This is a genomic window from Cupriavidus sp. 2KB_3 (assembly GCF_052115685.1).
Lineage (GTDB): Bacteria > Pseudomonadota > Gammaproteobacteria > Burkholderiales > Burkholderiaceae > Cupriavidus > Cupriavidus campinensis.
Map to the genome: position 1 here is coordinate 1 of NZ_JBFRHD010000003.1, position 113,538 is coordinate 113,538.

The 113,538-nt window shown below is 68.0% G+C and carries 98 protein-coding genes, 2 pseudogenes and 1 riboswitch (1 of these 101 only partly in view); of the genes and pseudogenes, 49 read left to right on the forward strand and 51 right to left on the reverse strand.

Annotated features, from left to right (window positions below; genetic code table 11):
• A pseudogene (locus AB4120_RS03340) lies at positions 1 to 176 on the forward strand (UDP-glucose 6-dehydrogenase); the annotation flags it as partial.
• Positions 177 to 203: 27 nt separating this feature from the next.
• On the opposite strand, the gene AB4120_RS03345 reads toward AB4120_RS03340, so the two are convergent.
• The 6 genes from AB4120_RS03345 to AB4120_RS03370 all read right to left on the reverse strand — a co-directional run bounded on the left by AB4120_RS03345 (position 204) and on the right by AB4120_RS03370 (position 13,428).
• Complete coding sequence (locus AB4120_RS03345; protein ID WP_262389793.1) at positions 204 to 2,303, reverse strand: TonB-dependent receptor; 2,100 nt, start codon at positions 2,301 to 2,303, stop codon at positions 204 to 206.
• A 144-nt stretch (positions 2,304 to 2,447) separates the two neighbouring features.
• A riboswitch (cobalamin riboswitch) is annotated at positions 2,448 to 2,690 on the reverse strand.
• A 41-nt stretch (positions 2,691 to 2,731) separates the two neighbouring features.
• Entirely contained in the window at positions 2,732 to 11,344 is an 8,613-nt protein-coding gene (locus AB4120_RS03350; RefSeq protein ID WP_149139156.1) for a GH36-type glycosyl hydrolase domain-containing protein, read from the reverse strand.
• A gap of 204 nt (positions 11,345 to 11,548) precedes the next feature.
• A complete protein-coding gene (locus AB4120_RS03355) occupies positions 11,549 to 12,058 on the reverse strand; it encodes a hypothetical protein (protein WP_149139155.1) in 510 nt (169 codons plus the stop codon).
• 133 nt (positions 12,059 to 12,191) lie between these two features.
• Entirely contained in the window at positions 12,192 to 12,329 is a 138-nt protein-coding gene (locus AB4120_RS03360; RefSeq protein ID WP_187645241.1) for a hypothetical protein, read from the reverse strand.
• A 268-nt stretch (positions 12,330 to 12,597) separates the two neighbouring features.
• Positions 12,598 to 12,801, reverse strand: coding sequence for a cold-shock protein (locus tag AB4120_RS03365; protein ID WP_149139424.1), 204 nt, complete (start codon positions 12,799 to 12,801; stop codon positions 12,598 to 12,600).
• A 270-nt stretch (positions 12,802 to 13,071) separates the two neighbouring features.
• Positions 13,072 to 13,428, reverse strand: a complete 357-nt coding sequence (locus tag AB4120_RS03370; RefSeq protein WP_149139154.1) for a hypothetical protein — start codon at positions 13,426 to 13,428, stop codon at positions 13,072 to 13,074.
• A gap of 239 nt (positions 13,429 to 13,667) precedes the next feature.
• Between AB4120_RS03370 and AB4120_RS03375 the strand changes: the two genes are divergently transcribed.
• The gene (locus AB4120_RS03375) at positions 13,668 to 14,165 is read left to right on the forward strand and encodes a hypothetical protein (protein WP_149139153.1); all 498 of its coding nucleotides are present in this window, start codon (positions 13,668 to 13,670) and stop codon (positions 14,163 to 14,165) included.
• Positions 14,166 to 14,216: 51 nt separating this feature from the next.
• On the opposite strand, the gene pcaD is transcribed toward AB4120_RS03375, so the two are convergent.
• From pcaD to AB4120_RS03400, 5 genes are read right to left on the reverse strand one after another with little or no spacing between them, the layout of a single operon-like run.
• The gene (gene pcaD, locus AB4120_RS03380; RefSeq protein ID WP_149139152.1) at positions 14,217 to 14,996 is read right to left on the reverse strand and encodes a 3-oxoadipate enol-lactonase; all 780 of its coding nucleotides are present in this window, start codon (positions 14,994 to 14,996) and stop codon (positions 14,217 to 14,219) included.
• A gap of 15 nt (positions 14,997 to 15,011) precedes the next feature.
• On the reverse strand, positions 15,012 to 15,296 hold the full coding sequence (gene catC, locus AB4120_RS03385; protein ID WP_149139151.1) for a muconolactone Delta-isomerase: 285 nt from the start codon (positions 15,294 to 15,296) through the stop codon (positions 15,012 to 15,014).
• Positions 15,297 to 15,323: 27 nt separating this feature from the next.
• Positions 15,324 to 16,382, reverse strand: a complete 1,059-nt coding sequence (locus AB4120_RS03390) for a cyclase family protein (protein WP_149139150.1) — start codon at positions 16,380 to 16,382, stop codon at positions 15,324 to 15,326.
• 14 nt (positions 16,383 to 16,396) lie between these two features.
• The gene (locus tag AB4120_RS03395; protein ID WP_149139149.1) at positions 16,397 to 16,693 is read right to left on the reverse strand and encodes a YciI family protein; all 297 of its coding nucleotides are present in this window, start codon (positions 16,691 to 16,693) and stop codon (positions 16,397 to 16,399) included.
• A 45-nt stretch (positions 16,694 to 16,738) separates the two neighbouring features.
• Positions 16,739 to 18,079 (reverse strand): short-chain fatty acid transporter, encoded by a 1,341-nt coding sequence (locus tag AB4120_RS03400; RefSeq protein WP_144197044.1) that lies wholly within the window; start codon positions 18,077 to 18,079, stop codon positions 16,739 to 16,741.
• 376 nt (positions 18,080 to 18,455) lie between these two features.
• On the opposite strand from AB4120_RS03400, the gene AB4120_RS03405 reads away from it, so the two are divergent.
• From AB4120_RS03405 to AB4120_RS03430, 6 genes are all read left to right on the forward strand, one after another.
• Positions 18,456 to 19,268 carry a thioesterase family protein gene (locus AB4120_RS03405; protein ID WP_441641844.1) on the forward strand — a complete coding sequence of 271 codons (813 nt, stop codon included), beginning with the start codon at positions 18,456 to 18,458 and terminating at the stop codon, positions 19,266 to 19,268.
• A gap of 164 nt (positions 19,269 to 19,432) precedes the next feature.
• Positions 19,433 to 20,896 (forward strand): MFS transporter, encoded by a 1,464-nt coding sequence (locus AB4120_RS03410; RefSeq protein ID WP_149139147.1) that lies wholly within the window; start codon positions 19,433 to 19,435, stop codon positions 20,894 to 20,896.
• A complete protein-coding gene (locus tag AB4120_RS03415; RefSeq protein WP_149139146.1) occupies positions 20,893 to 22,416 on the forward strand; it encodes an FGGY family carbohydrate kinase in 1,524 nt (507 codons plus the stop codon). Before AB4120_RS03410 ends, AB4120_RS03415 begins: the two co-directional genes overlap by 4 nt.
• 18 nt (positions 22,417 to 22,434) lie before the next feature.
• On the forward strand, positions 22,435 to 24,114 hold the full coding sequence (locus tag AB4120_RS03420) for a glycerol-3-phosphate dehydrogenase/oxidase (protein WP_144197040.1): 1,680 nt from the start codon (positions 22,435 to 22,437) through the stop codon (positions 24,112 to 24,114).
• Entirely contained in the window at positions 24,111 to 25,661 is a 1,551-nt protein-coding gene (locus AB4120_RS03425; protein ID WP_149139145.1) for an FAD-binding oxidoreductase, read from the forward strand. Before AB4120_RS03420 ends, AB4120_RS03425 begins: the two co-directional genes overlap by 4 nt.
• 4 nt (positions 25,662 to 25,665) lie before the next feature.
• Positions 25,666 to 26,250, forward strand: coding sequence for a glycerol-3-phosphate responsive antiterminator (locus AB4120_RS03430; protein WP_144197038.1), 585 nt, complete (start codon positions 25,666 to 25,668; stop codon positions 26,248 to 26,250).
• Between the two features lie 4 nt (positions 26,251 to 26,254).
• Here AB4120_RS03430 and AB4120_RS03435 read toward each other — a convergent pair whose 3' ends face one another.
• Both AB4120_RS03435 and AB4120_RS03440 read right to left on the reverse strand, forming a co-directional pair.
• Positions 26,255 to 27,547, reverse strand: coding sequence for a phospholipase D-like domain-containing protein (locus AB4120_RS03435; protein WP_441641845.1), 1,293 nt, complete (start codon positions 27,545 to 27,547; stop codon positions 26,255 to 26,257).
• A 125-nt stretch (positions 27,548 to 27,672) separates the two neighbouring features.
• Positions 27,673 to 28,821, reverse strand: a complete 1,149-nt coding sequence (locus tag AB4120_RS03440) for an MFS transporter (RefSeq protein ID WP_149139144.1) — start codon at positions 28,819 to 28,821, stop codon at positions 27,673 to 27,675.
• Positions 28,822 to 28,922: 101 nt separating this feature from the next.
• Between AB4120_RS03440 and AB4120_RS03445 the strand changes: the two genes are divergently transcribed.
• Entirely contained in the window at positions 28,923 to 29,387 is a 465-nt protein-coding gene (locus AB4120_RS03445) for a winged helix-turn-helix transcriptional regulator (protein WP_149139143.1), read from the forward strand.
• Here AB4120_RS03445 and AB4120_RS03450 read toward each other — a convergent pair.
• Positions 29,384 to 30,130 carry a FadR/GntR family transcriptional regulator gene (locus AB4120_RS03450; protein WP_186296805.1) on the reverse strand — a complete coding sequence of 249 codons (747 nt, stop codon included), beginning with the start codon at positions 30,128 to 30,130 and terminating at the stop codon, positions 29,384 to 29,386. The two genes, AB4120_RS03445 and AB4120_RS03450, sit on opposite strands and share 4 nt — an antisense overlap.
• A 71-nt stretch (positions 30,131 to 30,201) precedes the next feature.
• On the opposite strand from AB4120_RS03450, the gene AB4120_RS03455 reads away from it, so the two are divergent.
• Genes AB4120_RS03455 through AB4120_RS03465 form a run of 3 tightly spaced genes read left to right on the forward strand, consistent with a single transcriptional unit; the run spans position 30,202 to position 34,010 of the window.
• Complete coding sequence (locus tag AB4120_RS03455; protein WP_187645239.1) at positions 30,202 to 31,212, forward strand: Bug family tripartite tricarboxylate transporter substrate binding protein; 1,011 nt, start codon at positions 30,202 to 30,204, stop codon at positions 31,210 to 31,212.
• An 11-nt stretch (positions 31,213 to 31,223) separates the two neighbouring features.
• Positions 31,224 to 32,792, forward strand: a complete 1,569-nt coding sequence (locus AB4120_RS03460; RefSeq protein WP_149139140.1) for an AMP-binding protein — start codon at positions 31,224 to 31,226, stop codon at positions 32,790 to 32,792.
• Between the two features lie 39 nt (positions 32,793 to 32,831).
• A complete protein-coding gene (locus AB4120_RS03465; RefSeq protein WP_149139139.1) occupies positions 32,832 to 34,010 on the forward strand; it encodes a thiolase family protein in 1,179 nt (392 codons plus the stop codon).
• Here AB4120_RS03465 and AB4120_RS03470 read toward each other — a convergent pair.
• The 6 genes from AB4120_RS03470 to AB4120_RS03495 form a co-directional block, all read right to left on the reverse strand.
• On the reverse strand, positions 33,994 to 35,274 hold the full coding sequence (locus tag AB4120_RS03470) for a chloride channel protein (RefSeq protein WP_149139138.1): 1,281 nt from the start codon (positions 35,272 to 35,274) through the stop codon (positions 33,994 to 33,996). The two genes, AB4120_RS03465 and AB4120_RS03470, sit on opposite strands and share 17 nt — an antisense overlap.
• 7 nt (positions 35,275 to 35,281) lie before the next feature.
• Positions 35,282 to 35,809: a cytochrome b gene (locus tag AB4120_RS03475; RefSeq protein WP_441641846.1), complete on the reverse strand. Its 528-nt coding sequence runs from the start codon at positions 35,807 to 35,809 to the stop codon at positions 35,282 to 35,284.
• Positions 35,806 to 36,897 carry a catalase family peroxidase gene (locus tag AB4120_RS03480; protein WP_441641847.1) on the reverse strand — a complete coding sequence of 364 codons (1,092 nt, stop codon included), beginning with the start codon at positions 36,895 to 36,897 and terminating at the stop codon, positions 35,806 to 35,808. The genes AB4120_RS03475 and AB4120_RS03480 overlap by 4 nt, the downstream gene beginning before the upstream one ends.
• 175 nt (positions 36,898 to 37,072) lie before the next feature.
• Positions 37,073 to 38,098: a Bug family tripartite tricarboxylate transporter substrate binding protein gene (locus AB4120_RS03485; protein ID WP_441641848.1), complete on the reverse strand. Its 1,026-nt coding sequence runs from the start codon at positions 38,096 to 38,098 to the stop codon at positions 37,073 to 37,075.
• Between the two features lie 9 nt (positions 38,099 to 38,107).
• Positions 38,108 to 39,370, reverse strand: a complete 1,263-nt coding sequence (locus AB4120_RS03490) for an alkyl sulfatase dimerization domain-containing protein (RefSeq protein WP_149139134.1) — start codon at positions 39,368 to 39,370, stop codon at positions 38,108 to 38,110.
• A 200-nt stretch (positions 39,371 to 39,570) separates the two neighbouring features.
• A complete protein-coding gene (locus AB4120_RS03495) occupies positions 39,571 to 40,572 on the reverse strand; it encodes a LysR family transcriptional regulator (protein ID WP_244844520.1) in 1,002 nt (333 codons plus the stop codon).
• Between the two features lie 193 nt (positions 40,573 to 40,765).
• On the opposite strand from AB4120_RS03495, the gene AB4120_RS03500 reads away from it, so the two are divergent.
• The 10 genes from AB4120_RS03500 to AB4120_RS03545 all read left to right on the forward strand — a co-directional run bounded on the left by AB4120_RS03500 (position 40,766) and on the right by AB4120_RS03545 (position 53,250).
• Complete coding sequence (locus AB4120_RS03500; protein WP_149139133.1) at positions 40,766 to 41,980, forward strand: CaiB/BaiF CoA transferase family protein; 1,215 nt, start codon at positions 40,766 to 40,768, stop codon at positions 41,978 to 41,980.
• On the forward strand, positions 41,977 to 42,687 hold the full coding sequence (locus AB4120_RS03505) for an enoyl-CoA hydratase/isomerase family protein (RefSeq protein WP_211942807.1): 711 nt from the start codon (positions 41,977 to 41,979) through the stop codon (positions 42,685 to 42,687). The genes AB4120_RS03500 and AB4120_RS03505 overlap by 4 nt, the downstream gene beginning before the upstream one ends.
• A complete protein-coding gene (locus AB4120_RS03510; protein WP_441641849.1) occupies positions 42,680 to 43,876 on the forward strand; it encodes an acyl-CoA dehydrogenase family protein in 1,197 nt (398 codons plus the stop codon). The genes AB4120_RS03505 and AB4120_RS03510 overlap by 8 nt, the downstream gene beginning before the upstream one ends.
• 65 nt (positions 43,877 to 43,941) lie before the next feature.
• Positions 43,942 to 45,099, forward strand: coding sequence for an acyl-CoA dehydrogenase family protein (locus AB4120_RS03515; protein ID WP_250025898.1), 1,158 nt, complete (start codon positions 43,942 to 43,944; stop codon positions 45,097 to 45,099).
• Positions 45,100 to 45,205: 106 nt separating this feature from the next.
• Positions 45,206 to 46,213: a Bug family tripartite tricarboxylate transporter substrate binding protein gene (locus AB4120_RS03520; RefSeq protein ID WP_441641894.1), complete on the forward strand. Its 1,008-nt coding sequence runs from the start codon at positions 45,206 to 45,208 to the stop codon at positions 46,211 to 46,213.
• A gap of 46 nt (positions 46,214 to 46,259) precedes the next feature.
• Complete coding sequence (locus tag AB4120_RS03525; RefSeq protein ID WP_392388532.1) at positions 46,260 to 47,333, forward strand: porin; 1,074 nt, start codon at positions 46,260 to 46,262, stop codon at positions 47,331 to 47,333.
• 99 nt (positions 47,334 to 47,432) lie between these two features.
• Positions 47,433 to 49,586, forward strand: a complete 2,154-nt coding sequence (locus AB4120_RS03530; RefSeq protein ID WP_149139131.1) for an acetate--CoA ligase family protein — start codon at positions 47,433 to 47,435, stop codon at positions 49,584 to 49,586.
• 23 nt (positions 49,587 to 49,609) lie between these two features.
• Positions 49,610 to 50,929, forward strand: a complete 1,320-nt coding sequence (locus AB4120_RS03535; RefSeq protein ID WP_149139130.1) for a DUF1254 domain-containing protein — start codon at positions 49,610 to 49,612, stop codon at positions 50,927 to 50,929.
• Between the two features lie 30 nt (positions 50,930 to 50,959).
• Positions 50,960 to 52,276, forward strand: coding sequence for a DUF1254 domain-containing protein (locus AB4120_RS03540; RefSeq protein ID WP_149139129.1), 1,317 nt, complete (start codon positions 50,960 to 50,962; stop codon positions 52,274 to 52,276).
• Positions 52,273 to 53,250: a Bug family tripartite tricarboxylate transporter substrate binding protein gene (locus AB4120_RS03545; RefSeq protein WP_149139128.1), complete on the forward strand. Its 978-nt coding sequence runs from the start codon at positions 52,273 to 52,275 to the stop codon at positions 53,248 to 53,250. The genes AB4120_RS03540 and AB4120_RS03545 overlap by 4 nt, the downstream gene beginning before the upstream one ends.
• Before the next feature lie 3 nt (positions 53,251 to 53,253).
• On the opposite strand, the gene yddG is transcribed toward AB4120_RS03545, so the two are convergent.
• Positions 53,254 to 54,174, reverse strand: coding sequence for an aromatic amino acid DMT transporter YddG (gene yddG, locus AB4120_RS03550; RefSeq protein WP_149139127.1), 921 nt, complete (start codon positions 54,172 to 54,174; stop codon positions 53,254 to 53,256).
• A gap of 172 nt (positions 54,175 to 54,346) precedes the next feature.
• Between yddG and AB4120_RS03555 the strand changes: the two genes are divergently transcribed.
• The 3 genes from AB4120_RS03555 to AB4120_RS03565 all read left to right on the forward strand — a co-directional run bounded on the left by AB4120_RS03555 (position 54,347) and on the right by AB4120_RS03565 (position 57,550).
• Complete coding sequence (locus AB4120_RS03555) at positions 54,347 to 55,306, forward strand: Bug family tripartite tricarboxylate transporter substrate binding protein (protein ID WP_149139126.1); 960 nt, start codon at positions 54,347 to 54,349, stop codon at positions 55,304 to 55,306.
• A gap of 269 nt (positions 55,307 to 55,575) precedes the next feature.
• Positions 55,576 to 56,037 carry a tripartite tricarboxylate transporter TctB family protein gene (locus AB4120_RS03560; RefSeq protein WP_149139125.1) on the forward strand — a complete coding sequence of 154 codons (462 nt, stop codon included), beginning with the start codon at positions 55,576 to 55,578 and terminating at the stop codon, positions 56,035 to 56,037.
• 10 nt (positions 56,038 to 56,047) lie between these two features.
• A complete protein-coding gene (locus tag AB4120_RS03565; protein WP_149139124.1) occupies positions 56,048 to 57,550 on the forward strand; it encodes a tripartite tricarboxylate transporter permease in 1,503 nt (500 codons plus the stop codon).
• 40 nt (positions 57,551 to 57,590) lie between these two features.
• Here AB4120_RS03565 and AB4120_RS03570 read toward each other — a convergent pair whose 3' ends face one another.
• On the reverse strand, positions 57,591 to 58,493 hold the full coding sequence (locus AB4120_RS03570) for a ketopantoate reductase family protein (RefSeq protein WP_149139123.1): 903 nt from the start codon (positions 58,491 to 58,493) through the stop codon (positions 57,591 to 57,593).
• Positions 58,494 to 58,551: 58 nt separating this feature from the next.
• Entirely contained in the window at positions 58,552 to 59,322 is a 771-nt protein-coding gene (locus AB4120_RS03575) for an alpha/beta fold hydrolase (RefSeq protein WP_441641850.1), read from the reverse strand.
• A 325-nt stretch (positions 59,323 to 59,647) separates the two neighbouring features.
• Between AB4120_RS03575 and AB4120_RS03580 the strand changes: the two genes are divergently transcribed.
• Entirely contained in the window at positions 59,648 to 60,550 is a 903-nt protein-coding gene (locus AB4120_RS03580) for a LysR family transcriptional regulator (RefSeq protein WP_149139122.1), read from the forward strand.
• A gap of 28 nt (positions 60,551 to 60,578) precedes the next feature.
• Here the strand turns inward: AB4120_RS03580 and AB4120_RS03585 are convergent, their stop codons facing one another.
• Together AB4120_RS03585 and AB4120_RS03590 are read right to left on the reverse strand one after the other, a co-directional pair.
• Positions 60,579 to 62,111 (reverse strand): class I adenylate-forming enzyme family protein, encoded by a 1,533-nt coding sequence (locus AB4120_RS03585; protein WP_441641851.1) that lies wholly within the window; start codon positions 62,109 to 62,111, stop codon positions 60,579 to 60,581.
• A gap of 105 nt (positions 62,112 to 62,216) precedes the next feature.
• Positions 62,217 to 63,383, reverse strand: a complete 1,167-nt coding sequence (locus tag AB4120_RS03590; protein WP_144197017.1) for an acyl-CoA dehydrogenase family protein — start codon at positions 63,381 to 63,383, stop codon at positions 62,217 to 62,219.
• A 236-nt stretch (positions 63,384 to 63,619) separates the two neighbouring features.
• On the opposite strand from AB4120_RS03590, the gene AB4120_RS03595 reads away from it, so the two are divergent.
• The 5 genes from AB4120_RS03595 to AB4120_RS03615 all read left to right on the forward strand — a co-directional run bounded on the left by AB4120_RS03595 (position 63,620) and on the right by AB4120_RS03615 (position 69,723).
• Complete coding sequence (locus AB4120_RS03595; RefSeq protein WP_441641852.1) at positions 63,620 to 64,951, forward strand: acetyl-CoA hydrolase/transferase family protein; 1,332 nt, start codon at positions 63,620 to 63,622, stop codon at positions 64,949 to 64,951.
• Positions 64,952 to 65,015: 64 nt separating this feature from the next.
• On the forward strand, positions 65,016 to 66,224 hold the full coding sequence (locus AB4120_RS03600; RefSeq protein ID WP_149139121.1) for an acetyl-CoA C-acetyltransferase: 1,209 nt from the start codon (positions 65,016 to 65,018) through the stop codon (positions 66,222 to 66,224).
• 26 nt (positions 66,225 to 66,250) lie between these two features.
• On the forward strand, positions 66,251 to 67,237 hold the full coding sequence (locus AB4120_RS03605; RefSeq protein WP_149139120.1) for a Bug family tripartite tricarboxylate transporter substrate binding protein: 987 nt from the start codon (positions 66,251 to 66,253) through the stop codon (positions 67,235 to 67,237).
• Between the two features lie 27 nt (positions 67,238 to 67,264).
• Entirely contained in the window at positions 67,265 to 68,422 is a 1,158-nt protein-coding gene (locus AB4120_RS03610; RefSeq protein WP_441641853.1) for an acyl-CoA dehydrogenase family protein, read from the forward strand.
• 5 nt (positions 68,423 to 68,427) lie between these two features.
• On the forward strand, positions 68,428 to 69,723 hold the full coding sequence (locus AB4120_RS03615) for a CaiB/BaiF CoA transferase family protein (RefSeq protein WP_441641854.1): 1,296 nt from the start codon (positions 68,428 to 68,430) through the stop codon (positions 69,721 to 69,723).
• 24 nt (positions 69,724 to 69,747) lie between these two features.
• Here the strand turns inward: AB4120_RS03615 and AB4120_RS03620 are convergent, their stop codons facing one another.
• Positions 69,748 to 70,212: a RidA family protein gene (locus AB4120_RS03620; RefSeq protein WP_149139119.1), complete on the reverse strand. Its 465-nt coding sequence runs from the start codon at positions 70,210 to 70,212 to the stop codon at positions 69,748 to 69,750.
• A 281-nt stretch (positions 70,213 to 70,493) separates the two neighbouring features.
• On the opposite strand from AB4120_RS03620, the gene AB4120_RS03625 reads away from it, so the two are divergent.
• The 3 genes from AB4120_RS03625 (at position 70,494) to AB4120_RS03635 (ending at position 74,627) form a co-directional block, all read left to right on the forward strand.
• Positions 70,494 to 71,168 (forward strand): matrixin family metalloprotease, encoded by a 675-nt coding sequence (locus AB4120_RS03625; protein ID WP_149139118.1) that lies wholly within the window; start codon positions 70,494 to 70,496, stop codon positions 71,166 to 71,168.
• A 17-nt stretch (positions 71,169 to 71,185) separates the two neighbouring features.
• The gene (locus AB4120_RS03630; RefSeq protein ID WP_149139117.1) at positions 71,186 to 73,507 is read left to right on the forward strand and encodes a caspase family protein; all 2,322 of its coding nucleotides are present in this window, start codon (positions 71,186 to 71,188) and stop codon (positions 73,505 to 73,507) included.
• Between the two features lie 139 nt (positions 73,508 to 73,646).
• Positions 73,647 to 74,627 carry a Bug family tripartite tricarboxylate transporter substrate binding protein gene (locus AB4120_RS03635; RefSeq protein ID WP_149139116.1) on the forward strand — a complete coding sequence of 327 codons (981 nt, stop codon included), beginning with the start codon at positions 73,647 to 73,649 and terminating at the stop codon, positions 74,625 to 74,627.
• Here AB4120_RS03635 and AB4120_RS03640 read toward each other — a convergent pair.
• The gene (locus AB4120_RS03640) at positions 74,599 to 75,954 is read right to left on the reverse strand and encodes a D-serine ammonia-lyase (protein ID WP_149139115.1); all 1,356 of its coding nucleotides are present in this window, start codon (positions 75,952 to 75,954) and stop codon (positions 74,599 to 74,601) included. The two genes, AB4120_RS03635 and AB4120_RS03640, sit on opposite strands and share 29 nt — an antisense overlap.
• Positions 75,955 to 76,055: 101 nt before the next feature.
• On the opposite strand from AB4120_RS03640, the gene AB4120_RS03645 reads away from it, so the two are divergent.
• The 6 genes and pseudogenes from AB4120_RS03645 (at position 76,056) to lpdA (ending at position 81,603) form a co-directional block, all read left to right on the forward strand.
• Positions 76,056 to 77,033: a LysR substrate-binding domain-containing protein gene (locus AB4120_RS03645; protein WP_149139114.1), complete on the forward strand. Its 978-nt coding sequence runs from the start codon at positions 76,056 to 76,058 to the stop codon at positions 77,031 to 77,033.
• Positions 77,034 to 77,084: 51 nt separating this feature from the next.
• Complete coding sequence (locus AB4120_RS03650; protein WP_149139113.1) at positions 77,085 to 77,741, forward strand: CGNR zinc finger domain-containing protein; 657 nt, start codon at positions 77,085 to 77,087, stop codon at positions 77,739 to 77,741.
• Between the two features lie 138 nt (positions 77,742 to 77,879).
• Complete coding sequence (locus AB4120_RS03655) at positions 77,880 to 78,746, forward strand: alpha/beta fold hydrolase (protein WP_149139112.1); 867 nt, start codon at positions 77,880 to 77,882, stop codon at positions 78,744 to 78,746.
• Between the two features lie 18 nt (positions 78,747 to 78,764).
• Positions 78,765 to 79,676, forward strand: a complete 912-nt coding sequence (locus AB4120_RS03660) for a LysR family transcriptional regulator (RefSeq protein WP_149139111.1) — start codon at positions 78,765 to 78,767, stop codon at positions 79,674 to 79,676.
• A gap of 103 nt (positions 79,677 to 79,779) precedes the next feature.
• Positions 79,780 to 79,998, forward strand: a pseudogene (locus AB4120_RS03665) (biotin/lipoyl-containing protein); the annotation flags it as partial.
• Positions 79,999 to 80,121: 123 nt separating this feature from the next.
• Positions 80,122 to 81,603, forward strand: coding sequence for a dihydrolipoyl dehydrogenase (lpdA, locus tag AB4120_RS03670; RefSeq protein WP_262389926.1), 1,482 nt, complete (start codon positions 80,122 to 80,124; stop codon positions 81,601 to 81,603).
• Between the two features lie 9 nt (positions 81,604 to 81,612).
• On the opposite strand, the gene AB4120_RS03675 is transcribed toward lpdA, so the two are convergent.
• Complete coding sequence (locus tag AB4120_RS03675) at positions 81,613 to 82,599, reverse strand: GlxA family transcriptional regulator (RefSeq protein WP_149139109.1); 987 nt, start codon at positions 82,597 to 82,599, stop codon at positions 81,613 to 81,615.
• Between the two features lie 134 nt (positions 82,600 to 82,733).
• Here AB4120_RS03675 and AB4120_RS03680 point away from each other — a divergent pair, with 134 nt between their 5' ends.
• Positions 82,734 to 83,375, forward strand: a complete 642-nt coding sequence (locus AB4120_RS03680) for an HD domain-containing protein (protein WP_144197000.1) — start codon at positions 82,734 to 82,736, stop codon at positions 83,373 to 83,375.
• A 26-nt stretch (positions 83,376 to 83,401) separates the two neighbouring features.
• Here AB4120_RS03680 and AB4120_RS03685 read toward each other — a convergent pair whose 3' ends face one another.
• The 8 genes from AB4120_RS03685 to tcuA all read right to left on the reverse strand — a co-directional run bounded on the left by AB4120_RS03685 (position 83,402) and on the right by tcuA (position 91,565).
• Positions 83,402 to 83,815 (reverse strand): response regulator, encoded by a 414-nt coding sequence (locus tag AB4120_RS03685; protein ID WP_441641855.1) that lies wholly within the window; start codon positions 83,813 to 83,815, stop codon positions 83,402 to 83,404.
• Between the two features lie 126 nt (positions 83,816 to 83,941).
• A complete protein-coding gene (locus AB4120_RS03690; RefSeq protein ID WP_441641856.1) occupies positions 83,942 to 84,994 on the reverse strand; it encodes a D-2-hydroxyacid dehydrogenase in 1,053 nt (350 codons plus the stop codon).
• A 4-nt stretch (positions 84,995 to 84,998) separates the two neighbouring features.
• Positions 84,999 to 86,012: a Bug family tripartite tricarboxylate transporter substrate binding protein gene (locus tag AB4120_RS03695; RefSeq protein WP_441641857.1), complete on the reverse strand. Its 1,014-nt coding sequence runs from the start codon at positions 86,010 to 86,012 to the stop codon at positions 84,999 to 85,001.
• 83 nt (positions 86,013 to 86,095) lie between these two features.
• Positions 86,096 to 86,986: an amidohydrolase family protein gene (locus AB4120_RS03700; RefSeq protein WP_149139105.1), complete on the reverse strand. Its 891-nt coding sequence runs from the start codon at positions 86,984 to 86,986 to the stop codon at positions 86,096 to 86,098.
• Between the two features lie 45 nt (positions 86,987 to 87,031).
• A complete protein-coding gene (locus AB4120_RS03705) occupies positions 87,032 to 88,012 on the reverse strand; it encodes a Bug family tripartite tricarboxylate transporter substrate binding protein (RefSeq protein ID WP_262389789.1) in 981 nt (326 codons plus the stop codon).
• Positions 88,013 to 88,123: 111 nt separating this feature from the next.
• Complete coding sequence (locus AB4120_RS03710) at positions 88,124 to 88,912, reverse strand: class II aldolase/adducin family protein (RefSeq protein ID WP_149139104.1); 789 nt, start codon at positions 88,910 to 88,912, stop codon at positions 88,124 to 88,126.
• Between the two features lie 42 nt (positions 88,913 to 88,954).
• On the reverse strand, positions 88,955 to 90,127 hold the full coding sequence (gene tcuB / locus AB4120_RS03715) for a tricarballylate utilization 4Fe-4S protein TcuB (protein ID WP_149139103.1): 1,173 nt from the start codon (positions 90,125 to 90,127) through the stop codon (positions 88,955 to 88,957).
• Positions 90,114 to 91,565 carry an FAD-dependent tricarballylate dehydrogenase TcuA gene (gene tcuA / locus AB4120_RS03720; protein WP_149139102.1) on the reverse strand — a complete coding sequence of 484 codons (1,452 nt, stop codon included), beginning with the start codon at positions 91,563 to 91,565 and terminating at the stop codon, positions 90,114 to 90,116. Before tcuA ends, tcuB begins: the two co-directional genes overlap by 14 nt.
• A gap of 276 nt (positions 91,566 to 91,841) precedes the next feature.
• On the opposite strand from tcuA, the gene AB4120_RS03725 reads away from it, so the two are divergent.
• On the forward strand, positions 91,842 to 92,075 hold the full coding sequence (locus AB4120_RS03725; protein WP_149139101.1) for a hypothetical protein: 234 nt from the start codon (positions 91,842 to 91,844) through the stop codon (positions 92,073 to 92,075).
• The gene (locus AB4120_RS03730; RefSeq protein ID WP_441641858.1) at positions 92,072 to 92,473 is read left to right on the forward strand and encodes a PIN domain-containing protein; all 402 of its coding nucleotides are present in this window, start codon (positions 92,072 to 92,074) and stop codon (positions 92,471 to 92,473) included. The genes AB4120_RS03725 and AB4120_RS03730 overlap by 4 nt, the downstream gene beginning before the upstream one ends.
• Positions 92,474 to 92,496: 23 nt before the next feature.
• Here the strand turns inward: AB4120_RS03730 and AB4120_RS03735 are convergent, their stop codons facing one another.
• From AB4120_RS03735 to AB4120_RS03750, 4 genes are all read right to left on the reverse strand, one after another.
• A complete protein-coding gene (locus AB4120_RS03735; RefSeq protein ID WP_441641859.1) occupies positions 92,497 to 93,438 on the reverse strand; it encodes a LysR family transcriptional regulator in 942 nt (313 codons plus the stop codon).
• 114 nt (positions 93,439 to 93,552) lie between these two features.
• Positions 93,553 to 94,266, reverse strand: coding sequence for a 4-carboxy-4-hydroxy-2-oxoadipate aldolase/oxaloacetate decarboxylase (locus tag AB4120_RS03740; RefSeq protein ID WP_149139098.1), 714 nt, complete (start codon positions 94,264 to 94,266; stop codon positions 93,553 to 93,555).
• Complete coding sequence (locus AB4120_RS03745; RefSeq protein ID WP_262389788.1) at positions 94,263 to 95,060, reverse strand: PIG-L family deacetylase; 798 nt, start codon at positions 95,058 to 95,060, stop codon at positions 94,263 to 94,265. The genes AB4120_RS03740 and AB4120_RS03745 overlap by 4 nt, the downstream gene beginning before the upstream one ends.
• A 24-nt stretch (positions 95,061 to 95,084) precedes the next feature.
• Positions 95,085 to 96,128: a Bug family tripartite tricarboxylate transporter substrate binding protein gene (locus AB4120_RS03750; RefSeq protein WP_149139097.1), complete on the reverse strand. Its 1,044-nt coding sequence runs from the start codon at positions 96,126 to 96,128 to the stop codon at positions 95,085 to 95,087.
• Between the two features lie 100 nt (positions 96,129 to 96,228).
• Between AB4120_RS03750 and AB4120_RS03755 the strand changes: the two genes are divergently transcribed.
• Positions 96,229 to 97,131, forward strand: coding sequence for a LysR family transcriptional regulator (locus tag AB4120_RS03755; protein WP_149139096.1), 903 nt, complete (start codon positions 96,229 to 96,231; stop codon positions 97,129 to 97,131).
• 22 nt (positions 97,132 to 97,153) lie between these two features.
• Here the strand turns inward: AB4120_RS03755 and AB4120_RS03760 are convergent, their stop codons facing one another.
• The 3 genes from AB4120_RS03760 to AB4120_RS03770 are packed head-to-tail and all read right to left on the reverse strand — an operon-like array spanning position 97,154 to position 101,870.
• Positions 97,154 to 98,314, reverse strand: coding sequence for an acyl-CoA dehydrogenase family protein (locus AB4120_RS03760; RefSeq protein WP_149139095.1), 1,161 nt, complete (start codon positions 98,312 to 98,314; stop codon positions 97,154 to 97,156).
• A 34-nt stretch (positions 98,315 to 98,348) separates the two neighbouring features.
• On the reverse strand, positions 98,349 to 100,487 hold the full coding sequence (locus tag AB4120_RS03765) for an acetate--CoA ligase family protein (RefSeq protein WP_441641860.1): 2,139 nt from the start codon (positions 100,485 to 100,487) through the stop codon (positions 98,349 to 98,351).
• A gap of 27 nt (positions 100,488 to 100,514) precedes the next feature.
• Positions 100,515 to 101,870 carry an MmgE/PrpD family protein gene (locus AB4120_RS03770; RefSeq protein ID WP_149139093.1) on the reverse strand — a complete coding sequence of 452 codons (1,356 nt, stop codon included), beginning with the start codon at positions 101,868 to 101,870 and terminating at the stop codon, positions 100,515 to 100,517.
• 255 nt (positions 101,871 to 102,125) lie between these two features.
• Here AB4120_RS03770 and AB4120_RS03775 point away from each other — a divergent pair, with 255 nt between their 5' ends.
• Positions 102,126 to 103,037 carry a LysR family transcriptional regulator gene (locus tag AB4120_RS03775; RefSeq protein WP_144197165.1) on the forward strand — a complete coding sequence of 304 codons (912 nt, stop codon included), beginning with the start codon at positions 102,126 to 102,128 and terminating at the stop codon, positions 103,035 to 103,037.
• A 133-nt stretch (positions 103,038 to 103,170) separates the two neighbouring features.
• Complete coding sequence (locus AB4120_RS03780; protein WP_149139092.1) at positions 103,171 to 104,139, forward strand: Bug family tripartite tricarboxylate transporter substrate binding protein; 969 nt, start codon at positions 103,171 to 103,173, stop codon at positions 104,137 to 104,139.
• Positions 104,140 to 104,154: 15 nt separating this feature from the next.
• Here AB4120_RS03780 and alaC read toward each other — a convergent pair whose 3' ends face one another.
• The 4 genes from alaC to AB4120_RS03800 form a co-directional block, all read right to left on the reverse strand.
• Positions 104,155 to 105,369, reverse strand: coding sequence for an alanine transaminase (gene alaC / locus AB4120_RS03785; RefSeq protein WP_149139091.1), 1,215 nt, complete (start codon positions 105,367 to 105,369; stop codon positions 104,155 to 104,157).
• A gap of 117 nt (positions 105,370 to 105,486) precedes the next feature.
• The gene (locus AB4120_RS03790; RefSeq protein ID WP_149139090.1) at positions 105,487 to 105,876 is read right to left on the reverse strand and encodes a hypothetical protein; all 390 of its coding nucleotides are present in this window, start codon (positions 105,874 to 105,876) and stop codon (positions 105,487 to 105,489) included.
• 69 nt (positions 105,877 to 105,945) lie between these two features.
• Positions 105,946 to 106,773 (reverse strand): siderophore-interacting protein, encoded by an 828-nt coding sequence (locus AB4120_RS03795; protein ID WP_149139089.1) that lies wholly within the window; start codon positions 106,771 to 106,773, stop codon positions 105,946 to 105,948.
• Positions 106,774 to 106,794: 21 nt separating this feature from the next.
• Positions 106,795 to 107,484, reverse strand: a complete 690-nt coding sequence (locus tag AB4120_RS03800; RefSeq protein WP_149139088.1) for a PadR family transcriptional regulator — start codon at positions 107,482 to 107,484, stop codon at positions 106,795 to 106,797.
• Positions 107,485 to 107,618: 134 nt separating this feature from the next.
• Between AB4120_RS03800 and AB4120_RS03805 the strand changes: the two genes are divergently transcribed.
• Complete coding sequence (locus AB4120_RS03805; protein WP_149139087.1) at positions 107,619 to 108,347, forward strand: SDR family oxidoreductase; 729 nt, start codon at positions 107,619 to 107,621, stop codon at positions 108,345 to 108,347.
• 58 nt (positions 108,348 to 108,405) lie between these two features.
• A complete protein-coding gene (locus AB4120_RS03810; protein WP_149139086.1) occupies positions 108,406 to 108,999 on the forward strand; it encodes a 2-hydroxychromene-2-carboxylate isomerase in 594 nt (197 codons plus the stop codon).
• Between the two features lie 22 nt (positions 109,000 to 109,021).
• On the opposite strand, the gene AB4120_RS03815 is transcribed toward AB4120_RS03810, so the two are convergent.
• From AB4120_RS03815 to AB4120_RS03830, 4 genes are all read right to left on the reverse strand, one after another.
• Positions 109,022 to 110,569, reverse strand: coding sequence for a methyl-accepting chemotaxis protein (locus tag AB4120_RS03815; protein WP_149139085.1), 1,548 nt, complete (start codon positions 110,567 to 110,569; stop codon positions 109,022 to 109,024).
• Positions 110,570 to 110,697: 128 nt separating this feature from the next.
• Positions 110,698 to 111,204 carry a hypothetical protein gene (locus AB4120_RS03820; RefSeq protein WP_149139419.1) on the reverse strand — a complete coding sequence of 169 codons (507 nt, stop codon included), beginning with the start codon at positions 111,202 to 111,204 and terminating at the stop codon, positions 110,698 to 110,700.
• A gap of 6 nt (positions 111,205 to 111,210) precedes the next feature.
• Entirely contained in the window at positions 111,211 to 111,582 is a 372-nt protein-coding gene (locus AB4120_RS03825; protein ID WP_149139084.1) for a DUF6152 family protein, read from the reverse strand.
• A 43-nt stretch (positions 111,583 to 111,625) separates the two neighbouring features.
• Positions 111,626 to 112,978, reverse strand: coding sequence for a tetratricopeptide repeat protein (locus AB4120_RS03830; RefSeq protein ID WP_149139083.1), 1,353 nt, complete (start codon positions 112,976 to 112,978; stop codon positions 111,626 to 111,628).
• A gap of 105 nt (positions 112,979 to 113,083) precedes the next feature.
• On the opposite strand from AB4120_RS03830, the gene AB4120_RS03835 reads away from it, so the two are divergent.
• Positions 113,084 to 113,538: the start of a DSD1 family PLP-dependent enzyme gene (locus tag AB4120_RS03835; RefSeq protein WP_149139418.1), read on the forward strand. The gene runs 694 nt beyond the window's last position; the window shows 455 of its 1,149 coding nt (coding positions 1-455); it begins with the start codon at positions 113,084 to 113,086; its stop codon lies off the right edge, out of view.

The window sequence follows — 113,538 nt, forward strand, 5'->3', positions numbered from 1 at the left end:
TGATCGTGACCGAGTGGAAGGTATTCCGCAGCCCGGATTTCAGCGAGATCCGCGCCAAGCTGAAGACCCCGGTCATCATCGACGGCCGCAATCTCTATGAACCCGATGCGATGGCGACAGCCGGCATCGAATACCACGCGATCGGGCGCAGCGGTGCTGAGGGGATGCCGCGGTAAATGGCGCCTTGGCACATCGCCACGGCTTCAGAAGTAGAAGTTGGCCGACAACTCCGCCGAGCGTGGTCGGCCCAGCAGCCATTGCTGCCCCCCATTCGAGACCGATTCGGCATAGTCCTTGTTGAACAGGTTGTAGACGCGCAGCGTCAGCGCCGCCTGCTTCGAGACGCGCCACGACAGGGCCGTATCGACCGTCGTATAGCTCGGCACGCGCACGCGGTTGGCCGTGTCTGCGTAACGCCCGCCGACATAGCGCAGGCCCGCGCCGAACGTCCACTGCGGGATAATGTTCCACGTCAGCCAGGCGTTGGCGGCCTGCTGCGGCACGCTGGTCGGCACGTTGCCGGCACGGGAGACCAGCACGCCGCCCACCGATTCGTTGAAGTCGTCATAGCGCGCGCGCAGCACGGTGCCGTTGATGTCGAGCCGCAACCCGCGCAGCACTTCCACGCTTGCCGATGCCTCCAGCCCGCGCGACGACTGCTCGCCCACCTGCTGGGTGATCGTCGGGTTAGCCGGATCGCGCGAGAGCAGGTCGTTCTTGCGAATCTCGTAGGCCGCGAAGGTCCATTCGCCGCGATTACCCCAGAACGCCTGCTTCACGCCCACTTCCGCCTGCTTGCCGGTGGCGAGGTTGAAATTGCGCTGGGCGTCGGAGGTGGTGACCAGCGCGCCTAACGGGTCGGTGGCCGTGGCGTACTGGGCATAAACGGCCAGGCTCGGGGTGAACTGGTAGACAGTGCCCACGCGCCATGTGGTATTGGCGAAGGTCTTGTCCCAGGCCGAGCCGGCCAGGAGATCGGTGCGCGTCAGGTCGGCATGGTCGAAACGCACGCCGCCGATGACCGACCACTGCGGCGTGAAGGCGATGCGGTGCTCGCCGAACAGCGCGTACTGCGTGGTGTTGCTGCGGAAGCGCGGCGACGTGACGATGCCCGGCGGGCTGAAGAACAGGCCCGGATCGAAATCGCGCGCCGGTACCGTGGATGCACCGCCGTAGGGCGAGTTGTTCGAGTGGGTGAAGTTGATCTTGTTGACGTCGACGCCGACCGTGGTGGTGTTATCGAGCCCGAACAGCTTGCTGCGCACCGTCATGTCGGCGCGGTTGCCCACCTGCTCCTGGTCGTGCAGGATTTCCAGATAGTCCGTGCGGCGCACCTGCCCGGTGGCCGGCAGGTAGCTGTAGGTCTCGCTGTCTCGCCAATGACGGTGGCTGGTCAGGTAATAGAACTGGTTGCGCACGGTGACGCGGTCATTCGGCGTCCATTCGGCATTCAGCCGCGTCCAGCGGTCGCGATAGCTGATCTCGGCGTCGCCCACGTTGTAGTTCTTCTTGCGCAGCGAGCGGTCCAGGCTGCCGTTGACCAGTGGCGTGCCGAGGTATTGCTGCGGATGCTGGCTGCCGTCGTCATAGGACAGCGTCAGGTTGAAGTCCGGATTCACGTCCAGCCGGACGGACGCCGACACCATCAGGTTGTTGGCATCGCCCCGATCCACCCAGCCAGCCGTCCGGTTGTAGGCCGTGGCAAAACGGTACGACAGGTTGTCGTTGACCTTGCCGCCACTGTCGAAGGCCACGCGCGCGGTCTTCTCCGTGCCGCCCGTGATCTGGAGTTCGTTCTCGATGGGGCCGCGGATCGGCTTCTTCTGCACCACGTTGACGACGCCACCGATCGCCCCCTCGCCATACATGACCGATGCGGGACCGCGCAGCACCTCGATGCGATCTACCGACCACGTATCGAACGGGAAGGTCACCGTGCCGGAGGCCACATACATGCGCGTGCCGTCCAGCAGTTGCATGACCGAGCCCTGGCCGGCGAAGCCGCGCGCGCTGAGCGCGGTGCCGCCGTTGCCCGGGGATGGATTGCCGGTGATGCCGGTCGCCCGGGTGACGGCCTCGCGCACGCTCTGGTCGCCCCGCGCGCGAATGGTCTCGCCGCTGAGCACTTCTACGCTGGCTGGTGTCTCCAGCGGCGTCAGACCCATGCGGCTGCCCGTGTACTCGGGTTTCGAGAGCGCCATGCCGGGATAGGCGGCGTCGCTGACGACCACCGGCGGCAGAGACCTGTCATGCGATTCGGAGGTGTCCTGTGCGAACGCACAGGGAAGATTCAGGCCGGCCATGGCACCGAGCGACGCAGCCAGGACACGCGGCCGACGCCCCCGTGCGGAACGTGACGAAGTCTGGGCCGAGCGCGGGCGGCCAGCGGAATGCGCGAGCAAGTTGTATTTCATCGTAAAGCCGGACGACCCCGCCCGTGCAAAGGATTTCGATGATGACAACAGGCCGGTATCCGGGCTGACAGGCGGGGAGCACGTGCTCCCGGGAATCCGTCGCCTTCCCACGCCATGAGACGGGCGCAGTGGCCGCCGATCCGATGGACCGGCATGACAGATTCTCGAACCTGCTTACCGTTGCGGGGGCAGCACAGGCTTGGTCGCGGCTGGGCGACGCACCTGTTTCCCGTTTAACCCACGAAAATCGCGGGCACCTGCAATCACGGTCGGCACTGAGAAAGTGCCGCGGTGCGCATTCTACTCGTAACCGGGGGTTAGGCAGCGAGGCGAAGAACCAGACGATGCTCCCCGTCCTCCACACGCACGCGCACCGCGCCGTTGACACAGGGGATGGGCAGGTCATCAAGCATCGCGGTACACACCGTATCGCCGGCGCCCCGCCGCTCGACGCGAATATCGTAATGGGCGACACCGAGGGCGACACCGAGGGCGATGGTAGCCTGGAACCCCGGCCAGCTTCCGGGAATCCGGGGGGCGACAAGCAGCCAGGCGCCTTCCCGCCGGATGCCGAGGATACCTTCGATGCCTGCCCGCTGCATCCATCCCGCCGCGCCGGTGTACCACGTCCAGCCGCCACGGCCAACGTGAGGCGCCACCGAATAGACATCCGCGGCGACCACATAGGGCTCCACCTTGTAGCGATCGACCGCCGCCGGCGTCAGCGCGTGGTGGATGGGGTTGAGCATCGAGAACAGTTCGACGGCAGTGTCCGCGTCACCCAGTTCCGCGAAGGCCAGCACGCTCCACATCGCGGCGTGACTGTACTGGCCGCCGTTCTCCCGGACACCAGGCGGGTAAGCCCTGAGATAACCGGGGTCATCCACGCCCCCGTCGAACGGCGGCGAGAACAGCAGCACAAGCCCTTCCTTGCGGCGGACCAAGAGGTTGTCGAGCGACGCCATCGCCATCGCGCTCCGGGCAGGGTCGCCCACGCCAGACAGCACGGACCAGGACTGGGCGATGGCATCGATCTGGCAGGCCTCGCTGTACGCCGAGCCCAGCAGCGTGCCGTCATCGTAGGTGGCCCGGCGGTACCATGCCCCATCCCAGCCATGCTGCTCCAGCGCCTCGCGCAGCGCCAGGCCATGGGCGCGCCAGCGGGCGGCACGGACGGCATCGCGCGAATCCGCCAGCGGGGCGAATAGCGCGAGGGTGCGGGCGAGGAACCATCCCAGCCAGACGCTCTCGCCCTTTCCGCCGGCGCCGACCAGATTCATCCCGTCGTTCCAGTCGCCCCCACCGATCAGCGGCAGGCCGTGTTCGCCCGTCAGCCCGATGCAGCGGTCGATGCCGCGTGCACAGTGCTCGAACAGCGATGCGCTGGTTTCAGCCACCATGGGTTGGAAAAAGAGGTCGTGGTCGCCGGCAGCCAGTGTCGGCCCGTCGAGGAAGGGAATGCACTCGTCCAGCACTGCGGCGTCATCCGCCCCCATCACATAGGTGGCCGTGGCGAACGCCAGCCAGACACAATCGTCCGAGATCCGCGTGCGCACGCCCTGCCCTGAGTGCGGCAGCCACCAGTGCTGGACATCGCCTGGCTCGAACTGCCGCGCGGCGGCGCGCAGCAGATGGCGCCGCGTCTCGGCGGGGCTGGCGAAGGTGAGCGCCATGGTGTCCTGCAACTGGTCGCGAAACCCGTAGGCGCCACTGGCCTGATAGAACGCCGAGCGGGCCCGGATGCGACAGGCGAGCGTCTGGTAGCGCAACCAGCCATTGAGCATGATGTCCATCGCGCGAACCGGCGTCCTGACCTGCACTGCGCCCAGCAGATCCGTCCACCGCGCCGTCACGGCCGCGAGCACGCCGTCGAGGTCCGCGCCGCGATAGCGGGCGATCATGGTACGGGCCTCATCGGCGCTGGCGCATTGCCCGAGCAGCACGGTCACCTCGGTGGATTCGCCGGGTGCGAGCGAGACGAGGCATTGGAGGGCCGCACAGGGATCCATCCCCGCCCCGGCCGTGCCGGAAAGCGACGGCGAGCCAGCGGGGGCGACGAGCGCCGCAGGTTGGCCGAGCGAGCCGCGATAGCCAATGAATTCGCTTCGATCGGCCGTCCAGCTCGTTGTGGTCCCGACCAGGCAGGCAAACGCGACCCGGCCGTGAAACGCGAGATTCCAGGGGTTGCGCGCCAGCATTGCGCCGCTTTCGGCATCGAACTCGGTCAGGATGTAAGGGCCCGAGGCGCCGCGCGACAGGCCCAGGACCCAATCGACGTAGGCCGTCACGGACAGTTGTCGATGCGCCCCGGAGAGATTGCGCAGCGTCATCCGCGAGATCTTCACCGGATCATCGACCGGCACATACTGCAACAACTCGAGCCCAATACCGTGCGCCACGTGTGAAAAGCGACTGTATCCAAAGCCATGACGGGCGATGTACTTGCCGCCATCGCGTATCGGTTGCGCGGTAGCCGTCCAGACTTCGCCCGACGCGAGATCGCGCACGTAGATGGCCTCCCCCGCCGGGTCCGAGACCGGATCATTGGACCATGGCGTCAACTGGTTCTCCCGGCTGTTGACGGACCACGTATAGCCGCTGCCCTCGGCCGACACCTGGAAGCCAAAGCCTTCATTGGCGATGACATTGATCCACGGCGCCGGCGTGGTGGTGCCGCCCTCCAGCACCACCACGTATTCCCGGCCGTCCCGGGCGAAGCCTCCCAGGCCGTTGAAGAACTCGAGCGCTGCCTGATCCTGGGACGAACTCGTGACGGCGCGCGGCCGCCCCGAGGGCGGCGGCGGCGCCGGCAATGCAACCGGCGCGCGCCGCGCGGGCGGTGCCCACGCCGGATCGGGTATTCGTGCAAGCTGGTCGGCAATCGCACCCCGGCGTGCGATCAATGCCACGCGTGCGACGGATTGCAGCAACGCGCGCGCCTCGCCGGTCATCAGGTCGGCGCGCAGCGCGTAGACCGCCCCCTGGGCGAACTCCTCGCCCAGACGCGGCTGCGACTGGCCGCTGCGCACCGCCGTGTCGATGGCGACCTGCAGGTCCTGCAAATACGACGAGGCGTGCTCGTTCACGATGACAAGGTCGACGCCCAGCCGCTTCATGCGCCAGTACTCATGCGCACGCAGCAACTGGCGGACCTGGGCGATATCGTCGATATCGTCGATGCGCATGAGGACGATCGGCAGATCGCCGGAGATGGCGTGCGGCCACAGCCCGGACTGGAGGCCGGCGCCGCGCGCGATCGCCCCGGACGGCGCCCTGAGGCGGCGGTCCGCGTACAGGATGGCCGCCGCCAGCCGCTGGAAATCAGCCGCCTCGTTCGCCTGAATATCCAGATGCCGCAACTGGACCTGGGCCTGGGTCCATGCCAGGGTCCGGGCCCGGTCGAAGGCGCTGCGGTCATGGTGTTTATCGATCAGGTCGAGCAACTCGGCGCGCGACGCCGCCACGACCGTCCAGAACGCCACGCGCGCCACGCCGCCGGGCGCGATGCGCACGTGCTGCCGCAGCGAAAAGATGGGGTCCAGTACCGTGCCCGCCGTATTCGAAAGCGGCCCGCTGTCGTGCACGGCGCGCGCGGTCATGACGGTCCGGCCCCGCCCCAGGAAGCGCGCGCGGTCGGATTCATACTCCGGGTCGGCGCAGACGTCGCCCTCCACCACCGCGAAATGTGCGGCCCATATCTGCGGATCGGCTTGCGAACGGGGTCGGCGGGTCGCAATCAACGCGCCAAACTCGGCCAGGTACTCGGTCTGGATGAACAGTCGGGAGAATGCCGGATGCGCGACATCGGCCGCCTGCGCCGACAGGGCCAGCCCGGCGTAGGAGGTCAACGTGATCTCGCGCGCCCGGCGGCCGCTGTTGGACAGCGACACGCGCCGCACCTCGCCGTCGTCCTCGCCCGATACCAGGACATCGAGCGTGGTGGTCAGCGTGCCATCACGCCGATGGTACGCGGCGCGGTCCTCGACGAACAGTACCTCGTTGTCCTCGCCGACATCATCGCTGCCGGGAATCCACGCACCGGCGCACCACACCCGGCCGTCCTCGTTGTCACGCAGGAAGATGAAAGACCCCGCGTCGTCACAGGTGGCATCCTCCCGCCACCGGGTGACCGAGAGATCGCGCCAATGGCTGTAGCCTGCCCCCGCCGCCGTCAGCATGACGGTGTATCGCCCGTTCGAGAGCAGATGGGTGACGGGCGGCCCGGCGACCGCGCCAGGCACCCGCCTGGCCGTCGAATCCTGGACAATGGGAGTGATCGCCGAGGCCTTGACGTCCTCGGCACGCGGATGCGCGATAGCGACATTGCGCGGAATGCGCTCCTGCAGCAGCAGTTCGGTTGCCTGGACCATCGGCTCCTGATGGAAGCGCTCTCGCATGATGCCGTGCAGCAGCGTGTTGGCGATGGCGACAATGCTCATGCCTTGGTGGTGGGCCATGAATGCCCGCACGATGGCGTGGTCCTGATGCTCCGGCAAGCGCGAACGCGTGAAGTCGATAGCTTCGTAAAAGCCGTAACGGGCCAGCGCGCCGAGGTGCACGAGTTCCCTGAAGTTCTGCAGCGCTTCGGGCGGGTCAACCATGGCGGCGAGTGCGGCGGCGTAAGGCGCAATCACCACGTTTTCGGCGAGGCCTCGCTTCAGGCCGAGACCGGGCACGCCGAAATTCGAATACTGATACGTAAATTCGAGATCGCGCGCGTTGAACGCGGACTCGGAAATGCCCCAGGGAATGCCCAGCGATCGACCATAGGCGCGCTGGCGCTCGACCACCAGCCGATTGGTCTGCTCGAGCAGGCTGCCGTTCGGTGCACGCATCACCAACGACGGCATCAGGTATTCGAACATGGAGCCGGACCAGGAGATCAGCGCCGAACCGTTGCCGAGCGGCGTGGCGGCACGGCCCAGACGGAACCAGTGCCGCGTGGGCACATCACCCTTGGCGATGGCAAACAGGCTGGCAAGTCTTGCCTCCGAGGCAAGCAGGTCGTAGCAACTCGTGTCGAGCCGGTTGTCGTCCATCGCAAAGCCAATCGAAAGCAGCTTGCGTTCCCCGTTGAACAGAAAGGAAAAGTCCATGGACATTGCCATCTCGCGCGCTTCGCTGGCGAGCGCTTGAAGCCGGTCACCCAGACCTGACGATGCGGCGGCATGGGCGCCGCCATCGCGTTCGTGCTCCACAGCCCGCCTGGACAGTGCGCCAAGCCAGAACGAGAGGTCGCCCAGCGCGTCATTGCCGGCGGCCGGGCGCATGTCTGCGCATAACCGTGTGGCGTGCTCGGCCAGTCGCCGCAACGTGGGCATCAACGTGGCCATCCGTTGCGCGCCGTGCAGATGGTCCTCGATCTCGTTCAGCAGCGACCCGACTTCGCGTCCTTGCTCGCTGCCTGCCTGGAGCAGGCTTCGTAGCGCCTCATGGGCCAGCACGACGCTGTCCTGCATGCCCTCGCGTGTCTCCGGTGCCTCCGTTGCGGCGGCCGGCGGGCGGGCCCAACCCTCGCAGGCGTTGGCAAGCACGATGAGGTGACCGGCCATGTTGCCGCTGTCAACGGACGACACATAGTCGGGCGGGAGCGCCCGGAGGTCCTGGGTGCCATACCAGTTGAAGAAGTGCCCACGGTAGCGCGACAATCGACGCAGCGAATCAAAGGCGGCCTCGAGCCGCTCCACCGTTTCGGTCATACCCGCCCAGCCAAAGTCGTGCGCGGCCACGGCGGACAGCAGATACAAGCCGATATTGGTCGGGGAGGTGCGGTTTGCCACGACCTGCCGGGGGCTCTCCTGCACGTTGTCCGGGGGCAGCATGTTGTCCGCCGGCGTGACGAAGACTTCGAAGTAGCGCCACGTGCGGCGCGCGATCCGCCGCAGTTCTCCGGCTTCCGCCTCCGACAGCGTGAGCCGGGGCGCTGCCCGCGACGCACGGCTGGCCCACAGTGCAAGGGCCGGTGCGGCGAGCCACAGCAAGGCAAACGGTACAACCAGCGGCCACCCGGCTGGCGCCACGCCGAGCGCGATGGCGGTCACCGCCACGGCGAGCAGGACCCCGCCCAGCATTCGACGATAGAACCCCGCGAGATCCAGCCGGGGATTGCGCTTCGACTGCGCGGCAGTGGTCCATTCGAGCAAGTGGCGGCGCGTACGGAGCAGGCGCGTCAGCGTCCGGACGATGGCGTCGCTGGTGCTCCATGCCTGATCCGGCAGGAACGCCACGGTGAACAGAATCCGCATGGCCGCAGTGCGCAAATCAGCCAGCCACATCGCCGCGTGACTGAGCCATCGAACCGCCGTGTGATGGGGTCGCAGCGAGAGCAGGCCCGGCAGCAGGATCGGGATGCTGATGGCGGCCAGCACCAGCAGCGTGGCATGCAGGTTGAGTGGCGCTGGCGCGAGCCAGCTCGTCGCGAGCGCCGCGAGCTGGCATAGCGGCAAGACCGAGCGGCGCAGGTTGTCGAACATCTTCATGCGGCCCACCGCGGGCACCGCATCGCGCCCGGCATGATGTCCGAAGATCCAGCCGAGGAGTTGCCAGTCGCCGCGCGTCCAGCGGTGCTGCCGCTTTGCGGCCACGTCATGGCGCGCAGGAAACTCCTCGACGACCTCGATATCCGACGCCAGGCCCGTCCGCGCGAACATGCCTTCGAGCAGGTCGTGGCTGAGCACGGTGTTATCGGCGATCCGGCCGGACAGGGCCGCCTCGAAGGCATCGACGTCGTAGATACCCTTGCCAACGTACGAACCTTCGTTGAACAAATCCTGATAGATATCGGAAGCTGCGGTGGCATAGGAATCGATGCCGCCGGGCGCGGAGAAGATGCGCTGGAACAACGACCCTTCCCGCCCCACCGGCAGCGACGGCGTCACCCGAGGCTGGAGGACCGCATAGCCACCGGTGACCCGCTGCAGCGCGGTGTCGAACCGGGGCCGGTTCAGCGGATGCGCGATCTTGCCGATCAGCCGCAATGCCGCGTCCCGTGGCAGGCGCGTGTCCGCATCCAGCGTAATGACATAGCGCACGTCCGCCGGCACCCGCGGCGGTACGCCCTCCACCGGTACATAGCTGGTGTCGGTGGCGCCCCGCAACAGGCGATTAAGCTCGTGCAGCTTGCCGCGCTTGCGCTCCCAGCCCATCCAGACGCCTTCGCCCGCATTGAAGATGCGGCGCCGATGGAGCAGGAGAAAGCGATCTCCCGCCGGCCCTGGGCCATGACGTTGGTTGAGTAGCGCAATGGCGTCGGCGGCGACTTCGAGCAGATGCGCATCGCCCGGCATGACCTCCCGATCGGCGTCCACGCCATCGGTGAGCAAGGCAAAACTCAGGTCTCCCCCGGCGCCGGAAAGATGGTGCACCTCCAGGCCCTCGATCTGGGCGCGCAGTTCGGGCTCACCGGACAACAGCGTCGGCACGGCGACCAGGGTCCGCAGGGATCGGGGCACGCCGGCAGAGAGTTCCAGGCCGGGCAGGATGACCGCCCCGAAGTGCCAGGCGATGGCTCGGTTGATCAGCGCAAACGCGACTTCACTGGCGGGGATCAGCCAGATCAGCGCGACGATTGCGAGGAGCATGGGCCATCCCCCCGTTGCCGCCACCACCGGTGCGCCCCCTCCCACCCCCAACCACCACAACGAGAGGGCGAGCAGCAAGACCGTGACCAGTAACGTCGCACCGAGATAGCCACCGATGCCGAGCCGGAGATGAAAGCGGCTGAGCTGCTGCGCGACCGTGGGGCGATATCCGATCGATGCCTCGAAAGCACCGAGCCCTTCGCCGATCAGGTGATAGCCGGCGTCTGTCGCGCATTCCACACGGTCGGCACCGAACCCGGTTTCAGCGGCGGCACGGGCGGCGCCCACCGCGTGGTCGGCGATCTCCAGCTCGGATAGCGCGGCGCCCCGCGCCAGGCGCTCGATGGCGCTGCGATAGAGGTTGCGCGTCGGAAAATCCATGAGTGCGAACGTGCTGTTCGCACTCAGCACCCGGTTGACGAGGCTGACATCCTCGAACAACTCGGTCCAGTCGAGATCTGAAATCAACCGCAAACTGGTGATGACATTGCGGACCGTGACATTGGACGCACCCTGGCGCTGTTGGGCATGCAACACCACGTCATCGACGGAAACGCCCTGCCGGCCCAGCCGCGCCTCCAGCCAGCCAAGGATCGGCGTGGTCACGGGGTCCTGGTCGCGCAGCCGCTTGGCCAGTTGCGCGGCAAACAGTTCCGACAACGGCAGGACAGAGCGCGCTGCGATATCGGCGTCCAGCGCCGAGCGCCCGCACCCAGCCACCAGCACACGACGCGCCAGGCCATCGGCGTCGGCGCGGGCGGCTCGCCCCGCAGTCATCTGATCTGCAAGCCGACGCAGGTTCTCGATCAGGACGATGCGCAGCGTGATGGCCACGGCCCACAGCTCCCCGATGGTCAGCGGTGTCACACGCTGATAGGCAGCGATGAAGCGCCGCAGCGCGATGGCATCGACGTGACTGTCGGTGTGGGCGACAAACGCCCAGGCAATGCCAAAGACACGCGGGTAACCGGCGAACGGCCCATTGCTAAGTTTTGGCAACTGGCGATAGTAGCCCGGCGGCAAGGCGTCACGAATCTCTCGGACCTGTGCTTCAACGAGGTGGTAGTTGTCCAGGAGCCACTCTGCGGCGGGCACCACGCTGCGCCCCTTCTCCAGTTCGGACGCGCTGGCCCGGTAGGCGCGCAGCAAGACCGCCGCATTGTCCTTGAGGCGGTTCTGCAGCGTCGGGACCCTGGGCGGCCTGACGGTCACGGTTTGCGCGGCCGCCAGACTCTGTGCGTGCTGCTCCAGCCGTTCGAGGCCAAACAGTTCGCCCCGAACCGGCGCCGGGTCATGCCATGGTGACGGTGTGGGCGGGAGCAAGATTGCGCGGCGGATGGCCTCTAGCATCAGTTTCCTTCGTTCAGGGATCGAACCCCAAGAACCTGTGACTCGGATCACCGATACGTACGGACCTTGCGCGCGGCGTTCTACAGTGGATGCATGCCCATTCGGCTGGAACGGCCTGGTTGTCCCTGTCGGGCGAGGAGGCGCGATGTTCCCGTATGAAGCGTTACGCGGTCGATGCTTCCAGGCATCGTTCCCCCTAAACCGTCAACGATGCCAGCCGCGGTACGCCGTCCCGGCGAGGCAAACGCCGCCCAGCTCCTTGACGATGCCGCGCATCGGCGCACAGGAACCGCCGTCGCAACTAGCTACCATCACGAGTTGCCCGGGCAACATGGGGAGTCTGCGTTCTGTTAATCCGACGCGCAGGAATTTGCCGCCGAGCCTTGCCCCGAGCAGCCAGCCCAGCATGCCGCCGAGCGTGGCAACCCCTAATGTGGCGATAGCGCTTTCGGCTGGACCGAATGACGTACCGTAGGCAACGGTCACGACCACGCCGGCAATCGCGCCGGCGATAAATCCGGCCAATGCCGTTTCCTCGCGATAGGTAACCTGGCCCGCGTGAGGGCCGGGCAGGCTCTCCACAGGCTGCCGGTCTCGCCGGAGGAACCACGGGCCTTCCGGCTCCTGAGGGCCGGCCACGAGAGCGTGCAGTTGAATCTGGGCCAGCTTCGCGGTGGCCACATCATTGAGGATGAAGTAAAGGAGCGTGCGCATGGCTCGCCTCCGACTGTTGTTCCGCATGTCTTCTGGGCCATCGGCGGCTGGAGAGCGGAACCCTGCCAAGGCGCCAGCAGTCAGCGCTGGCCGCCTTCATGATGCGCCTCCTCATCGGTAGGCTACCGCCGATTTATGCCTTCCGCTTGCCGACGCCGTCGTTGCCGATCCGAGAATGCACCGTTCCGATCGGGCTTGCCGGCACGGCCGGCTTCTTGGGTTGCTTGGGTTTTTTTGCTTCGCGGTTACCGCGCAGTTGGCTCTTGGCCATGAGATGCTCCGATGCTTTATTGCCGCTTTGATTGCCGATTGGCGATACCAGCATACGCTCTTACTGTGTGGCGCAGGGATATATCGGAGGAAGTCGACCATGTGCTCGACTTCGGCGTGTTGCCATGGGAGGGTGATCGTGCCGCGTTGTTGTAGCGCTGATCGCGCAAGACCTGGCCAATGGCCATTTCTCCGCAGCGAAAAGGACCGCCGCAACAAAAAAAGCTCCGCATTTGCGGAGCTTTTCTATAACTGCCAGTCGAATCCGTTCAGGAAGGCTGAATCTTCGTCGCTGTCGGGCCCTTCGGGCCACTGCCTTCAACGTAATTCACCTTCTGTCCTTCTTGCAGCGACTTGAAGCCATTACCCTGGATCTCGGAGAAATGCGCGAAAAGATCATTTCCACCCGCATCCGGCGTGATAAAACCAAAGCCTTTGGCATCGTTGAACCACTTTACAGTACCTGTTTCCATCTCAAATCCTAAAAAATTCTCGCACGACGGAAATACCGGCGAGGCACGATAGTCAAGGAAGAAACAAGGAAGGTGGCGATTCGCCAAAGAACTCTGCGGTCTGCTTGATGATCCTGCATGACTCTTATACAGGTCATGCAGGTGAAGGTCAACCGTTCTTACCAATGCGTCGATGCAGAAGCGACCGATGGCGTCCATGCAGAAGCGTGCCAGGGGAAAAGCCAGCCATCGGCCACCCCTGGCTCGATTCGATACCTCAAGTTGCGGCGCCTAGGGACACTGGCTCAGGACGCTGGACGCCGCGGCGTCGTTGCCGCGGAAGTACAGCGTTGAACCCGTCCCTGTCGGCGCTGGCCGCACCATGGCGGCAGTGCCGGCGGGTGGGGTCTGGCCCGGGACAAAGACATCGAATGCCGTGTCGTTGGCAAACACATACTGGATCATGGCCGGCTGTCCGGAAGATTGCGTCCATTTCGATCCGATGCACTGTGCGGCCGCCTTGGGCGGCATCTGGCTTTGGCCCACCTTGCTGGCATTCTCGGGCGGCGGCGGCGGAAGGGGTGCCGGCGGCGGCGGAGTGGCGCATCCGGCGGCTGCGAGCAACACAACGAGCAGGGAGTATTTCATGTTGTTGGCTCCATAGGACGTTCGCTTACTCCACCAAGATATTCAACTCAGGAAATCGCGGGTATTGGACCATGGGCTACCCTCCCGCCCCGCATAGGCAGCGAGGGCCATTTCGGCGAGGAAAACCGGATTCGGTCAACGTGATGCCGATCCCATTACAATGCGGCGTTTAGCCGCCACCAAGGCTGCGGCCTGCTGCGCGCCGACGGCGAAGTCCGCATGCATTGAACACGAGATCCATGAATCACAGCGACACAGTCTCTTCAGCCGTTGAAGCCACCCCTATCCATGAGCCCAGACTTTGGCGAGACAAGGGGTGGACCGCGCGGGTCATCAAGAACGAGGACGGCGATGGGTGGGCCGTCGAGATGATCCGGGAGGGCAGCGCAGAGCCTGCACTGGTCGGTCCGTGGACAATGGGCCGAAACAAGGTCGATCCGAAGCCGCTGGATGCGACCGCGCATCAGACCCTGGTGAAGACCGCTTCGGAAGTCATCCGCCGACACGAGCAGCAGTTGCACGCGCAATTGAACAAGCAGGTAACCGTTGAAGTCGGATCGGACGCAGTCACTATCCAGCTTGTTATCACGCCGGATGAGTACGAGCCGTTCGGCACGCTCTCGGCGGTCGGTCAGTTCGGGGACGTGCTCGCTACTGTCAAAGTGCGGCCGGACTTCCGCCTGACGCGGGAAAGCGGCTTGCAGTGGGCCATTGGGGGATTCGGCAAGATCCGGTGATGCCTTGCCAGCGCTGCCCGCCGGGCTCCCGGCGGGAGCCCGCGTCACGCATCAGCGATCCAGAAACTCCAGCACGGCCTGATTGAATCCCTCCACCTGCTGCAGGTTCGAGAGATGCGCGGCGTACAGTTCCACGTACCTTGCGCCGGGAATGGTCTCCGCCAGGTATCGAGCATCCGCAGGCGGGGTCGGGATGTCGCCGGTGCCGGCAATCACCAGCGTGGGCGTGGCAATGCGCTGCACGTCGTTGCGCAGATCCGAATCGCGCACGGCCCGGCAGTTCGCCGCGTAACCACGCGCGTCCGTCGCGCCCAGCATCGTCCGCAACGTCTGCACCAGATCCGCCTGCTGCGCCGCGAAATCCGGCGTGAGCCATTTGTCGACCACGGCAGCGGCAATCGAGGCCACACCGTCGCGCTCTACAGCGGCAGCACGGTTGGTCCAGTTCTCGGGCGGCCCGATATAAGCCGCCGTGTTGCACAGGATCAGCTTGTCGAGGCGGTCACCATGGTGGACGCCCAGCCACATGCCAGTGATGCCGCCCATCGACAACCCGCAGAAGTGCACGCGTTGCAGGCCGAGATGGTCTAGCAGTGCGATGACGTCGCCACCCAGTTGCGCGATGCTGTACGGCCCCTCGGTGACGGACGACTGCCCGTGGCCGCGCGTGTCGTAGCGCAGCACGCGGAAACGCTGCGTCAGCGCCGGGATCTGTGGCTGCCACATGTCGAGGCTGGTGCCCAGGGAGTTCGACAGCACCAGCACGGGCAGGCTCTCATCCCCATCGAACCGGTAATGGAGCTTCACGTCCGCAAGTTCAGCAAAAGGCATGGCGGTCTCCGGAGCTCAGTTCTGGGCGATGGCCGAACCGTGCTGGGCCAGCGCGGTCACCTTCAGATCCAGGTACGGATACAGCGGCAGGGCGGTCAGCAGCGTGTGCAGTTCGTCGGCATCCTTGACGTCAAAGATACTCACGTTCGCGTAGAGGCCGGCCACGCGCCACAGGTGGCGCCACTTGCCGTCGCGTTGCAACTGCTGGGAGTACGCCTTCTCTTCCGCCTTGATCTTGTCGGCAACGACCGGGTCGAGCGTTTGGGGAATGCGAACAGTCATTTCAACCATGAACAGCATGGTGGGCTCCTATTGAAGAGAGAGGAATCAGGTCGTGGCAACGGGCGTCACGGGCGACCCCATGGCGCCGGGCAGCCGCAACGGCGGCGCCGACAGGAAAAACCGATGGCGGCCCTCGGCGCGCAGCCAGGCGGCCAGGTCGCGCAGGTACCAGAGTTCGCCGAGCGGCAAGCCGAGCTTGAACAGGCAGTGATGGTGGAGCGGCAGCATCGGCACGGGGCCCTGCTCCGCCGGTACGGGCCGGGCCGGATAACGTTCGACGGCGTAGTTGTCGGCGGCGATGGCGGCGATGCCGGAATCGGTGATCCACTGCAACAGCCTGTCGTCGCGCCCATCCAGCGCGCAGCAGCTGTGATGCAGGCGTTCGGCATCGGGCTCGCCGGCCATCTCGACCAGCATCTCGGCAAAGCCGGTGCGGAGCACGAGGATGTCGCCACTGCCAACTTCGATGCCGTCAGCGTCTACCACGCGCATCAGGTCGTCGTAACCCACCGTGCGGCATTCGCGGCCATAGTGCTCCGCCAGATCGACCAGCACGCCACGCGCCTGAATGCCGTGGGCAGCAAAGGTCTCGATGCCGAGCGCGTCGGCATGGCTGTGGTCGTGCCCGCAGGAATGGGCCGCGAAGTGGTCGGCCTCGGCATAGTCGACCGGACCGACGATATCGGCATTCGGTCGGAAACCGTTGTAGTAGACGCGTTCGGCGACTCCGTCGTCATCGGCGTCGAATAGCGCGCCAACGTGGGCCAGTGAATCCCACTGCGTGGAGTACTGCATGGATAGCAGCACCTGGTCGTCGCTGAGCACGTCCAGCGCGCGCGGATCGACCTTGGCCAGCGGGAAGTTCACATACGCCACATCGTCACGGAAGGTGGGACGCAGGACGGGCGGATGCCTGCGCGGGTTCAGCACGTTCCCGCCGGGCAGGTCCAGCGGCAGGGACAGGCAGAAGGTCCGGCCGCTTCGAATCTCCTGCGCGGCGGCACGCACGCGCGCCGGCGTGATCAGGTTCAGGCGGCCGAGCTGGTCGTCCTCACCGAAGTCGCCCCAGTTGGCGCCTTCGGGCCGTTGCTTCCATCGCTTCATGCCTACGCCTTCGCTCAGATATGACGGACGCCGTCCAGATAGGCCTTGCGCCACCGCACGATCTTCACCTCGGCGAACAGCGCCGCCTTGTGGAACGGATCGGCTTCGATAAATGCCTGCGCCGCCTCGCGCGAGTCCACGTCGACGATATACAGGCCGCCACCGCCATCGCTGCCGTCATCGTTGAGCTTGGCGCCGCAGGCCAGCAGCAGCGCCTTGTTGGCTTCCAGATACTCCAGGTGCTCGGGCCGGTTGGCCTGCCGCACGTGCTGGTGATTCGGCTTGTCGAACGTCTCGATCAGGAACGGCATGCGATTGTCTCCGCGTTGGTTGTCAGTACATCGGTCAGTACAGCATCAGTGCGTCAGCATGCCCCAGGCCAGCAACGCCACGATATAGATGGCGCCAACCCAGAACATCATGATCACCGTATAACCCATCACGTCCTTGAGCTTGAGCTTCGACAGCGCCAGCGCCGGCAGGATCCAGAACGGCTGCACGAGGTCATTCCAAGCGTTGCCAAGCATCACCGACATCGAGGTCTGCGCCACCGAGCTGCCGATGGCTTTCGCCGCGTCGATCATGAATGGCCCCTGAATCACCCAGTGGCCACCACCCGACGGCGCGAAGAAATTGATCACGAACGAGCTCACCAGGCCCCAGAACGGCAGCGTCTGCGGCGTGGCGATATCCACGAACACGCGCGAAATGGTATCCACCAGCCCCGAGCCCGCCATGATCGCCATGATGCCGGCATAGAACGGATATTGCAGGATGATGCCTGAAATCGTCTTGATGCCCTCGTTGAGCTTGGCCACGTACTGAGCCGGCGTGCCCAGGAGCAGCACCCCGATAAACAGGATCAGGAAGTTGATCAGGTTCAGATCCAGCGTGCCGCCCTGCGTGAAGTACAGCACGGCGTAGGCCAAGCCGCACAGGCCGATGAGCAGGCTCAGCAGGCGGCTGTTGTTCATGCGCGCGGCCAGCGTGTTCTCGATGCCCATGCTATGCCCACCGGCGGCGGCGGCGCGGCCCTCCTCCGCTTCTTCCTTGATCTCGACCACATCCTTGGCATCGCGCGGATGCAGCATGGCGTTGAGCAGCGGCAGCGTGACGATCACGGCCAGACTGGTGAGCAGCATCGGCAGGGAGAAGATCGTGTCCTTGAGCGCCACCACGCCCATGAGCTTTTCCATCGGGTGGCCCGGCGTGGAGATCAGCACGGGAATGCTGGCAGACAGGCCCAGCCCGTACATCGTGAAGCCGCTATAGGCAGACGCGATGATCAGCGGGTAGTGCACGCCCTTCACCTTCATCGCCAGCTTGCGGGCGATGATGCCACCGATCACGAGGCCGAAGCCCCAGTTCAGATAGCTGCCGATACCACCGACCAGCGTCGCCACGATGATGGCGCCGCGCGGCGAATGCACACGCGCGACGATGCTGTTCAGGAAGCGATCGACCAGTGGCGCGGTGGCCAGCACATAGCCCATCGCCAGGATCACGGCCATTTGCGTGGTGAACGCGAGCAGGTTCCAGAACCCCTTGCCCCAGTTCAGGATGATCGTGTTGGCGGCCTGCCCCTCGACCAGCATCGCCATCACCATGGAGAGCAGCGTCAGGCCAATGGCAAACACGAAGGGGTCCGGCAAATACCGGCGCATCAGTTCCGTAAAGAACCCGGCAACCTTGTTCAAGGCAAGTCTCCTGAAATCCGAAATGACCACATATCGAACTTGCGTTCTATATGCGAACGTCTAGTTAGCGTGGATCGGAGGGTAAGACCTTGCCTTCGGCAATGTCAACGCAATGAAGGTGTCGATTACCGCTGTATCCAGCAACAATTCGATATTGCAACGCAGCAGATCCGCATTGCCGATTGGCAGGCCGTTGCGGCCTGCGCGAAGCCGCTTCGCATATTGCAATGCACCAACCGACTTTCACGACTGAAAGGTTCTTGTCCGGTATCCGCACAGAACGGTGCGGCCAGCGAACCAGCCATGTCGTGGTGTATCGTTGGCGGCCATAGCGCCCCGGCGTCCGGGGCGCGCACCGCGCCTCACGGAGACCGTCTTGGCTACCGCTTCTGTGCCCATTCCCCACAGCATTTTCGAAGTCTCGGGCGATGCCGTCATCCCCACCGAGCTGTCACGCGGCCCCTGGCATCCCGGCGCCCAGCACGGCGGCGCGCCCGGCGGCTTGCTGGCCTCGATGGCGGACCGCGCCATGGCACATGAGCCGGGTTGGTCGATGGTTCGCCTCACCCTGGAATTCGTCCGGCCGGTGCCCGTGGCACCGTTGCGCGCGGTGGTCGAACCGCAGCCGGGGGGATCGGTACGGCGCGTGCGCCTGGAGCTGTCCCATGAAGGCGTGCCAGTCGTCTACGGGACGGCGGTCTATATCCGCGAGCGCGCGCTCGATCTCCAGTCCTCCCCCCAGTCCCCGTCCCTCCCCCCGCCCGATGCGTGCCACACGCCCATCCTTATCCCGGGCATGCAGCCGCAGACTTCATTCCACTACACCGCGATGGAGAGCCGCGTGGCAACCGGCACGGTCACGGCGCCCGGCCCCGCCGCCGTATGGTTCCGCCTGGCGGTGCCGCTGGTGGCCGACTGGCCGGTCACGGCGGCGGCACGCGCAGTGGCCGCAGCGGACTTCGGCAATGGCATCAGCTGGGCCGTGCCGCTGGATCGCTTCGCGTTTGCGAATGCCGACCTGACGATGTATCTGCACCGGCTGCCACGTGGGGAATGGGTCGCGGCTGAATCGACGACCACGGTGCAGGAAAGCGGCATCGGCCTGGCCCGTACCACGCTGCATGACGAGCACGGCGTCATCGGCGTCGCGCAGCAAGGGTTGATCTTCAAGCCGCGCGACGCGCGCTAGTCGCGCCCGGCTTCGCCCCGCCTATCGGGTTTTCCCCGTTGACATGCCCTGCCCGGCGACATACATTGGCCGGGCAGATCTAGATAAGAGACCATCTGTAAGATGGTCTCTTAGCGCGTGCAGTTTGCTGCGGCCTCTTACAGAACCAAAAAAAGGAGACCGCAGTGCAAACCTCTGCCATCAAGCTTCGTGGCATCGACGATGTCATCGCCTTCATAGATTCCTGTCCTGGTATACGTGGCCGCGCCGGCGTGGTGTGGTGGCTCGCCCTCGGCGGACTCTTCCTTGACGCATTCTCCAATTCGGCACTGAGCGCCGGCCTTGGGCCGATGACGCGCAATTTGCAGCTGGCCCCCGCGCAGGTGGCGCTGCTGACCTCCTTCGCCTCGTGGGTCGCCATCGTCTTCAACCCGCTGGGCGGCTGGATGGCCGACCGCTGGGGCCGCGTGCGCCCGCTGATCCTGGCCAAGGTGCTGGCGGTGGTGGGCGCGCTGCTGGTGGTGTTCGCCCCCGGCTTCGACGTGATTCTGGTCGGCCGCTTTTTCGTCGGCGCGGCATACGGCATCGATTTCGCCATCGCCATGGCCGTGCTGGCCGAATTCACGCCGGTCAAGCTCAAGAGCCGCCTCAATACCTGGCAGGGCATGTGGTACACGGCAGTCTGTTCCAACCTGCTGCTGGCGCTGCTGTTCCACTCGTGGCATGTGGGCGATACGATCTGGCGCTACTCGGTGGCCGCCACGGCCATCTTCGGTGTCGCCATCCTCGTGCTGCAACTGCTGTTCCTGGTCGAAAGCCCGATCTGGCTGGCCCGCAAGGAGCGGCTGGACGCCGCCGCGCGCGCCATGACGCGCATCTACGGCCGCGCCTTCATGGCCGCCCCGCCGTCCGAGCGCGTTCCCGTGACCAACCAGGCCCGTCGCGGCCTGGCCAACGTGCTGCTGATCTTCCGTGGCGTCTACCTGCCCCGCACCATCCTCGCCTCCACGGTGCAGATCGGCCAGTCGATCCAGTACTTCGCGATTGGCTGGTACCTGCCGCTGATCAGCGCCGCACTGTTCGGCAAGGACTTTGTCTACGCCACCATCGGCGCACTGGTGTTCAATGTGTGCGGCATCTTCGGCGGCTTTCTGTCCCCGCTGATCGGCCGCAAGCTTGGGCTGCGCCGTGCCTCGGCGTTCGGCTTCGCCGCCGTCTTCGTGATGCTGCTGGTGCTCGGCCTGTTCAACGGCAAGATGCCGATGTGGGTCGCCGTGGTCGTGCCGTCGCTGTTCATCCTGTTCCACTCGGGCGGCCCCGGCGCGAACGGCAAGAGCCTGTCCTCGCTGTCGTTCCGCAGCGAACTGCGCGCGGGCGCTAACGGCATCATCGGCGCGCTCGGCTCCATCGGCGCGGCGCTGGGCCTGCTGGTGTTTCCGCTGTTCCGCGCGCAGTACGGGCTGGAAACCACCTTCCTGATCCTCTCCGTGGTGCCGCTCATCGCCAGCATCATCTGCTTCACGGTCCGCTGGGACCCCACGCGCACCATCATCAACCCTGACAACGAAGCCGACGCCCCGCAGTTCGCGCGCGATGCGCGCGAGGCGGCCGGCTTCCTCCAACCCGTGATCGAGAAATCGCAGTCATGACCCAGAACAGGAACGTCATCCTCGCCATTGACGAGGGCACGTCCGGCACCCGCGCCGCCGTGGTGGCCGCCGATGGCCACGTCTCATGCCTGGAATACACCACGCTGCAAGTGGATTCACCGCGCCCCGGCGTGGTCGAGCAGGACGCCAACGTCCTGCTGGAGAAGACGCTGGCAGTGTGCCGGGCCACGTTGGCGCAGGCCGCGCGCGATAACCTCAACGTGGTGGCGCTCGCCATCGCCACGCAGCGCGCCACGGCCGTGCTGTGGGACACGCAGACCGGCCGCGCGCTGGTGCCGGCCATGGTCTGGCAGGACACGCGCTACGCGCCGGACCTGCACGCGTTGGCGGGCACATGGGATGCGCGCCTGCGCCCCGCCGTCGGCCGGCCTGCCGGCGTGCGTTCGCCCTACCTGTGGGCGGCGCGGCATCTGCGCGAGACGCCCGCCGTGGCCGAGGCATGGGCCGCGCGCCGCCTGGCGTTTGGCACCGTGGACAGCTGGCTGCTCTGGCACCTCTCCACCGAGCGCGCCTGCGTGACCACGCCGACGAATGCCACGTCATGCAGCGCCTACATGCTCGGCGAGCACCGCTACCTCACCGACTGGATCGATGCACTCGGCTTTCCGCGTGAGCTGCTGCCCGAGTTGCGGCAGGACGCCGATGACTTCGGCCGCACGCGCACCGACCTGCTCGGCATCGACGTGCCCATCCTCGCCTGCGCTGGCGACCAGCTTGCCGGCGCCATCGGACTGGGCTGTCTCGATGCCGGGCAGTCGATGTGCCTGCACGGCACCGGCAGCTTCGTGGACCTGATGGTCGGCCCTGCCCTGCCCGCGCGCAGCGGCGAATCGGACAGCACGCTGACGATGACCGCGCGGCGCCATCAGGGCGTCTCCCACTACTCGGTGGAGACCTTCGTGGCCACCACCGGCTCCGCGCTCAACTGGGTCTGCAACAAGCTGCACTGGTTCGAGGACGCCCGGCAGATCAGCGCGCTGGCCGCCACGGTGCCCTCGTCGGGCGGCGTCACGTTCATCCCGGCGCTCACCGGCCTGCGCGTGCCGCAGATGCAGCCCGAGGCGCGCGCCGCGCTGAACGGCGTGTCGATGGCCACCACGCAGGCCGAGATCGCCCACGCCATCCTCGCCGGCATCGCCCATTCCGTGGCGTCCTGCATCGAGGCCAACCGCGACATCGCCGGCGTGGCTGTCTCCGGCCTCGTAGTGGGCGGCGGCCTCTCCGGCAGCGACGCGCTACTCCAGATGCAGGCCGACCTCACCGGCCTGCCGATCCATCGCATGCAGGAGACGGACCGCGCCAGCCTGCGCGGCATCGCCTATCTGGCCGGCGCTTCGGGCCTGCTGTGGGACTCCTTGCAGCAAGCCCGCACCACCACTGCGCCGGACGCCGTGTTTACCCCGGCCATCGGCGAGGACGAGCGCGCCGCGCGGCGCACGCTCTGGCACGCCCGCGTGGCGTCGGAACTCAATCACGTGGACGCTTTTGCGTCGCACTAATCAGGAGAAGCGATCAACATGATGGGTCTGCCATCCCGAAGCGCGAGCCGCGAACGCGCCGCCATGACCAGCACCGAGCCGCTGCGGCTCGACCGCCGGTCGCAACTGGACCGCCTGGGCAGCGAGGCCTTCGACATTCTCATCGTCGGCGGCGGGGTCACCGGCGCCTATGCCGCGCTGGACGCCAGCCTGCGCGGCTACCGTGTGGCGCTGGTCGAGAAGAACGACTTTGCCTCGGGCACCTCGTCCAAGTCGTCAAAGATGGTGCACGGCGGCCTGCGCTACATCGAGCAGGGCAACCTGAGCCTGGTGCGCCATTCCCTGCTCGAGCGCCAGCGCCTGCGCCGCAACGCGCGCCATCTGGTGCAACGCCTGCCCTTCCTGTTTCCCGTGATGGAGCGCGACGGGGTGTTCGACAAGCGGCTCGCCAAGGCATTCGAGAGCCTGCTGTGGACGTACGACCTGGCCGGCGGCTGGCGCGAAGGCATCCTGCACCAGAAGCTGACCAAGGCGGAGGTCCTCTCGCACTGCCCCACCTTCAATCCGGAGCACCTGACCGGGGGCTTCCTGTATTTCGATGCGCGGGTCGATGACGCGCGGCTGACGCTGAACATCGCGCGCACCGCCGCCTTCCATGGCGCGGCCGTGGCCAACCATGCGCAGGTCATGGAGATCACGCGCGACGGCCACGGCAAGGTCGACGGCGCCATCGTCCACGCCGGCGAGCAAGAGATCCGCGTGCGTGCGGGCGTGGTCATCATGGCCACCGGCGTGTGGCTGCGCGACTGGACCGGCCGCAAGCGCGGCGAGCAGAAGACCCTGCACATCCGCCCCGCCAAGGGCGTGCACGTGGCCATTCCCTGGCTCAAGATCCGCAACGACTGCACGGTGACGATTCCCGTGCCGGGCCGCAGCCGCCGCGCCACCATCACGCGCTGGGGCAATGTGTCCTACCTCGGCACCACCGACGAGGACTACGAAGGCGACCTCGACAACGTGATGTGCACCCGCCAGGAACTCGATTTCCTGCTCGAAGGGGCGCGTTCGGCGCTGAAGACGGACCTCCAGCCCGAGGACGTGGTGGGCAGCATCGCCGGATGCCGGCCGCTGGTGGCGCCGCCGGGCGGCAAGACGCTCGAGATCAAGCGCAACCATGAGATCCATGTCGCCGATGACGGCCTGGTGACCATCGTCGGCGGCAAGCTGACCACCTCGCGCCATATGGCCGAGCAGACCATCGACGCCGCACAGCGCGTGATCGGCAAGCGCGGCAAGTGCCGCACCAAGAGCGCCTACCTGCTCGGCGCCGCCGGCTATGACGCGCAGGCCATCGTGGCGTCAGGCGGCATGTCGGCGCACCTGGGCGAACGCTACGGCACGGAGGCGCGCTTTGTCAGCGACATCCTCCAGGCCGATGCCGCGCTCGGCCGCCCCATTGTCGAAGGCCTGCCCCACACCGAAGCGGAAGTCGTCTACGCGGTACGCCACGAGTTGGCCGGCACCGTGGACGACGTGCTGTCGCGCCGCATGCGTGCCCGCCTGATGGCGCGCGATGCCTCCGCCCACGCCGCACCGCGCGTGGGCCAGATCCTCCAGGCCGAACTCGGATTGTCCGAGTCGGCCGTCGCCCGGCAGGTCAGTGACTACCTGGCCGCCGTGGCGCTCGAAAAATCCGTCCTCATGGGAGAAGCAGCATGATCAGCAAGGAAGCCATCAAGCGCGGTTACAACCGCGGCAACTACGTCGTGGGCGCGCACACGCCGCCTGGCTACGCAGCCACCATCACCGAGACGCCAGACGCCCCCGGCCTGCAGCGCGACGCCGTGCCGCTCAGCGACGCCACGCTGGCCGCGCTGCGCCAGGTGGCGGATGCGGTCCTGACCAGCACCGGCGATGTGGTGACGTGGACGCGCGACTGGTGGGCGGGCTCGATGATGACCGAGACCGGCGGCAAGCCGGCCACGCCGCGCGGCGTGATCGTGCGCGTGTCCACCGTGGACCAGGTGCAGGCCGTGATGCGGATCGCCCACGCCAGTGCGGTGCCGGTCACGGTTTCCGCCGGCCGCAGCAACGTGACCGGCGCGGCGCTGCCGGTACGCGGCGGCATCGTGCTCGACGTCTGCGAGTTGAACAAGCTGCTGGGCTTCGACAAGGACAGCCAGATCGTGGAAGTCGAGGCCGGCATGTTCGGCGACATCTTCGAGCAGACCATCCAGCAGGAATACGGCATGACGATGGGCCACTGGCCGTCGTCGTACGCCATCAGCACGGTGGGCGGCTGGGTGGCCTGCCGGGGCGCCGGGCAGCTCTCCACGCGCTACGGCAAGATCGAGGACATGGTCTTCGGCATGGACGTGGTGCTGGCCGACGGCCGCCTCATCACCGTGGGCGGCTATTCGCGCGCGGCACTGGGCCCGGACCTGCAGCAGCTGTTCATCGGCTCGGAAGGCACGCTGGGGGTGATCGTGCGCGTGCGGCTGAAGCTGCACCGCCTGCCCGACTACGGCCGCGCCATCGCCTATGGCTTCAAGACCTTCGCCATCGGCCTGGAGGCGTGCCGGGAAATCATGCAGCGCGGCGCAAACCCGGCGGCCCTGCGGCTCTATGACGCCCTGGAGAGCGGCGTGCAGTTCGGCCTGCCGGACACCAACGTGCTGCTGGTGGCTGACGAAGGCGCCCGGGATATGGTCGATGCGGTGATGGCGATCAGCGAGCGGGTCTGCGCGGAACTGGGCGACAAGCTCGACGACAAGGCCATCTTCGAACGCTGGCTCGACACGCGCTACCTGACCGGCAAGAGCGCCGAAGGCTTCAAGCGCAGCCCCGGCTTCGTCGCCGATACGCTGGAGATGTCCGGGCCGTGGGCGGACCTGCCCGCGATCTACGACGACGTGGTGGCCGCCATCAACGCGGTGCCCGGCACGCTGGCCGGCTCCGCGCACCAGTCGCACGCCTACGTGGACGGCGCCTGCCTGTACTTCTCGCTGCGGGGTGAGGTCGCGGTGGAAGACCGCCAGAGGTGGTATCGCGCCGCCTGGGACGCCGCCAACGCCGTGCTGATCCAATACAATGCGGCCCTGAGCCACCATCATGGCATCGGGCTGCTGCGCGCGCCGTACATGGCACCGTCGCTGGACACTGCGTTCCCGGTGCTGGTGGCGGTCAAGCAGGCCCTCGATCCGCAGAACATCCTCAACCCCGGGAAGCTCGGCCTGAGCGACGTGCTTTCCCACGAAGCGAAGTAACACCATGGACAGGTCCCTCGGCGCCCGCCTGACGCGCCACCCGGTCATCGCCACGCTCTACGGCGCGGAGCAGGTCGATGCGTTTGTCGACAGCGAGGCCGAAGTCTCGATCGTGGCGAACGTGGAGCTGCGCAAGCTGCAGCCCGTGATTGCCACGCTGACCCGCGCCGGCAAGTATGTCATCGTCAACATCGACAGCTGCGAAGGGCTGTCGCAAGACAAGGGTGGCGTGGATTACCTGGCGGACATCGGGGTGACCAGTCTGGTGTCCACGCGCGTGGCCACCATTCAGCGCGCCAACCGCGCCGGCATGGTGACGATGCAGAAGGTCTTCGTGACCGACCGCTCGACATGGCCACGCAGCGTGAAAGCGCTGGAGCAGAGCGACCCCAACCTGGTGCAGTTGATGCCGGCGCCGATGCTGTCTCACCTGCCCGAGGCGGACCGCAAGGCGCTGCCGCCCATCGTCACGTCCGGCTTTGTCTGCAACGAGACCGACATCCGCAGCGCGCTCGCACATGGCGCGGTGGCGGTCTCGACCAGCGACCGCAAGCTCTGGAACCTCGAAGGCAAGACGCTGAAGTCCTGAAGCCCTATAGCTGCGAGGCCAGCAGCGAACTCAGCCGATCGGCAAGCTTTTCGCGCCACGGCCGGTTGGACCATGCTGCCAGCGAGATCGGCCGGGACAAGGCCAGGTCGTCCTCGAATATCCGCGTCTGTTCGGCCGCGAAGTCCCGATCGAGAATATTAAGCGTGGCCTCGTCGTTCAGGCGGAAGGAGCGATTGTCGAAGTTGGTCGAGCCGACCGACACCAGGAACCCGTCCACGATCATCACCTTGCAGTGGTACATCGTGGGCGCGTACTCGGCGATCAGCGCGCCGGCCGCCAGCGGCTCGCCCCATTGGGCCCGCGACGCCGAACGGGAGGTTTCCGAGTCGATATGCTCGCCCGGCACGATGATCCGGACCCTGACGCCGCGCTTGAGCGCGGCGACCAGCGCCTTCCTCGTCAGGTCGTCCGGCACGAAGTACGCCGCCGACAAGTCAATGGTGCGCGTCGCGGCGGTGATGGCGAGCAGGTACATCAGCGCCATGTTCTCGCTGCCGCCGGTGGGGGAACTGCTGAACATCTGCGCCATCCCCTTGCCCACCTCCGGCAGTGCCGGGAAATACCCCGGGCCGTGGGGGACTTCGCCGCTCACCTTGATCCAGTTGTCGAGGAAGACCGACTGCATCTGGGCCACCACGGGGCCTTCGACCTGGAAATGCGTGTCGCGCCAATGCTGGGGGTCCTGCGCGTGGCCGGTCCATTCCGGCGCAATGCCCACGCCGCCGGTGAAGCCAATCCGGCCGTCGATGATCAGGAGCTTCCGGTGGGTACGGTTGTTGAGCTTGCCAAGCGTGTACCAGTGCACCGGGTGATAGCGCTGCAAGGCGACGCCGGCGTCTGACATGATGCGCAGCACGGCCTCGTCCACCTTCTGGCTTCCCACCCAGTCCAGCAGGACATGCACCTTCACCCCGGCCTTCGCGCGTTCGGCCAGCGCCTGCGCAAACTCCCGGCCAATCTCGCCAGACCAGTAGATGTATGACTCGAAGGTAATGGTCTGCTGCGCAGCGCGAATGGCGCCGAGCATCGCGGGGAAGATCTCGTCGCCATTCTTCAGCACGCGATAGGCGTTGCCGCCAACCACTGGCGGCCCCAGCAGGACGCCCAGTTCCCGGGAAAACTGCGGGTCTTCGGTCGCGTAGAGCCGCTCCAGCCGGTGCTCGATGCGCTTCTCCCCGCCGAACAGGTTATAGGCCAGCAGGCCAAAGACCGCCGTGAGGATGACGGCAAGCAGCACATACCACGTGGTCCGTGCTCTTCCATGAGCGTGGCGCATCGGCAGGCTTCCTTTTATAGGGGAGACAGCGCTCCTCGAACATGCAGTGTGGACGAATTTTGGCGGATTGCAGCCTCCGGGGGTGTGGGACCGACCCAACGTTCGTCACTTGCAAATGCGAATCACTATCGCGCCCTCGCCCAGAACACCAGCGCCACCAGGCTGACCAGCGCGCCGAGCGTGCAAACCCCGCCCCACCCCGCCACCGCGTAGGCCGCCGAGGTACCGAAAGCGCCCAGCGCGCTGCCCACGGCGTAGAACAGCATGTAGACGCCCACGAGCCGGCCCTGGGCGTCCGGCTGGGTATTGAGGATCAGGCTCTGATTGGTCACGTGCAGCGCCTGGCCGCCGAGGTCGAGCAGCAGGATTCCCGGCACGAGCGCCCACAGCGATACCGTCATGCCGGCCAGTGGCAGCCATGCCGCGATCAGGCACAGCAGCGCCAGCAGCGTGGTGCGCTCGCCAAACCCCCGATCCACCTGCCGCCCCGCGCCGGCGCCGGCCAGCGCGCCGAGCGCCCCCACCAGCCCGAACGCGCCGATGGCCGTGTGCGAGAACGCATAGGGCGGCGCGCTCAGCGGCAGCACCAGCGCGCTCCAGAAGATGTTGAACGCCGCGAACATCAGCAGCGCGAGCATGCCGCGTACCTGCAAGACCCGGTTATGGCACAGCAGCCCGAACATCGACACGAGCAGCGCCGGGTAGCCGATGCGCTGGGCGGCGGCCGGCAAGCTGGGCAGTCGCGCCCAGAGCCCCGCCGCCAGCAACAGCATGGCGCTGGCCGAGCCGAAGTACACCGCGCGCCATCCGGCCAGGTCGCTGACCACGCCCGCCACCACGCGGGCGAGCAGCAAGCCGAGGAAGACGCCACTCTGGGCCGCGCCGACCACGCGGCCACGTTCCTGCGCCGGCGCGGCGGCTGCGGCGTAGGCAATCAGCCCCTGCGTCATGGCCGTACCGAGCATGCCGGTGAGGCACATCGCGCCGAACAGGCCAACCGCGGAGGACGACAAACCCACCGCCACCAGCGCAATCACCAGTCCCAGCGCCTGCGCCAACATCAGGTGCCGCCGCGCGAAAACATCGCCCAATGGCACCAGCAGCACCAGGGCCAGCGCGCAGCCAACTTGCGTGGCGGTGACCACGCCGCCAATGGCGAAGGCCGGAATGGCGAAGTCGCGCGCCAGGGCATCCAGCAGCGGCTGCGCATAGTAGACATTGGCCACGCTCAGGCCACTGGCGCAGGCAAACAGCAGCATCAGGCTCCGACGCATACGCAATCTACCCCCATAACTAGTTGCAAATTAAAACTAGTTGAAGGCTAACGGAGGTAGTTTTAAAATGCAACCACTTGCGGCGATCGAGGGACAATGAGATGCGTAATGACAAAGCGGCTGAAGCCCACGCCGAAGCCGAAGCCTGTCCGGTGGCGAGAAGCGTCAATGTGATTGGCGACCGCTGGTCACTGCTGATCGTGCGCGATGCCTTCGACGGCATGCGCCGCTTCGGCGATTTTCAGCGCAATCTGGGCATGGCGCGCAACGTGCTGGCAGACCGGCTGCGCCGGCTGGTGGAAGCCGGCATCCTCGACCTGCAACCCGCCTCAGACGGCAGCGCCTATCAGGAATACGTGCTCACGCCCCGGGGCGAGGAACTCTTCCCCGTGGTGGTGGCGCTGCGGCAATGGGCCGAGAGTCATCTGTTCACACAGGGAGAGCCGCACTCGGATCTGGTGGAGCGGACCTCGGGCAAGCCGATTCCGCGCATGGTGCCGCGCGCGCACGATGGCAGCACGCTGATGCCCCACGATGCCGAAGTGCGGAAGCTGCCCGGCCGCTAGTCGTGGGGGAAATACCCCTCCAGGAACCGCTCCAGCGATCGCAGCATCTCCTGCTCGGCAGCCTCGGCGTCGCCACGCGCGAAATGCGCCATGAATCGGCGCCGCGAAGCGAAAATTTCCTCGTTCTCGTAGGTGCCGATCCGCAGGATGAACTCCACCAGTAGCGAAATCAGCCCGTCCATGAAGACAACCAGGATCGGGTTGCCGGCGATGCGCGCCAGCATCTTGTGGAACTCATGGTTCAAGGTGAACCGCTTCTCGAATTCGCCAGCCGCCGTGGCGGCCTCGGCGGCATCGATATTGCGATAGAGCCGGGCCACGTCGTCTTCAGTCGCCAGCCGGCAGGCCTCGCGCACGATGGCGGGCTCGATCGAGATATGGGCCTGGATGAGCTGGCGCGGCGTAATGCCGCCGAGCCGGTAGAGATCCATCAGCCCCTCGATCACCACTGAGCCATCGGCGCGGGTGATGAAGATCCCGCCATGCGCGCCTTTCTTGGTCTCCACCAGCCCGGACTGCTCAAGCGAGCGCACCGCCTCGCGAAGGGTATTGCGCGACACCCCGAGCTCCGCGGCCAGTTGCCGCTCCGCCGGCAGGCGCGTGCCCGGCTTCAGGCGTCCCCCGGCGATCTCCTTGCGGATCTGGTTCGCGATCTCGTCCGCCGCACGCCGGACCGCAATCGGCCGAAATGGCGTCTGCGCCACATCGTCAGGATTTACCCGAGGGTCTAGTTTTGTAGTCATCGTTTGCCGATAGAATGGTTCAACCATTAAGCCATTATGGCACGCCAATGATAAGGCCAAAGGAGACGACGATGACGACAATGCACCTGCCCACGAGAACCCCCTCCCCGCGCCGTGCGTGGCTGGCGGCAACAGCCACCTTGCTGGCATCGACACTGATCGGCGGCACCGCTCACGCCCAGCGGGACGCCGCGTATCCGACGCAGCCGGTCAAGCTGGTGGTGGTCTATCAGGCGGGCGGTGCAAACGACATCGTGGCCCGCGTCCTGGCCGACCGCATGACGCGCGTGCTCGGCCAGTCGGTCATGGTGGTCAACAAGCCGGGGGCCTCCGGGGCGATCGGCGCGCAGTTCGTGGCCGGCAGCCAGGCAGACGGCTACACGGTGCTGATGGGCGGTGCGCCACTCGTGGTCGCCCGCGCGCTATATAAGAACCCTCCGGTGGACTTCGAGAAGAGTTTTTCGCCCGTCGGCAAGGCGGTCAACCTCAATCTGGTGCTGGTTGCCCGCAAGTCCTATCCGGCCGACACCTTCAAGCAGGCCATGGACCTGGAGAAGAAGCAGCCGGGAAGCTCCACCATGGCGGTCACTGCCGGCGTATTCGAGCTCTACTACGCGCGCCTCAACCGGCTCGCCAACACCCGCATCGTCAAGGTGCCCTACAACGGCGTGCCCGCCGCGATGAACGACATCCAGGGCGACCGCGTGGACATGCTGATCGACACCGTGGCCGCGCAGAAGCCCTTTATCGCCAGCGGCGCCACCAAGCCGCTCGCGGTGTTCGGCCCCAGGCGGCTGCCCTCCCTTCCCGATGTGCCCACGCTGGCGGAACTCGGCCTGAAGGGCTTCGATGACCAGTCCTACGTCGGCATGCTGGTGCCGAAGGGCACGCCCGACGGCGTGGTGCGCAAGCTCAACGGCGCCCTGAACACCGCGCTGGCCGACCCCGAGGTCAAGTCGCGCCTGGAGAAGCTGGACTTCGGCGTGGAAGGCAGCACCCCGGAAGCCTTCTTCAAGGAGATGAAGTCGGATTCCGACCGCTTCGCCGAACTTGCCGACGCCACCCATATTGAAAAGCAGTAAGGAGATGTGAGATGGGGGACACAGGACAACTCTACGGCTGCACCACCGTCGCCGCGCTGTACCGTTCGGCATTCAAGACGTTTGCCGACCGCGAGGCGCTGGTCGGGCAGGACATTCGCCTGACCTACGGCGAACTCGAGTCCCGCTGCCACCAGATGGCGCGGGTCTTCCTGTCGATCGGCCTGCGCCGCCAGGATGGCATCGCCATGCTGGCCGGCAATCGTGTCGATGCCATGGCCGCGATCATCGCCGCCCAGCTCCTTGGCTTGCGCTACACGGCGCTGCACCCGCTCGGCTCCGCCGAGGATCAGGCCTTCGTGCTGCGCGATGCCGGCATCCAGGCGCTGGTGATCGACACGCCCCGGCACGGCGAGCGCGGCGCGGCGCTGGCCGGGCTCGGCATCGTCAGGCATGTGCTGACGCTGGGCCCGGCGCCGTTCGGCACCGACCTGGTGGCCGCCGCCGCGACCATGGACGCCGGCGACTTCCCGCTCGACGTGCAAGCCAACGATGTCTTCAAGATCGGCTACACCGGTGGCACCACGGGCAAGTCCAAAGGTGTGGTCCAGTCTCACCGGACCGCCGTGACGATGACGCTGCAGCAGCTGGCCTGCTGGGAGTGGCCCGACGAGGCGCGATTCCTGGCCACGACGCCGATCTCCCACGCGGCGGGCGCCGCCATCCTGCCCACCTTCCTGCGGGGCGGCACGGTGGTATTCATGGACAAGTACGATCCGCTGGCCTTCCTCGAAGCCGTCGCGCGCCACCGCATCACCTGTACCTTCCTGGTGCCGAGCCAGATCTACGGGCTGCTCGACTTTCCGGGGCTGGCGGGCCATGACCTGTCCAGCCTGCACCGCATCTGGTACGGCGCCGCGCCCATCGCGCCGGCCCGGCTGGCCGAGGCGATCGGGCGGATCGGCCGGATTTTCGGTCAGATCTACGGCCAGGCCGAGGCGCCGATGACGGTGACCTACCTGCGCGCGGACGAGCACGACCCCGCCCGCCCCCATCTGTTGGGCTCCTGCGGACGCCCGATTCCGGGCAACGACGTGCGCCTGCTGGACACGCAGCTGCGGGAAGTGCCACCGGGCGAGATCGGCGAACTGTGCGTGCGCGGGCCGCTGGTGATGTCGGGCTACCTGAACCGGCCGGAGGAAACCGCCAAGACACTGGCCGGAGACTGGCTCCATACGGGCGACATGGCGTGCCGCGACGCCGCCGGCTACCTGTATCTGGTCGACCGGGCCAAGGACATGATCATCTCCGGCGGCTTCAACGTCTACTCGAGCGAGGTGGAGAACTGCCTGGCCGCGCACCCTGCCGTCGCCATGTCGGCGGTGATCGGCGTGCCGCACGCCAAGTGGGGCGAAGCCGTGACCGCGCTGGTCGTGCTCAAGCCGGATGCGTCGGTCACCGAGCAGGCCCTGATCGACTTCGTTACCGAGCACAAAGGCGTGGTGTGCGCGCCAAAATCCGTCTCGTTCGAGACGGCGCTGCCGCTCACCTCGCTCGGCAAACTCGACAAGAAATCCCTGCGGGCCCGTTACTGGGGCGCGCAGGACCGTCAGGTCAGTTAATCGCAGAAAACAGAAGACCGCAGAGCTCTGGAGACCCGCATGCAGCAAGCTTTCATCATCGACGCCATCCGCACGCCCATGGGGCGCGCCAAGCCCGGCGCCGCCTTTGCCGATGTCCACCCCGCCGAACTGCTGGCGCAGCTCCTGAAAGGGCTGGTCGAGCGTAACCGGCTGGACCCGGGCATGGTCGACGACGTCATCACCGGCTGCGTCAGCCAGGTGGGCGAGCAGTCCGCCACGCCCGGCCGCGTGGCCTGGCTGGCCGCCGGCTTCCCGGAGCACGTGCCCTCGACCACCATCGACCGCAAGTGCGGCTCCAGCCAGCAGGCCATCCATTTCGCCGCGCAGGGGATCATGGCGGGGGTCTACGACATCGTGATCGCCTGCGGCGTGGAGTCGATGAGCCGCGTGCCGATGGGCACGGCACGCATGGGGCAAGACCCCTACGGCCCCTCGTTTGCCAAGCGCTACGCGCCCGGTCTGGTGTCGCAAGGCGTGGCGGCGGAACTGATGGCCAGCCGCGGCGCGCTCTCGCGGGAGGCACTCGATGCCTATTCGGCGGAGTCCCACCGCCGCGCCCAGCTGGCCCGGGAACAGGGCGCGTTCCGGCGCGAGATCCTGCCGATCGTCACCGCGCGTGGCGTGGTGGAAGTCGATGAAACCATCCGGCCGGACACCTCGCCCGCCAGTCTCGCCACCTTGAAGCCGGCCTTCCGCACCGATGAACTCGCCGCGCGCTTCCCCGAAGTCGGCTGGCACATCACGGCCGGGAATTCCTCCCAGATGACGGACGGCGCCTCGGCGCTGCTGCTGATGAGCGAGCGCATGGCATCCCGGCTTGGATGCAACGCACGCGCCCGCTTCGCCGGCTTCGACGTCTGCGGCGATAGCCCGATGCTGATGCTGACCGCACCCATCCCCGCCAGCCAGCGCGTCCTCAGGAAGAGCGGCCTGACGATGGCAGACATGTCGCATTGCGAAGTCAATGAGGCGTTCGCGCCCGTGCCGATGATCTGGCAGCGCGAACTCGGCGCCGATCCCGCACGGCTCAACCCGCGCGGGGGCGCGATCTCCCTGGGCCACCCGCTGGGCGCCTCCGGGGCGCGCATCATGACCACCCTGCTGCACGCGCTGGAAGACAACAAGGGCCGCTACGGCCTCCAGGCGATCTGCGAAGCCGGCGGCATGGCCAACGCGACGATCATCGAGCGGCTCTGAGCGGTGCGCGGGCGTGGTCGGCGCAAAGCTTTTGCGCCCACACCGCCCCCGCCACCGCAAGCAAGAGCGGCGGCACCAGTGCATAGGGCAGATGCGTGAATTCGGCAACCAGGACGATGGCGGTCAGGGGCATGCGCATCGATGCGGCGAGGAAGGCCGCCCCGCCCACGATGGCGCAGGCGCCCGGCGAGATGCCGGGCAAGGCGATGTTCCAAAGGGCGCCGCCGGCGACGGCCAGCAAGGCCCCGCAGGCCAGTCCGGGGGTCAGCAAGCCACCCGCCGCACCGGCGCGCAGCGATGCGCAGATGACGCCCATTTTGAGCGCCAGCAACGCGCATGCCAGAGCGGGCGTCAGCTCACCCTCGAACCCGAGCTGGACAGGGCCCTTGCCGTTGCCAAGCAGTTCGGGAAAGCGGATGCTCAGCAGGCCGAGCACGGCAAAGTTCAGCAGGCAAAGCCACAGGAGCCACGCGCCACGCGGCGCGCGGGAGCGGGCAGCGGCAGTCGCCCGGCTGAATGCAGCGCCGGCCATGCCGAAGATCGGGCCGAACAACACGGCCCACACGCTGAGCCAGTGGCCGGGCGCCAGCGTTGGCACGGCATACTGCACGTTCGTGCCGAGTCCAAGCGACGCCGTTTGCGCGGCCAGCGTCGACATGAACAACGCCAGAGCCGCAGCAGCCGGGTGAAACGTGCCGAGCAGGACTTCGAGCGTAAAGACAGCGCCGGCCAGCGGTACGCCGTAGACCGCGGCAAGCCCCGCGCCCGCACCGGCCGCCACAATCCATCTCCGTTGCGCCACAGGTAGCGCGAATAGCAAAGCCAAGCGTCCGCCGACCAGCGCGCCAATCTCGCGTGGCGCCACTTCACGGCCCAGCGGAGACCCCAGTGCCACGGTGACTATCTGCAGGAGCGCGTGGGCGAGGGTCGCCCCGGGTGGCATCGGCGCGCCTTCCTCCACAGCCCGCTTGATGCTGACGAGCGGCCGCCCGAAGCGATAGACGGCGAACCATCCAACCCCCGCCACCACGCCGGCGCAGAGCGCCACCATCAGCCGTCGTAGCGGCGTAGCGCCCTCCACGCCCGACAGGAAGCTCTGATGGCTCACCACGTGAGAGAGGCTGTAGTGATAGGCCAGGTGCTGGATGGCATGGAGCAGCAGTGCCAGGGCCATGCCGCCCAGGCCGGCGCCCACTGCCGTCAGCGTGGCGGCGAGGAGCAGGCGCCCCGTCGCGGCGGCCTGGGCGCCGTGCGCGGATCGCATCCTGCCCTTAGCGTTGGGTACCTGCCGTCATCGATTCCAGCACGCCATCGCGCCGGATCATGCCGTGGTACAGCGCAGCCGCGATGTGCAGCAGCAGGTACGCCCCAACCGCATGGGCCTGCCGCAACAAGGCATAGAGTTGGGCGTGATGCGGCAAGATGGCCGGGAGCTGCACCGCACCGGCCAGCACCACCGGACATCCCCCTGCCGAGAGCATCCCCCAACCGATCAGCGGCATGGCCAGCATCAAGCCGTACAGCAGCACGTGCGACGCAATCGCCGCAAGGTGTTGTGCGCGAGGCATCGACCGCGGCAACGGCGGCGGACGGTGGATGAAGCGATTGACGATCCGGACCAGCACCAGCAACAGGATGGCGACACCAATCGTCTTGTGCAGCGACAGCAGCGCGAGATATCGCGGAGAGACCGTCGCCACCATGCCGACACCGATAAACAGCATGGTCAGGATGAGGACGGCCATCGTCCAGTGAAGCAGTCGGGAAGGCAGCGAGAAGCCTCGGGCAGTCGTTCTCATGATCGGCCTCCTGCCTGCACTTCGGCTTCGGTGATGGCCCCCGGTGGCTTGGCCGCGCGCTCTCGCTCCCGCAGGGTGAAAGACCGCGCATAGGCAGCGGACCGGGCGCTCGGGATGCCATCCGCGGACGTCGTCATGCCGGCCGGCAGCACCGTGGGATCGAAATTGATGTCGGTACAGGTTCCGGCGTCTTCCGCCGTCAGCTTGTCGAGCGTCACGGTACCCACCTCCACGTGTGTGCGGTCGTCAGGCCAGGGAAGGTTAGGGCTGACCGGGTCGCCGGCGTGGCCAATGGTCACCACCATCTTCCACTGCAATGGCTGACGTGCGGCCTCGGCGATCAGGGCATTGAACAGGTAGTTTGGATCGCCAGCCGCCTGCGGGCCCACCGGCGCGAACGCCTGAACCGGCACGGCGGACCAGCGCACCGGCACGGAGGCGCCCGCCTGGTTGGCAAAGACGAACGTGTCGAGCCCGTTGTAGGTGCTGTTTGCGAAACCCGAAGACACCGCCCGCTTGCCCACGATGCCGACGGCCGACACGAACGCCGGATGCGCGGCGGCAAACGCCTTCATCTTCTCGGGGTCGGGCTTGCCCGTCTTCTGATCGGGTACCGACGCAATCATCTGCGCGTAGAAGGCCTGCACGTTGTCGAACGGAAACACCGGAATGTCGATCATCGCGGTCCGCCATTCTTCTCCGCCGGGCGGCTTCAACTGCATCGCCAGGCTGCGCACCAGATTCGGGGCGTCCGGGATGAACGGCATGCCGCCTGCGAAGGCAAAACGTGCAGTGACAGGCACACGCCCGGGCGCCAGCACATCGGCCTTGCTGAACGGCACGCCCGCGCCGTTGCTGTCGAACCACCCGGTCGCGCACAGTCCCTTGGCGTGGTTGCGCCGAAAGCCCACGTGCTTGCCGTTGACGGCCTCGAAGCCGTCGATCACCTTGCCCTGGGTCAGCCGCCCAGGCGTGAACCAGCCGCCAACATAGGCGAAGCCACACGCCATGCAGACGACGGCGGCGCCAATGGCGCCCAGCCGGATCGCAACGGCATTGCGGCTGAGTTTGCGGGGGTCTTCGTCCATGTTCGCTCCTTGTTGAACAGGATCCTTGGGTACCGAAGACCAATACTTGTCGATTTCCACGGCGCGCGCGTTTGGAACAGGCAACGCTTTGTCCGATTCGCACACCGCCATGCACGACCTGCGCGACCTGCCCGACCTGCCCGATAACCCCGCCGCCGCGCCCCGCCCCCCCTATTCAGTCCACGGTAATGTGATTGGTACGGATGACGTTGCCCCAGGCCGAGACGTCGTCGCGCACAGTCTGCGCGAACTGCTCGGGGGTCTTGACCTGCGGCATTGCCATGTTCAGCAGCAGGAACCGCTCGCGCATAGCCGCGCTGGTCAGTATCCGGTTCACCTCGGCGTTTAGCCGCTGCACGATGGTGGCGCTGGTGCCCGCCGGCGCGAACATGCCGTACCAGCTGTTGGTCTCGAACGGATAGCCCTGTTCGGTCATGGTCAGCACCTCGGGCGTGGCCGGCGCGCGCCGGGTGCCGCTGATGGCCAGCGCGCGCAGCTTGCCGGCGCGGATCAGCGGCACCGACGAGGAGGTATCGACAAAAGCCACCCGTACGATGCCACCCTGCATGTCGTTCAGGATCTGCGGCACCGTCTTGTACGGCACGTGCCGGATGCGGATGCCTGTCTGCATCTTCAGGGCCTCCATGGTCAGGTGGCCGCCAGACCCGATGCCCCACGACGCATAGTCATAGGCGTCCGGCCGCGTGCGTACATGCTCCACAAAGGACTTCAGGTCGCGCGCCGGAAAGTCCGGCACCACCGCCAGGAAGTTGCCGCCCGCCCCCACCTGCACCACGGGAATCAGGTCGCGCAGCCCGTCGTACGGCATCTTCGGCTGGAGGGTCTGGTTGATGACCACCGTGGCGGCGTAGGTGAACAGCAGCGTGTGGCCGTCCGGCGCGGCCTTGGCCACGATGTCATTGCCGATGATGCCGGTGGCGCCGGGCTTGTTGTCGATCACAAAGGACTGCCCGAAGACCTTGCCCAGCTGGTCCGCGATGGGCCGGGCGAACAGGTCGGGGCCGCTGCCGGCGGACCCCGGCACCACAAGCCGCACCGGGCGGGACGGCCATGGGCTGGCGGCGCCGGCCGGCTTTACGGCAGCAGCCAGCCCTAGCATCGCCATCGCCATCGACTTCAGCAGCGTGCGGCGTCCGGCGTCGGTCTCGTCTTCATCGGGAAGGGGGAAGCGTCGTGTCATCGCCATGCCTCAGTGAATGCCGAATTTGTCTTCCACACCCGCCGAACCCGCCTCCAGCACCATGGCGGCCGCCACGTACAGGCTGCGCGACACATAGCTCTGTACCTGTTTGGCCCGTGCGCGCAGCCATTCGGCCTTGAGCTGGCGCGCCTCGGTCACGTGTGGTGCATCGCCGGGCACCAGGGCCAGCAGGTCGATCACATGCAGCGCCATCTGAAGCTCGCCCCGTGCGGCCAGGGCCTGGGCGTGCCGCACTACCGCGCCGTGGTTGTCGATGGCCGCCGCCATCTCGCTGGCCACCTGCTGCGGCGCCGCCGGATGCAGCGTGGTGGCGTTGCGGTCCCACCAGCCGTTTTCGGAGCGGTAGATGTCACGGGCGATGTAGCTTGGGTCGCCGTAGGTCGGCCGCATCCATGGCTGCTCGAACAGGTCCGGCGGCGGCCGCAGCGCCGCCAGCATCTCGCGCTCGTTGCAGCCGGCATTCATCAGGCGGACCACCTCCTCGCGCATCCAGCGCAGGGCCCGCGCGGTGTGCAGCAGCACGTGCTGGCAGGTGTCCTCCCCTTCCAGCGTGGCACCGAACTCGCGCACCACGGTCTGCGGGCGCAGGCCGGCCAGCCGCTCCAGCGTCTCGGCCCAGCGCACGGTGTCGCGCAGGGTGCGGAACGGGGTGCCGATATTGGGAATGGAATCGATGATGGCCGGGCCGCCATAGAGCAGCCGCCGGCCGGGCAGCCAGACCGCCACGGCATCGTCGGTCTCCGAGGGCGCCCAGAGAATTTCCGCGCGCCGCTCGCCGTGCCCCACGGTCATGCCGTCGCGGAAGGTCTCGGTCGGCGTGGTCTGCCGCAGCTTGCCGGCCAGCGCCCCGGCGCGATGCCGGAACTGGATCTCGGCCATGCGCTCCTGCAGGCGCTGCGTTTCGCGGTAGCGGCTCTGGCGCGCCAGCACGTTCACATGGGCCAGCACACGCGGCGCCGGCTCGCCGCGCTGCGTGGCGTGGTCGATCCACTGCTGCACGCCCGCGTTGTAGCCGAGATGGCCGTGGCTGTAGCAGAGTGCGATCACCGGCAGCGGGGTCTGCGTGCGCAGCACCTCGATCATGCCGGCCGTTACGGACCCGCCGGGGCCGCTGTCCACCACCAGCAGGCCGTTGCCGACGTCGGCGACGAAGGTCTGGCCCTGTCCGTGCAGCAGCCAGACACCCTCGGCAATGCGGTCGATCCCCTTGCCGGTGATCAGTGCGGCCGGACGATCCTCGATCTCGTTCATGGCATCCCTTCCAGTTTGGCGAAGGGACATTTCACGCGCAGACCGCGCACTATCGTCAGTGGGGAAAGTCCCCGGGCGGCACGGCGCGCGGCCTGCGGCGCCAGCACCGGCGCGCCCTGGCGGGGGGTACGAAATTTTCGCTGTGAACCGCCGGTTATCACCTGCGCGGCGCAGGGAATTCCCGGCGCGCGCCTGCTGCGCTAGCCAGCCACCATCGGGGCGATCGGGGCGATCGGGATCGGGGTTGCGCGGGCCGCAGGTGCCGGGTTCGGCACCTGGCGCCGCAGCGGGCTGTCCGGCATCTTGCTGAGGTAATGCACCTCACGGCGCAGCAGCGTGGCGAACTGCTCCGCCACCGGCGTCATCGGCGAATCGGCACGGTAGATCAGGCTCACCGCGTGGCTCGGCAGCGGGTCTTCGATCGGCAGCGCCACCAGACCGGCCGTGGCCAGGCGCCCCGGCACCAGCTGGCGCGGCAGCAGGCACAGCAGCGAACGGTCCTGCAACAGCGTCTGGATCATGCCGATGGTGTCGCAGCGCACCGCCACGCGGGGCAGCGGCAGGTCCTGCGCGCGGAAGGCGTCGAGGATCGCCGCGCCCGGGCCCTGCATGCGCCGGCCGGTCAGCACCCAGTCGGAGCCGACCAGTTCACGCAGCGTACGCGCATGGCGCAGCGGATGCTCCTGATGCGCCACCACCACCGAGTCGTTGTTGTACAGCGGCTCGCAGACAAACTCGCGTTCGATGCCCTCATCGGGAATCGGGCTCACCGCCATGTCCATCACGCCCGCGCGCAGGTCGGCCAGATGTTCGGGATAGACGCCGCTGTCGATACAGACCTGCACGTCCGGATGCTGGGTGCGGAAGCGCTTCAGCACCGCCGGCAGCAGCAGGTTAGCCGGCCCACCCGTGGCGCCGATGCGCACCACGCCGTTGCGCGTGCCCAGCATCTGGGTCATCTCTTCCGTGGCCTTGCGCGCCTCGGTGGCGATCAGGCGCGCCCGGCGCAGGAACGCCTCGCCGAAGCGCGACAGCACCACGCCGCGCGTGGTGCGGGTCAGAAGTGGTACGTGCAGCTCTTCCTCGAGCTGGCGGATGCTCTTGGTGATGGCCGGCGCCGATACATCGCGCGCCTTGGCCCCGGCGCGAATGCTGCCGCTTTCCGCCACGGCAATGAAATCCTGCAACTGGCTCAGACGCATGACTCGCCTCCCCCCAAAGACCGCGTGGTAACGCCCTGCCTGCGAGCATAGCGGGATTTGCCGGCATCAGTGATAACCCGGGGTGCTAACCGTGGGTTATCGCACCCCTTTTTGCGGAGGCTGCCGGCTGTGCCAGGCGTGCCCCATCATCCCCTTCCATCGATGCCACGCATCGTCACGAAACGAGAGATCGATGGCAACTCCAGAAGACCTGCCGCTGGCAGGCATCCGCGTGGCCGAGTTCGGCCAGTTCATTGCCGCGCCCGGCGCCGCGATGATGCTGGCCGACCTGGGCGCCGACGTGATCAAGGTGGAGCCGCTGCGCGGCGACAGCGCACGGCGCTTCGACGGCACCAGCACGCAAAGCCCGATGTTCCTGGCCTACAACCGTGGCAAGCGCGGCATGGCGCTGGACCTGCGCCAGCCGTCTGGCACCGAGGCCGCCCGCCGGCTCGCCCTGTCGTGCGACGTGGTGCTCCACAACGCCCGGCCGGGAACGATGGAGTCGATGGGCCTCGACGCCGCCTCGCTGCGCGCCGCCAAACCGGCGCTGATCCACGCGTCCGTCACCGGCTTTGGCACGCGCGGCCCGTCGCGCCTGCGGCCGGGGCTCGACATCGCCGCGCAAGCCGAAAGCGGCATGATGTCCGTGACCGGCGAAGCGGGCGGCCAGCCCTTGAAGGCCGGCTTCGCCCTGATCGACGCGGCCACGGCGCTGGCCACCGCCAACGCCATCCTCGCCGCGCTGTTCCGGCGCCTGCGCACCGGCCGGGGCGAGACCATCGAGACCTCGCTGCTGACCGTGGGTATCCAGCTCCAGGCGCAACTCTGGTCCGAATACCAGTGCTCGGGCGCCCTGCCGGTGCGCAGCGGCAACAGCCAGCCGAAAGCCGCGCCGGCGGCGGATGTCATCGCCGTGGCCGATGGCCATATCGTGCTGTCGGCCTACCTCGACGAGCACTGGGTGCGGCTGTGCGAGGCCATCGGCCAACCCGCGCTGGCACAGGACCCGCGCTTCGCGAGCAACCCGCTGCGCGTGCAACACCGCCCGGCCCTGCTGGACGTGCTGCACGCCGCCCTGCGTGGATACACCGGGGAGCAGGCGCGCGCGCTGCTGGAGCGCCATCAGGTGGTGGTGGGCGTGGTGCGCGACTACCGGCACGACGTGCTGGCAAGCGGCCTCCTGATGCGCGTCGGCGACGGCCTGGGTGGCGAGCTTGCCCTCCCGGGCCTGCCTTTCACGATGGCCGGCCTGCCGCCCGCCGCCATGCCCTCCGTGCCCAGGCTGGGCGAGCACACCGCCGCGGTGCTGCGCGAACTTGGCTATGACAACGCAACGATTCGCACGATGGCGCAGGCACGCGCCATCGCCGTCGAATCCCTCGACATGACGGAGGCCGGCGCATGACACGCGATACCCCCATCCTGCTCGACCGGCATGACGGCTGGGCCGAGATCACCCTGAACCGGCCGGAAACCCGCAATGCCATCGACATGGCCACCGCCGAAACGCTCGGCGAGGCCATCGAATCGCTCGAACGCGAGCCCGCCTTGCGCGCAGTGGTGCTGCGCGGCGCCAACGGCGCGTTCTGCTCCGGCCTCGATCTGAAAGCACTGCAGGCGCATCCCGATGGCATGAGCGGCTTCGCGGCGCGCTGGGATCGCGTGCATGGCGGCCTGATGCGCAGCCGCAAGGCGTGGATCGTCGCGCTCGAACGTCACGCGGTGAACGGCGGCGCCGCGCTGGCGCTGGCCGGCGACCTGCTGGTCTGCGGGGCGCAGGCGTTCCTGCAGATCGCGGAAGTGCGCATCGGCATGAATGCGCCACGCAATATCGCCTGGCTGGCCCTGCGGCACGGCGAGGCCGTGGCGGCGCGGCTGTGCCTGCTGGGCGAGCGCGTGCCGGCCAGCGAACTCCTGCGGCTTGGCATCGCGACGGAGGTCATTGCCGACGCGGACGTCGTGGCCCGTGCGCAGGCGCTGGCCGCGACGATTGCGGGCTTCCCCGCCGACGCGGTGGCCACCATCAAGGGCAGCCTGCGCGCCGCCAGCACGCGCCTGCCGCCGGCCGACTGGTTCGATGCCTGCGCCGACAAGGAGATCCGTCATGGCTGAGTTCGAAGCGCTGCGTAGCGAGGTCCGCGCCTTCGTGGCGGAGGCCCTGCCCCCAACCGTGCGCGAGAAAGTGCGCCTCGGGCTCGAAGTCAGCAAGGACGAAATGATCGACTGGCAGCGCCGGCTGGCCGCGCGTGGCTGGCTTGCGCCGCACTGGCCAGCCGCCTGGCAAGGGGCCGACTGGAGTGCCGCGCAGCGCGCCGTGCTGCAGGAAGAGCTGGTGCTGGCCCACGCCCCCGAGACCGGCGGCATATCGATCGAGATGATCGGCCCGATCCTGATCCGCTACGGCACGCCCGCCCAGCAGCAGTACTTCCTGCCGCGCATCCTCAATCTCGAACACTGGTGGTGCCAGGGCTACTCCGAGCCGAATGCCGGGTCGGACCTGGCGTCGCTGGGCACCCGCGCGGTGCGCCGGACGCGCCCGGACGGCACCGAGGTCTACGTGGTCAACGGCAGCAAGATCTGGACGTCCTACGCGCAGTACGCGGACTGGATGTTCTGCCTGGTGCGCACCGATACCGAGGCACGCGCGCAGCAAGGCATCAGCTTCCTGCTGATCGACATGCGCAGCCCCGGCGTCAGCGTACGGCCGCTGATCGGCATTCACGGCTGGCATCTGTTCAACCAGGTCTTTCTCGATGACGTGGAAGTGCCGGTGGACATGCGCGTCGGCGAGGAGAACGCGGGCTGGTCCATCGCCAAGTCACTGCTGGAACACGAGCGGCTGAATCTGGCGCGTGTGGCCGAGAACCGCCGGCGGCTGGCCAAGGTACGGGCGATTGGCGCCGAGGTAGAGGAAGCCGGCGAACCGCTGCTGCGCCGCCCCTGGTTCGCGCGGCGCCTGCGGGAACTTGAGGTGCGGCTGGAAACACTGGCGGCCACGGTGCTGCGCTTCCGGCGGCTCGAACGGGCCGGCGGCGCGCTCGAGCCGGAGACCGGCATGCTCAAGCTGATCGGCAGCCGGTTGATCCAGGACATCGAGAACCTTGCGGTGGATGCGCTGGGCCCGGACACGCTGGCCTACGACCGCGCCGCGCACTTCGAGCCACCCGCCACGCAGCCGGATCGCTCGCCGTACGCACCCGCCGCCTCGGCGCGCCGCTTCGTGACACGCGGCTACACCATCGCCGGCGGGTCGAGCGAAATCCAGCACGAACTGCTCGCCAAGCAGGTACTCGGACTCTGAAGGACGGCAACCGGCTGCGGATTCAACCGGCCGGCAACCCACACCACATGACAGGACACTCAAGCATGGAAGACCGCGACGACGCGCGCATCGAAGAGCGCCGCATGCTGCAGGCCAGCGTGGAGCGCTTTGTAGCGCGCGGCTATGACTTCGCACAGCGCCGGACCGCGCTGGCAGAGTCCGATGGGTTCTCGCGCAGGCATTGGCGCACGTTCGCCGAGATGGGCTGGCTGGCGCTCGGCCTGCCGGAAGCCTGCGGCGGACTCGGTGACGACATGGATCAGGCCCTGCTGGCCGAGGCGCTGGGGCAAGCCATGCCGGCGGAGCCGTGGCTGGCCAACGTGGCCCTGTGTGCGCCGTTGCTGGCGAACGCTGGCAACACGGCGCATCTCGCCATGGCCGAGGCCATCGCCGCCGGGGAAAGCTTCGCCGCCTTGGCCGCCTTCGAGGCGCAAGGCCGCCACGATGCCTTCGACGTCGCCACGCAGGCGGAACAGCGCGGCACCGCGCAATGGGTGCTCGATGGCAGCAAGACACTTGTGCTCGGCGGCGGATGTGCCGATGTGCTGCTGGTGCTGGCCCGCACCGCAGGCGCCCGCCGCGATCGCCATGGGCTGACCCTGTTCGCCGTGCCCGCCGGTGCGCGCGGCGTCAGCGTACAGGCGTTACCCACCTACGACGGCCGCCAGACCGCCACGGTCACGCTGCGGCGCGTAACTGTGCCGGACGACACCCGTATCGGCCCGCCCGGCACGGCCTGGCCGATGGTGCAGGCCGCCATCGACCGCGCCACGGTCATGGCCTGCGCCGAAGCGGTTGGCGCCATGACGCGGGCTTTCGCCCTGACGCGGGAGTACGTGATGACGCGCCAGCAGTTCGGCCGCCCGCTCAGCGCCAATCAGGTGATCCGGCACCGGCTGGTCGATCTGTTCGTCAGCATCGAGCAGGCCCGCGCCATCACGGAGGCCGCCGCGGCCGCGTTGCAGGCCGATGACGTCACGCGCATGCGCGCGGTGTCCTGCGCGAAGGCGTTCGTTTCCACAGCCGGGCGTGCGCTCGGTGAAGACGCCGTGCAACTGCATGGCGCCGTGGGCATGACCGACGAGATGGAGGTCGGCCATTGCTACAAGCGGCTGGCCGCGCATGCGAACCTGTTCGGCGATGCCGACTGGCATCTCGCGCGGCTGGATGCACTCGAATCCGCCGCCCAGGCATCCGCCTGAGCGGCATTCACCCGGGCGCGCCGCACCGACGCAAGGTGCGCCCATCCACGACACGCCGGCAACGTACCGGCTTGCGCGGCCAATGCGCCGCTACGGAGACAGCATGATGGAAAGCCAGCACACTGGCATCCGCGGGGTGTTACCGACCCTTGCCGCAACGCTCGCCACGTTGTCCGGCCTGGGCCCCGCGTTGGGCCATGCCGAAACGGCGCCCTACCCCAATCGGCCCATTCGCATGATCCTGCCGTCCGCCGCAGGCAGCGTGACCGACCAGACCGCCCGCCTCGTGGCGGAGCGATTGTCGATCGCGCTGAAGAAGCCCGTGGTGGTGGACAACCGCCCGGGCGCCAACGGCATCATCGCCAGCGAGATGGTGTCCCGCGCGGAGCCCGATGGCTACACGCTGCTGTTCACCTACTCGGCCACGCTGACCGTGAACCCGTGGATCACGGCCAACCTGCCCTACGACCCGCTGAAGGACTTCACGCCCATCGCCCGGCCCAGCGCCCCCGGCGGCAATCTGCTCGTCGTCACCTCCACCGTGCCCGTGCACAACCTCAAGGAACTGATCGCCTACGTCGAGGCCAGCCCCAAGGAGCTGGCGTACTGCTCCTGGGGCGTGGGCTCGGGCGGCCATCTCACCATGGAGTACCTGAAGGCCAAGACCGGCATGCGCCTGCGGCACGTGCCCTACAAGAGCGCCGTGCAGTGCACCAACGACCTGGTGGCCGGCCACGTGACGATAGCCTTCACCGATGCGCTCTCCGCCGTGCCGCACCTGAAATCGGGCCGCATCCGTGGCGTGGCCGCGTCCGGCCCGGAGCGGATGCTGACCGCGCAGGACGTGCCCACCATGGGCGAGCAGGGTATCCCCTTCAACCAGGCCAGCTGGCTTGCGCTGTTCGGGCCGAAGAACCTGCCGGCGCCCATCGTCAATCGCCTCAATGCCGAGGCAAACCGCATCCTCCAGTCGCCCGAGGAACAGCAGCGCTTTGCCGCGATGTACCTGAAGCCGGGCAAGCCCTCCACGGCCGGCGAACTCGGCGATCTGGTGCGCGCCGACCTCGGCGCGTGGGGCGAGGTGGTGAAGACCGCCGGCGTGACGCCGCAGTAACCAGACGTATCAACACAACATCCAAAACAAAGAACGGGAGACAGCAATGAGAGAGAAGTCGAGCCGCTGGCGAAACCTGCAACGTGCCATCGGCATGGGCCTCGCCGTGGGATGCGGCAGCGCATCGGCCGTGACGGTGCAGTTGTTCGGTGTGGTCGATGCGTCGATCGAGTACGCCAGGGGATCGGAGAGCGTGGTGCGCATGCGTGAGGGCCAGCAGGCCGCGTCGCGCTGGGGGCTGCGCGGCATCGAGGATCTGGGTGGCGGCACCAAGGCCAACTTCCTGGTCGAATCGGGCTTCAATATCGACACCGGCGCCGAGTTCTTCGGCAATGGCCGCCTGTTCGGCCGCCAGTCGTGGATGGGGCTGTCGAACGAGTCGTGGGGCGAGGTCCGGTTGGGCCGCCAATACACGCCGTCGTTCTACGCGCTGCTGCGGCTGGACCCGTTCCTGCTCAACGGCATGGTGTCGCCGTTCAACCTGCTTAGCGTCACGGCGTCACAGGGCACGGGCCAGGTGGCTTACGGCGCGCGCTTCGACAATGCCCTGCAGTACTTCTCGCCGAACTGGGGCGGCTTCTCGTTCGGCGCCGCCGTGGCACCGGGAGAAGTGCCCGGGGCCCCACGCTCTGGCACCAACTTCGGCATGAACGTCGCCTACGAAGCCGGCAACGCCTACGCGTTCTACAGCTACCAGGGCATGTACACCGGCGCGGCCACGCCGCAGGTGGAGACGGCGCTGACGTCCAACCACTTCGTCGGCGGCTCGTACCGCTTCAAGCCGGTGGAGGTGGGCCTGCTGTTCAGCACGGCAAACAGCCGGCTGCCCAATACGCGCGTGGCGCGCCATTACGGTGTCACGTTCAGCTGGAACGTCACTGCGCGTGACACCTTCAAGGCCGCCGCGCTCAAGCGGCAGGTGTTGGGCGGCGACGAACGGCCATGGTCGATGACCATTGGCTGGGATCATGACCTGAGCAAGCGCACCACCGCCTACCTGCGCGCGGTCTATGTGCACAACAGCCCGGGCGGCAGCGTCTCCAACAACAGCATCGCGATTGATCCTGGCAGCGGCGATGACGCGCGCTCGATCAGCGTGGGCCTGCGGCACCGATTCTGACCACGCGGCAGACACCCCGGGCGGCCGGTATCGGAACGCCGGCGATCGGTCTATATTTCTGCAAAAGCGGTGCCCCACGCCGCACCATACGGAGACAACATGCTGGATCTGGAACCCTTGCTGCGTCCACGCTCGATTGCGGTCATCGGCGCCTCCACACAGGCCGAGAAGGTGGGCGGCATGCCCATCCGCCTGCTCGGCGAACTGGGCTACGCCGGCCGCGTCTACCCGGTAAATCCCGGCGCGGACACGGTGCAGGGGCTGCGCGCCTATCCGACCATCGACGCCATCGGCGAGCCGGTGGACCTGGCCATCGTGGCCGTGCCCGCAGCCAGCGCACCCGACGTGATGACCCAGCTTGGCCGCGCCGGCGCCCGCGCCGCCGTGGTCTTCACCTCCGGCTTTGCGGAAGTCGCCGGCGGCGCGGCCCTGCAACAAACGCTGGCCGCGAATGCGCAGGCGCACGGCGTGCAACTCCTTGGCCCCAACTGCCTCGGGGCGATGAACCTGCGCGCGCGCATGTTCGCCACGTTCTCGCCCATCCCGCTGACTGGCGTGCCGCCCGTGGGCGAAGTCGGTCTGGTCAGCCAGAGCGGTGCGTTTGGGGCGTACGCGTTTGCCCTGGCGCGCGAGGCCGGGCTCGGGCTGAGCCACTGGGTCACCACCGGCAACGAAGCCGGCGTGCAGGTGGCCGATGTGATCGAGTGGCTGGCGCACGACCCCGATACCCGCGTGATCCTGACCTATATGGAAGGCGCCCGGGACGGCGCACGGCTGCGCCGCGCGCTGGCTGCCGCGCGTGACGCCGGCAAGCCAGTGGTGATGACCAAGGTCGGCACCACGGCGGCCGGCGCCAGCGCCGCGCAATCCCACACCGCCAGCCTGGCGGGCGAAGATGCGGTCTATCAGGCTGTGTTCGACGAGTACGGCGTGCATCGCGCCCCGACACTCGAAGCCTTCTTCCGCCTGGGCTACACGCTGGCGCGAGGGCGCCGGCCCGCGCGCTGGCATGCGCGCGGCGGCTTGCCGGCCGATGCGGTGGCGCCGGTAGCCATCGTCACGGTCTCCGGCGGCGTTGGCATCATGATGGCCGACAGCGCCGAGTCGCTGGGGCTGCCGCTGCCGCCCATGCCCGACGCCGCCGCCCACGCGTTGCGTACCGCCATCCCGTTCGCCAGTACCAACAATCCCATCGACGTAACCGGGCAGGTTGTGGCGCAGCCGAAGGTCTTTCTCGATGCGCTGGCCGGCGTGGCCCGCTGTGGCGAGTACGGCAGCGTAGCCGCGTTCCTGGCCGGCGGCGCCAACGCCCCGCGCCTGTGGACCGAATTGCAGCAGACCGTGGCGACACTGGCCACGGAGCCGGAATCCGCCCCGCTGCTGGTATCGGGCGTGATGGACGACGAGAAGCGCGCCTGGCTCGAATCACGCGGATGTCTGGTGTTCCGCGAACCAGCCCACACGATGGAAGCCGTGGCCGCGCTCGCGAAAGCGGCGGCCATGGAGGCATTGGCCAGCGCCCCGGCCGAGGCGCACGCCCCGCCCGCTGCCATCGCCCCGCCGGATTTTCCCGAGCACGCCACCGCGCTGTCGGAAGCCGAGGCGATGGCGTGGCTGGCTGAAGCCGGCGTGCCCGTGGCGGCGCACGGCGTAGCGCACGACGCCGATGAGGCCGTGCGCATCGCCGAATCGCTCGGTTACCCCGTGGCCGTGAAACTGTGCTCGCGCACCATCCTGCACAAGAGCGATATTGGCGGCGTGGTGCTGCATCTCAAGGACGCGGCGGCCGTGCGCAACGCCTTCGCCCGCGTGCGAGCCGCCGTGCGGCAGACGCGCGATGCCAATGGCCAGCCCGCGCACTTCGAAGGCGCCATCGTCGCGCGCATGGTGCGCGGCTGGGGCGAGATCATGGTCGGTGTGCGGCGCGACCCGGTGTTCGGCCTCGTCGCGCTGGCCGGCATCGGCGGCACCGCCGTCGAGATTTTCCGGCAGATGGCGTTCGGCCTCGCCCCGCTGAGTCGGGCACGCGCCCGCGCCATGCTCGCGCAGAGCCGTGCGGAGGCCCTCTGCACCGGGCATCGCGGCCACCCGGCCCTTGATCTGGACGCGGTGGCCGACGTGCTCGTCAAGGTCTCGCGCGCCGCTGCCGCCCTCGGCGACCGGCTCGATACCCTCGAGATCAACCCATTCATCGTCGGCGCCGATGGCCTGTGCGCCGCCGACGCCGTCATCACGCTCCGCCACCCCGGCTGACCCCCACCCCCTTGCCCAACGACATGAACCATCCCGCACCGCCTGTCTTCGCCGCGCCCGTCCATGCCAGCCCGCAGGAGGCCCTGGTCGCCGCCGCCGCGCTGCCGCTCGTGATCTACGGCTATCCGCTGATCGAAACACTGCGCACCTGCCGCCTGCAAACCTCGGTCGATGCGCCCACGCGCTATGGCCGCGCGCCGATGAACACGCTCTCCGCCAGCGCACGGCAGTGGACGCACGAAGACCGCGACATCGTGACGCCCGCCAATGACCTGCTCTACTTCTGCGGCTGGCTGAATCTGGCCGATGGGCCGGTCACGCTGCGGGTGCCGCCGCTGCCCGACGCCGACCGCTACTACGTCATCGAACTGCTCGATGCCCACACCAACAACTTCACGAACCTCGGGCCACGCAATGTGCCGCTCGCCGGTGCGGACGTGGAACTGCTCGGGCCCGGGCAGCAGCCTTCCGGGGCACACGCGCAGGTCGTCCGCGCGCCGACCTCGCTGGTCTGGCTGATCGGCCGCGTGCTGGTGCAGGGCCCCGACGACCTGCCGCGCGCGTATGCCTTCGAACAGGGCTTCGAGATCGTGCGCAGCGCGGGGCCGGCACGCCCCGCCAGTGTGGCGCACTGGCAGGAAACCGGCGATGCGGCCATCGACTTCTTCCAGAACCTGTACCGCGCGATGGGCGATTTCCCGCCCGCACCTGCCGAGCAGGGGCTGTTCACGCTGCCGCGCAAGGCGGGGCTGCGGCTCGGGGAGGAGATTGACTTCGCCTCCCTGCGGGCGCCGGTCGTGGCCGGCCTGCGCAGCGCCTACCAGCAAGGCCTGGCCATCATCGAGGCGCACACCCGCAGCCAGGGCCACAAGGCGTGGGGCTACAGCATGCGGCTTGGCACCTATGGCGACGACTGGCTGTTGCGCGCCTGCACGGCCATGAAGGGGCTGGGCGCGCTGCGCGCGGACGAGGCGGTCTATGCCATGGCCGATTTCGACGCCGACGGCGAGCGGCTCGATGGCCGCAACACCTACGAACTGCGCTTCGCGCCGGGCATGCTGCCGCCGGCCGATGCGTTCTGGTCGGTGTCCCTCTATGGCGAGGACCGCTTCTTCACCGCCAATGCCATCGGCCGCTATGCCGTGGGCGACCGCACGCCGGGCCTGCGCATGGAGGCCGATGGCACGCTGGTCATCCCCGTGAGCCACGCGCGTCCCGCGCAGGATGACAACTGGCTGCCTGCGCCGGCAGGCCCGTTCTACCTGATCCTGCGGCTCTATCACCCAGGCAAGGCGTTCATGGACGGCCAATACACCATCCCCGCCGTGCGCCGCGCCGGCTGAGCAGCTCGTCAGAACAAGACAGGAGACACCATGCCCCAAGAGAAAGCCGGTACACCCGCGCTGGCGCGCGATGCCGTGATCTGCACGCTGCCGCTGTACGAGATGGCGCGCATGCGCGCGGCCACGTGCCCGCGACGCAACCGCGCAGGCAACTTCGCCGGAGACGGCCCCGCGTCCACGCTACGCTGGATCAACCACCTGATCCACACGCGCGCGCTGCTGGGCCCGCAGCACCGTCAGGTCGTCACGCCGAACAACGACACGCTCTACACCAACGCGTGGCTCGATCTGTCGCAGGGGCCGGTCGTGCTGCATGTGCCGGACTTCAACGGGCGCTATTACGTGCTGGGCCTGCTCGACTTCTACACGAACCCGTTCGGCTATATCGGCAGCCGCACCACGGGCACGGCGGCGGGGCGTTTCCTGCTGCACGGGCCATCGTGGCGTGGCGAAATGCCGGCGGACATGCACGCCGTGCCTTGCCCGACCGATGCGGTCTGGATGATCGGCCGCCTGCTGGTGGATGGTGATGCGGACCTCCCGGTGGTGCACGCGCTGCAGGACGCCATCCACCTGACCACGCTCGATGGCGCCGACGCTGCGCGGCCGTTCGACACCGGCATGCATCCGGGCGAGCAACTCGGCGATCCACAGCGCTTTGCCGAGGTGGTCGCCCGGGCGCTGCGCGAGAACCCGCCGCCCGCCGCCGAAGCTGGGCGGGTGGGCAGCTTCGCCAGCGTCGGCCTCGGTCCGGATGTCGTGCCCAGCGCCAGCCAGCGCGAAATCCTGGGCGCGGCGCTGCACGACGTGTTAGAGGCGCTGGCAGTGCCCCAGTCGTCCGACATGGGCGGCGGCTGGGCAATGTCCGTCGAGGTCCGCGAATCCTATGGCGGGAACTTCGCTCAGCGTGCGCACGTGGCGCGCAACTATATCGGCGCATTGGGCGTGCAGGAGGCGATGTACGTGATTGCGGACCGCAGCGGCGATGGCGAGCCGCTCGACGGCCGGCACGGATACCGGCTCGACTTCCCCGCCGACAATCCGCCGCAGGTGGGCGCCTTCTGGTCCCTCACGATGTACGACAAGCAGGACTGCATGCTCGTACCGAACGCGATTGACCGCTATTCGCTGGGCGACCGCTCGGCGTCGCTCCAGCGTGGTGCCGATGGCAGCCTCACGCTCTGGCTTTCCGCGCAGCCTCCGGCCGATCCGGCATTGCACGGAAACTGGCTGCCGGCGCCGCCGGGGCCGTTCTACGTGGCGTTGCGGCTCTACGTGCCGCAGGCCGCCCACCTCGACAGGACCTACCGGTATCCGGTCATCCAGCGCACGGGAGGTGCCGCATGACGCCGCAACAACGCATCCGCCGCCGCCTGCTTGGCGCCATAGCCCTGGCGGGCGTGGCGCCGGCCGCGTTCGCGGAGACCTACCCCGCCAGGCCGGTGCGGCTGATCTCGCCCTACGGGGCCGGCGGGTCCAACGACACCTCGGCCCGCGTGCTGGCCGAGGCGTTGAGCCGCAAGTACGACCAGCAGGTGGTGGTGGAAAACAAGCCCGGCGCCGGCACGCGGCTGGCCAGCGAGACGGTGGCCCACGCCGCGCCTGACGGCTACACCCTGCTCTGGGCCGCCGCGCCGTTCGCCATCAACACGGGCGCGGGACTCGCGCAGCGGTTCGACATCCACAAGGATTTCGTCGCCGTGGGGCCGCGCGTGCTCGGGCCGATCTTCCTGATCGTCAACGCGAATTCGCCGGTCAAGACGGTGGCGGACTTTGTGAAGATGGCCCAGAAGAAGCCCGATGGCGTGACGTTCGCCTCGCCCGGTATCGGCTCCGGCCCGCACCTGACGGCCGAACTGTTCGCGCAGCAGGCCAGGTTCAAGGCGCTGAACGTGCACTATCGCGGCGACGCCACCGCCTACACGGAGCTGCTGGCCGGCCGCGTGGATGCCACGCTGACCGCGATCACCACGGCGCTGCCGTTCATCCAGACCGGCAAGCTGCGCGTGATTGCCGTGGCGGCAGAAGCCCGCACGCCGGTCTATCGTGACGCGCCGACGTTTGCCGAGCAGGGCGTGCCCGGCGTGGTGGGGCACGGCTGGTTCGGGATCGTCGCTCCGGCGCGCACACCGGTCGGCATCGTCCAGCAGGTGAATCGGGATGCGACGCAGGCACTGGGCGAACCGGAGATCGTCAAGCGGCTGCTGGCGCTCGGCCTGCAACCGGTACCCGGCACCAGCGCTGATTTTGCCGGATTCATCGACAGCGAAGTGGCCAAGTGGGGCGCGTTGGTGAAGGCACGGGGGATTGTGCTGGAGTAACGCTTACTCCTGCTGGGGCGCGCGGGGCGTGTGCCGCCCGCGCGTAGCCAGCCAGCAAAGGACGGAGCCGCCGCAGACCATCGACGCGCCCTGCCAGAACGAGAAGGAAAGCGGCGTTTGCAGCAGTGCCGCAGCCAGCGCGGCCGAGAGCACCGGAATGAAGTACGAGGCGCCGGCCAGCACCGTCACATTGCCATGCAGGATGCCGACGTTCCACGCCGCATAGCCAAAGCCCATCGCGCAGGCCGCCAGCGCCAGGTAGATGCCGCCGGCATAGCTGAACACCATGGTCTCGCCGTGCGTGAACAGGTATTTGCCCCACAGGGTGAGCGCCGTCAGCATGAAGAACAGCGTGATGGCGTTCCTGCCTTGCGCGATGCGGCTGGTCACCGTGCAATAGCCGGCCCAGATCACGGCGCCGGCGAACGCCAGGCCATAGCTTAGCGGGTTGTCCTGCACGTTGCGCGCCATCCCGCCCAGATCCCAGCCCTGCTCGCCGCCGAGCACTGACGCAATGCCGAGGATCGCCATCAGGAAGCCCGGCACGATCAACCAGTTGGCGCGCTGCCGGTTGAAGAGGATGGCGGCCAGCATCGTGAAGCTTGGCCAGAGATAGTTGACCATGCCGACCTCGATGGCCTGCCTGCCGCTGTTGGCATAGCCGATGGACAGCGACAGGCACAGCTCGTACGACACGAACAGCAGGCTGCCCCAGATCAGGTAGGCACGTGGCAGCGCGCGGATGCTGACGGCACCGACGGAGAGCCACAGCAGCCCCGAGGCCACCGTGTAGATCAGCGCCGCTCCGCCGGTGGCGCCAAAGCTTTGGCTGACGCCCCGGATCAGGCCGACGATCGAACTCCAGAGGAGGATCGCGACCAGCCCGATCAGCGTTGCCTGCTTTCTGCTATGCGTGACTGCCATGTGCTCGGGTACGACAATGTGGACGGTAGGAGCGGCATTCTAATCGGCCCGGGCCGGGCCTTGCCGAATTTGGCCGTCAGCCTGGGGGCATGGCGGCATGGAGGCGTAGAATCTCGCCCGTAGACGCCATCGAGAGACGTCACGTCATTGCCCATTGTTTGAGGAGATACAGTTGAAGCCGTCGCGCACCACCCTTGTGGCCCTGCTGCTGGGCATCGCCAGCACCGCCCACGCCGCCTACCCGGACCGTCCCATCAAGCTGATCGTGCCCTTCCCGCCCGGACAGGCCACCGACATCTTCGCGCGCGCCCTGGCGGAGAAGCTCGGCAAGCAGCTCGGCCAGTCCATCGTGGTGGAGAACCGTGCCGGCGCCGGCGGCAATATCGGCATGGAAGTCGCCGCGAAGGCCCCGGCCGATGGCTACACACTGGTCATGGGCGGCAGCGCGATGGCCATCAACCAGACGCTCTACAAGAAGATCAACTACGACCCGCGCCAGGACTTTGCGCCGGTCTCCGGGGTGTTCTCGGTGCCGCTGGTCTTCCTGGCCACGCCGCAATCGGGCTTCCAGTCATTGCATGAGCTGATTGCCAAGGCCAAGGCGGCACCGGGCAAGTACAGCTATGCCAGCGCCGGTATCGGGGGCACGCAGCACCTGTCCGCCGAAATGCTCAAGGCGCAGACCGGCGTGTTCATCGTGCATATTCCGTACAAGGGCAGCGGCCCGGCGCAGGCGGACTTCCTGGGCAACCAGATCCCGCTGATGGTGGATTCCGTGACCGCCGCCATGCCGCTGATCCAGTCCGGCAAGGCCGTGGCGCTGGCCGTGACCACGGCCAAGCGCGTGCCGCAGTTGCAATCGGTGCCAACCGTGCGCGAAGAAGGCGTGCCGGGCTTCGAGGCACTGGGATGGGCGGTGATGATGGCGCCAGCGGGCACGCCGCCGGCCATCGTCAACCAGCTCAACGCGGAGACGGTGAAGGCGCTGCAATCGCCGGAACTGCGCAAGTTCATCACCGACCGCGGCTCGGAGCCGATGCCGATGACCCCGGCCGAAACCGGCAAGTTCATCGACAGCGAGATCAAGAAGTGGTCGACGGTGGTGAAGCGGTCAGGGGCGACGGCGGACTGAAGGCCGTCGCCGCCTGACGGCGCCCCCCTCCCAAATCCAGGCAATCGCCCGGCAGTCATCAAGGCTGCCGGGCGATTTTCATTGTGGCGCGCCGGCCACCGCAACGAATACTGCCCCCACGGCTGTCCCCCACGGATTTCTAGGTAATAACCCTTGTCTACATCACAATACATCACAACATGATGTATCTTTCGGAACTCCAAAAACAGAGTCGGTTGTGTCGGCGCCTTGCGCGCCGTCCGATCCGCGCGCCCCCAAGGAGACCTCGCATGCGCAAACGCAAGCAGACAGATCTACTTTCAGGGCTGATGTTCGTTGTCGTCGGACTCAGCTTTTCCTTCGTTGCCCGTGGCTATTCCATGGGCACGGCCGCCAAGATGGGGCCGGGCTACTTCCCGTTCTGGCTCGGCATCGTACTGGCGCTGCTCGGCGCCGTGGTGGCAGCCGGATCCATGTCTCGCGAAGGCGAATCGGATCGCATGGCGCGCTGGGACATCAAGACGCTGCTGTGGATCCTGGGTTCCGTGGTCCTGTTCGGCCTGCTGCTGAAGCCGCTCGGCATGGTGCTGTCCGTCCTGGCGCTGGTGCTCGTCTCGTCGATGGCCAGCCATGAGTTCACGTGGAGGGGTGCCGCGCTCAATGCGGTGGTCCTCGTGGCGATCAGTACCGTGGCGTTCGTCTACGGCATCAACCTGCAGATGCCGGTGTGGCCGGCGTTCCTGACCAACTAGGAGTGATGGAATGGAGTTGCTCAGTCATCTCGCGCTCGGATTTTCCACGGCGCTCTCCCTACAGAACGTGGCCTATGCCTTCCTGGGCTGTGTACTGGGGACGCTGATCGGCGTGCTGCCGGGCCTGGGGCCGCTGGCGACCATCGCCATGCTGCTGCCCATCACCTACACGCTCCCGCCAGTGGCCGCGCTGATCATGCTGGCCGGCATCTACTACGGCGCGCAGTACGGCGGTTCCACCACCGCTATCCTGGTCAACCTGCCGGGTGAATCGTCAGCCGTGGTGACCACGCTGGACGGTTACCAGATGGCGCGCCGTGGCCGTGCCGGCGTGGCGTTGGCCACCGCCGGGCTCGGCTCTTTCTTCGCGGGTAGCGTCGCCACGCTGATCCTGGCCGCGTTTGCCACGCCGCTCTCCGAGCTGGCGTTCAAGTTCGGGCCGGCGGAGTACTTCTCGCTGATGGTGCTCGGTCTGATCGGCGCCGTGGTGTTGGCGTCGGGCTCGCTCGTCAAGGCGGTGGCGATGATCGTCCTTGGCCTGCTGCTCGGCCTGGTTGGCACGGACGTCAACTCCGGCGCCGCGCGGTTTTCGTTCGATGTGCCGGAACTGACCGACGGCATCAGCATTACTGCGCTGGCAATGGGCCTGTTCGGCTTTGCCGAAATCATCGCCAACCTGGAGCAGAAAGAACACCGCGAAACCTTCACGGACCGCGTCACCGGACTCTTCCCGAGCCGGGAGGACTTCCGGCGCATGATCCCGGCGGTGCTGCGCGGCACCATGCTGGGCTCGGCGCTGGGCATCCTGCCGGGCGGCGGTGCCTCGCTGGCCTCGTTCGCGGCGTACTCGCTGGAGAAGAAGACGTCGAAATACGCCCATGAGTTTGGCAAGGGCGCCATCGAGGGCGTGGCGGGTCCGGAATCGGCCAACAACGCTGCGGCGCAGACCTCCTTCATCCCGCTGCTGACGCTGGGCATTCCGCCCAACGCCGTGATGGCGCTGATGGTGGGTGCGATGACCATCCACAACATCCAGCCCGGCCCGCAGGTCATGACCAGCAACCCGGCGCTGTTCTGGGGGCTGATTGCTTCCATGTGGATCGGCAACCTGATGCTGGTGGTGCTGAACCTGCCGCTGATCGGCGTCTGGGTCAAACTCCTGACGGTACCGTATCGCTTCCTCTATCCAGCCATCCTGGTGTTCTGCAGCATCGGCGTCTACTCGGTCAACAACACGGTGTTCGATGTCTTCGCGGCGGCGGCTTGTGGCCTCATCGGCTACGTGTTCCATAAGCTGAAGTGCGAACCGGCGCCGCTGCTGCTCGGGTTCGTGCTCGGGCCGATGATGGAGGAGAACTTCCGGCGCACCTTGCTGCTGTCGCGCGGCGATTACACGGTGTTCACGTCGCGCCCGCTGTCGCTTGGCCTGCTGATGGCGGCCGCGGCGCTGGTGGCCGTGGTGGCGCTGCCCGCGATCAAGGCCAAGCGCGAGGAGGCATTCCAGGAGGAATGAGGCCAAGCGCGGCGGCGCCGTCGGGCGCTGTCCGTGCTGGTTATTTCTGGCGGTACTGGTTTTCCAGCAGCTCCACCAGCGCGACGATCAGCTGGTTGACCGGCGTTGGCACGCCCCGCGCGTTGCCACGCCGGACGATGGCGCCGTTGAGGGCCGCGATCTCGCTGGCGCGGCCCCGGGCAATGTCCTGCGCCATCGATGAGTACTGGCCAAGCGGGATCGTACGACGAATCCGTGCGAGCTGGCTGGCCGCCTCGAGGTCGATGTCGACGCCTTCGGCGCGCGCCACGGCCAGGCACTCCGCGATGAGGTTCCGCATCGCCTCCTCCGCGGATGCCACGCCGCGAATCTCGCCGTAGGGCAGATTGACGATCGCGGACAAGGCGTTGTAGGCGCAGTTCAGGATCAGCTTCTCCCAGAGCGGCCTCGCCACATTGGCCGAAACCACCGTTGGCACGCCAGCATCGTTGAACAGGCGCGCCACCAGCTCGCTGCCCTGCTCCGGCCCGATCACCAGATCACCCCGCCCGTGATGCCTGAGGTGCCCATCGCCGGCCATCTCGCTGGCCACGTAGACCGCGGCGGGTATTACCGGCCGGGCCAGTGCCTCCTCCAGCCGACCCGCATTGTCGATGCCGTTCTGCAGGGACACCACCAGCGCTTCGCGCTTCAGGTGGCTGCGGATCTCCTCGGCAACCTGCTCCGTGTCGACGGATTTCACGCAGACGAGCACGATGTCCGCATCCGCCACGGCCGCCACGTCGGGGCTCGCCGCGACGCCAACGCGCTCATCGAACCGAAGCGACTCGAATCGAAGGCCGCTCGCCCGGATGGCGTCGACATGCCGCGGCCTGCCGATCAGCACCACGTCCTGACCGGCCCGCGCCAGCATCCCGCCATAGAAGCAGCCCACCGCACCTGCGCCAATCACCGCGATTTTCATTTGATGTTCCTCGCATTGTTTGGAATTGCCTGCGCGGCAGACCGCCCTGCCGCGTGCCTTACTGCCGCTGCACCGTCTGCACGGCGTCAAAAATGACCTTCGCCACCTCGGCCGGCCGCGACTGCTGCGGCACGTGGCTGGTCGGCAGCGTGGTCACCTTCGCGCCGATCTTGCTGGCCATCTCGCGCTCCAGCGCCGGAGGGATCATCCGGTCGTTCTGGCTGACGATGTACCAGGACGGCCGCGTCTTCCACGCCGCAACGGTGGTCTTCTCGCCAAACGCCTTCGCCTGGATCGGGCCCTGCGTGGCCGCCATGACGCGCGCCCGCGCGGCCGGCACGTCCTGTGCGAAATCGCTGGCCAGCGCCTCGGGCGGCAGCGACAGGTAGCCCTCCGCATCGGCCACGATCTTGCCGATACCGGGTGCCGGCGGGTGTGCCTTGCCCACTTCCTCCGTGGACTGGCCCGCATCCGGCGCGAAGGCAGCCACGTAGACCAGCGCCGATACCTTGTCCGACGCGCCCGCCTCGGTAATCACCGTGCCGCCCCACGAATGGCCCACCAGCACGACCTTGCCGGGCTGGTTGTTGATGGCGCGGCGCGTGGCCGCCACGTCATCGCCCAGCGAATTGAGCCCGTTCTGCACGGCCTGCACCTTGACGCCCTTTGCCTGCAACAGCGGAATCACCTTGGCCCAGTCCGAGCCATCGGCAAACGCGCCGTGCACGATCACGACCGAGGTAGGGGCCTTCTCTGCTGCGTAGGCGGCCGAGCCGGCCGAGAGAGCGAGTGCTGCGACGGCCAGCGATGCAAGCGTGCGATTCAACATGTCGATCCTTTCAATGGGTGATGGGACACAGGAGACGGGCTGTGCGTGACGGCCGCCCGCCCTGCATGGATTGAAGCGCCCCCATGTATCGCCCCCATGTGATGAATGCGTGGATCGGCATGCCGATGTATCGGCGCGCACTCCGGATACAAACCGACACAAGGGCTCCGTGGCCAGAACCGCTCTACAGCGAGCCGGGATCGGCGCGCCATACTGCAAGGCAGAACAGGCGTTCCACACCTTTGCATTGGGCCGGCTGCAAGCGCAAAATCCCCCCACTTCATCTTTTCATTCCCGGGCGCGCCCCGCCTCCGGGAACCCACTCGTGCGCTTTGATCTCGTTGACCTGAAACTCTTCACGCATATCGCGGAGGCCAGCAGCCTCACTCGCGGCGCCGAACGTTCTCATCTCTCGCTCGCGGCGGCCAGCACCCGGATCAAGAATCTGGAGGAGCACGTGGGCGTGAAGCTGCTCAGCCGGAGCAGTCATGGCGTGAAGGTCACCGGCGCGGGGGAAACGCTGCTGGCCCATGCGCGGCGCGTGATCCGCCAGCTGGAACAGCTCAGTGGCGACCTTCAGGAATACGCATCCGGCGTGAAAGGCCACGTGCGAGTGTTCGCCAATACCACGGCGATGAGCGAGTACCTGCCGGCCGTGCTGCGGACCTATCTGGTGAATCATCCGGACGTGACGATCGACATGCAGGAGCGCCTCAGTCCGCACATTCTGCGCGCGGTCCAGGAGGGCGCCGTCGATATCGGCATCGTTGCAGGGAATTTCCGGGGCGAAGGGCTGGAGATGATGCCCTACCGCAATGACCGCCTGGTGCTGGCGGTGGCGCTCAGCCACCCGCTGGCGCAACGCAAGCGCGTGGGATTCATCGAGGCGCTGAAGTACGACATCATCGGCCTGCCCGAGGCCAGCGCCATCCACACCTTCCTGCAAGGCGCCGCCGCTGACCTCCAGCGCTCGCTGCGCTGGCGGGTGCAGGTCAGCAACTTCGAGACGGCCTGCCGGATGATCGAGGCGAACGTGGGCATCGGCGTGCTGCCGGAGAGCACCGCCATCCGGCACGCCAAGTCGATGGCGTTGAGCATCGTCCAGCTTGAGGACGACTGGGCGGAGCGCCGTCTCCAGATCTGCGTGGCGGATCTGGCTGCGCTACCGCTGTTCGCCCGCAAGCTGGTCGATCTGCTGGTCGAAGACGGCCAGGGCCGCCAGGACTAAGCGCCGCAGCGCCGCAGCGCCAGGGCACCTACCCCTGCCCGGCCAGCATTTCCCGCAGTTGGTGCTTAAGCAGCTTGCCGCTGGCGGTCTTCGGAATCGCGCCCAGGCGCAGGTAGCGCTCCGGACGCTTGTACGGCGACAGCCGGTCCATCACGAAGGCACGCAGCGCGTCGGCATCGAAGGTCTCGCCCTCCTTGATCTCGACGAAGGCCACCACTTCCTCGTTGCCGTCCGAGGTCGGCACGCCAACCACCGCCGACAACAGCACCGCCGGATGGGCGTTGAGCACCGATTCCACCTCGATCGGGTAGACATTGAAGCCCGAGCGGATGATCAGGTCCTTGGTCCGGCCGACGATGGTTAGCGCGCCGTCCGGCCCGAGCCGGCCAATATCCCCGGTATTGAGCCAGCCGTCCTCGCTGATGACCTGCCTGGTCAACTCCGGCGCCAGATAGTAGCCAAGCATGACACCCGGCCCCCGGACCCAGATCTCGCCCGGCGTGCCCGTCTCCACCGGCTGGCCATCCGCGCCGATCAGCCGCACTTCGGCCCCTTCCACAATCTCGCCCGCCGCGCAATCGCTGCGCGGACGATCCATATGCGTGACGAACAGCGAGCCGGCGTACTCGGTCATGCCGTAGCCGTGATGCAGCGGCTGGCCGAACATGCTTTCCACTTCCTGCTTGAGCGTGGGGTCGAGCGGCCCGCCACCGGTATACAGGTAGCGCAGCCGGGTGGAGGCCAGCCGCTGCACCCCGCCCGCCCGCAGATGGGCGAGGATGCGGTGGAACATCGTCGGCACGCCCTGCAGGATCGAAATCGCCCCCGCCTCGATGGCCTGCGTCACATCCGCCGCGTTGAAGCGGGACGACAGGTACAGGCTGGCGCCGGCCTGGAAGGTGGCCAGCAGCACCGTGCCCATGCCGAAGATGTGCGACATCGGCATGACCGCGTAGGCGCAGTCGTCAGGCACCATGCGCCGCGACGCCACGGTCACCCGCGCGAAATGCAGCAGGCCGCGATGCGACACCATCACCCCCTTCGGCTGGCCGGTGGTGCCCGAGGTGTAGATCAGCGCCGCCACTTCCTGCGCCAGCGCCGCCGGCACGCGCTCGCTGGTGGCATCCACCGCGCCCGCCATCAGCGGGCCCAGGCCCGGCGGCGCGGTTTCCCGGGCGCGGTAGGTCACGCCATGCCGCAGGGCATCGGGCGAGGCGCCATGGGTGAACAACATCAGCCGGGGCCGGCAATGCGCGCGGATCACCTCCACTTCCCGCTCGGAAAGCCGCGCATTGACCACCACCGGCCACGCGCCGATCTCCGACAGCGCGAAGAGCAGCGTCACCACGGACAGCGAATTCTCGGCGACGATCATCACCCGGTCGCCGCCGGCCACGCCCTGCGTGCGCAGGTACTGCTGCGCCGCCTCGATATCGGCCCAGAGTTCGCCATAAGACACAGTGCGCCCTTCCTCCACCACCGCCGGGCGGTCAGGCGTGGCGAGCGCCCAGTGACGGGGGATGTCGCTGATGCGTTGGGCGGGGGTTCGGTCCGAACACATGTCTGGGTCTTCCTCGATCAATGAAGGCTGGCTTGAGTGCCGCCAGTGTAGGGGCGGTGCATCGGGCATGCAACGGACAGGGCCGATTGCGGCTCAGATTGCCGCTCAGAACGAGCGCGGCAGGCCCAGGATGTGCTCCGCCACATAGGAGTAGATCAGGTTGGTGGAGATCGGCGCCACCTGGTACAGGCGCGTCTCGCGGAACTTGCGCTCGATGTCGTACTCGCAGGCGAAGCCGAAGCCGCCGTGGAACTGCAGACAGACGTTGGCCGCCTCCCAGCTGGCCTTGGCGGCCAGGTACTTGGCCATATTGGCCTGCGCGCCCATCGCCGCGTGCGCGTCGTACAGCTCGCAGGCTTTCCAGCGCATCAGGTTGGCGGCTTCCAGTTCGATGAACGACTCGGCAATCGGGAACTGCACGCCCTGGTTGCGCCCGATGGGCCGGTCGAAGACCTGGCGCTCGGTCACGTACTTGGTCACGCGATCCATGAACCAGTAGCCGTCGCCGATGCACTCGGCGGCGATCAGCGTGCGCTCGGCGTTCAGGCCGTCGAGGATGTACTTGAAGCCCTTGCCTTCCTCGCCGATCAGGTTCTCCTCGGGGATCTCCAGATCCTCGAAGAACAGCTCGTTGGTCTCGTGGTTGACCATGTTCGGGATCGGGCGCACCACCATCCCCTTCTTCTGGGCCTCGTGCAGGTCCACCAGGAAGATCGACATGCCCTCGCTCTTCTTCTTCACCTCGTCCAGCGGCGTGGTGCGGGCCAGCAGGATCATGAAGTCGCTGTGCTGCACGCGGCTGATCCACACCTTCTGGCCGTTGACCACGTAGCGGCCGTCCTTCTTGATGGCCCGGGTCTTGATCTTGGTGGTATCCGTGCCGGTGGTCGGCTCGGTCACGCCCATGGACTGCAGGCGCCACTCGCCCGAGGCGATCTTCGGCAGGTATTTCTGCTTCTGCGCGTCCGAGCCATGGCGCAGCAGCGTGCCCATGTTGTACATCTGGCCGTGGCAGGCGCCCGAGTTGCCGCCGCAGCGGTTGATCTCCTCCATGATCACCGAAGCTTCCGTCAGGCCGAGCCCCGAGCCGCCGTACTCCTGCGGAATCAGCGCCGCCAGCCAGCCGGCGTCGGTCAGCGCGTTGACGAAGGCTTCCGGGTAGCCCCGCTGCTCGTCGATCTTGCGGAAGTACTCGTCGGGAAACGCCGCACAGAGGCTGCGCACGGCGTCCCGGATTTCCTGGAAGTTATTCGATTGGGTCTGTTCGATCATGGTGCGTCTCCCGCTTTTGTTGGCGTCGCCATGCTCGCGAGGTTTGCCGTGCGGCGCAATCAACGTTTGCGGAACCGGGCCTTTGCCGGAGCAGAAGACAGCCCGCCAGGCCGCGCCGGGGGGCTGATTTCGCAACAGGCGAAGTCCACCATTGGCATTCTCAAATAGCGCCGGCGCGCAAATGCCAACATGCTCCAGCCCATACCCAAAAATGACAAACAGGAGACACGCCGGACATGGATGCCCACTCGCTGGCCGCCGCGCTGCGCGCCCTGATCCGCCCCGGCGACCGCATCTGGTGGGGCCAGGCCACCGCCGAGCCGCTTACGCTCACGCGGGCGCTGGTCGCCCATCGCCACGCCATCGCCCAGGGCGGACGGCTGGGTGTCTTTGTGGGCATCGGCCAGTCAGACACACTGCAGCCGGACCAGTCCGACGTGCTCGACTTCTTCGGCTACGCCGCCAGCGGCCCGCACCGCCAGCTGGCGCGCGCCGGCCTGCTGGACATCGTGCCGAGCCATTACTCGCACCTGCCCGGGCTGATCCGGGCGGGCACGCTACCGGTGGACGTGGCGCTGGTACAGGTCTCCCCCGCCGACGCGGCGGGCCGCCATAGCCTTGGGCTGGTGCACGAATACCTGCCCGCCGCGCTGGACCGGGCGCGCGTGATCATCGCCGAGGTCAACCCGGACGTCCCGTGGACGCACGGCAGCCGCTACCTGACCGCCGCTGACATCGCCCTGACCGTCGATGCGCAATTTGGCCCGATCGACCTCGAACGCGGCGCCCCCTCGGAAGTGGAACTGGCGATTGCCCGCCACATCGCCGGCCGGATCGAGGACGGCGCCACCCTGCAGATGGGCATCGGCAACCTGCCCGAAGCCGTGCTGGCGGCGCTGCACGGCCACCGTGACCTGGGGCTGCACAGCGGCGCCGTGGGCGACGGCATGGTGGCGCTGGCCGAGTCCGGCGCGCTGACGCACGCACGCAAGACCGTCGATACCGGCATCGGCATCGGCGGCATCCTGATGGGCAGCGCGCGCCTGCGCCGCTGGGCGCATCGCAACCCGCTGTTGCAGCTGCACGAGACCACCTACACCCACGACCCCGAGGTGCTGGCGCGCCAGCACAAGCTGGCGGCCATCAACGGCGCCATCGAGGTGGACCTGACCGGCCAGATCAACGCCGAGGTAGCCGGCGGCGTCTACATGGGCGCCGTGGGCGGCGCCGCAGACTTCCTGCGCGGTGCCGCGCGCAGCCACGGCGGCCTGCCGATCATCGCGTTGCCGGCCACCGCGAAAGGGGCCAACGCGAAAGGAGCCACCACCAAGGGCGCCAGCCGCATCGTCGCCCAGTTGTCCGGCCCGGTCAGCACAGCCAGGTCGGACGCCGGGTTGATCGTCACCGAATACGGCGTGGCCGATCTGCGCGGGCTGCCCCTGTCCCGGCGCGTGCGCCGCATGATCGACATCGCCGCGCCGGAACACCGCGAGGCGCTGGACCGCCAGGCCCACGCCCTGCTGCGCCAGTGCGGCGCCGCCTTCGCCACGGTGCCTGCCGCCGCCTGATCCCTATCGACATCCACCGATTTCCAAGATTTCCATCCCAGACCAGATCCACAGGAGACTCCCCATGCGCAGAGCCGCAATTGTTACCCCCGTCCGCACCCCGGTTGGCACCTTCGGCGGCAGCCTGCGCCCGGTGCCCGTCGAGGAACTGGCCGCCACCACCGTGCGTGCCGTGGTGGAGCGCAGCGGCATCGACCCCGCGCGCATCGACGATGTGGTGTTCGCCCAGTCCTACGCCAACAGCGAAGTCCCCTGCGTGGGCCGCTGGGCCGCGTTGCAGGCCGGCCTGCCGGTGGAAGTGCCGGGCATGCAGCTGGACCGCCGCTGCGGTGGCGGGCTCCAGGCCGTGGTCACGGCGGCGATGATGGTGCAGAGCGGCGCCGCCGACGTGGTCATCGCGGGCGGCGTGGAGAGCATGAGCAATATCGAGTACTACACCACCGATATGCGCTGGGGCGCGCGCTCCGGCAATGTCCGCTTCTATGACCGGCTCGACCGGGGCCGCGAGCGCTCCCAGCCGGTGTCACGCTTCGGCGAGATCTCCGGGATGATCGAAACCGCCGAGAACCTGGCGCGCGACTACGGCATCAGCCGCGAAGCCGCGGACGCCTTCGCGCTGCGCAGCCACCAGCGCGCCACCGCCGCGTGGGAAGCCGGCCGCTTCGACGCCGAGATCGTTCCCGTCTCCGTGCCGCAACGCAAGGGCGAGGCCCTGCGCTTCGCGCGTGACGAGGGCTATCGTCCCGAATCCACCACCGAATCCCTCGGCAAGCTGCGCGCGCTGATGCCGGGCGGCACGGTGACCGCCGGCAACGCCAGCCAGCAGAACGACGCCTCCGCCGCCTGCCTGATCGTGGCCGAAGACAAGCTGGCCGCGCTGGGCCTGACGCCAATGGCCACGCTGGTCGGCTGGGCCGCCGCCGGCTGCGAGCCCTCGCACATGGGCATCGGTCCGGTGCCGGCGGTGAAGAAGCTGCTGGCCCGCCTGAACCTGCGGCTGGACCAGATGGACCTCGTCGAGCTCAACGAAGCCTTCGCCTGCCAGGTGCTGGCCGTGCTCAAGGGCTGGGACTGGCAGGACCAGGCCGAGATCGACAGCAAGCTCAACGTCAACGGATCGGGCATCTCGCTCGGCCATCCGATTGGCGCCACGGGCGTACGCATCCTGACCACGCTGCTGCACGAACTGCAACGCCGGGGCGGCCGCTACGGCCTGGAAACCATGTGCATCGGCGGCGGCCAGGGCATTGCGGCCGTTTTCGAGCGCTACTGACAACAAGAAGGATGAAGGAGACAACCATGCACACATCATTTCGACTTCGACGGACATTGCTTTCGGGCCTGATCCTTGGCGCCGCCCTGCTGGGCGCGGGCCCCGCCGCGGCCCAGTCCAACCCGCCGGTCCGCCTGGTGGTGGGCTACGCGGCCGGCGGCCCGGCTGACCAGGGCGCGCGGCTGTTCGCCGCCGCGCTCGGCAAGGCCCTCAACGCCACGGTGGTGGTGGACAACAAGCCCGGCGCCAACGCCACGCTGGCGGGCAACGAGGTCGTGCGCGCGAAGCCCGACGGCACCACGCTGTGGTTCGCGGCCAGCGCCGCCATCACGGTGGCGCCCAACATCATGAAGCGCATGCCGTTCGACCCGGCCAGGGACCTCACGCCGATCGCGCCGGTGGCGCGCTACTACAACATGCTGGTGGTCAACAACAGCGAGCCGTTCACCTCCACCAAGGAACTGGTCAGCTACGCCAAGGCGCATCCGGGCAAGCTCAGCTATGGCTCGTCGGGCGTGGGCAGCTCCAACCACGTGGCCGCCGCGCTGTTCGCACGGCAGGCCAACGTCGAGCTGAACCACATCCCGTACAAGGGCAATGCGCCGGCCATGACGGACACCATCGGCGGGCAGATCGACATGTTGTTCGACATCATCAGCACCGCCAGCGGCTACGTGCACGGCGGCAAGGTCCGCGCCATCGCCGTGGGCTCGCCCAACCGCAGCACGGCCCTGCCCAACGTGCCCACCTTCCGCGAATCCGGCATTGCCGGCCTGAAGGACTACGAGGCCGGCGGCTGGTACGGCATCTACGCGCCCAAGAGCCTGACGCCCGAGGTCGCCCAGAAGCTGACCGCCGCCGTGAAGCACGCCGTGGCCGACCCGGACCTGCGCAAGCGCTACGCCGAACTGGGCTACGAGCAGTGGAACGGCACCACCGAGGATCTCGTCAACACCGCCGCACGCGAGCGCACCCAATGGGCCAGCGTGCTGCAGGGCGTGACACTTGACTGACCGAGACGAAGCAAAGGACGACCAACCATGATCCGCGATAACGACACCCTCGAAGCCCTGCTCGACAGCGTGCGCCGCTTTGTGCGCGAGCGGCTGGTCCCGGCCGAGGCGCTCGTGGCCGAGACCGACGAGATCCCCCAGGACATCGTGCAGGACATGCGCGAGATGGGCCTGTTCGGCATGACCATTCCAGAACGCTTCGGCGGCCTGGAGTTGACCATGGAGGAAGAGGCCCGCGTGGTGATGGAGCTGTGCCAGACCGCACCGGCCTTCCGCTCGCTGCTGGGCACCACGGTTGGCATTGGCTCGCAGGGCATCCTGATGGATGGCACCCCCGAGCAGCAGGCCGCGTGGCTGCCCCGGCTGGCCACGGGCGAGATCCTCGCCTCCTTCGCGCTGACCGAGCCGGATGCCGGCTCGGACGCCGGCTCGCTGCGCACCGCCGCCGTGCGCGATGGCGACGACTACGTGGTCAACGGCACCAAGCGCTTCATCACCAACGCGCCGCAGGCCGGCATGTTCACGCTGATGGCGCGCACCGATCCGTCGATCAAGGGCTCGGCCGGCGTCTCGGCCTTTATCGTCGATGCGAAGACGCCGGGCATCAGCTTCGGCAAGCGCGACGTGAAGATGGGCCAGAAAGGCACCCACACCTGCGACGTGATCTTCGAGAACGTGCGCGTGCCGGCCGCCAACCTGATCGGGCTCAAGGAAGGCCAGGGCTTCAAGACCGCCATGAAGGTGCTGGACAAGGGCCGCCTGCATATCTCGGCCGTCAGCGTGGGCGTGGCAAAGCGCGTGCTGCGGGATGCGCTCAACTACGCCGTCGAGCGCCAGCAGTTCGGCCAGCCGATCTGCGACTTCCAGCTGATCCAGGCCATGCTGGCAGACAGCCAGGCCGAACTCTACGCCGCCGAGTGCATGGTGATCGACGCCGCACGCCGCCGCGACGAAGGCCGCAACGTCTCCACCGAAGCCTCCTGCTGCAAGCTGTTCGCCACCGAGATGGTGGGCCGCGTGGCAGACCGCGCGGTGCAGATCCTGGGCGGCGCGGGCTATATCGCCGAGTACGGCATCGAGCGCTTCTACCGCGACGTGCGCCTGTTCCGCCTCTACGAAGGCACCACGCAGATCCAGCAGGTCATCATCGCCCGCAACATGATCCGCGACGCGCGCAACGGCTGAGCCCCATGACCACACCCCAAGCCCAAACCCACCCCGACCTGCCCCGCCCGTCCCCGCAGACCGGCGCCCTCAGCCACCTGCGCGTGCTGGACCTCTCGCGCGTGCTCGCCGGCCCCTGGTGCACCCAGAACCTGGCGGACATGGGCGCCGACGTCATCAAGATCGAGAAGCCAGCCGAAGGCGACGACACCCGCCTCTGGGGCCCGCCCTACCTCGCCGGCGATGACGGCCCGACCGCGCAGGCCAGCTACTTCGCGGCGTGCAACCGCAACAAGCGCTCGGTGACCGTGGACATGTCCACGCCCGAGGGCCAGGCCATGATCCGCGAGCTGGCCAAGCAGAGCGACGTGGTGGTCGAGAACTTCAAGACCGGCGGCCTCAAGCGCTACGGGCTCGACTACGAGACCCTGAGCGCGCTGAACCCGCGCCTGATCTACTGCTCGATCACCGGCTTCGGCCAGACCGGCCCGTACGCGGCGCGCCCCGGCTACGACCTGCTGGTGCAGGCCATGAGCGGGCTGATGAGCATCACCGGCCATGCGGACGGCGAGCCCGGCGGCGGCCCGATGAAGGTGGGCGTGGCCGTGATCGACCTGTTCACGGGCATGTACGCCACCACGGCCATCCTCGGCGCGCTGGAAGCCCGCCACCACACCGGGCGCGGCCAGTGCATCGACGTGGCGCTGCTGGACGTGGCCATGGCCGTGCTGGCCAACCAGGGCGCCGGCTTCCTGAACGCGGCCAACGTGCCCACGCGGCAGGGCAACGTGCACCCCAGCGTGGTGCCCTATCAGGACTTCCCCACGGCGGACGGCAACATGCTGCTCGCCATCGGCAACGACGGCCAGTTCTCCCGCTTCTGCGAGGCCGCCGAGGTGGATTGGGCGACGGACGCGCGCTTTGCCACCAACAGCGCCCGCGTGACCCACCGCAAGACCCTGATCCCGATGATGGTGGCGGTCACGCGCGGCCGGCCCACCAACGACTGGATCCGCCTGCTGGAAGCCAGGTCCGTGCCGTGCGGCCCCATCAACAACGTCGAGCAGGCATTCGCCGACCCCCACGTGCAGCACCGTGGCCTGCAAGTCGAGCAGGCGCGCTACCGCGCCGACGAACCGCGTGCCGGCGACCCGGTCAGCCGCGTGCGCACCACGGCCAGCCCGCTGCGGCTTTCGGACACGCCCACCACGCTGCGCTACGCGCCGCCCGCGCTCGGCCAGCATACGGAGGAGGTGCTGCGCGACTACCTGAAACTCGCCCCGCAGGACGTGGCGGCACTGCGGGCCAAGGGCGTGGTGTAGGCGGGTCTCGCTCGAACGCCCCCCTCAGGCGCCCTTGACCTGGGCGATCACCACCAGGATCACCGCCGCATTCCCCGGCTGCTGGGTCTGGGAATACGCGGCGCGGGCGTGGCCGGCCTTGTCACCCAGCACCTCGGCGAAAAGGTCGGAAGCGCCATCGAGCACCGCCGGCTGGTCGAAGGACCCCGGCGCGCTCGTCACATGGCCTTCCAGCCGGACGATGTGGTCGAGCTGCTCGAATCCGCCCAGATGCGCATGGATCTGCGCCAGCACGTTCAGCGCCGCCAGTTCGGCGGCCTGCCGGCCCTGCGCCACGGTCAGGTCCTTGCCGACCTGGCCCTGCCAGACCACCTTGCCGTCCTGCAACGGCAGCTGGCCGGAGATGAACAACAGGTCACCGGCCCGGCTGACGGCGGTATAGCTGCCCAGCGGCTGCGGGGGCGGCGGCAGCTTCAGGCCGCGCGCCGCGAGTCTCGATTCCACGGTCATGGTCGCTCCTATATAGATAAGGCGGTTTGTCTGAGAGCCACTATAGGAGCGCGCGATGTGCCGATAAACCGGCCCGACGGAACTTGATTTGATACACGGCGGAACAAGTCGGCTGGGCTGGCCTAGCACGGCGCACATCGCGATTTACTTCCGTTCGTTACCGAACACAAAAATGTTCCCTTTGGCATTTTTATCATCTATCCCAGAGGAGATTCCCGGCCACAAGGAGCCCGCTACCGGCTTGCTCGTGTAGGCCGGCCATCACAAATGGAGCATGCACCATGAGCAACGACAAGCGTTTCTGCGCCGGCTTCCCGCTGACCAACGGCGTGCCCGGCAAGATAGCCATGTTGACCGGCAAACGCTGGCAACCGGGCACTGCACTCACCATCCGCTTCCTGTCCGGCTCCCGCACGCTCCAGGACCGCGTGATGAACGCCGCCAATATCTGGCTGCAATTCGCCAACCTCCAGTTCGATCTCCGGGACAGCGGCCCGACCGACATCCGCATCGACTTCCTCGAAGGCAAGGGCTCGTGGTCGTTCATCGGCACCGACGCCCGCCAGATTCCCGAGCCGCAGCCGACCATGAACTACGGCTGGTTCACCGAAGACACCGAGGAAGACGAGATCCTGCGCGTGACCCTGCACGAGTTCGGCCACGCCATCGGGTTGATTCACGAGCACCAGAATCCGCTCAACGCCATCCAGTGGAACCGCGAGCAGGTGATCCACGACCTGTCCGGGCCGCCGAACAACTGGGACAAGACCACCATCGAGAACAATATGTTCGCGGCGTTCAATCCCGATGACGTGGCCGGCACGGCGGTGGACCCGACCTCGATCATGATGTACCCGATCCCGGCCACGTGGACGCTGAACGGCGTGACGGCGGGCATGAATTCGGCCTTGTCCGAGTCCGACAAGGACTTCATCCGGCAGGCCTATCCGCAGTAGCGCCTGCCTGCCGCACCATGAATGCCGACGACCGCGCCATCCTGATCGGGATCAATCATTACCCGCAGCTGGGCGAGCCGGGCGCGGACGCGAATCTCCAGGGGCCCGCCAATGATGTCGATGCCGTGAAGGCGTGGCTGATGGACCCCAACGGCGGCGCCTTCGCCAGCGAAGACCAGATTCAGGTGATCAAGTCCCGCCTGACCGAGGCGGGCGACACCGCGCTGCCGACCACCGACGAGATCGAGACCGCCTTCGGCCAGCTCAACGCCATCGCCCGGCAGAACCAGGCCCAGCGGCGCGGGCTGCGGGTGGGCCGCCGGCTGTACATCTTCGTCTCCGGCCACGGCTTCTCGCCGGGGCGCGAGCGCGGCTGCCTGTTCGCGGCCAATGCCAGCGCCACGCTCGGCACCTTCAACGTGCACGCCACGGGCTGGCTGAACTGGCTGCAGGACGCCGGCTACTTCCGCGAGTTCGTGCTGTGGATGGACTGCTGCATGAACCGGGTCTCCTTCCTGCAACCGCGCGACCCGCAACTGTCCCCGGTGCAGGCCACGGACCCGCCGGCGGCCACCTTCGTCGCCTTTGCGGCGCAGCGCCCGCTCAAGGCCATCGAGATCGGCATTCACGAAGATGGCGACAAGATCCACGGCGCCTTTACCTGGGCGCTGCTGCAGGGGCTGCGCGGGGCGGCGTCCGACGCCAACGGGCGCGTCACCGGGCGCAGCCTGGCGGACTGGCTGCGCAACGCCCTCTGCGCCCGCATGACGCCGGCGCATCTGCGCGACGGCGACGTGGCCAAGGAGCCGGAGATCGTGCAGGAGGATGCCGGGCTGATTTTCGCGCGCGGCGTGGCGCCGCCGCGCTACACGGTCACGCTCACCCTGCCGCCCGAAGCCGCCGGCAAGCCGCTGCGGCTGTGGTCCGGCATACCGCCCCGCGCGGAGGCGATGCCGGCACAGCCCGCCATGACCTTGCCGCTGACGCCCGGCCTGTACGTGGTGGAGGTGCCGGAGGCCGGCCTCCGGCAGGGGTTCGAGGTCACCAACGATGCGTCGATTGCCATCACGGCCACCGGCCCGCCCGTCACGCCGGCCCCCGACGGCACGATGTTCCCGCTCGACATCGACCCGGCCGACCCCGCCGCCGAGATCTTCGTGATCGACAGCCGCTTCTCGCTGGTGGATAACGGCATGTCGAAGCTCTCCACGCCGCTGCCATTCGGCCTCTTCAAGATCAAGACCCGGATCGGGCGCAGCCTGGCGCAGCACGTGATCCTGCTCGACAGTGGCCGGCCGCCGCTGCCCGCCGCGCAGATCGCCAAACCCGCCTCGTCGGTGCTGCCGCCGGTGGGCCTGCCCGAGGACGGCGCCCAGGAGCGCGACCGGCAGACGGCGCTGGCCACCGCACTGCGCCTGCTGCGCGAGAGCGACGGCAAGCAGGCCACGCTGATGGTCATGGCGCGCGCCGCGAGCAGCGCCGAGGTGCCGCAGCGGAACATCGCGCCCTGGCGGGACGTGCAGGTGGTGGATGCCGACGACAACCTCGTCATCAGCATGGAGCGCGGCAGCGCGCGCAACACCGATGCGGACTCCCACGCCTGCGCCGTGCAGGCGGTGCCGCCTGGCGTGTACTACCTGCGGCAGAAGGTGGACAACGGCCCGGTCATCGAACAAAGCCTGATCGCCTGCGAATCCTGGGGGCTGGAAGCCTACATCCTGCGCCGCACGCAGCCCGGCGAGCAGGCGCCCAGCGCGCGGCCCCGGGTGTCGCTGATGATGCGGCGGCCAGACCAGCAGCCGGACGCCGCGCTGGAGAAGATCATCGAGACCGCCCGGCTGGCGCTGGCCGACGAGCGGCGCATCCTGAGCCGGGAACTGGAGGACATCCTGCTGCGCGACTGCACCAACCCGATTGGCGGCCTGATTGGCGGCCATCTGCTGCTAGTGGAGCGCGACCGCGACCCCGGCCGTGACATCTCCCTGCTCGACGTGGTGGTGACGCGCCTGCGCAAGCTGGTGGGCGATAGCCATCCCGATGTGGCCGCGCTCGGCCAGCAATGCGCGACGGCGAGCCTGCGGCGCTTCGCCCCCCTGACCGGCCCGCCGATGTTCCAGCGCAGCTGGAAGCTGCTGGTGGCGGCGGCCCAGCGGCGGGAGGACTGGATTCCCGAGGCGATGTGGCGGCGCGTGGTGGCGCAGACCGCCCTGCCGCCGCTGATGGTCTGGGCGGCGGACGACAGCGTGCGCCAGACCGCCACCGAGAGCCTGCGTACCGTACCGGCCCGCGCACTCCGCGCGAGCGTACCGCCTGCGGGCCTGCGGGTGCTGACGGCCTGAACGGGAAAGAGGGAGAGAGGGAGGAAGGGAGGGAACCGATACCCCGGGCAGACCCCGCCCCCCCGCCTCGGGGAGGTCTGAAGCCGGCATCCGGCGCCATGATCGCGCATCGCTCGACTGCGCTGACACGGAGACCGGAATGCTACGCAATACCTTCCTGACGCGGTGGCTGGCCGCCGCCATCCTGCTGGGTGCCCTGCCCGCCACGGCGCCCACCCCGGCCCATGCCGAGTACCCCGAACGGCCGGTCAGGATCGTGTCGGTAACCAGCGCCGGCACCGGCATTGACGACTACACCCGCCTGCTCGCCAAATATCTCCACAAGAAGGCCGGGCGCAGCTTCATCGTCGAGAACAAGCCCGGCGCCAACACCATGATCGCCGCGGACTATGTGGCCAAGTCGGCGCCAGACGGCTACACGCTGCTGTTCGCGTCGGCCTCCACCATGGCGGCCAACCCCTATCTGTTCAAGTCGATGCCCTATAGCCCGCGCGACTTCGTGCCCGTGGCGCGCCTCTCCACCGTGCCCGTGGCGCTGGTGGTGTCGGCAAACTCGCCCTACCGCAGCGTGGCCGATCTGACCGCCGCCGCGCGGGCCAAACCGGGCGCGCTCAACTACGGCACCAGCAGCGCCGGCTACCGGGTGATGCTGGCCGCTTTCAACGACGCCGCCGGCATCCGCACCCAGGACGTGCCCTACAAGGCCATGGCCAACCTGCTGCCCGACCTGCTCGGCGGCACGCTGGACTTCACCGTGCTGGAGATCTCCGCCGCCGTGCCGATGATCGAATCGCGCAAGATGCGCGCGCTGGCCGTAATGAGCGACCGCCGCGTGCCGGCCATGGCCGATGTGCCGACCATGGCCGAAGCCGGCTTGCCGGCCATCTCCCTGGTCAGCTGGACCGGCCTGTTCGCGCCCCGGGGCACGCCGCCCGAGGTACTGGACAAGCTCCAGGCCTGGACGCTCGAATTCGTCAACTCGCCGGAAGCCGCCGCCCATCACGCGCAGCGCGGCACCAATCCCTACCCGGCGCCGGGCGCGCAGCTGGCCAAAGGCATCGTCGAGGACCAGGCCTACTGGCAGCGCATGATCAAGCTCGCGGGGATTCAGCCCGAGTGAGCGAGGTCAAGGCAGCCCCGCGCTCGGCAAAGCGGGCGTACTCGTCCGGCGGCACGAACAGGCCGCCGGTGGTCCACACCAGATGGGTGGCCTGCGGCAGCACCGCGTCCAGCCCGTGCCGGGCAAGGTAGGCGCGGCCGGCGGCGCTGTCCGTCAGCATGCGCGGCCCGCTGAAGCCGGCGGCGGCGGACGGCTCGATGCGCAGCCCTTCCGCCTCGCGCACCCGGTGCAGGTCCTGGAACAGCCGCTCGTCCGGCACCGTGCACACCCCGGCCAGCAGCGGACCCATGGCCGCTGCGGCCAGTTCGGAGGCGCGCGGCACGGCCAGCCCATCGGCCTCGGTGCGATTGGTCAGGCCCACGTCATAGACCGAGGCGCCGGGCGCCAGCATCTCCACCAGAAAACACGGCGACTGGGTCGGCTCGACAAAGCACGCATGCACGTGCGGGCCGTACAGCTGCCAGAGCCCGAAGGCGATGCCAGCCGGCGCGCCGCCCACGCCGCACGGCAGGTAGACGAACAGCGGATGGTCGGCATCCACGCGCAGGCCGGCCGCTTCGAACTGATCGTGCAGATGCAGCGCGGCGGCGCTGTAGCCCAGCAGCAGCGAGAGCGAGCGCTCGTCATCGACGAAATAGCTGTAGGGGTCGCCCTCCGCCTCGCGCCGGCCAGCGGCCACCGCCGCCGCATAGTCGCCCGTGTGCTCCACCACCTCCACGCCGCGCGCGCGCAGCCGCGCCTTTTTCCATGCCTTGGCGTCGGCGGACATATGCACAGCCGCCCGGAAACCCAGCGCCGAGGCCATCACGCCAATGCTCAGGCCCAGGTTGCCGGTGGAGCCCACCGCCACCTGATAGCGGCCGAACAGCGCGCGCGCCGGGGCGTCGGCCAGCACGCGGTAGTCGCCGTCCACGTCGACCAGCCCGTGGCGCAGCGCCAGCGTCTCGGCGAATTCGAGTACCTCATGGATACCGCCGCGCGCCTTGATCGACCCGGCCACGGGCAGGCTGTGGTCGGCCTTGATCCACAACGAGCCGTGCCGCGTGGGCAGCCCGAGCGCCTGCTGCATGCCCGGTGCGCCCAGCAGGTCCGATTCGATCCGCCCAGCGCTGGCCTCCAGCTCCGGGAACAGCCGCGCCAGCAGCGGGGCGAAGCGGGCGAAGCGCGCCTGCGCCGCCTGCATATCAGCTAGACTAATGCGCCGCCCATCCACCACGGTCTGGACGTCGGCCTGCACGCTGCGGTGCGGATTCGTCCACATCAGCGGGCGGGCGGCTTGCAGGTCGGCCAGCAAGGCCGCCGAGATCGAGGACAGGTGGAGCGTCATGGCTAATGGGACCGATGGAATGGGGGGAAAGACCGCTCATTGTTGACGCCCCCGCCCCGCCCGACAAACCATTTGTACTGATCGCCACATTAGTATTACTGATGACAAACACCCTCAACGCCTCCGTCCTGAGTTGGCTGCGCTGCTTCGAGGCGGCGGCGCGCCATGGCAGCTTCACGCTGGCCGCCCGGGAGCTGTGCGTGACGCAGGGTGCGGTCAGCCAGCAGGTGAACAAGCTGGAACAGTGGCTGGAGCGGCCGCTGTTCGTGCGCACGCCGCGTGCGCTGGTGCTGACGCCCGAGGGCGAGCGGCTGCGCGGCGTGGCGCGCGAATCGTTCCAGGCGCTGGAAAGCACGCTGGCGCAACTGCGCAAGCCCGGTCATCGCCCGCCGGTGGCGCTGTCCTGCTCGCCCTCCTTCGCCATGGTCTGGCTCACGCCGCGCCTGGGCGACTTCTTCCGCCAGCATCCGGACATCGGCCTGCGCGTGCATGGCGAATTCCACGCGCTGGACCGTTCGCGGATGCTGCGCGAAGGCATCGACGCCGCCGTGCGCTTCGACCCCGGCCACTACCCCGACCTGCGCGCCACCCCCTTCCTCGACGAATGGCTGTTGCCGGTAGCCAGCCCGGCCTATCTGGCCGCCCACCCGGCACTGCGCTCGCCAGACGGCCTGCGCGCCACCATGCTGCTGCACGATGCCAGCCCGTGGGAAGGCGCCGGCGAGAGCCACGAATGGCAGGTCTGGCTGCGGCATGCGGGCGTGGCGCTGCCAGACATGGCCGGGGGCCAGCACTTCAACCTGTCCCAACTGGCCATCGGCGCCGCGCTGGCCGGCCAGGGCGTGGCAATGGGCCGCACGGCGCTGGTCCTCGACGAACTGGCCGCGGGCCGGCTGGTGGACCTGTGGGGCCTGCACGTGCGCAGCGAGGCCGCCTACCACCTCGTGCGCGCCCCCACGCCCACCCCTTCGGCGCAGGTGACGGAGGTCGAAGCCTGGCTGCTGGCCGAAGGAGCCGCCTTCGACACGGCAAGGCGGCGCCTGCTGGCGCTGGACGGCCCTGCCCTCGCATCACCGTAACTTGGAAGCCGGCATTTAATCGGTTACATTGGATCGGCACTGGAGAACGTCATGCCCGCCTCTAACACCGCTCCCCCCAAACCTGTCCATCCCGCCCATCCCGCCCATCCCGCCACCCCGGAATCCGGCCCCCGCCTGCTGGCCGATCACGTCGCGCTGGACCTGCTCAATACCATCGAACAGGCCAATACGACGCCGCTGGACCACTGGCAGACCGATGCCGATGTCCTCGCCTGGCTGAAGCTGGTGGGGCTCTGGCCCGGGGATGATCGCGCCGCGCCGCCCAAGGGGCTGGCCTCGGCAGCCCGCGCGCTGCGCGAGACCATCCGGCTGATCGTGGCCCACAAGGCTGACGGAAAGGCCGGCGGCAAGCCGGACCTGGCACCGCTGAACGACGCGCTGGCGGCCGGCGGCAGCCATCTGGCCGTGCATCCGCTGCCCGACGGCGGTGTCCGGATTGCCCGCATCCACGCGGCCGGCAACGCCGCGCAATGCCTGGTGCCGCTGGCGGAAGCCGCCGCCGACCTGCTCGCCCATGGCGATTTCAGGCGGGTGCGCCAATGCGAGAGCGACGAATGCACGCTCTGGTTCTACGACCGGACCAAGTCACACCGACGCCGCTGGTGCAGCATGGCGCTCTGCGGCAATCGCCACAAGGTAGCGGCCTTTCGCAAGCGCGAGGCGGCTGCCGACGAGGGGACCGCATGAGGCCGAGCCATCTGGCACGCCATCGGACACCCCAATGTAACCGCTAAAATTAATTTTTACAGGTTACCAAATTCGCATACACTTCGGAACCAAGCCGATGACGGCCCTCGTTCCCGCTTTCGCCTCCGGAGAATTGCCATGACTGCCAGCCCCAAGGTTTCCACCCGCTTTGCCGACGCCGATGGCGTGCGCGTGTTCTATCGTGAAGCCGGCGACCCGCAGGCGCCCGTCATGCTGCTGCTGCACGGCTTTCCAACGTCATCGCACCAGTTCCGCCACCTGATTCCGCAACTCGCGGGCCACTTCCGGGTGATCGCCCCAGACCTGCCCGGCTTCGGCTTCACCGAGGTGCCGGCCGCGCGCCAGTACACCTACACCTTCGACAACCTTGCCACCACGCTTGGCGCCTTTGTCGATGCGCTCGGGCTGGAACGCTATGCGATGTACGTGTTCGACTACGGCGCGCCCACCGGCTTGCGGCTGGCCGTGGCCCATCCGGAGCGCGTGACGGGACTCGTCTCACAGAACGGCAACGCCTATCTCGATGGCCTGGGCGATGCGTGGGCGCCGACGCGCCAGTACTGGGCCGAGCCCAGCGCGGCCAACCGGCAGGTGCTGCACGACGCCATGCTCCACCTGGAAGGCACGAAGTGGCAGTACCTGCACGGCGTGGCCGACCCGGACAGCGTGGAGCCCGAGTCCTACACGCTGGACGCGGCGCTGCTGGAACGCCCCGGCAACAAGGACATCCAGCTCGACCTGTTCCTCGACTACGCCAACAACCTCAAGCGCTACCCGGATTTCCAGGCGTTCTTCCGCCAGGCGCAGGTGCCTACACTGGTAATCTGGGGCCGGAACGATCCGTTTTTCATCCCGCCCGGTGCCGAGGCGTTCCGCCGCGACAACCCCGGTGCGGTGGTGGAATTGCTGGACACCGGCCACTTCGCACTGGAGACTCACGGCCAGTACATCGGCCAACGGATTCTCGACGTCATCGCCCGCTAACCACCTGCCCCTCGCCCCATGAAGCGCCAATTCGACGACCTCCAGCTCGGCAGCATCGAACTGTTCTGCCTCGCCGCGGAACTCGGCAGTTTTACCGCGGCCGCGGTGGCGGCGGGGGTCACGCCGGCGGCGGTGAGCCGCAGTGTGTCGCGGCTGGAGGAGCGCCTGGGGGTGCGGTTGTTCGTGCGGACCACCCGGCAGATCCGGCTGACGGACGAAGGCCGGATCTACTTCGAGCAGAGCCGGCCGGCGCTGGCGCAGCTGGTGGACGCCGAGCGCCAGATCAGCGGCCAGCACGGCACGCCGGCCGGGCGGCTGCGCATCAGCCTGCCCACGCCCTACGCCCACTACCGCGTGCTGCCCGTGCTGCCGGCCTTCCGGGAGCGGTTTCCCGAGGTGGAACTCGACGTCCATATCAGCAACCGCAACGTGGACTTTGCCGACGATACCTACGACCTGTCCGTGCGCGGCCGGGCGCCCGACGACTCCACGCTGATCGCCCGCAAGCTGGAAGACGCCGAGATGGTGGTGGTGGCCACGCCCGCCTACCTGCGCAAGCACGGCACCCCCGCCACGCCGGACGACCTGCCGGCGCACGAATGCATCCAGTTCGATGTGCCGAGCAGCGGCCGGCGCCTGCCGTGGATCTTCCGGCACGAGGGCGAGACCCTGGAAATGGTGACGACCGGCGCCTATGGCACGGCCGAAGACGCGCTGGGCGGTGCCACGCTGGCCCGCGCCGGCGCCGGCCTGTTCCAGACCTACCGCTTCGTGGTGGAGCAGGACCTGCGCGACGGCACGCTGGTGGAGGTGCTGCGGGCCTACGGCGGCTGCACGCGGCCCTTCCTGCTGCTCTACCCGCACGCGCGGCATGTCTCGCGCCGGGTGCGGGCCCTCGTCGACTTCCTGGTGGACAAGTTCTCGGCCTGATCGAGGGTAAACCCCTATCATCGGCAGCCGTGTCCGCGCCATGTCTGTCTCGCGCCTCTCCTAGACTGAAGGTCTTTGTCACTCCCCCTAGAAAAGGAAGACCATGGCCGCGATCGAAGTGAAGGTGCCGCAGCTCTCCGAATCCGTTTCCGAAGCCACGCTGATCCAGTGGAAAAAGCAGGCCGGCGAGGCCGTGACCCGCGACGAGATCCTCGTGGAACTGGAGACGGACAAGGTCACGCTGGAGGTGCCCGCGCCCGCCAGCGGCGTGCTGGCCAGCATCGTCCAGCCGGACGGCGCCACCGTGCACGCCGACGAGGTGATTGCGACCATCGATACCGAAGGCAAGCCGGGCGTGGCGGCGCCGGCGGCGGCGGCACCTGCGCCCAAGGCGGCCCCTGCTCCGGCACCCGCTGCGGCCCCTGCCCCTGCTGCGGCCCCTGCCGTGCAGGGCGGCGGCGCTGGCGCGGCGGCCTCGGCTGCCGCTGACTTCGACGTGATCGTGATCGGTTCCGGCCCCGGCGGCTATATCGCCGCCATCCGCGCCGCGCAACTCGGCAAGACCGTGGCCTGCATCGAGGAATGGAAGGACCCCGCCGGCAAGCCCCGGCTGGGCGGCACCTGCCTGAACGTGGGCTGCATTCCGTCAAAAGCGCTGCTGGCTTCGTCCGAGCACTTCGAGCAGGCCCAGCACGGGCTGGCCGAGCACGGCGTACAGGTCAAGGGCGTGACGCTGGACCTCGGCACGATGATCGCGCGCAAGGCCGCCATCGTGGACAAGTTCACGGGCGGCGTGGAGTTCCTGTTCCGCAAGAACAAGGTCACCTGGATCAAGGGCCACGGCAAGTTGCAGGGCCGCGCGGACAACGGCGTGGTCAGCGTGGAAGCCAGCGAGGGCGGGGGCGATGGAGCGGTCAAGGCCAAGACCTACACCGCGCGCAACGTGATCATCGCCACCGGGTCGCGGGCGCGCCACCTGCCCGGCGTGCCGGTGGACAACGTCATCGTCTCCGACAACGAGGGCGCGCTGTCCTTCGATTCGGTGCCCAAGAAGCTCGCCGTGATCGGTGCTGGCGTGATCGGGCTGGAACTCGGCTCGGTCTGGCGCCGGCTGGGCGCGGAAGTGACCATCCTGGAGGCCCTGCCAACCTTCCTCGGCACCGTGGACGAAGCCATCGCCCGGGAGGCCGCCAAGCAGTTCAAGAAGCAGGGGCTCGCCATCCACCTCGGCGTGAAGATCGGCGAGGTCAAGCGCAGCGGCAAGGGCGTGAGCATCGCCTACACCGATGCGGGCGGCGCCGCGCAGACGCTGGACGCCGACCGCCTGATCGTCTCCATCGGCCGGGTGCCGAACACGGACAACCTCGGGCTGGAGGCCGTGGGGCTGGTTGCCGACGCGCGCGGCTTCGTCCCCGTGGACGATCATTGCCGCACGTCTGTGGCCGGTATCTACGCGATTGGCGACGTGGTGCGCGGCCCGATGCTGGCCCACAAGGCCGAGGACGAGGGCGTGATGGTGGCCGAGGTCATCGACGGCCAGAAGCCGCACATCGACTACAACTGCATTCCGTGGGTGATCTACACCGAGCCGGAGATCGCCTGGGTGGGCAAGTCGGAGGCGCAGCTCAAGGCCGAGGGCCGCGAGATCCGCACCGGCCAGTTCCCGATGTCGGCCAACGGGCGGGCGCTGGGCATGGGCCGGCCGGACGGCTTTATCAAGATGATTGCCGACGCCAAGACCGACGAACTGCTGGGGGTGCATATCATCGCCGCCAATGCGTCCGACCTGATCGCGGAGGGTGTGGTGGCGATGGAGTTCAAGGCGGCGTCCGAGGACATCGGCATGATCAGCCATCCGCATCCGTCGCTGTCCGAGGTCATGCGCGAGGCCGCGCTGGCGGTGCAGAAGCGCGCGCTGAACATGTAGCGCCATCCATCAATCGGGCGCCGAGGCGTGACGCTTGCGATAGTCCGCAGGCGTCACGCCCACCACGCGCATGAACGCGCGGCGCAGCGTATCGACACTCGAGAACCCGCATTCGGCCGCTACCTGCTTGGGCGCGAGGTGGCCGGCCTCCAGCAGTTGCCGCGCGGCCGTCACGCGCGCTGCTTCCACCCAGCTGGCGGGCGTGATGCCCACTTCCTCGCGGAACAGACGCGTCAGGTGGCGCGGACTCACGCCGACGCGCGCGGCGAGGCTGGGCACGTCGTGGGAATCGGCCGGATGCGCGGCCACCCAGCGCTGGAGTTCCTGCAAGGCCGAGCGGTTGGCCAGCGCCGGGGCGGCACCGCGGCTGAACTGGGCCTGCCCGCCGGGCCGCTTGAAGAACATCACCAGCTGGCTGGCCACGCGTAGCGCCAGCTCGCGCCCGAGGTCTTCCTCGACCAGCGCCAGCGCGAGGTCCAGCCCCGCCGTGACGCCGGCCGCTGTGCGCAGCTTGCCGTCACGCACGTGGATGGCATCGGCATCCACGGTCACACCTGGGAAGCGCGCCGCCAGCCGGTCCGCGCCGGCCCAGTGCGTGGTCACGCGCCGGCCCTCCAGCAGGCCGGCATCGGCCAGCAAGAAGGCACCGCTGCACACCGAGCCATAGCGGCGCGCGCGGGGTGCCACGGCGCGAATCCAGTCCAGTACCAGCGGCTCGGTCGGGGTATCGCCCGCATGTGGCGCACCGGCCACCAGCACGGTATGAGGACGAGGCAACTGCGCCCCGAGCGGGTCATCCTCGACCAGCAGATCAGGCAGCAGCCGGACGCCTGACGAGGCCCGGATCGGCCCGCGCCGCACCCCAACCACCTGCAGTGCATAGACCTGCCGGCCGGCCTGGGCATTGGCTTCGGCGAAGACGTCGAGGGGCCCGGAGACATCCAGCAACTGAACGCCTTCGATGGCCAGCAGCACGATGGTGCGTGGGGTAGTCATGGTGAAAAATCCCTGAGTCATGCTGTCGCGTCGCGATCTGTCCGATCTGGCCCAAATCGTCGTACTGCGACGATTGAAGACATGGTACTCCCCCTCCTACACTCGTTTCAACCCCCAACCGAAAGGAGTCAGCCATGCAATTCACCCTGGGCGACATCGCCATTCCCGACAGCCAATTGGCCCGAGACATCACGCAACTGGTCCGCGATACCGAATCCACGCTGCTGTTCAACCACTCCAGCCGCGTGTACTACTTCGCGGCGCTGGCCGGCAAGCAGCGCGGCCTGAAGGTCGACCCGGAACTGCTCTACGCGGGCACGATGTTCCACGACATGGGCCTGACGCCGGCGCACAGCAGCCCGGACAAGCGCTTCGAGGTGGACGGCGCCAACGCGGCGGCGGACTTCCTGCGCAGCCGTGGCATCGCGCAGGCGGATATCGACAAGGTCTGGACTGGCATCGCCCTGCACACCACGCCCGGCATTCCCGAGTTCATGGACCCGGTGGTGGCGCTGGTGACGGCTGGCGTGGAGATGGATGTGCTGGGCATCCGCTACGAGACGTTTGCCGACGAGGACCGCGAGCGCGTGGTGCAGGCGTATCCGCGCACCCCGCAGTTCAAGGAAGACATTATTCAAGCGTTTTACGATGGCATCCGCCACAAGCCGGACACCACGTTCGGCAACGTGAAGGCGGACGTGCTGGCCGACAAGGACCCGCACTTCCATCGCGGCAATTTCTGCAGCGTGATCCGCTGCTCGCACTGGCACGGCTGAGGCCGGCGCGCCCCCGCTCTCTATATCTATATAGAGAGATAGCGGTGCACCACGGCGCGGAGGGTCTGGAAGCTGACCGGCTTGGACAGCACGGTGTCAATGCCGGACTGGAGGCAGGCCAGCCGCTCCTCCGGGCCGGCCGTGGCCGTGATGGCGACGATGGGCAGGCGCCCGGCGCGCTGGCCGCCCTCCGCCGCCCGGATCCGGCGGGCGAGTTCCAGCCCATCCAGCCCGGGCAAGCCCAGGTCCGTCAGCAGCAAGGCCGGCCGTGGGTCCTGCAGCACGGCGGCCCACGCTTCCTCGCCGGAGCGGCAGGGTTGGGCCACGCAGCCGCCGATGCCGGCGAGCTGGTCCTCCAGCACCAGCAGGCTGACCGGATGGTCCTCGGCAACGACGATGCGGGGAACCAGTGGCGTGGAAGCAATGGAGGGGTCAGGCACGGCAGGAGGCAATTGGCAGCAGGCAGGTGGCAGAACATGCTGTCATCCTGCCTGCTGAAACGGCCGCAGAGTTGCGGAAATTTCTGCAAATGGCTGCGGAAACTTCCGAAGATGGTGTCCGATTTGTTACGGCACGGCGTTGCGGAGCGGCGCCTGCGTGATCCAGCGGCCCAGGTTGTCCAGGAAGATCTCGACCACGCGCGCCGCGTTGCCGTCGGAGAAGCCCGCGCTGTGCGGCGTGGCGATGACGTTGGGCAGGGTCCAGAGCGGCGAATCCGCCGGCAGCGGCTCGTGGGCGAAGACATCGAGGTAGGCGCCCGCCAGCTGGCCGCCTTGCAGCGCGGCGATCAGCGCCGGCTCGTCCACCACCTCGCCGCGCGACACATTGACCAGACGCGCGCCCTTCGGCAGGCTGTCCAGCGCGGCGGCGCTCAGCAGCCCGCGCGTTTCGTCCGTCAGCGGGCAGGCCAGCACCAGCCAGTCCGTGCGCGGCAGCACCGCCGGCACATCGGCGAAGGTCACGGTCTCGAAGCCCTCCCCCGCCGGCGTGGCGCGCTGGCGCACCACCACCACCGACATCCCGAACAGGCGCAGCACCGCGCCGATCTGCTGGCCGATCGGCCCCCAGCCGACGATGGTCGCCGTCTGGCCGTGCAGGTCACGCGGCATGTCGGCGCCCATCAGCGGCGCCCAGCGGCGCTCGCGCTGGGTGGCCAGCATCTGCGGCAGGTGCCGCGCCAGCGCCAGCAGCCCGGCCAGCGCCGTCTGCGCCACCACGCTGGCATTGGCGCCCGACGACGTCGTCACCGTCACCCCCTGCTGGCGCAGCTGGCCAAACACCGGGCGATCGGCGCCGGCCGAGTGCGTGTGGGTCCAGCGCAGCGAGGGCGCCTCCAGCATCGCGGTGTAGAAGCGCCGCGTGGCCGGTTGCAGCTCGTGCTTGGTCGAGCGCCCGGTCACATCGCGCGAGACAAAGGCGATGTCCGCGTCGATGGGCCGGGCGTCGTCCACGGCCGGCGGGGCCACGGGTACCCAGTCCCGGCCGGCCATGGCAGCGGTGATGGCGGCGGTGATGGCGTCGCCATGGGCGCGCAGCGCCGCTTCGGAGAGCAGGATGCGCACGGGCGCAGCGGAGGCGGAGGGAGCGGAGGGAGCGGAGGGGGCGGCAGATGCAGTCATGGCGTCAGTCTACCGTCGCCCCCGAAGCCTTGACGACCACCTTCCACTTTTCATACTCCTTGCGGGTGAACTTGCCGAACTGCTCGGGCGTGCCGCCCACCGGGTCGGCGCCCTCGCGGATCATCTGCGCCTGCAGCGACGGCAGCGCCTCGTTCACGGCCTGGTTGACCTGCGTGATGACGGTCTTCGGCGTGCCCTTGGGCGCGAAGATACCGAACCACGAGCCGGCCTCGAAACCCGGGAAGCCCTTCTCCGCCACCGCCGGCACCTCCGGCAGCGAGCGCGAGCGCTTGGCGCTGGTCACCGCCAGCGCGCGCAGCTTGCCGGCCTGGATGTGCGAGATCACCGACGGAATCGTCGCGAACATGAACTGGATGCGGCCGGACAGCAGGTCGTTCAGCGCATCGGCGCCCTTGTACGGCACGTGCGTGGCCGGCGCGCCGATGCGCTCGGACAGCATGAAGCCGGACAGGTGCGACGAGGTACCCACGCCCGTCGAGCCATAGTTCAGCTTGCCCGGGTTGGCCTTGATATAGGCGACGAACTCCTCGAAGGTCTTGGCCGGCACCGACGGGTGCACCACCAGCACGTTCGGCACGTCGGCGATCTGCACCACCGGCACCAGGTCCGCCAGCGGGTCGTAGTTCAGCTTCTTGTAGAGCGTCTGGTTGATCGAGATCGGGCCGACCGAGTCCACCAGCAGCGTGTAGCCGTCGGCCGGGGCGCGCACCACGTACTCGGTGCCGATATTGCCGCCCGCGCCGGGCCGGTTTTCCACCACGAACGATTGCTTGAAGCGCTGGCCCAGGTGCTGGCTCACGCTGCGGGCCAGCATGTCGGTGGTGCCGCCGGCGGTGAAGGCCACCACCACACGCACGGGCTTGGCCGGGTATTCGTCGGCGGCCTGCGCGGGGGCGGACAGGGTGGCCAGGGCGGCCAGCGCGATCAGGGCCGAAGCGGCGGCCAGTGCCGCGCTCAGATGGGGGGTCAACCATCGACCGGGGGCGAATCGAGGCATGGTGGTTCTCCTGTTGATGCGGCAGCCGTCTTCGCGGCCGCCGTCGTGGTTATCAGAATCGAAAATGCAGCGAGGATCGGCAATCAGCCGAAGTCGTACAGCCGTGCCGGGTTATGCACCAGCACGCGCTCGCGGCTGGCGGCTTCCGGCAGCCAGCGCGCCAGCAGGTTGAACAGCACGCCGTCGTCCGGCATCTGGGCGGACTCGAAATAACTGATGTGGGGCCAGTCGGAGCCCCACACCACCTGCTCCGGGTTGGCGCGCATCAGCGCGGCGACGAAGGGATCGACCTGTTCGTACGGCGCGCCGGCCGGCTGGAGCCGGTCAGCGCCGGAGATCTTGGTCCAGGCCACGCCTTCCGCCAGCAGCGCGCAGAGCGCCTGGAAGCCGGGGTCCGCCACGCCGCGCGAGGTGGCCATGCGGCCCATGTGGTCGATCACCAGCGGCAGGCCCAGCGCCTTGAGGCGCGGGCCCAGCGTGACGAGGTCCGGGGCGTGGATCCAGATCTGCGCGTGCCAGCCGCGCGCGGCCAGACGCGGGGCCAGGGCCTCGAGCACCTCGATGCCCACGCCGTTGCGGTACACGGCGTGGCCATCCACCTGATACAGGTTGATGCGCACGCCGCGCACGCCGGCGGCGTGCCAGGCGTCCAGCTCGGCGTCCGTGGTGTCTGGCGACGGCACCACGATGCCGCGCAGGCGCGTGGGGTACTGGCGCAGGGCGTCGCTCACCACGCTGTTGTCGGTGCCGCTGGCGCTGGCCGTGACAAGCACGCCGCGCGTGAGCCCGAGTGCGTCGAGATGGGCGATGAAGGCGTCGGCGGGATGCTCGGCCGGCGTGTAGCTGCGGTCCATCGCGAGCGGATAGCGCGCGAACGGGCCAAACACGTGGGCATGGCTGTCACAGGCGCCGGCGGGCGCGCGGAACACCGGTGCGGTGAGGGTCTGGAGCGGGGGCAGGCAGGGGCGGGTCATGGCGATGGCGTCTGGTCGATGGCGTCCGGTTCGATGCGTTCAGCGTTATTCCGGGGCCTTCAGGCGGCCGGCGGCGGCCAGCGTCTGCGCACGGGCGTCCTCGCGTTGCAGCGAGGCCAGCAGTTCCTGCGGCGAAGAAGCCTGCGCCACGCTGCCCACGGTCAGCAGCCGGCTCTTGACGCTGCCCTCGGCCAGCACCTTGCGCAGCGCGCTGTTCAGCGTCTCGACCACCGCCGCCGGCGTGCCAGCCGGGGCCAGCAGGCCCGTGGCCGTGGTCGCCTCGAAGTTGGCCAGCCTGGATTCGCGCAGCGTGGGCACCTTCGGCAGCGCGGCATCGCGCTCGCGCGACATCACGGCCAGCGCGCGCAGCGCGCCGGACTGGATATGCGGCGCCGAGCTGGTGAGCTGGTCCACCACCATGTCGATCTGGCCGCCCATGAGGTCGATCAGGGCCGGCGCGGAGCCCTTGTAGGGCACCTCGTTCAGTTGAATCCTGGCGGCGTCCTCGAGCTGGAGCGTGGCCATGTGGTTGGTGGTGCCGGGGCCGGCATGGCCGGTGGTGGTCTTGCCCGGGTTGGCGCGCGCATGGGCCAGCAGCGCGCCGATGTCCTTGAAACGCGTGTCGTTGCCCTTCACCACGATCACCAGCGCCGTGGTGGACACCAGCCCCACCGGGCTGAAGCTCGCCAGCTTGAAGCTGGTGCGCGTCATCTTCGGCAGCACCACGATGGCGTTGGGGGTAGTCACCAGCAGCGTGCTGCCGTCCGGCTCGGCGCGGGAGACCGCCGTGGCGCCGATCACGCCGCCGGCGCCGGGCCGGTTATCGACGATGACGTTGCGGCCGAGGCTCTGCTCCAGCGCCGGGGCGATGGCGCGCGCCACCACGTCCAGGTTGCCGCCCGGGGCGAACGGCACGACCAGCGTGATCGGCTTGTTGGGCAGGCCGCCTTGCGCGCGGGCCGACATGACATAGGGGGCGACGCCGAGCGCAAGCATTTGCGCCAGCAGGGTTCTGCGTTTCATCATCTCACTCCGTTCAGGGCTTTCTTCTGACCTGATTCATCATTCAAGGCGAGGCCGCCCTGCAATCCCGTTCCATGCGGCCCCTGGGGGACTCCGCTGCCGTCTTGTTCCGCCTTAGTCGCGGTAGCTGGGGTCCAGGCGATCGAGCTTGCGCAGCAGCGCCGGCCACTCCATCACGCCGTACGGACGGCGCGTGCCGGGCTGGTAGTTGTTCCAGGTTTCCTGGAGGATCTCGGCCGGCACATCGCGCAGCGGCGTGCTGCACGACATCGCCGCCACCTGCGAGCGGCAGGCCAGCTCCAGGCGGTGCATCCAGTTGAAGGCTTCGCCCACGGTGTTGCCCACCGTCATCGCGCCGTGGTTGCGCAGGATCAGGGCCTCACCCTTGCCGAGGTCGGCGATCAGCGATTCCTGCTCGGCGGTGTCCAGCACCACGCCCTGGTACTCGTGATAGCCAATCTTCAGGAAGCGCATGGCGGTCTGGGTGATCGGCAGCAGCCCGCAGTCGAGCGAGGAGACGGCCATCGACGCCCAGCTATGGGTGTGGATGACGCATGCCACTTCCGGGCGCGCGTGGTGCACGGCGCTGTGGATGACGTAGCCGGCCTTGTTGATGCCGTAGTCGAGCGCGCCGAAATCCGGCTTGGCGAGGATCTTGCCGTCGTGGTCCACCTTGATCAGGCTGGACGCGGTGATCTCCTCGTACATCATGCCGTAGGCGTTGATCAGGAAGGCGTTCTCCTCGTCCGGCACGCGGACGGAGATATGGTTGGCCATCATGTCTGCCATGCCATACAACTCCACGAGGCGGTAGCAGGCGGCCAGGTCCACGCGGGCCTGCCACTCCGCCTCGCTGCACTGGCCGCGCATCGACGGAATGTTCAGCACACCGGGCTTTGTCATGGTGAGTCTCCTTTGGGGATGGTTGGATCTGGTGTGAGCGGGTCAGTCGGCGCCAAGCGCGAGGTCGCTGGGCCGCCGTTTCTCGATATTCCACTTCAGCAACGCCGCGCTGCGGAAGATGCCGTGGGCGAACTTGCCATACGGCAGCGTCAGGAACAGCGCCATCACGATACCCAGGTGCACGGCCAGCAGCGCGGCCATGGCGGCGGAGTCGCGCCAGGCCAGCAGCGCCAGGCCGCTGGCGCTGGTCAGGAACAGCAGCGCGATGAAGCCGCGGTCCATCGGGCGCTGGCTGGCATCGCCGGTGTTGGGGTCGCGGCGCAGGTTCAGCCACAGCAGCCCGGCCGGGCCGACCAACAGCCCGATGCCGCCCGCGATGCCCAGCAGCACCGGCAGGCTCGTCACCGGATACGGCGCGTGGTAATCCAGCAGGTAGTGGTACAGCGTGGCCACCGTGGTCGCGGCGAAGCACAGCATGAAGCCATAGAACGTGAAATGGTGGAAGCGGCGGCGCGCCAGCGTGAAGGCATCGTCGGCGTTGTTACAGCCTTCGCCATGGCCGCCGCCCAGGTACTTGAGCCGCAGCGCGTCGTGCGCGGCGCCCCCGACGGCCGCCCCACGCGACTCGCCCGGCCGCGTGCCCGGCGAAACCTGCCGCCAGAAGCGCGTGACGCCCACGCCAAGCGCGCCGATCGCGAACAGGAACACCACGCCGAACATCGCCGCCAGCAGGTTGTGCGGGAAGATCGCGTAGAAATTGCCGGCCAGTGGCGCGTGCAGCAGGCTGCCGCGCATGGCGAGCACCATCAGCAGGAACAGCGCCAGCCCGCCAGCCAGCGCCAGCGCCGTGGTCAGGCCGGCACGGCGGTACAGCCCGCCCAGCGCGGCCGGAAACGCGTAGTCGCCATAGGTCTGCACGCGCACCTTGGCCATCGCCTGGGGAATGTTCACCGCGAACTCATGCGGCGGCGCGTACTGGCAGGCGTGGTAGCAGGCGCCGCAGTTGTGGCAGAGGTTGGCCAGGTAGTGGATGTCCGCCTTGGTGAACTCCAGCCGGCGCGTCATGGCCGGGAACACGGCGCAGAAGCCTTCGCAATAGCGGCAGGCGTTGCAGATCTGCAGGGTGCGGGCGACTTCGCCCTCGTCGGCGGTCAGCGGCAGCACGCCCTGTGCCAGCGCCGCCGCCTCGCGCGTCAGCGCTTCAAGATGTTGCATGTTCGATTTCCTGTGATGCACGGGCGCGTGCGCCCTTCCCTGACTTCCCTGACTTTCCTGCCTGGGCAGCCTTGGCCGCCTCGGTGCCGGCGATACGGCCGAACGCCGTGCCGATGGCCATGCCCACGCCGGCCGTGTAGCCCTTGCCCAGCACGTTGCCGGCCATCATCTCGCCGGCCACGAACAGGTTGTCGCTGGGCTGGCCGCCGAAATGCACGGCCGAATCCTCGTTCACCTTCAAACCCAGGTAGGTGAAGGTGATGCCGGGGCGCAGCGCGTAGCCGTAGAACGGCGCGGTATCCAGCGGGCGGGCCCAGTGGGTCTTGGCCGGTGTCACGCCCTCGGTGTGGCAGTCGTCGAGCACGGTGTGGTCGAACTTGCCCACGCGGCAGGCGGCGTTGTAGTCGTTGATCGTGCGCATGAAGGTGGCCTCGTCGAGGCCGAGCTTGCGCGCGAGTTCGGGCAGCGTGTCTGCCTTCACGCCCGGGAACACCGGCGGCATGAAGCGGCCCACGGCCTTGGCGTCGATGATCGAGTAACCGATCTGCTGCGGCTGCTGGGCCACCAGCCGGCCCCAGATCGCATAGCGTTTCGGCCAGAAATCCTCGCCTTCGTCGTAGAAGCGCTCGGCGTTGGCGTTCAGCACCACGCCCAGCGAGACGCAGTCGATCCGCGTGCAGATGCCGCCGTCATAGAGCGGCGCGCGGGCGTCGATAGCCACGCAGTGCGACTGGGACGGATCGCCGATGGCATCCGCGCCCGCCTCGATCATGTATTTCAGCAGCACGCCCATGTTGAAGCGCGTGCCACGGATCAGGAAGTTGTCCGCCGGCCATTCGCCGCGCTCGTTCTGGCCCCAGGCCTCGCGCAGCCATTCCCGGTTCGATTCGAAGCCGCCGGCGGCCAGCACGCAGGCGCGCGCCTCGATCCGCTCGCTGCCGATGCGCGCCGCCACGAAGCGGCCGCCATCCAGCTCGATGGCATCGACCGGCGCGTTGTAGCGGATCTGCACGCCGAGCTGCTCGGCGCTGCGGTAGTAGGCGTTGACGAGGGCCTTGCCCCCGCCCATGAAGAAGGCGTTGGTGCGCGCCACGTGCAGCGCGCCCGAGAGCGGCGGCTGGAAATGGACGCCATGGCTGCGCATCCAGTCACGGCAGTTGGACGAGGCGCGGATGGCCAGCCGGGCCAGCCGTTCGTCAGTCAGCCCGCCGGTGACCTTGAGCAGATCCTGCCAGTACTCCTCCTCGGGGTAGGCATCGATCAGCACGTCCTGCGGCGCGTCGTGCATGCAGCGCAGGTTGCGGGTGTGCTGGGAGTTGCCGCCGCGCCATTCGCGCGGGGCGGATTCGAGCAGCATCACGCTGGCGCCGGCCTCGCGGGCCATCAGCGCAGCGCACAGGGCAGCGTTGCCGCCGCCAATCACAAGGACGTCGATCACGGCCGGGCGCCCTCGGGGGGAGTTTGAGTGGGGTTGGACACGACTTTTTCTATGGCTTTGGGAGTCTGTGCCGGACTGTATCCGCCCGCCGGACCGCTGCTAACCCCTTGATGGGCATGGGGGTATCACGATTTGTGATGGGGGTCCGGGGAAGTTCCGGGCGGGGTCCGGGGAAATTTCAGAGCTGTCTCATAGGCAAGGGGCTCGCGGTGGGGGAAAGTTGCGTTGGCAGCACCTTCCAGGTGCCCGCTTCCCCGACTTTTGGAGTCCAAGACCATGAACGAACATCCCACCGACCCGGCCACCCTTCCCGAGCCGCCCAAACCCTTGACGATTGAGGAAATAGACGATGCCATCGGCGACGCCATCGTTGAATCAGTGCTCCGGAAACTCAATGGGCCGTACGAGGACGACCCGGACGACGGCCCGCTGAGCCCCGAGGAAATCGCGGACATTGAGGCGCGGTGCGAGAAAGCGCGGCAACGCTATGCAGCGGAGGGATTGCTGTGATCGGCATCGACACATGCGTACTGGTCAGGCACTTTGCCAAGGACGATCCACGGCAGGCGCCCCATGCGACCCGCTTCATCGAGTCATTGACACCGGCACGTCGCGGCTTTGTGCCATTGGCTGCGCTCGTGGAGTTGATCTGGGTGTTGAAGCGGCAGTACGCCTTTACGCGCGCCCGGCTCAGCGCGGTACTGATGACATTCATCGAGTCGCGCTGGCTCATGGTCGAGTCACTTGCAACGGTTTCCCACGCCTTCGTGCTCTTCAGCAAGTCGCACATCGACTTCGGCGATTGCGTGATCGTGGAAACCTGCCGCCGTGCGGGATGCAAGTTCACCTACACGTTTGATCGAAGTGCCTCGCGACAGCCCGGATTCCGCCTGGTACCGCAACCATGAACAGCCCGGCGGACCGGATCCTGTCACCCCTCGATCAACCGCGCCCCTCTCCACCCCCCGGACTTCACCAGTCCGCGCGCGGTGTCGGCCAGCACCACGCGCAGTGCCAGTGCGGCGGGCGACAGTTCGTCGTCCGACAGGCTGCACAGCAGGTTGCGCCGGCCCACGCTGGGGTCGTCGATCTGGGCGAGGTGGAAGCGTGTCGCGGCGTCCGGGTATCGTCCCACCGCCGCCCAGGGCTGGAGCGTGGCGCCGAAGCCCATGTCCACGGCGTCCATCAGCATCGCCAGGGAGTCCACCTCCTGGATCACGCGCGGCGCCACCTTGGCGCGGGCGAACGCGGCGTCCAGCGTGCTGCGCAGGCCGTGCACGCCGGTCGGCATGATCAGCGGCACCTCGGCAAGGTCCGCCATGCCAAGCTGGGTGGGCGGCTCCGCCTTGCCCTGGGGCAGCGTCTGGCGGGACTGGATCAGGAACAGCGTCTCTTCCAGCAGCGGCAGCACGGTCCAGCGGCGGGCGGCATGCGTGTCGAACAGCACCGCGAGGTCGAGCTGGCGGGCGTTAAGCATGGCAGTCAGGTGGCCGGACAGGCTTTCGACGATATGCAGCCGCACATCCGGGTAGCGCTCGCGCATGGCGCGGATCAGCGGCACGCCGATCACCGATGCCGTGGTCGGCGCCAGCCCCACGCTCACCGTGCCGGAGAGGCGCGCGTGATGGGCCGCGCGCCGTGCCTGCTCGGCATGGCGCAGCGTCAGCTGGGCTTCGTGGAAAAAGGCCAGGCCGGCCTCGGTGGGGGTCACGCCCTGCGGCGTGCGGCGCAGCAGCCGGGTGGAAAGCTCGCCTTCGAGCCGGCTGATCTGCTGGCTGACGGCCGACTGCACCATGTCCAGTTCGAGCGCGGCACGGCTCATGCTGCCAAGCTCGACCACCCGGACGAAATACTGAAGCTGGCGCAGTTCCATCTGTCTCCCCCGTTCTCGCGGCCCCCTGCCGCGCCGGCGGGATTCGACCTGTTGTTCCGGGGTCTTATACCAGATGTGCGGGGGCCGCGCGCGGCGCGGGCACCCCGGGCGCCGTCAGGCTTCGTCGGCGCCGCTGTACCAGTCCACGGTCTGGTCAAGGTAGACCAGACCCTTCGCCGCCAGGCCCGGGCGCATGTTGTACATGTCCACGCCGAGCACGCCGGAGGCGAGTTTGTCGCGCTTGGACAACTCCAGCGCCTCGCGTTCGGCCGCCTTTTGCGCGATGTCCTGCGCCTGCGGGCGCGCCACCACGACTACGCCGTCGTCGTCTGCCACGATCACATCGCCCGGCCGCACCGTGGCACCGGCGCAGACCACCGGCACGTTCACGGCGCCCACGGTTTCCTTCACGGCGCCCTGCGCGTGCACGGCGCGGGACCAGACCGGGAAGCCCATCGCGTTGAGGGTACTGACATCGCGCACACCGCCGTCGATGATCAGGCCGCGCGCGCCACGCGCCTTCAGGGACGTGGCCAGCAGGTCGCCGAACAGGCCGTCGGTGCAGTCGCTGGTCAGGGCCACCACCAGCACGTCGCCCGGCTGGATCATTTCCACGGCCACGTGAATCATCCAGTTGTCGCCGGGGTGCATCAGCGCGGTCACGGCGCTGCCGGCGATGGCCGTGCCGGACTGGATCGGCCGCAGGTAGGGTTTCATCAGGCCGGTGCGGCGCTGCGCCTCATGCACCGTGGCCACGCCCAGCTTGCCGAGCGACTCGATCGCGGCGGGCGCCGCGCGCAGGATATTGCGGTAGGCAATCGTCTTCATGCCAGCACCTCCGAAACCTGGGGGAACACGCGTGCGTAGCCTTCGCCGTACTGCACCTTGCGATCGGAATTCCGCGTGGCCTGCGCCCCGCGCTGGAGCGCCACCCGGGTGTAGTACTCCCACAGGTGCTCCTGCGCGGCCATGGTCGTAAACGCGCGCTGCTTCTTCTCCCAGACGGAAGAGATATCCAGCAGCACGTCCGGCTTCCAGTTGCACTGCTCGGGCTGGTGCGGCTCGAACAGGAACACCGGCGGCGCGCCGATCACCGGCACCTCGGGCTTGTAGCCGTGGGCCTGGGCAATCACGCGCGCTTCTTGCGCCACATAGGTGGCGAGCGGGTGGTCGAAGTTGTAGATGTCCTCGCGCGAGTGGCTCAGCACCAGTTCGGGACGGATGTCGCGGTAGATATCGGCCAGACGCAGCAGCGCCTCGTCGGGCACGCGCAAGGGATAGTCGCCGAGGTCGAAGCATTCCAGCGTGCCACCGAGGATCTCGGCAGCGCGCTGCGCCTCTTCGTGGCGGGCGGCCTTTACGCGGTCCATCGTCATGCCCGGCTGGCGCCACATCTTGGCCGATTCGCCGCGCTCGCCAAACGACAGGCAGACGATGCGCACGTGGTAGCCGCGCTCCGCGTAGAGCGCGATGGCGCCGCCGGCGCGCCAGACGAAGTCAGCCGCGTGGGCGCTGACTACCAGAATGGACGGCTGGGTGGCCGGCTGGGTGGCCGGCTGGGTGGCCGGCTGGGTGGCCGGCTGGCTGGCCGGGGCAGTGGAAGAAGCGGTGTTTTGGGACATACCTAATACCAGTCAGGGTGAGACTCAGTCGGCCGTGATGCCAGCCTTGCGGATCACGCCCGCCCAGGTCGTGGTTTCGGTGCGCACGAACTGGCCGAAGGCTTCCGGCGTGCCGGGCAGGATGGTCACGCCCAGTTGAGTGAGCTGCTTGCGCACGTCCGCGTCGGCCAGCGCGGTGTTGGCGGCGGCGTTGAGTTGCTTGATGATCGCGGGCGGCGTCTTGGCGGGCGCCACGAGGCCCCACCAGACCGAGGCGGTGAAGTTGGGCAGGCCTTCCTCGCGCGAGGTCGGCACGTCCGGCAGCAGGGCCGAGCGCTTGGCGCTGGCCACGGCCAGCGGGCGCAGCGTGCCGGCGTGGATATGGGTGATGACCTCGAGCGGGTTGATTGGCATGAAGGTGATCCGCTCGCCGAGCAGGTCGGTGATGGCCGGGGCCCCGCCCTTGTACGGCACGTGCAGCACGTCGATGCCGGCGGTGTCCTTGAGCATTTCGCCGGCCAGATGACCGGAACTGCCGTTGCCGGCCGATGCATACGCCAGCTTGCCGGGCTGGGCCTTGGCCTGGGCGACCAGGGTCTTGAGCGAGTCGATCTTCGACTTGGCCGGCACCACCACTACCAGCGAGGCTTCGCCCACGCGTGCCACGGGCGCGAAGTCGGTGGCCGGGTTGAACGACAGCTTGGCGAACAGCGCCGAATTGGTGGCGAGGCTGTTGGACGCCATCATGATCGTGTAGCCGTCAGCCGGCGATTTGGCGACGATGTCCAGGCCGATATTGGTGCTGGCGCCCGGGCGGTTGTCGACGATGATCGGCTGCTTGAGCGTCTGGCTCATCTTCTGGCCCACGGCACGCGCCACGATGTCTACCGCACCGCCGGCGGCGTACGGCACGACCAGACGGATGGGCTTGTCGGGATACACCTCGGCGGCCTGCGGGGCCGAGACGGCCAGGCCAAGGGTGACGGCCAGCAGCGTGGCCACGGAGGTGGCGAGCGAGGTGGCGAGCGACTTGGCCAAGAACGGGCGACGCGCGCCCTGCGAAACATAACGACGAGCGGACCCGCGCATTGTCTTCTCCAGGTTTTCTTTGAACGTGCGCCCATTCTGTGCAGCCATCGTGATACTGTCCAATATGTTTTCAGATGGCTTGTTATTTCGATTTCGAATCATGGACTTTCGCCAACTCCGATATTTCGTGGCCGTGGCTGAGGCGTTGAGCTTCAGCGAGGCTGCCCGCAAGCTGCATGTGAGCCAGCCGCCACTCAGCATCCAGATCAAGGCTTTGGAGGAGGAATTGGGCAGTGCGCTGCTCGAACGCTCCCGCCATCACGTGGCGCTGACGCCCGCCGGGGCGCTGTTCCTGGACAAGGCCCGCGACGCGCTGGCCACGCTGGATCAGGCGCGCGAGGTGGTGAAGCAGGTGGCATCGGGCGATGCCGGGGAGATTCGGGTGGGATTCACGGCATCCGTGCCGATGCACGACGTCTTTCCGCGCGCCGTGCATCAGTTCCGCGAGGCGCACCGCAATGCCACGCTGCAACTGGTGCATATGTCGACCGGGCAGCAGCTTCAGCAGCTCGAGCAGGGCGAGATCGACATCGGCTTTCTGCGACCGTCCCCACAGTTCCGGCCGCCGGCCAGCATTACGGTGCGGGAAGTGCTGGCAGACCGCCTCGTGGCCGTGGTGCCCGTCAGCCATGCGCTGACGCGCGAAGGCAACCATGACGAGGGCGGCGCGCCGGGCATCGACATCGCCGAGCTGTCCGCCGAACGCTTCCTGCTGTTCCCGCGCGGGCTGGGCTGCGGGCTGTTCGACCATGTGACCACGCTGTGCAACCGGGCCGGTTACGCGCCCAACGTCGCGCAGGAGGCGCGCGAGGCCACCACCATCATCGGGCTGGTGGCCAGCGGCGCCGGCGTGTCCGTGCTGCCCGAGATCTACGCGCGCACCGGCATCCCCGGCGTGGCTTACCTGCCGCTGGCCGGCCCGGACGCCGGCAGCCGCGTGCTGATGGCCCACCGCGCCGGCCCCCTGTCGCCGATCATGGCGCGGTTTATCGGCTATTTCTGATCAGTCGGGCCGGGGGCCGGGCTCAGGCCCGCGCGCGCTCGGGCCGCTGCGAGAACGTCCGCTCGAACACCGATTCGGCGATGCGGTTCTTGAGGATTTCGATCGAGCCGCCGGCGATCATCCAGCCCCGGCAGCGGCGCTGGCAGTATTCCACCAGCGCTTCCTGGCTGTAGCCCATGCCGCCCATCACCTGGATGGCCTCGTTGGCGATATCGAAGCCGGCCTGGTTGCAGAACGCCTTGGCAATCGCGGTCTCCTCGGCGGACGGGATGCCGCTGTCGGCATTGGCGGCGGCACGGTAGAGCAGCAACTGGCCGGCGTCGAGCTTCATCTTCATCTCGGCGAACTTCCATTGCAGGCCCTGGAACTCGCACAGCAGGCGCCCGAACTGCTTGCGCTGCATGGCCCACTGGCGCGCTTCCTCGTACGCATAGCGGCCCAGCGCCAGCGAGCGCGCCGTGTTGCCCATCCGCTCCACGTTGAAGCCGGCAATCTGCTTCTTGAAGCCGCCCTCGCCCAGCAGCACGTCCTCGGGCGCCACGTACACGTCGTCGAAATAGATCTGCGCCCACTCCTCGCCCGACATGAATTTCGAGCGCTGGCCGATGCGCACGCCCGGCGCCTTGGTGTCGATCAGCACCGAGCCGATGCCGCCCACGCCCGGGCCGAAGCGCACGTAGGCCAGGATCACGTCCGCATGGGGGCCGTGCGTGGTGAAGACCTTGCTACCGTTGATGCGGAAGCCCGCGCCGTCCGGCGTGGCGCTGGTCTTCAGCTCGGTCACGGCGGAGCCGGCCTCCGGCTCGGTCATGCCCACCGAGATCAGCGCGCCACCTTCCAGCAGCGGGGCCAGCCACTTGGCCTTCTGCGCCGCCGAGCCGTACTGGGCCAGCACGCGGATCGCGCCGAAGTTACCGGCCTGGATCACGTCGGCACTGCGCGGGCAGTGCGCCGCCACGGCCTGGATGGCGATGATGGCGTCCATCAGCGTGCCGCCCTGCCCGCCATCGGCCTCGGCAATGGTGATGCCGAGCAGGCCCTGCGCGGCCATCTTCTTCGCCACGTCCCAGGGGTAGGCATCGGTATGGGCGCGCTGATGGGCGCCGGGGCGCAGTTCCTTCTCGGCAAAGCGGCTGACGGCGTCCTGGAACTCCTGCTGTTCAGGGGTGAGGGTGAAATTCATGTTCAGTCTCCGAAATTTCCGAAATGTTTGATGATTACGCCGCGCTGGGCATGGCGCTGAGCCGCAGCACGCAGTCGACCCCGACCACGCCCTCGGCGCGCACGAACAAGGGGTTGATCTCGGCTTCGTCGATGCGTACGCCCTGCACCACCGCCAGCCGGGAAACATCGACAATGGCGCGCGCCAGCGCGTCCACATCGCCGCGCGGCAGGCCACGGAAACCCCGGATCAGGCGCGTGGACCGCACCTCGCCGATCATGGCGTGAGCCTCCTCAAGGCTGACCGGCGCGGGCCGCAGGCTTACATCCCGGTGCAGTTCCGCCGTAATGCCGCCCGCGCTCAGCATCACCATCGGGCCAACCAGCGGGTCGTGCCGGTAGCCGAGCATCAGCTCCAGCAGCCGGTGTTCCATGCGTTGGACCAGAATGCCGTCCAGGCGCGCGGCGGGAGCGCCCCGCCCGGCGTTGTCGATCAGCCGCGCCGCCGCGCGGGCCAGTTCCTCGTTGTCACGCACACCCACCTCCACGCCGCCGATTTCGGTCTTGTGCAGGATGTCGCGCGAGCAGATCTTGGCGACCACCGGGTACGGCACCGCGTGCTGCAACGCGTTGGGCTGCACCAGCGCCATCGGGGCAATCGGCACGCCCAGCTCGCCAAACGCGGCGGCAGCCTCGAACTCGGACAGGTCGCCATGTGTCGGCAAGCCGTCCGGCCACGCCACGGGCGCGGGCGGCGTGCCAGCGGCCAGCGGCGCGCGCGCGGCGCGGAACAGGCAGGCCAGCGCGTCCGCGCAGGACTCTGGGGTGCGAAACGCCGGCACGCCGGCTTCCTGCAACAGCGTCAGCGACTGTCCGGCCTCCGGGGCCAGGAAAGCCAGCAGCGGCTTGCCCTGCACCGCCGAGGCCTCGACGATCGGCCGCACCGCGTACGCGGGATGGAACTGCGCCGACGAGCCCGCCACGCACAGCACCGCATCGCACCAGTCGCTCTGGAGCATCTGCTCCACGAGGTCACGGTACTGTGCCGGCGAGGCGGCCAGCGTCAGGTCCAGGATCGGCGTCTGGCGGATCTTCAAGCCGCGCGCGGCCATGTGTTCGATGAAGGCCGTGGGCGGCGCCACGGCCTCCACGTCAGCCAGGCCGAGCCGGTCCACCACCGTGGCCGCGCCGCCACCCGTGGTGGTGACCACGGCGATGCGGGGGTTGCGGTCCAGCGCCGGGATGGCGGCGGCGTAGCGGCGCGCCAGCGGCGCGGCTTCGAACAGCGTCTCCAGCATCTCCACGCGCATCGCGCCGTGCTTGCGCAGGAAGGCATCCACGGCGGCGTCGTTGCCGGCCAGCGCGCCGGTGTGGGACTGCGCCAGCGCCTCGCCCTGCGCGGAACGGCCCAGCTTGTAGACCAGCACCGGCTTGCCGGCGGCACGCGCGCGGCGCAGCGCCGGGCCGAGCACGGCGGCGTCGCGGATGGTCTCCAGGAACAGCAGAATCACCTCGGTGGCGCTGTCATCGACCATCAGGTCGACCAGTTCGCCCACGCCGATATCTGCCTCGTTACCCACCGACACCAGCTTGGCAAAGCCGAGCCCGCGCGCCGCGCCGCGCGACAGCAGCGCGCCCAGCATCGACCCGCTCTGCGAAATCACGCTGATGCCGCCCGCGTGCAGCGTGTCGGTCTCCAGCACGGCGTTCACGGAGAGAATGGCGCCGCTGTGCACGTCCACCACGCCGATGCTGTTCGGGCCGAGCAGCCGCACGCCCAGCTCCCGGGCGCGCACGGCCAGCGCCTGCTGGGCGGCCATGCCGGCCTCGCCCAGTTCGGCAAAGCCATCGGAAAACACCGTCACCACGCTGGCGCCGCGCGCCGCGCATTGCTCCAGCACCTCGGGCACATGGCGGCCCGGCACCATCACAAAGGCGTGGTCGATGGCCTCCGGCAGCGCAGCCACGCTCGGGTAGGCGGGCAGGCCCATCACCTCGGTGCGACCGGCGTTGATCGGGAAGATGCGGCCCGAATACCCGTGCTTGCGCATGAAGCGCAGCGGCCGGGCGGTGTTCTTGCTCTCGTCGGCCGAGGCGCCCACCAGCGCCACGGCGGCCGGCGTGAACAGCGCGCGGGCCAGCGCGCTGCCGGTCACCGTCGCGTCCGGCGCCACGTGTTCGTCCACTCTCGTCATATTGGTATCTGTCTGAAGGGTTGCGGGTCAGCCGGCGCGCAGCTGGCCGAGGCCGAGCGCCCGCACGGGGCGGTCGCCGAGTTGCCAGAGCGCGTCCAGCAGGCGTGTGGCGGGGCCGGCGCCGATCACGGGCGCGCCGAGTTCCATGAACTTGTCGGTCAGCATGGCGTCATCGAGCGGCGCCTCGGGGTCGCCCCGGCGGTACGGGGCGAAGTGGGCATGCCGGCTGCCATCGGCCATCTCGATCTCCACGCGCGCGGCGCGCTGGCGCGGGAAGGCGGCGGTCAGCTCGGCATCGGCGGTCAGCGTGATACGCGTCATCAGCGCGCGGATGGCGGGGTCGGCCATGCGCTGGGGCTGGAAGGCATCGAGCCGCACCGCGCCGTGCAGCAGGCCGTGCGCCACCACATAGGGCAGGCTGAAGCGGGCCTCGAACGCCGTGGTCGGCTGGAAATTGCCGGTGACGTCGAGCGCCACCTGGTAGGTCGCCACGCGCACGGCGGCGATGTGGGCCGGGTCGAGCCCGTGATCGCGCACGATCTGCATCGCGGCATCGATGGCGGCGAAGGTGTGGCCGCAGCAGCCGTGGTTCTTCTGGGTCATCCGCGTGATGTTGAAGTCGGTGCCGAGGCCGGCGGTGACGTCGCGCCAGTCGGGCTGGCCGCACAGCGCGGCGCCGAAGCCGGCGTCGCCTTCGAGGATGTCATGCACGCCGTTCACGCCGTGCGCGGCAGCCTGGGCCGCCTGCACACCCACCTGCGCGGCATGGCCGGCGTGGAGCGCCTTGGTCATGGCATCGGAGCGGAACGCCTGCTGAAGGCCCGAGGCGAAGGTCGTGGCCGTGGCCATGGCGTCGGCGGCCACGCGCGCATCGCCGGGCGCCGCCAGCAGCGCGCCGGCCGCCGCCGCGCCCAGGCAGCCGACCGTGCCGGTGGTGTGGAAATAGCGATAGTGCGCCGGCTGGATCGCGGCGCCGATGCGCGTGGAGACTTCGTAGCCGGCAATCACGGCGCGCAGGAAGTCAGTGCCGCTGGCGTCGGCCTGCTCGGCCAGTGCCAGCGCCGCGGCGATGGTCGGGCAGCCCGGGTGGTAGACGGCATCGCGGAAGATGTCGTCGAACTCGGCCGCGTGAGACGCGCTGCCATTGATCCACGCCGCCAGCGCCGGAAACGCCGTGGTGGCGTGGCCAATCACCGTGGACGTCCCCACGCCCAGCTCCGCGCGATGGGCCCGCACCAGCGGCTGCCCCGGCGCCATCGGCACGCCGGCCAGCAGCGCGGCAAACCAGTCGATCACGGCGCGGCGTGCGTGATGCAGCACCGGGCCGGGTAGTTCCGCCGTGGCGGCACGGCCCACGTAGGTGGCGAATTCGTCTATCAGCATTGCAGCGGCTCCTCGTTCGGGTTCCTCATGGGAATGCTTCACATGGTAGGGACGCCGCCGGCGCGAGCTTTGACATTTGGAGAACGCTCCCGCGCCACACCGTGTATTCCAGGGCGTGCGGGGCCGGTGCATACTCCGCAGGCGCGCCGTGCGCCGATGCCCTGCGATTCCGGGAAAACCCGCATCGCCAGATCGATCGCCCGGCCGCGCGCCCCGGCAACCCTTTCCGTCTGGAGAACGCCCGCGCCCATGGACATGGATATCCCCTCGCTCGCCATCCTGATCGCCGCCGTCGAGGAGAAAAGCCTCTCGCGCGCCGCGGAACGCGAGAACCTCGTCACTTCCGCCGCCAGCAAGCGCATTGCCGAACTGGAGCGCCGTGCCGGTACCGCCCTGCTGCGTCGCCATGGCCGGGGCGTGGAGCCCACGCCGGCCGGCGCCATGCTTTACCAGCGCGCCAAGGCCATCGTGCGCAGCGTGCAGCTGGCGCAGGACGCGCTGGCGGCCTACTCGACCGACGGCATCGCCAAGATCCGCCTGGCTTCCAACCGCTCCACGGTGCTCCAGTTCCTGCCCACCGATATCAGCGGCTATCTCAAGCACGACCCGGAGGCGCGCATCGACCTGGTGGAGTCCTTCAGCGTGGATATTCCGCGCATGGTCTCCAACGGCGACGTGGACATCGGCATCTATCACGCGCGCAGCCCCAGCCCCGGCGTGTACTCGCTGCCGTACCGCAAGGACCGCGTGGGGCTGGTGGTGCCGCGCGGGCATCCGCTGGAGGCCAAGGGCGCGCTGCTGCTGGAAGAGGCGCTCGACTACGACTTCCTCGGCTACTTCCCGCGCCATACCTTCGATGCCTTCCTGACGCTGGTGTCCGGCACCATCTCCCGGCCGCTGACCGTGAAGACCCAGGTGTCGAACTTCGAGGCGCGCTGCCGCATGGTGCGCGAGGGGCTCGGCATTGCCGTGGTGCCCGAGGGCATCGCCCGGAACTACCTGGCGATGATGGGCCTGTCCCTGTTGACGCTGAACGATGCCTGGGCCGTGCGGGATTTCTACGTGTGCGTGCGCGACAAGGACTGCCTGCCGGCGGGCGTGGGACGGCTGCTGGAGTACCTGAGCCGCTGCGCGGCGATGGAGCAGCACTTCCAGAAACCAAGGTAGGCGGCATTCAGCCGGCGGCGGGCTCAGGGTTTTCCGCCATGCGCGCAAAGAACGCTGCGTTGCTCTTTTTTCAAAGCTGGCGGCTGGCGGCTTCCTAACATGGCTGACATAACGACACGATTCGGAGACAGCCATGAACAAGATCCTGCGGCGCACGGCCGCCGGCCTGCTGCTGTGCTGCGCCGCCACGGCGGGCGCCCAGCAAGCCTACCCGTCCAAGCCGGTACGCATGGTGGTGGCCTTCACCGCCGGCGGCACCACTGACATCCTGGCGCGCGAAGTCGCCCAGCAGCTTGGCCAGACGCTCGGCCAGAGCGTGGTGGTGGAGAACCGGCCCGGCGCCGGCGGCAATATCGGCACGGACTACGTCGGCCGCAGCGACCCGGACGGCTACACGCTGCTGGCCACCTCGGTCGGCCCGGTGGCAATCAATCCCACGCTCTACAGCAAGCTCAAGGTCAATCCGCAGACGGACCTCACCGCCGTGGCGCCCATCGCGGACGTGCCGAACGTGCTCGTGGTCAGCCCCACGCTGCCGGTGAAGTCCGTGCAGGATCTGGTGGCCTATGCCAAAGCGCACCCCAACACGCTGAATTTCTGTTCGACTGGGGTGGGTACGGCGGCGCATCTCTCCGGCGTGCTGTTCAACGCGCGCACCGGCGTGAAGACTACCCACGTGCCGTACAAGGGCGCCGATGCGCTGAACGACCTGCTGGCCGGCCGCGTGCAGTTCATGTTCGCGACGCTTCCGTCAGTGATCTCGCACATCCGGGGCGGCGCGCTGCGCCCGCTGGCGGTGACCTCGCGCAAGCGCTCCGCCGCCCTGCCGGACATCCCCACCATGGCCGAGGCCGGCGTGCCAAACCTGGTTACCGGCGCGTGGTTCGGGCTGTTCGCCCCCAAGGGCACGCCCAAGGCCATCGTCGCCACGCTCAACAAGGCGGTCAGCGATGCGCTGAACAAGCCGGAAGTGCGCACGAAGATGTCCCAGCAAGGCGCCGAGGCCATGCAACTGGCCCCGGAAGCCTTCGGCAAGTTCGTGCTGGCCGAATACGAGCAATGGAAGCCCGTGGTGATCCAGTCGGGGGCGCGGATCGATTGAGGTGTTGGGGTGGGGCTACCCCCCCACCCCAACCAACCCATCCGCCCGGAACATCGCCTTGATGCCCCTGACGGCCTGGCGGATGCGGGATTCGTTTTCGATCAGGGCGAAGCGGACGTATTCGTCGCCGTAGTCGCCAAAGCCGATGCCTGGCGAGACCGATACCTTGGCCTTTGCCAGCAGCTGCTTGGCGAACTCGAGGGAGCCCAGCGCGCGGTAGGGCTCGGGAATGCGGGCCCAGATGTACATCGACGCCTTGGAAATCTCCACGGGCCAGCCGGCTTCGATCAGGCCCTTGGCCAGCACGTCGCGGCGGGACTGGTACTGGGCGGCGATGTCCTTCACGCACTGCTGGTCGCCCTCCAGCGCGGCAATTGCGGCCACCTGGAGCGGCGTGAAGGTGCCGTAGTCGTGGTAGCTCTTGATGCGCGTCAAGGCGGCCACGAGGTCCGGGTTGCCGACCATGAAGCCGATGCGCCAGCCCGCCATGTTGTAGCTCTTGGAGAGCGTGAAGAATTCCACCGCGATGTCCTTGGCGCCCGGCACCTGCATGATCGACGGAGCCTTCCAGCCATCGAACACGATGTCGGCGTAGGCCAGGTCGTGCACCACGAAGATGTCGTGCTTGCGCGCCAGCGCGATCACCCGCTCGAAAAAGTCCAGTTCCACGCAGGCCGCCGTCGGGTTCGACGGGAAGCCGAGCACGATCATCTTGGGCTTCGGGTAGCTGCCGCGGATGGCGCGTTCCAGTTCGGCGAAGAAGTCGATGCCCGGCGTGAGCGGCACCGAGCGGATGTCGGCGCCGGCGATGACCGCGCCGTAGATGTGGATCGGGTAGCTCGGGTCCGGCACCAGCACGGTGTCGCCCCGGTCCAGCGTGGCCAGCATCAGGTGGGCGAGGCCCTCCTTGGAGCCGATGGTGACGATGGCCTCCTTGTCCGGATCGATCTCCACGTCATAGCGCTCGCGGTACCAGTGCGAGATGGCGCGGCGCAGCCGGGGAATGCCCTTCGAGGCCGAATAGCCGTGCGTGTCCGGCCGCTGCGCGGCATCCACGAGCTTGGCCACGATATGGGGCGGCGTGGCGCCATCGGGGTTGCCCATGCTCATGTCGACGATGTCCTCGCCACGGCGGCGGGCGGCCATCTTGAGCTCGGCAGTAATGTTGAAGACGTACGGGGGAAGGCGATCGATGCGCGCAAAGCGGCGCTTGCCGGAATCGGCAGTCATGGCGGGAGTCCTTTACGTAAGCGCCCGGAACCGTCCGAGCGACGTCGGCGGCCGTTGTCTCGGCCACCGGGAATCGATCTTATCCAGCCTTGCCCGTTTGCACAACGGGCTTTTTTACTACAGCAGCCCGCCGGGCAGCTTGGTGGGGCGATCCGGCGGCAGGTGGCGGACGATGCAGTCGAGCGCGGCGGCGTTGGCCTTGTCGCCGCCCATGGCCCCGGCGATGGAACTCCGGTACTGCGGCACGCTGATGCGCTGGTAGTAGAGCCGGGAGGTCTGGTCGAGCCAGAACACGTAGTCACTGTCGCTGTCGTCGCCGCCGCTGCGCAGCCACTCGCCGAGCGGGTGCGAGCCCAGGCGCGTATTGGCGCACGCCGTCTGGACGGTGTCGAGATAGGCGTTGAAGCCCTTGGCCTCGACGTTGCGCACCGCATCCGGGGCACAGGCGGCGGTGGTCATGACCACGGCAGCAGCAATCGACAGCAGGGTCAGGCGCTTCAGCGGCATGGCACATCCCGGGCGGTTGGCATCCAGCCAGTGTAGCCGGCGCACGCCGCCCGTCCAAACCCGGCGAGCTTAATCGTCGAGGGTCTCGTGCACGGCCGCGTTGCCGCGCTTCCAGTAGGCCGATGCGCGGATGCGGGCCTTGTCCACGCCGCGCTCGCCCACCAGGTGTTGGCGCACGGCGCGCATCGCGGCGCCCTCGCCGGCCGCCCAGACATAGCCTTCGCCTGCGGGCAGGTTCACCGATTGCAGCGCCGGGGCCAGCAGGCTGCCTTCCGGGACGCGAACTTCGGGCTGATCTTCCCGATGCAGCCAATGCACCTGCGCGCGCGGCCCCACGGCGAGCGGGATCTGCGCCTTGGCGCTGGTCACCTCGGCCACCACGATCACCTGGGCATCGGGCCCCAGTTCCTCCACGCGCCGGGCGATGGCCGGCAGCGCCGTGTCATCGCCGATCAGCAGGTGCCAGTCGAATTCGGCCGGAATCACGAACGAACCGCGCGGCCCGCCCACGCCCAGATACTGCCCCGCCCGGGCCTGCGCGGCCCACGTGGAGGCGGGGCCGTCGCCATGGAGCACGAATTCGATGTCCAGCTCGCGCGCCACGGGGTCGTAGCGGCGCGGCGTGTAGTCGCGCGCCTGCGGGCGCGGCTGGCCCTCGGGGAACACGATGCCGTCCGGGCCTACCACTGGCAGCACCGGACGCTCGGCGCCGGGCGCGGGGAAGAACACCTTGATATGGTCGTCGAAGGAGCCGGAGGTGAAATCGGCCAGATCGTCGCCGCCGAGTGTCACGCGCAGCAGCTGCGGGGACACCAGTTGGGTGCGCAGCACCTGGAGCAGGCGCATCTTGAGCGGATGGCGCACGCGCTGGACCGTCAGGTCACGGGAAATCGTCATGGAATAACTTATGGAAGAGGTTCAGGGCTGGCCGGCTTCGATCTCGTCGGCGGCGCGGGCCAGGATCGCGGCGATGCGGCGCTGTTCGTCGGCGGAGGCCTCGCTGCGCTGGGTCAGCGCGCGCTTGATGCGCAGGCGCGCCTCCACGAACTCGGGCAGCCAGCCGCCCTGCTCCGGCTCGCGCTGGGACTCGCCGCTCATGGCGCGGCGCATGAAGTCCATCTTGCGCGCCACGTGGCGCAGCCGGGCGACCATGTGCTCCAGCCGCTCGCGGTTCTCCGCCAGGTAGGCGCGGCCCGCATCGGCCAGTTCATAGCGCTTCTTGTTGCCTTCGGTGATGACCGTGGCGTAGCCGAGGTCTTCAAGGAAGGTCAGCGCGGGATAGACCACGCCCGGGCTCGGCTTGTAGAAGCCGCCGGTGCGCGCCTCCAGCGCCTTGATCAGTTCATAGCCGTGCGACGGCTTTTCCTCGAGCAGCGACAGCAGCAGCAGTTGCAGGTCTTCCGCGCTGAACTTGCGGCCCCGGCGCCAGCTATCGCCATCGAAGCCATCGCCCCCCTCAAAGTCCGGGCCGCCGCCCTGCGACCAGAAACCGCCGCCCCGGCGGGACATGGCGTGCTTGCCGAAGCGGTGGGCGCAGCCATCGTGGCCGCGATGATGGTGATGGTCACCGAAGGGCGAACCGAAGGGAAATCCAAAGAGATGTCGCATGCTGCACTCCGTTGTCGGGTTCACGAATCTATCGTAAGACGTATCGTAAGATATATATCGTACGATATAAAGTCAAGCCCAAAGCGATTCTGCCTTTGCTGTCACAATGCGACGCAAACCACGGAGGAGACGCGATGCCCGACAAGAAAGCCATCCTGGTAGTAGGTGCCGGAGACGCCACAGGCGGTGCCATTGCCCGACGCTTTGCGCGCGAGGGCTATATCGCCTGCGTGACCCGGCGCAACGCGGACAAGCTCGCGCCGCTAGTCGACCAGATCCGCGCCGAAGGCGGCGAGGCCCACGCCTTCGGCTGCGATGCCCGCAAGGAAGAAGACACCGTGGCGCTGATCGAACGCATCGAGCGCGACATCGCCCCGCTGGAAGTGGCCGTGTTCAACATCGGCGCCAACGTCAACTTTCCGATCCTGGAGACCACCTCGCGCGTGTACTTCAAGGTGTGGGAGATGGCCTGCTTCGGCGGCTTCCTGATGGGCCGCGAGGCGGCACGCGCGATGCTGCCGCGCCAGCGCGGCTCGATCTTCTTTACCGGCGCCACGGCCAGCGTGCGCGGGCGCGACGGCATGTCCGCGTTTGCCGGCGCCAAGCACGCGCTGCGGGCGCTTGCGCAAAGCATGGCGCGCGAACTGGGGCCGCAGGGGATTCACGTGGCCCACCTGATTGTCGATGCCGCCATCGACACCGCCTTTATCCGCGAGAACTTTCCAGACCGCTACGCGGCCAAGGCGCGCGACGGCATCGTCAATCCGGACCACATCGCCGATACCTACTGGATGCTGCACCAGCAGCCGCGCGACGCCTGGACCCACGAGCTGGACATCCGCCCCTGGATCGAGCACTGGTAGCCCCACCCCACCCCGCCCCGCCCCGGACAACTGTCACACATTACAAAGGAGACATGCGATGACCAAGCAGGTGGAGTTCTTCTTCGACTTCGGCAGCCCCTATTCCTACCTGGCCTACAAGGAACTGCCGCGCGTGGCGGCGCGCACCGGCGCCACCATCGTCTGGCGGCCGATGCTGCTGGGCGGCGTGTTCAAGGCCACCGGCAACCACAGTCCCGCCGACATCCCGCTCAAGTCGCAATGGTCGAAGACAGACACCGAGCGCTGGGCGCGCCGCTACGACGTGCCGTTCCGCCACAACCCCCATTTCCCGGTCAACACGCTGGCGCTGATGCGCGGCGCCATCGGCTACCAGCGCCAGGGCGCGGACGCCTTTGCGCGTTACGTGGAGGCGATCTTCCGTGCGATGTGGGAGGACGGCCGCAACCTCAACGATCCGCAGGAGATCGGCAAGGTGCTGGTCGAGGCGGGGATGGACCCCCGGCAGGCGCTGGCCATGCTGGACGATCCTGAGGTCAAGGCCGAACTCAAGCGCGTGACGGAGGAAGCCGTGGCGCGCGGCATTTTCGGCGCGCCCAGCTTTATCGTCGATGGGGAGCTGTTCTGGGGCAACGACCGCCTGCTGTTCGTGGAGGAACGGCTGGCGGCCTGAGGTCTGCCAATGCGTGGAAGGGTCAAGCCGCCAGACGGAACACCGTCACGGCCGCCGCCAGCTGGTTGGCCTGCGCCTCGAGCGAGTCGGCCGCTGCGGCGGCCTGCTCCACGAGCGCGGCGTTCTGCTGGTTGACCTGCTCCATCTGGGACACCGCCTCGCTGACCTGCGTGATGCCGCTGGACTGCTCCTGCGACGCCGCCGAGATCTCGTTGACGGTAGCCGCCAGCCGCTGCACCGCGCCAACAATCTCGCCGATGGTGTTGCCGGCCTGCTCCACCTGGGTGCTGCCGGCGTCCACGCGTTCCACCGACGAATCGATCAGCGCCTTGATCTCCTTGGCCGCCCCGGCACTGCGCTGCGCCAGCGCGCGCACCTCGCCCGCCACCACGGCAAAGCCCCGGCCCTGCTCGCCCGCGCGCGCGGCTTCCACGGCGGCGTTGAGCGCGAGGATGTTGGTCTGGAAGGCAATGCCGTCGATCACGCCGATGATGTCGACGATCTTCTGCGAACTCGTGTTGATGTCGCTCATGGTCTGCACCACGCCGCGCACCACATCGCCGCCGCGCTGGGCGAGGTCCGCCGCGTCGCGCGCCAGCGCGCTGGCACGGCTGGCGCTCTCCGCGTTGTTGCCCACGGTGGAGGTCAGCTCCTCCATGCTGGCGGCGGTCTGCTCCAGCGCCGACGACTGTTCCTCGGTACGCGAGGACAGGTCCGTATTCCCCGCCGCGATCTCGCGCGCGCCGGTGGTCACGGCATCGGAACCCGCGCGCACCTTGCGCACGGTCTCGGTCAGGCCGGCGCGCATGCGGGCCAGCGCGTCCAGCAGTTGGCCAATCTCGTTGCGGCCGGCCGGCGGCACGGTCATGGTCAGGTCGCCATCGGCCACGCGCATGATCAGCTGGCAGGCCGCGTTGAGCGGCGCCACCACCAGCCGGCGCAGTGCCACGTGCACCGCTACGATCAGCAGCACCGACGCCACCAGGCCAATCCCCACCAGCACCAGCACGCGATGGAAGCGGCTGCGGCCCGTGGCCACGGCCTCGTCGTTATGCTGCTCGGCGAATTTCTGGAAGCGCTCCACGCCGGCCGAGTACTTCGCGCCGGAGGCGGTGATGTCCTTGTCGTTGATCGCCGCGTAACCCGCCGGATCGTTGCTGCGCAGCGCTTCGAGCGCCCGCTGCACGGCATCCATATGGGCACGGCCCGCGCCGATGATCTCGTCGCGCGTGCCGGCGTCCTGGCCTTCGATGGGCGCGGCCTTCTCGAAGGCGTTCAGTTCATCGGCGGACTTGCGCATCGACTTCTCGGCGCTGGCGATGGCGTCCGCGTTCACCGCGCCAGACTCCTTGGCAGAGCTATAGGCGCGGGTCAGGGCCGAGCGCGCGCGCGTCATGTCCTTGTAGGCATCGTTGATCAGCATGGCGCGCGTGGCCACCACGTGAATGCGCTCGGAAGCGCCGCTTGCTGCACGCAGCTCGGTCACGCCCAGGGCGGCGCCAAACAGGATCATCAGTCCGAAGACCACCAGGGTGGCCAGCAGGCCATGGCGAATACTGAGGTTGTTCATGGGGCAGGTTGTTCGTTGGATCGAAGGGGTACCGATCAGGCTTAACGACCCACCCCCCTAAACCTTGAGCAACACCTGCACGCTATTTGCGTTACATCAAATTGCGCGGTCCACAGACCTACGGCGGCTCAGACGTAGGCGATCAGCCGGCCCGCGCAGATCACCAGCCCCCACGTCAGCAGCGACACCATGGCGCAGGCGCGCGCGCCCGTGGGCGGCGGCTGGCCGATGTCCCAGCTGGCGCCGGCTGGCGCGGCATGCAACTGCCGGTAAGGCCCTTGATGGAACCAGAGCGCGTTGGCCAGACCGAGCCCGATCAGCACGATCTTGATCAGGAACGCGCGGTTGACGATCAGTTCATCGGCATGCGCCAGGAACAGCAGCGCGCCGCTCGCCACCACGGCGAGGAAGCCCGCCACCGAGGCCGGCAGCGCATGGCGCAGCAGGGTGGTGACCGGCAACTGCCGCCCCAGCCCGGCCAGCCGCAGATCCACCACGACGATGGACCCGAACAGCAGCGCCATGCCGGCCAGATGCACGATCTCGATGATCGGATACGCCCAGGCCGACGCCCGCAGCGCCACCGAGAACGGCCACGCGGCGAGCGTGGCGCCCAGCTCGCCAAGTGCCTCCATCGACACTCAGCGCAGTTCCACGGTCTGGCCGCCGTCTACCGTGATGCGCTCCACGCGCATCTCGTCGGCCTTTTCCTTGCTCTGGTAGCCGACGAGGGTTACCTGCTTGCCCACGGCCACCTTGTCCTGCGTGGCGCCGCGGGACTCCATGCGCGACACCGGTGCCAGCACGGCAAACCAGCGCTTGCCCTGCGCATCCACCCGGATCGTGGCGTGCGGGTTCTCGTAATGGCTCTCCACCACCTTGCCGGTCACGGTCAGCGGCTTGGTCTGGTCATAGGTGGACCAGCCATGATGGGCGATGGCCGGCAGGCTGGCCATCGCGAGCAGGACGGCGGCGAGGCGCAGGGACTTCGGTCGGAACGTCGGTTGATGCATGATGACCTCCAGGGTGGCGACAAGGTGGATGCAGGGGGATGGATCAGTGCAGTGTCGAACGGGTTTCCTGGGCCTGCGATGTCCGCCGGGCGCGGCCGGCCAGCGCGGCGAGGCTCGGGTTCATCGGCTTGAGCGCGGCACGCTCGGCCACCAGCGCGGCGGCGAGGTTGGCGTGGCGGCCACGCAGGGCCGCTTCGATCAGGGTCAGCGCGAAGACGTCGCGCTGGGCGTGGCTGCCGCCGAAGCGATGGGTGAGGATGCGCACCGGCATCAGCAGCGCCACCGTGGCGGCATAGTCGCCGCGCGCGAAGGCGATCATCGCGTCGGCCACGGGCAGGCCCGCGTCGCGCGACATCATCGCGTTGGTGCCCTGCCCGATCGCCGCGCCCGCCATGGCCGCGCGGATCTCGGCCACGGCGTCCTCGCGGCCCGCGCCCAGGCAAGCCATGATGGCGTGCACATCGTTGAAGGCGTAGTAGCCGGCCGCGCCGCGCGTGTACCAGTCGTCGGCCAGCGCGGCCCAGCGCGCGCCCGCATCCACGCCGCGCAGGTGCAGCCGCCACAGCAGCGCGGCGCCATCGACCAGATCGAGCGCGATGGCCGGCGCCGGCCGGTTGATGTGCGCGTCGTAGAGCGCCAGTACTTCGTCGTAGCGCTCCTGTTCGAGCAGGAACAGGGCCAGATGCCACCAGTTGTGCACCGCCAGCATGTTGTCTTCAGACCAGTCCGATACGTGCGTGCGCAGCCATGCCGCGCCGTCGTCCAGCCGGCCCTGCATCTCCATCACATGCGCCACGGCGTGGATCGCCCACGGATCGCGCGGGTTCAGCGCCACGGCCTCGCGGCCACGCGCCTCGGCGTCTTCATAGCGATTGGATTCCTCGAGCCCGAAGGCGTGCATGCCGAGCAGGTAGCCGTAGCCGGGCACGTCCTTGTCCCAATGGGGCAGCACCTGCGCGATGCGGTCGCGCAGCATCGACGACTGGCCGAGCAGGAAATCGCCCAGATGGGCCACCTGCACGGCGAGGATGTCGCGCGGATAGTCGATGGCGATGTCACCGTACGCCTGCACCGACTCGGCGAATCGCCCGTCCAGCCAGGCGCGCGCGGCGGCCAGATGGCGGCGCTCGCGCGGGTTGGCGCGGTCGCCCAGTGCCTCGCCGGCCTCCACGCTCTCGCGCAGCAGCGGCACGGCGGTGCCGTCGCCCGAGGTCACCATCAGCGCGGCGCGCAGCGCGTGGCCCATGGCGAAGTCCGGGTCGTCGGCCAGCGCGGCATCCACCGCCGCCAGCGGGTCGCCGTAATAGCCATGCAGCAGCGCCAGCCCGGCCTCGTAGTGCGCGAGCGCGGCGGGATGATTGGATGTGACCTCCAGGCCTCTTGCATCGTATGCCATGGCGCCCTCCCGGTTTGGATCCGCATCGGCGCGGACTTCCTCATCGTAGTGGAATCGCGCGTGCTACGCTTCCGCTCCGGCCCCATTCATCACATCCTTGCCGCCATGCCCTTGTCTTTTGATTTGCCGCCCGCCGCCATCCCCGGCCAGTCCGTCGATGCCATCGACACGCCGTCCCTGATCCTCGATCTCGACCCCTTCACGCGCAACGTGGCGCGCATGCAGGACGCCGCCGACCGCGCCGGCGTGAAGCTGCGCCCGCACGCCAAGGCGCACAAGTGCCCCGAGATTGCGCTGGCCCAGATCGCGCGCGGCGCGGTGGGCATCTGCTGCCAGAAGGTCAGCGAGGCCGTGCCCTTCGTGGCGGCCGGCGTGACCGACATCCATATCAGTAACGAGATTGCATCCCCGGCCAAGGCAGCGCTGCTGGCCGAATTGGCCCGCCACGCGCGCCTTAGCGTATGTGTGGACGATGCATCACAAATCGACGCCCTGGCGGCAGCCACCGAGGCCGCGGGCACGCCACTGGACGTCTTTATCGAGATCGATGTTGGCCAGGG

Bases quoted from the DNA above. Each gene is read 5' to 3' on its own strand.
- AB4120_RS03615 (WP_441641854.1), top strand. From the start codon at position 68,428: ATGACCACACCCCAAGCCCAAACCCACCCCGACCTGCCCCGCCCGTCC.
- AB4120_RS03415 (WP_149139146.1), top strand. From the start codon at position 20,893: ATGACCCAGAACAGGAACGTCATCCTCGCCATTGACGAGGGCACGTCC.
- AB4120_RS03450 (WP_186296805.1), bottom strand. From the start codon at position 30,130: ATGACTACAAAACTAGACCCTCGGGTAAATCCTGACGATGTGGCGCAG.
- AB4120_RS03830 (WP_149139083.1), bottom strand. From the start codon at position 112,978: ATGGCATACGATGCAAGAGGCCTGGAGGTCACATCCAATCATCCCGCC.
- AB4120_RS03645 (WP_149139114.1), top strand. From the start codon at position 76,056: ATGACAAACACCCTCAACGCCTCCGTCCTGAGTTGGCTGCGCTGCTTC.
- AB4120_RS03455 (WP_187645239.1), top strand. From the start codon at position 30,202: ATGACGACAATGCACCTGCCCACGAGAACCCCCTCCCCGCGCCGTGCG.
- AB4120_RS03625 (WP_149139118.1), top strand. From the start codon at position 70,494: ATGAGCAACGACAAGCGTTTCTGCGCCGGCTTCCCGCTGACCAACGGC.
- AB4120_RS03590 (WP_144197017.1), bottom strand. From the start codon at position 63,383: ATGATCGAACAGACCCAATCGAATAACTTCCAGGAAATCCGGGACGCC.
- AB4120_RS03795 (WP_149139089.1), bottom strand. From the start codon at position 106,773: ATGACGATTTCCCGTGACCTGACGGTCCAGCGCGTGCGCCATCCGCTC.
- AB4120_RS03475 (WP_441641846.1), bottom strand. From the start codon at position 35,809: ATGAGAACGACTGCCCGAGGCTTCTCGCTGCCTTCCCGACTGCTTCAC.
- AB4120_RS03600 (WP_149139121.1), top strand. From the start codon at position 65,016: ATGCGCAGAGCCGCAATTGTTACCCCCGTCCGCACCCCGGTTGGCACC.
- AB4120_RS03655 (WP_149139112.1), top strand. From the start codon at position 77,880: ATGACTGCCAGCCCCAAGGTTTCCACCCGCTTTGCCGACGCCGATGGC.
- AB4120_RS03755 (WP_149139096.1), top strand. From the start codon at position 96,229: ATGGACTTTCGCCAACTCCGATATTTCGTGGCCGTGGCTGAGGCGTTG.
- AB4120_RS03440 (WP_149139144.1), bottom strand. From the start codon at position 28,821: ATGCGTCGGAGCCTGATGCTGCTGTTTGCCTGCGCCAGTGGCCTGAGC.
- AB4120_RS03770 (WP_149139093.1), bottom strand. From the start codon at position 101,870: ATGCTGATAGACGAATTCGCCACCTACGTGGGCCGTGCCGCCACGGCG.
- AB4120_RS03690 (WP_441641856.1), bottom strand. From the start codon at position 84,994: ATGACTGCATCTGCCGCCCCCTCCGCTCCCTCCGCTCCCTCCGCCTCC.
- AB4120_RS03490 (WP_149139134.1), bottom strand. From the start codon at position 39,370: ATGAACGAGATCGAGGATCGTCCGGCCGCACTGATCACCGGCAAGGGG.
- AB4120_RS03780 (WP_149139092.1), top strand. From the start codon at position 103,171: ATGAACAAGATCCTGCGGCGCACGGCCGCCGGCCTGCTGCTGTGCTGC.
- AB4120_RS03360 (WP_187645241.1), bottom strand. From the start codon at position 12,329: ATGGCCAAGAGCCAACTGCGCGGTAACCGCGAAGCAAAAAAACCCAAG.
- AB4120_RS03480 (WP_441641847.1), bottom strand. From the start codon at position 36,897: ATGGACGAAGACCCCCGCAAACTCAGCCGCAATGCCGTTGCGATCCGG.
- AB4120_RS03705 (WP_262389789.1), bottom strand. From the start codon at position 88,012: ATGATGAAACGCAGAACCCTGCTGGCGCAAATGCTTGCGCTCGGCGTC.
- AB4120_RS03545 (WP_149139128.1), top strand. From the start codon at position 52,273: ATGACGCCGCAACAACGCATCCGCCGCCGCCTGCTTGGCGCCATAGCC.
- AB4120_RS03425 (WP_149139145.1), top strand. From the start codon at position 24,111: ATGATCAGCAAGGAAGCCATCAAGCGCGGTTACAACCGCGGCAACTAC.
- AB4120_RS03815 (WP_149139085.1), bottom strand. From the start codon at position 110,569: ATGAACAACCTCAGTATTCGCCATGGCCTGCTGGCCACCCTGGTGGTC.
- AB4120_RS03675 (WP_149139109.1), bottom strand. From the start codon at position 82,599: ATGACTACCCCACGCACCATCGTGCTGCTGGCCATCGAAGGCGTTCAG.
- AB4120_RS03760 (WP_149139095.1), bottom strand. From the start codon at position 98,314: ATGAATTTCACCCTCACCCCTGAACAGCAGGAGTTCCAGGACGCCGTC.
- AB4120_RS03420 (WP_144197040.1), top strand. From the start codon at position 22,435: ATGATGGGTCTGCCATCCCGAAGCGCGAGCCGCGAACGCGCCGCCATG.
- AB4120_RS03540 (WP_149139129.1), top strand. From the start codon at position 50,960: ATGCCCCAAGAGAAAGCCGGTACACCCGCGCTGGCGCGCGATGCCGTG.
- AB4120_RS03775 (WP_144197165.1), top strand. From the start codon at position 102,126: ATGGATATCCCCTCGCTCGCCATCCTGATCGCCGCCGTCGAGGAGAAA.
- AB4120_RS03710 (WP_149139104.1), bottom strand. From the start codon at position 88,912: ATGACAAAGCCCGGTGTGCTGAACATTCCGTCGATGCGCGGCCAGTGC.
- AB4120_RS03395 (WP_149139149.1), bottom strand. From the start codon at position 16,693: ATGCCGTTCCTGATCGAGACGTTCGACAAGCCGAATCACCAGCACGTG.
- AB4120_RS03745 (WP_262389788.1), bottom strand. From the start codon at position 95,060: ATGTCCCAAAACACCGCTTCTTCCACTGCCCCGGCCAGCCAGCCGGCC.
- AB4120_RS03495 (WP_244844520.1), bottom strand. From the start codon at position 40,572: ATGCGTCTGAGCCAGTTGCAGGATTTCATTGCCGTGGCGGAAAGCGGC.
- AB4120_RS03445 (WP_149139143.1), top strand. From the start codon at position 28,923: ATGCGTAATGACAAAGCGGCTGAAGCCCACGCCGAAGCCGAAGCCTGT.
- tcuB (WP_149139103.1), bottom strand. From the start codon at position 90,127: ATGCAACATCTTGAAGCGCTGACGCGCGAGGCGGCGGCGCTGGCACAG.
- AB4120_RS03505 (WP_211942807.1), top strand. From the start codon at position 41,977: ATGACACGCGATACCCCCATCCTGCTCGACCGGCATGACGGCTGGGCC.
- AB4120_RS03635 (WP_149139116.1), top strand. From the start codon at position 73,647: ATGCTACGCAATACCTTCCTGACGCGGTGGCTGGCCGCCGCCATCCTG.
- catC (WP_149139151.1), bottom strand. From the start codon at position 15,296: ATGCTGTTCATGGTTGAAATGACTGTTCGCATTCCCCAAACGCTCGAC.
- alaC (WP_149139091.1), bottom strand. From the start codon at position 105,369: ATGACTGCCGATTCCGGCAAGCGCCGCTTTGCGCGCATCGATCGCCTT.
- AB4120_RS03660 (WP_149139111.1), top strand. From the start codon at position 78,765: ATGAAGCGCCAATTCGACGACCTCCAGCTCGGCAGCATCGAACTGTTC.
- AB4120_RS03350 (WP_149139156.1), bottom strand. From the start codon at position 11,344: ATGCTAGAGGCCATCCGCCGCGCAATCTTGCTCCCGCCCACACCGTCA.
- AB4120_RS03605 (WP_149139120.1), top strand. From the start codon at position 66,251: ATGCACACATCATTTCGACTTCGACGGACATTGCTTTCGGGCCTGATC.
- AB4120_RS03565 (WP_149139124.1), top strand. From the start codon at position 56,048: ATGGAGTTGCTCAGTCATCTCGCGCTCGGATTTTCCACGGCGCTCTCC.
- AB4120_RS03695 (WP_441641857.1), bottom strand. From the start codon at position 86,012: ATGCCTCGATTCGCCCCCGGTCGATGGTTGACCCCCCATCTGAGCGCG.
- AB4120_RS03485 (WP_441641848.1), bottom strand. From the start codon at position 38,098: ATGACACGACGCTTCCCCCTTCCCGATGAAGACGAGACCGACGCCGGA.
- AB4120_RS03585 (WP_441641851.1), bottom strand. From the start codon at position 62,111: ATGTGTTCGGACCGAACCCCCGCCCAACGCATCAGCGACATCCCCCGT.
- AB4120_RS03575 (WP_441641850.1), bottom strand. From the start codon at position 59,322: ATGTTGAATCGCACGCTTGCATCGCTGGCCGTCGCAGCACTCGCTCTC.
- AB4120_RS03630 (WP_149139117.1), top strand. From the start codon at position 71,186: ATGAATGCCGACGACCGCGCCATCCTGATCGGGATCAATCATTACCCG.
- AB4120_RS03820 (WP_149139419.1), bottom strand. From the start codon at position 111,204: ATGGAGGCACTTGGCGAGCTGGGCGCCACGCTCGCCGCGTGGCCGTTC.
- AB4120_RS03525 (WP_392388532.1), top strand. From the start codon at position 46,260: ATGAGAGAGAAGTCGAGCCGCTGGCGAAACCTGCAACGTGCCATCGGC.
- AB4120_RS03765 (WP_441641860.1), bottom strand. From the start codon at position 100,487: ATGACGAGAGTGGACGAACACGTGGCGCCGGACGCGACGGTGACCGGC.
- AB4120_RS03725 (WP_149139101.1), top strand. From the start codon at position 91,842: ATGAACGAACATCCCACCGACCCGGCCACCCTTCCCGAGCCGCCCAAA.
- AB4120_RS03375 (WP_149139153.1), top strand. From the start codon at position 13,668: ATGAATCACAGCGACACAGTCTCTTCAGCCGTTGAAGCCACCCCTATC.
- AB4120_RS03520 (WP_441641894.1), top strand. From the start codon at position 45,206: ATGGAAAGCCAGCACACTGGCATCCGCGGGGTGTTACCGACCCTTGCC.
- AB4120_RS03800 (WP_149139088.1), bottom strand. From the start codon at position 107,484: ATGCGACATCTCTTTGGATTTCCCTTCGGTTCGCCCTTCGGTGACCAT.
- AB4120_RS03790 (WP_149139090.1), bottom strand. From the start codon at position 105,876: ATGCCGCTGAAGCGCCTGACCCTGCTGTCGATTGCTGCTGCCGTGGTC.
- AB4120_RS03650 (WP_149139113.1), top strand. From the start codon at position 77,085: ATGCCCGCCTCTAACACCGCTCCCCCCAAACCTGTCCATCCCGCCCAT.
- AB4120_RS03465 (WP_149139139.1), top strand. From the start codon at position 32,832: ATGCAGCAAGCTTTCATCATCGACGCCATCCGCACGCCCATGGGGCGC.
- AB4120_RS03510 (WP_441641849.1), top strand. From the start codon at position 42,680: ATGGCTGAGTTCGAAGCGCTGCGTAGCGAGGTCCGCGCCTTCGTGGCG.
- AB4120_RS03500 (WP_149139133.1), top strand. From the start codon at position 40,766: ATGGCAACTCCAGAAGACCTGCCGCTGGCAGGCATCCGCGTGGCCGAG.
- AB4120_RS03365 (WP_149139424.1), bottom strand. From the start codon at position 12,801: ATGGAAACAGGTACTGTAAAGTGGTTCAACGATGCCAAAGGCTTTGGT.
- AB4120_RS03700 (WP_149139105.1), bottom strand. From the start codon at position 86,986: ATGACCCGCCCCTGCCTGCCCCCGCTCCAGACCCTCACCGCACCGGTG.
- AB4120_RS03530 (WP_149139131.1), top strand. From the start codon at position 47,433: ATGCTGGATCTGGAACCCTTGCTGCGTCCACGCTCGATTGCGGTCATC.
- AB4120_RS03680 (WP_144197000.1), top strand. From the start codon at position 82,734: ATGCAATTCACCCTGGGCGACATCGCCATTCCCGACAGCCAATTGGCC.
- yddG (WP_149139127.1), bottom strand. From the start codon at position 54,174: ATGGCAGTCACGCATAGCAGAAAGCAGGCAACGCTGATCGGGCTGGTC.
- AB4120_RS03370 (WP_149139154.1), bottom strand. From the start codon at position 13,428: ATGAAATACTCCCTGCTCGTTGTGTTGCTCGCAGCCGCCGGATGCGCC.
- pcaD (WP_149139152.1), bottom strand. From the start codon at position 14,996: ATGCCTTTTGCTGAACTTGCGGACGTGAAGCTCCATTACCGGTTCGAT.
- AB4120_RS03460 (WP_149139140.1), top strand. From the start codon at position 31,224: ATGGGGGACACAGGACAACTCTACGGCTGCACCACCGTCGCCGCGCTG.
- AB4120_RS03470 (WP_149139138.1), bottom strand. From the start codon at position 35,274: ATGCGATCCGCGCACGGCGCCCAGGCCGCCGCGACGGGGCGCCTGCTC.
- AB4120_RS03515 (WP_250025898.1), top strand. From the start codon at position 43,942: ATGGAAGACCGCGACGACGCGCGCATCGAAGAGCGCCGCATGCTGCAG.
- AB4120_RS03390 (WP_149139150.1), bottom strand. From the start codon at position 16,382: ATGAAGCGATGGAAGCAACGGCCCGAAGGCGCCAACTGGGGCGACTTC.
- AB4120_RS03825 (WP_149139084.1), bottom strand. From the start codon at position 111,582: ATGCATCAACCGACGTTCCGACCGAAGTCCCTGCGCCTCGCCGCCGTC.
- AB4120_RS03735 (WP_441641859.1), bottom strand. From the start codon at position 93,438: ATGGAACTGCGCCAGCTTCAGTATTTCGTCCGGGTGGTCGAGCTTGGC.
- AB4120_RS03535 (WP_149139130.1), top strand. From the start codon at position 49,610: ATGAACCATCCCGCACCGCCTGTCTTCGCCGCGCCCGTCCATGCCAGC.
- AB4120_RS03570 (WP_149139123.1), bottom strand. From the start codon at position 58,493: ATGAAAATCGCGGTGATTGGCGCAGGTGCGGTGGGCTGCTTCTATGGC.
- AB4120_RS03610 (WP_441641853.1), top strand. From the start codon at position 67,265: ATGATCCGCGATAACGACACCCTCGAAGCCCTGCTCGACAGCGTGCGC.
- AB4120_RS03740 (WP_149139098.1), bottom strand. From the start codon at position 94,266: ATGAAGACGATTGCCTACCGCAATATCCTGCGCGCGGCGCCCGCCGCG.
- AB4120_RS03750 (WP_149139097.1), bottom strand. From the start codon at position 96,128: ATGCGCGGGTCCGCTCGTCGTTATGTTTCGCAGGGCGCGCGTCGCCCG.
- AB4120_RS03805 (WP_149139087.1), top strand. From the start codon at position 107,619: ATGCCCGACAAGAAAGCCATCCTGGTAGTAGGTGCCGGAGACGCCACA.
- AB4120_RS03810 (WP_149139086.1), top strand. From the start codon at position 108,406: ATGACCAAGCAGGTGGAGTTCTTCTTCGACTTCGGCAGCCCCTATTCC.
- AB4120_RS03435 (WP_441641845.1), bottom strand. From the start codon at position 27,547: ATGCGCCACGCTCATGGAAGAGCACGGACCACGTGGTATGTGCTGCTT.
- AB4120_RS03355 (WP_149139155.1), bottom strand. From the start codon at position 12,058: ATGCGCACGCTCCTTTACTTCATCCTCAATGATGTGGCCACCGCGAAG.
- AB4120_RS03640 (WP_149139115.1), bottom strand. From the start codon at position 75,954: ATGACGCTCCACCTGTCCTCGATCTCGGCGGCCTTGCTGGCCGACCTG.
- AB4120_RS03430 (WP_144197038.1), top strand. From the start codon at position 25,666: ATGGACAGGTCCCTCGGCGCCCGCCTGACGCGCCACCCGGTCATCGCC.
- AB4120_RS03620 (WP_149139119.1), bottom strand. From the start codon at position 70,212: ATGACCGTGGAATCGAGACTCGCGGCGCGCGGCCTGAAGCTGCCGCCG.
- AB4120_RS03345 (WP_262389793.1), bottom strand. From the start codon at position 2,303: ATGGCCGGCCTGAATCTTCCCTGTGCGTTCGCACAGGACACCTCCGAA.
- AB4120_RS03560 (WP_149139125.1), top strand. From the start codon at position 55,576: ATGCGCAAACGCAAGCAGACAGATCTACTTTCAGGGCTGATGTTCGTT.
- AB4120_RS03595 (WP_441641852.1), top strand. From the start codon at position 63,620: ATGGATGCCCACTCGCTGGCCGCCGCGCTGCGCGCCCTGATCCGCCCC.